113 protein-coding genes, 1 tRNA gene, 1 other RNA gene and 1 pseudogene (2 of these 116 only partly in view) are annotated in these 115343 nt (G+C 41.9%); 19 read left to right on the plus strand and 97 right to left on the minus strand.

Annotated features, from left to right (window positions below):
• The 10 genes from MHH31_RS15545 to MHH31_RS15590 form a co-directional block, all read right to left on the minus strand.
• On the minus strand, positions 1–754 hold the 5' portion of the coding sequence (locus tag MHH31_RS15545; protein WP_048002947.1) for a response regulator. Its footprint begins 179 nt before the window's first position; only the first 754 of its 933 coding nucleotides appear in the window; the start codon lies at positions 752–754; its stop codon lies off the left edge, out of view.
• The gene (locus MHH31_RS15550) at positions 751–2067 is read right to left on the minus strand and encodes a sensor histidine kinase (protein ID WP_138826433.1); all 1317 of its coding nucleotides are present in this window, start codon (positions 2065–2067) and stop codon (positions 751–753) included. Before MHH31_RS15550 ends, MHH31_RS15545 begins: the two co-directional genes overlap by 4 nt.
• A 117-nt stretch (positions 2068–2184) precedes the next feature.
• Entirely contained in the window at positions 2185–3630 is a 1446-nt protein-coding gene (gene aspA, locus MHH31_RS15555; protein ID WP_342494976.1) for an aspartate ammonia-lyase, read from the minus strand.
• A 16-nt stretch (positions 3631–3646) separates the two neighbouring features.
• Complete coding sequence (locus MHH31_RS15560; RefSeq protein ID WP_007500222.1) at positions 3647–4924, minus strand: cation:dicarboxylase symporter family transporter; 1278 nt, start codon at positions 4922–4924, stop codon at positions 3647–3649.
• A gap of 242 nt (positions 4925–5166) precedes the next feature.
• Positions 5167–5364, minus strand: coding sequence for a hypothetical protein (locus MHH31_RS15565; protein WP_160757998.1), 198 nt, complete (start codon positions 5362–5364; stop codon positions 5167–5169).
• Positions 5361–7796, minus strand: coding sequence for a heavy metal translocating P-type ATPase (locus tag MHH31_RS15570; RefSeq protein ID WP_342494977.1), 2436 nt, complete (start codon positions 7794–7796; stop codon positions 5361–5363). Before MHH31_RS15570 ends, MHH31_RS15565 begins: the two co-directional genes overlap by 4 nt.
• Positions 7797–7880: 84 nt before the next feature.
• Complete coding sequence (gene copZ, locus MHH31_RS15575) at positions 7881–8087, minus strand: copper chaperone CopZ (RefSeq protein WP_017368060.1); 207 nt, start codon at positions 8085–8087, stop codon at positions 7881–7883.
• 83 nt (positions 8088–8170) lie between these two features.
• Positions 8171–8476: a metal-sensing transcriptional repressor gene (locus MHH31_RS15580; RefSeq protein ID WP_017359234.1), complete on the minus strand. Its 306-nt coding sequence runs from the start codon at positions 8474–8476 to the stop codon at positions 8171–8173.
• A gap of 97 nt (positions 8477–8573) precedes the next feature.
• Positions 8574–9029, minus strand: a complete 456-nt coding sequence (locus MHH31_RS15585) for a DUF6376 family protein (protein ID WP_342494978.1) — start codon at positions 9027–9029, stop codon at positions 8574–8576.
• Positions 9030–9283: 254 nt separating this feature from the next.
• Positions 9284–10882 (minus strand): histidine kinase N-terminal 7TM domain-containing protein, encoded by a 1599-nt coding sequence (locus MHH31_RS15590; protein ID WP_058336929.1) that lies wholly within the window; start codon positions 10880–10882, stop codon positions 9284–9286.
• Between the two features lie 239 nt (positions 10883–11121).
• Here MHH31_RS15590 and MHH31_RS15595 point away from each other — a divergent pair, with 239 nt between their 5' ends.
• The gene (locus MHH31_RS15595; protein ID WP_073412730.1) at positions 11122–11358 is read left to right on the plus strand and encodes a hypothetical protein; all 237 of its coding nucleotides are present in this window, start codon (positions 11122–11124) and stop codon (positions 11356–11358) included.
• 52 nt (positions 11359–11410) lie between these two features.
• Here the strand turns inward: MHH31_RS15595 and MHH31_RS15600 are convergent, their stop codons facing one another.
• From MHH31_RS15600 to MHH31_RS15635, 8 genes are all read right to left on the minus strand, one after another.
• Complete coding sequence (locus MHH31_RS15600; protein WP_342494979.1) at positions 11411–13684, minus strand: CDP-glycerol:glycerophosphate glycerophosphotransferase; 2274 nt, start codon at positions 13682–13684, stop codon at positions 11411–11413.
• Positions 13685–14114: 430 nt separating this feature from the next.
• Positions 14115–14478, minus strand: a transfer-messenger RNA (tmRNA) gene (ssrA, locus tag MHH31_RS15605).
• A 180-nt stretch (positions 14479–14658) separates the two neighbouring features.
• The gene (smpB, locus tag MHH31_RS15610) at positions 14659–15129 is read right to left on the minus strand and encodes an SsrA-binding protein SmpB (RefSeq protein ID WP_008347658.1); all 471 of its coding nucleotides are present in this window, start codon (positions 15127–15129) and stop codon (positions 14659–14661) included.
• A 139-nt stretch (positions 15130–15268) separates the two neighbouring features.
• The gene (gene rnr, locus MHH31_RS15615) at positions 15269–17608 is read right to left on the minus strand and encodes a ribonuclease R (RefSeq protein ID WP_024719828.1); all 2340 of its coding nucleotides are present in this window, start codon (positions 17606–17608) and stop codon (positions 15269–15271) included.
• 19 nt (positions 17609–17627) lie between these two features.
• Positions 17628–18374, minus strand: coding sequence for a carboxylesterase (locus MHH31_RS15620; RefSeq protein ID WP_008347663.1), 747 nt, complete (start codon positions 18372–18374; stop codon positions 17628–17630).
• 123 nt (positions 18375–18497) lie between these two features.
• Complete coding sequence (gene secG / locus MHH31_RS15625) at positions 18498–18731, minus strand: preprotein translocase subunit SecG (protein WP_003212746.1); 234 nt, start codon at positions 18729–18731, stop codon at positions 18498–18500.
• A 187-nt stretch (positions 18732–18918) separates the two neighbouring features.
• The gene (locus tag MHH31_RS15630) at positions 18919–19209 is read right to left on the minus strand and encodes an AbrB/MazE/SpoVT family DNA-binding domain-containing protein (RefSeq protein WP_008347666.1); all 291 of its coding nucleotides are present in this window, start codon (positions 19207–19209) and stop codon (positions 18919–18921) included.
• 37 nt (positions 19210–19246) lie between these two features.
• Entirely contained in the window at positions 19247–19480 is a 234-nt protein-coding gene (locus tag MHH31_RS15635) for a helix-turn-helix transcriptional regulator (RefSeq protein WP_008347669.1), read from the minus strand.
• Between the two features lie 154 nt (positions 19481–19634).
• Between MHH31_RS15635 and MHH31_RS15640 the strand changes: the two genes are divergently transcribed.
• The 3 genes from MHH31_RS15640 to MHH31_RS15650 all read left to right on the plus strand — a co-directional run bounded on the left by MHH31_RS15640 (position 19635) and on the right by MHH31_RS15650 (position 20974).
• Positions 19635–20039: a helix-turn-helix transcriptional regulator gene (locus MHH31_RS15640; protein ID WP_007500204.1), complete on the plus strand. Its 405-nt coding sequence runs from the start codon at positions 19635–19637 to the stop codon at positions 20037–20039.
• Between the two features lie 130 nt (positions 20040–20169).
• Positions 20170–20571, plus strand: a complete 402-nt coding sequence (locus tag MHH31_RS15645; RefSeq protein WP_008347673.1) for a transcriptional regulator — start codon at positions 20170–20172, stop codon at positions 20569–20571.
• An 82-nt stretch (positions 20572–20653) separates the two neighbouring features.
• Positions 20654–20974, plus strand: coding sequence for a helix-turn-helix domain-containing protein (locus MHH31_RS15650; RefSeq protein WP_007500199.1), 321 nt, complete (start codon positions 20654–20656; stop codon positions 20972–20974).
• A gap of 81 nt (positions 20975–21055) precedes the next feature.
• Here the strand turns inward: MHH31_RS15650 and MHH31_RS15655 are convergent, their stop codons facing one another.
• From MHH31_RS15655 to MHH31_RS15670, 4 genes are read right to left on the minus strand one after another with little or no spacing between them, the layout of a single operon-like run.
• Positions 21056–21745 (minus strand): ABC transporter permease, encoded by a 690-nt coding sequence (locus tag MHH31_RS15655; RefSeq protein ID WP_008347676.1) that lies wholly within the window; start codon positions 21743–21745, stop codon positions 21056–21058.
• A 21-nt stretch (positions 21746–21766) separates the two neighbouring features.
• Positions 21767–22684: an osmoprotectant ABC transporter substrate-binding protein gene (locus tag MHH31_RS15660; RefSeq protein WP_008347678.1), complete on the minus strand. Its 918-nt coding sequence runs from the start codon at positions 22682–22684 to the stop codon at positions 21767–21769.
• A 13-nt stretch (positions 22685–22697) separates the two neighbouring features.
• Positions 22698–23351 (minus strand): ABC transporter permease, encoded by a 654-nt coding sequence (locus MHH31_RS15665; protein ID WP_041507781.1) that lies wholly within the window; start codon positions 23349–23351, stop codon positions 22698–22700.
• 13 nt (positions 23352–23364) lie between these two features.
• Positions 23365–24513, minus strand: coding sequence for a betaine/proline/choline family ABC transporter ATP-binding protein (locus MHH31_RS15670; RefSeq protein ID WP_008347682.1), 1149 nt, complete (start codon positions 24511–24513; stop codon positions 23365–23367).
• A 269-nt stretch (positions 24514–24782) separates the two neighbouring features.
• On the opposite strand from MHH31_RS15670, the gene MHH31_RS15675 reads away from it, so the two are divergent.
• On the plus strand, positions 24783–25319 hold the full coding sequence (locus tag MHH31_RS15675; protein ID WP_017359221.1) for a GbsR/MarR family transcriptional regulator: 537 nt from the start codon (positions 24783–24785) through the stop codon (positions 25317–25319).
• 55 nt (positions 25320–25374) lie between these two features.
• Here the strand turns inward: MHH31_RS15675 and MHH31_RS15680 are convergent, their stop codons facing one another.
• Positions 25375–26010 carry an NAAT family transporter gene (locus tag MHH31_RS15680; protein WP_024719834.1) on the minus strand — a complete coding sequence of 212 codons (636 nt, stop codon included), beginning with the start codon at positions 26008–26010 and terminating at the stop codon, positions 25375–25377.
• 118 nt (positions 26011–26128) lie between these two features.
• On the opposite strand from MHH31_RS15680, the gene MHH31_RS15685 reads away from it, so the two are divergent.
• On the plus strand, positions 26129–26593 hold the full coding sequence (locus MHH31_RS15685; protein WP_342494980.1) for a hypothetical protein: 465 nt from the start codon (positions 26129–26131) through the stop codon (positions 26591–26593).
• Between the two features lie 15 nt (positions 26594–26608).
• A complete protein-coding gene (locus MHH31_RS15690; protein WP_024719836.1) occupies positions 26609–27073 on the plus strand; it encodes a GNAT family N-acetyltransferase in 465 nt (154 codons plus the stop codon).
• A gap of 20 nt (positions 27074–27093) precedes the next feature.
• On the opposite strand, the gene MHH31_RS15695 is transcribed toward MHH31_RS15690, so the two are convergent.
• The 13 genes from MHH31_RS15695 to MHH31_RS15755 form a co-directional block, all read right to left on the minus strand.
• Positions 27094–27375, minus strand: a complete 282-nt coding sequence (locus MHH31_RS15695; RefSeq protein ID WP_008347692.1) for a hypothetical protein — start codon at positions 27373–27375, stop codon at positions 27094–27096.
• Complete coding sequence (locus tag MHH31_RS15700; RefSeq protein ID WP_217967822.1) at positions 27376–27741, minus strand: hypothetical protein; 366 nt, start codon at positions 27739–27741, stop codon at positions 27376–27378.
• A complete protein-coding gene (locus MHH31_RS15705; RefSeq protein ID WP_342494981.1) occupies positions 27738–29135 on the minus strand; it encodes a hypothetical protein in 1398 nt (465 codons plus the stop codon). The genes MHH31_RS15700 and MHH31_RS15705 overlap by 4 nt, the downstream gene beginning before the upstream one ends.
• Positions 29107–29874: an ABC transporter ATP-binding protein gene (locus MHH31_RS15710; protein ID WP_342494982.1), complete on the minus strand. Its 768-nt coding sequence runs from the start codon at positions 29872–29874 to the stop codon at positions 29107–29109. The genes MHH31_RS15705 and MHH31_RS15710 overlap by 29 nt, the downstream gene beginning before the upstream one ends.
• Before the next feature lie 59 nt (positions 29875–29933).
• Positions 29934–30203, minus strand: a complete 270-nt coding sequence (locus tag MHH31_RS15715) for a hypothetical protein (protein WP_039169204.1) — start codon at positions 30201–30203, stop codon at positions 29934–29936.
• Positions 30204–30483: 280 nt separating this feature from the next.
• Positions 30484–31776: a phosphopyruvate hydratase gene (eno, locus tag MHH31_RS15720; RefSeq protein WP_003212752.1), complete on the minus strand. Its 1293-nt coding sequence runs from the start codon at positions 31774–31776 to the stop codon at positions 30484–30486.
• Positions 31777–31806: 30 nt separating this feature from the next.
• Positions 31807–33342, minus strand: coding sequence for a 2,3-bisphosphoglycerate-independent phosphoglycerate mutase (gene gpmI, locus MHH31_RS15725; RefSeq protein ID WP_017359214.1), 1536 nt, complete (start codon positions 33340–33342; stop codon positions 31807–31809).
• Positions 33335–34096 carry a triose-phosphate isomerase gene (gene tpiA, locus MHH31_RS15730; protein ID WP_017359213.1) on the minus strand — a complete coding sequence of 254 codons (762 nt, stop codon included), beginning with the start codon at positions 34094–34096 and terminating at the stop codon, positions 33335–33337. The genes gpmI and tpiA overlap by 8 nt, the downstream gene beginning before the upstream one ends.
• Positions 34097–34126: 30 nt before the next feature.
• On the minus strand, positions 34127–35311 hold the full coding sequence (locus tag MHH31_RS15735; RefSeq protein ID WP_017359212.1) for a phosphoglycerate kinase: 1185 nt from the start codon (positions 35309–35311) through the stop codon (positions 34127–34129).
• A gap of 213 nt (positions 35312–35524) precedes the next feature.
• Positions 35525–36532 carry a type I glyceraldehyde-3-phosphate dehydrogenase gene (gene gap, locus MHH31_RS15740; protein WP_007500174.1) on the minus strand — a complete coding sequence of 336 codons (1008 nt, stop codon included), beginning with the start codon at positions 36530–36532 and terminating at the stop codon, positions 35525–35527.
• Positions 36533–36563: 31 nt separating this feature from the next.
• Positions 36564–37601: a sugar-binding transcriptional regulator gene (locus MHH31_RS15745; protein ID WP_008347711.1), complete on the minus strand. Its 1038-nt coding sequence runs from the start codon at positions 37599–37601 to the stop codon at positions 36564–36566.
• A gap of 288 nt (positions 37602–37889) precedes the next feature.
• The gene (locus tag MHH31_RS15750) at positions 37890–39311 is read right to left on the minus strand and encodes an amino acid permease (RefSeq protein WP_326110519.1); all 1422 of its coding nucleotides are present in this window, start codon (positions 39309–39311) and stop codon (positions 37890–37892) included.
• 101 nt (positions 39312–39412) lie between these two features.
• Positions 39413–40606 (minus strand): ornithine--oxo-acid transaminase, encoded by a 1194-nt coding sequence (locus tag MHH31_RS15755; protein ID WP_024719842.1) that lies wholly within the window; start codon positions 40604–40606, stop codon positions 39413–39415.
• A 209-nt stretch (positions 40607–40815) separates the two neighbouring features.
• Between MHH31_RS15755 and MHH31_RS15760 the strand changes: the two genes are divergently transcribed.
• The gene (locus MHH31_RS15760; protein WP_144666077.1) at positions 40816–42258 is read left to right on the plus strand and encodes a sigma 54-interacting transcriptional regulator; all 1443 of its coding nucleotides are present in this window, start codon (positions 40816–40818) and stop codon (positions 42256–42258) included.
• Between the two features lie 31 nt (positions 42259–42289).
• On the opposite strand, the gene MHH31_RS15765 is transcribed toward MHH31_RS15760, so the two are convergent.
• Positions 42290–43027, minus strand: coding sequence for a FadR/GntR family transcriptional regulator (locus MHH31_RS15765; RefSeq protein WP_041507789.1), 738 nt, complete (start codon positions 43025–43027; stop codon positions 42290–42292).
• Positions 43028–43200: 173 nt separating this feature from the next.
• Positions 43201–44499 (minus strand): RNA polymerase factor sigma-54, encoded by a 1299-nt coding sequence (gene rpoN, locus MHH31_RS15770; protein WP_024719845.1) that lies wholly within the window; start codon positions 44497–44499, stop codon positions 43201–43203.
• Positions 44500–44569: 70 nt separating this feature from the next.
• Here rpoN and yvfG point away from each other — a divergent pair, with 70 nt between their 5' ends.
• A complete protein-coding gene (gene yvfG / locus MHH31_RS15775; protein WP_342494983.1) occupies positions 44570–44785 on the plus strand; it encodes a protein YvfG in 216 nt (71 codons plus the stop codon).
• Between the two features lie 24 nt (positions 44786–44809).
• On the opposite strand, the gene MHH31_RS15780 is transcribed toward yvfG, so the two are convergent.
• The 19 genes from MHH31_RS15780 to MHH31_RS15870 all read right to left on the minus strand — a co-directional run bounded on the left by MHH31_RS15780 (position 44810) and on the right by MHH31_RS15870 (position 65124).
• On the minus strand, positions 44810–46135 hold the full coding sequence (locus tag MHH31_RS15780; protein ID WP_342494984.1) for an MATE family efflux transporter: 1326 nt from the start codon (positions 46133–46135) through the stop codon (positions 44810–44812).
• 62 nt (positions 46136–46197) lie between these two features.
• On the minus strand, positions 46198–47013 hold the full coding sequence (nikE, locus tag MHH31_RS15785) for a nickel import ATP-binding protein NikE (RefSeq protein ID WP_342494985.1): 816 nt from the start codon (positions 47011–47013) through the stop codon (positions 46198–46200).
• 13 nt (positions 47014–47026) lie between these two features.
• Positions 47027–47842 carry a nickel import ATP-binding protein NikD gene (nikD, locus tag MHH31_RS15790; RefSeq protein ID WP_181566810.1) on the minus strand — a complete coding sequence of 272 codons (816 nt, stop codon included), beginning with the start codon at positions 47840–47842 and terminating at the stop codon, positions 47027–47029.
• Between the two features lie 4 nt (positions 47843–47846).
• Positions 47847–48680: a nickel ABC transporter permease subunit NikC gene (nikC, locus tag MHH31_RS15795; RefSeq protein WP_342494986.1), complete on the minus strand. Its 834-nt coding sequence runs from the start codon at positions 48678–48680 to the stop codon at positions 47847–47849.
• Positions 48677–49621, minus strand: coding sequence for a nickel ABC transporter permease subunit NikB (nikB, locus tag MHH31_RS15800; protein ID WP_045034029.1), 945 nt, complete (start codon positions 49619–49621; stop codon positions 48677–48679). Before nikB ends, nikC begins: the two co-directional genes overlap by 4 nt.
• 18 nt (positions 49622–49639) lie before the next feature.
• On the minus strand, positions 49640–51259 hold the full coding sequence (gene nikA / locus MHH31_RS15805; protein ID WP_342494987.1) for a nickel ABC transporter substrate-binding protein: 1620 nt from the start codon (positions 51257–51259) through the stop codon (positions 49640–49642).
• A 164-nt stretch (positions 51260–51423) separates the two neighbouring features.
• Positions 51424–52587 (minus strand): DegT/DnrJ/EryC1/StrS family aminotransferase, encoded by a 1164-nt coding sequence (locus MHH31_RS15810; RefSeq protein ID WP_342494988.1) that lies wholly within the window; start codon positions 52585–52587, stop codon positions 51424–51426.
• Positions 52584–53273 (minus strand): acetyltransferase, encoded by a 690-nt coding sequence (locus MHH31_RS15815; protein ID WP_342494989.1) that lies wholly within the window; start codon positions 53271–53273, stop codon positions 52584–52586. Before MHH31_RS15815 ends, MHH31_RS15810 begins: the two co-directional genes overlap by 4 nt.
• Positions 53236–53829 (minus strand): sugar transferase, encoded by a 594-nt coding sequence (locus MHH31_RS15820; RefSeq protein ID WP_061420206.1) that lies wholly within the window; start codon positions 53827–53829, stop codon positions 53236–53238. Before MHH31_RS15820 ends, MHH31_RS15815 begins: the two co-directional genes overlap by 38 nt.
• 20 nt (positions 53830–53849) lie before the next feature.
• On the minus strand, positions 53850–55379 hold the full coding sequence (locus MHH31_RS15825; protein ID WP_342494990.1) for an MATE family efflux transporter: 1530 nt from the start codon (positions 55377–55379) through the stop codon (positions 53850–53852).
• A gap of 28 nt (positions 55380–55407) precedes the next feature.
• A complete protein-coding gene (locus MHH31_RS15830; RefSeq protein WP_342495501.1) occupies positions 55408–56430 on the minus strand; it encodes a polysaccharide pyruvyl transferase family protein in 1023 nt (340 codons plus the stop codon).
• A gap of 5 nt (positions 56431–56435) precedes the next feature.
• Positions 56436–57464 carry a glycosyltransferase gene (locus MHH31_RS15835; protein ID WP_342494991.1) on the minus strand — a complete coding sequence of 343 codons (1029 nt, stop codon included), beginning with the start codon at positions 57462–57464 and terminating at the stop codon, positions 56436–56438.
• Between the two features lie 27 nt (positions 57465–57491).
• Entirely contained in the window at positions 57492–58595 is a 1104-nt protein-coding gene (locus tag MHH31_RS15840; protein ID WP_024719852.1) for an EpsG family protein, read from the minus strand.
• A gap of 14 nt (positions 58596–58609) precedes the next feature.
• Positions 58610–59740 (minus strand): glycosyltransferase family 1 protein, encoded by a 1131-nt coding sequence (locus MHH31_RS15845; RefSeq protein WP_342494992.1) that lies wholly within the window; start codon positions 59738–59740, stop codon positions 58610–58612.
• Positions 59733–60572, minus strand: a complete 840-nt coding sequence (locus MHH31_RS15850) for a glycosyltransferase (protein ID WP_342494993.1) — start codon at positions 60570–60572, stop codon at positions 59733–59735. The genes MHH31_RS15845 and MHH31_RS15850 overlap by 8 nt, the downstream gene beginning before the upstream one ends.
• A 2-nt stretch (positions 60573–60574) precedes the next feature.
• Positions 60575–61714 carry a glycosyltransferase family 4 protein gene (locus tag MHH31_RS15855; protein ID WP_113766929.1) on the minus strand — a complete coding sequence of 380 codons (1140 nt, stop codon included), beginning with the start codon at positions 61712–61714 and terminating at the stop codon, positions 60575–60577.
• Entirely contained in the window at positions 61680–63554 is a 1875-nt protein-coding gene (locus MHH31_RS15860) for a nucleoside-diphosphate sugar epimerase/dehydratase (protein ID WP_024719856.1), read from the minus strand. Before MHH31_RS15860 ends, MHH31_RS15855 begins: the two co-directional genes overlap by 35 nt.
• Positions 63555–63719: 165 nt before the next feature.
• Positions 63720–64403: a CpsD/CapB family tyrosine-protein kinase gene (locus MHH31_RS15865; protein WP_008347761.1), complete on the minus strand. Its 684-nt coding sequence runs from the start codon at positions 64401–64403 to the stop codon at positions 63720–63722.
• The gene (locus tag MHH31_RS15870) at positions 64393–65124 is read right to left on the minus strand and encodes a Wzz/FepE/Etk N-terminal domain-containing protein (protein WP_024719858.1); all 732 of its coding nucleotides are present in this window, start codon (positions 65122–65124) and stop codon (positions 64393–64395) included. The genes MHH31_RS15865 and MHH31_RS15870 overlap by 11 nt, the downstream gene beginning before the upstream one ends.
• A 257-nt stretch (positions 65125–65381) precedes the next feature.
• Between MHH31_RS15870 and MHH31_RS15875 the strand changes: the two genes are divergently transcribed.
• A complete protein-coding gene (locus MHH31_RS15875; RefSeq protein ID WP_342461998.1) occupies positions 65382–65852 on the plus strand; it encodes a helix-turn-helix domain-containing protein in 471 nt (156 codons plus the stop codon).
• 259 nt (positions 65853–66111) lie between these two features.
• Here MHH31_RS15875 and MHH31_RS15880 read toward each other — a convergent pair whose 3' ends face one another.
• The 4 genes from MHH31_RS15880 to MHH31_RS15895 all read right to left on the minus strand — a co-directional run bounded on the left by MHH31_RS15880 (position 66112) and on the right by MHH31_RS15895 (position 69421).
• The gene (locus MHH31_RS15880) at positions 66112–66336 is read right to left on the minus strand and encodes a phage holin (protein ID WP_251210475.1); all 225 of its coding nucleotides are present in this window, start codon (positions 66334–66336) and stop codon (positions 66112–66114) included.
• Between the two features lie 145 nt (positions 66337–66481).
• Complete coding sequence (locus tag MHH31_RS15885; protein WP_007500130.1) at positions 66482–67378, minus strand: iron-hydroxamate ABC transporter substrate-binding protein; 897 nt, start codon at positions 67376–67378, stop codon at positions 66482–66484.
• A gap of 16 nt (positions 67379–67394) precedes the next feature.
• Positions 67395–68396: an iron ABC transporter permease gene (locus MHH31_RS15890; RefSeq protein ID WP_025208010.1), complete on the minus strand. Its 1002-nt coding sequence runs from the start codon at positions 68394–68396 to the stop codon at positions 67395–67397.
• Positions 68393–69421 carry an iron ABC transporter permease gene (locus MHH31_RS15895; RefSeq protein WP_342494994.1) on the minus strand — a complete coding sequence of 343 codons (1029 nt, stop codon included), beginning with the start codon at positions 69419–69421 and terminating at the stop codon, positions 68393–68395. The genes MHH31_RS15890 and MHH31_RS15895 overlap by 4 nt, the downstream gene beginning before the upstream one ends.
• A gap of 334 nt (positions 69422–69755) precedes the next feature.
• On the opposite strand from MHH31_RS15895, the gene MHH31_RS15900 reads away from it, so the two are divergent.
• Positions 69756–71165 carry a polysaccharide deacetylase family protein gene (locus tag MHH31_RS15900; protein WP_041091297.1) on the plus strand — a complete coding sequence of 470 codons (1410 nt, stop codon included), beginning with the start codon at positions 69756–69758 and terminating at the stop codon, positions 71163–71165.
• A 16-nt stretch (positions 71166–71181) separates the two neighbouring features.
• Here MHH31_RS15900 and abc-f read toward each other — a convergent pair whose 3' ends face one another.
• The 5 genes from abc-f to MHH31_RS15925 all read right to left on the minus strand — a co-directional run bounded on the left by abc-f (position 71182) and on the right by MHH31_RS15925 (position 76446).
• Positions 71182–72741 (minus strand): ABC-F type ribosomal protection protein, encoded by a 1560-nt coding sequence (gene abc-f / locus MHH31_RS15905; RefSeq protein ID WP_342494995.1) that lies wholly within the window; start codon positions 72739–72741, stop codon positions 71182–71184.
• A gap of 396 nt (positions 72742–73137) precedes the next feature.
• Positions 73138–74304 (minus strand): macrolide family glycosyltransferase, encoded by a 1167-nt coding sequence (locus tag MHH31_RS15910; RefSeq protein WP_342494996.1) that lies wholly within the window; start codon positions 74302–74304, stop codon positions 73138–73140.
• Positions 74305–74471: 167 nt separating this feature from the next.
• A complete protein-coding gene (locus MHH31_RS15915) occupies positions 74472–75362 on the minus strand; it encodes an ABC transporter substrate-binding protein (RefSeq protein WP_342495502.1) in 891 nt (296 codons plus the stop codon).
• 250 nt (positions 75363–75612) lie between these two features.
• Positions 75613–76077: a DinB family protein gene (locus MHH31_RS15920; protein ID WP_342494997.1), complete on the minus strand. Its 465-nt coding sequence runs from the start codon at positions 76075–76077 to the stop codon at positions 75613–75615.
• A gap of 293 nt (positions 76078–76370) precedes the next feature.
• Positions 76371–76446: transfer RNA gene (locus MHH31_RS15925), tRNA-Arg, on the minus strand.
• 253 nt (positions 76447–76699) lie between these two features.
• Here MHH31_RS15925 and clpP point away from each other — a divergent pair.
• Positions 76700–77296: an ATP-dependent Clp endopeptidase proteolytic subunit ClpP gene (clpP, locus tag MHH31_RS15930; protein WP_024719872.1), complete on the plus strand. Its 597-nt coding sequence runs from the start codon at positions 76700–76702 to the stop codon at positions 77294–77296.
• Between the two features lie 55 nt (positions 77297–77351).
• On the opposite strand, the gene MHH31_RS15935 is transcribed toward clpP, so the two are convergent.
• Positions 77352–77930: a TIGR00730 family Rossman fold protein gene (locus tag MHH31_RS15935; RefSeq protein ID WP_342494998.1), complete on the minus strand. Its 579-nt coding sequence runs from the start codon at positions 77928–77930 to the stop codon at positions 77352–77354.
• 136 nt (positions 77931–78066) lie between these two features.
• Between MHH31_RS15935 and MHH31_RS15940 the strand changes: the two genes are divergently transcribed.
• Positions 78067–78408 (plus strand): MazG-like family protein, encoded by a 342-nt coding sequence (locus MHH31_RS15940; RefSeq protein WP_045034008.1) that lies wholly within the window; start codon positions 78067–78069, stop codon positions 78406–78408.
• A gap of 29 nt (positions 78409–78437) precedes the next feature.
• On the opposite strand, the gene MHH31_RS15945 is transcribed toward MHH31_RS15940, so the two are convergent.
• The gene (locus MHH31_RS15945; RefSeq protein WP_342494999.1) at positions 78438–80060 is read right to left on the minus strand and encodes a SulP family inorganic anion transporter; all 1623 of its coding nucleotides are present in this window, start codon (positions 80058–80060) and stop codon (positions 78438–78440) included.
• A 37-nt stretch (positions 80061–80097) separates the two neighbouring features.
• Positions 80098–80679 carry a carbonic anhydrase gene (locus MHH31_RS15950; protein ID WP_024719876.1) on the minus strand — a complete coding sequence of 194 codons (582 nt, stop codon included), beginning with the start codon at positions 80677–80679 and terminating at the stop codon, positions 80098–80100.
• Positions 80680–81232: 553 nt separating this feature from the next.
• On the opposite strand from MHH31_RS15950, the gene MHH31_RS15955 reads away from it, so the two are divergent.
• Together MHH31_RS15955 and MHH31_RS15960 are read left to right on the plus strand one after the other, a co-directional pair.
• A complete protein-coding gene (locus tag MHH31_RS15955) occupies positions 81233–82210 on the plus strand; it encodes a D-glycerate dehydrogenase (protein ID WP_041508114.1) in 978 nt (325 codons plus the stop codon).
• Positions 82211–82552: 342 nt separating this feature from the next.
• Positions 82553–82879, plus strand: a pseudogene (locus MHH31_RS15960) (ribonuclease); the annotation flags it as partial.
• Positions 82880–83045: 166 nt separating this feature from the next.
• Here MHH31_RS15960 and MHH31_RS15965 read toward each other — a convergent pair.
• The 20 genes from MHH31_RS15965 to MHH31_RS16060 form a co-directional block, all read right to left on the minus strand.
• Positions 83046–84287, minus strand: a complete 1242-nt coding sequence (locus tag MHH31_RS15965) for a dicarboxylate/amino acid:cation symporter (RefSeq protein ID WP_100324748.1) — start codon at positions 84285–84287, stop codon at positions 83046–83048.
• 13 nt (positions 84288–84300) lie between these two features.
• Positions 84301–85611, minus strand: a complete 1311-nt coding sequence (locus MHH31_RS15970; RefSeq protein WP_342495001.1) for an aminotransferase class V-fold PLP-dependent enzyme — start codon at positions 85609–85611, stop codon at positions 84301–84303.
• A 577-nt stretch (positions 85612–86188) separates the two neighbouring features.
• On the minus strand, positions 86189–87061 hold the full coding sequence (locus MHH31_RS15975) for a MurR/RpiR family transcriptional regulator (RefSeq protein ID WP_039963728.1): 873 nt from the start codon (positions 87059–87061) through the stop codon (positions 86189–86191).
• A gap of 248 nt (positions 87062–87309) precedes the next feature.
• Positions 87310–88062 (minus strand): arylamine N-acetyltransferase, encoded by a 753-nt coding sequence (locus MHH31_RS15980; protein ID WP_342495002.1) that lies wholly within the window; start codon positions 88060–88062, stop codon positions 87310–87312.
• Positions 88063–88101: 39 nt separating this feature from the next.
• Complete coding sequence (locus MHH31_RS15985; protein ID WP_008348124.1) at positions 88102–88359, minus strand: HPr family phosphocarrier protein; 258 nt, start codon at positions 88357–88359, stop codon at positions 88102–88104.
• A gap of 26 nt (positions 88360–88385) precedes the next feature.
• Complete coding sequence (gene whiA / locus MHH31_RS15990) at positions 88386–89336, minus strand: DNA-binding protein WhiA (RefSeq protein WP_008348125.1); 951 nt, start codon at positions 89334–89336, stop codon at positions 88386–88388.
• A 17-nt stretch (positions 89337–89353) separates the two neighbouring features.
• Entirely contained in the window at positions 89354–90313 is a 960-nt protein-coding gene (locus tag MHH31_RS15995; RefSeq protein WP_008348128.1) for a YvcK family protein, read from the minus strand.
• On the minus strand, positions 90314–91201 hold the full coding sequence (rapZ, locus tag MHH31_RS16000) for an RNase adapter RapZ (RefSeq protein WP_024719879.1): 888 nt from the start codon (positions 91199–91201) through the stop codon (positions 90314–90316).
• A 39-nt stretch (positions 91202–91240) separates the two neighbouring features.
• Positions 91241–91705, minus strand: a complete 465-nt coding sequence (locus tag MHH31_RS16005) for an 8-oxo-dGTP diphosphatase (protein WP_058336954.1) — start codon at positions 91703–91705, stop codon at positions 91241–91243.
• Between the two features lie 357 nt (positions 91706–92062).
• The gene (trxB, locus tag MHH31_RS16010; RefSeq protein WP_024719880.1) at positions 92063–93013 is read right to left on the minus strand and encodes a thioredoxin-disulfide reductase; all 951 of its coding nucleotides are present in this window, start codon (positions 93011–93013) and stop codon (positions 92063–92065) included.
• A 234-nt stretch (positions 93014–93247) separates the two neighbouring features.
• The gene (locus MHH31_RS16015; protein ID WP_041091649.1) at positions 93248–94621 is read right to left on the minus strand and encodes an NlpC/P60 family protein; all 1374 of its coding nucleotides are present in this window, start codon (positions 94619–94621) and stop codon (positions 93248–93250) included.
• A 364-nt stretch (positions 94622–94985) separates the two neighbouring features.
• Positions 94986–96446 carry a tetratricopeptide repeat protein gene (locus tag MHH31_RS16020; RefSeq protein ID WP_024719882.1) on the minus strand — a complete coding sequence of 487 codons (1461 nt, stop codon included), beginning with the start codon at positions 96444–96446 and terminating at the stop codon, positions 94986–94988.
• Between the two features lie 130 nt (positions 96447–96576).
• Positions 96577–97206: a bifunctional phosphoribosyl-AMP cyclohydrolase/phosphoribosyl-ATP diphosphatase HisIE gene (gene hisIE / locus MHH31_RS16025; RefSeq protein ID WP_079919149.1), complete on the minus strand. Its 630-nt coding sequence runs from the start codon at positions 97204–97206 to the stop codon at positions 96577–96579.
• A complete protein-coding gene (gene hisF / locus MHH31_RS16030) occupies positions 97203–97961 on the minus strand; it encodes an imidazole glycerol phosphate synthase subunit HisF (RefSeq protein ID WP_035389615.1) in 759 nt (252 codons plus the stop codon). Before hisF ends, hisIE begins: the two co-directional genes overlap by 4 nt.
• Positions 97958–98695, minus strand: coding sequence for a 1-(5-phosphoribosyl)-5-[(5-phosphoribosylamino)methylideneamino]imidazole-4-carboxamide isomerase (hisA, locus tag MHH31_RS16035; RefSeq protein WP_039169085.1), 738 nt, complete (start codon positions 98693–98695; stop codon positions 97958–97960). The genes hisF and hisA overlap by 4 nt, the downstream gene beginning before the upstream one ends.
• The gene (gene hisH, locus MHH31_RS16040) at positions 98692–99330 is read right to left on the minus strand and encodes an imidazole glycerol phosphate synthase subunit HisH (protein WP_268382125.1); all 639 of its coding nucleotides are present in this window, start codon (positions 99328–99330) and stop codon (positions 98692–98694) included. The genes hisA and hisH overlap by 4 nt, the downstream gene beginning before the upstream one ends.
• Complete coding sequence (gene hisB / locus MHH31_RS16045; RefSeq protein WP_268382127.1) at positions 99330–99914, minus strand: imidazoleglycerol-phosphate dehydratase HisB; 585 nt, start codon at positions 99912–99914, stop codon at positions 99330–99332. The genes hisH and hisB overlap by 1 nt, the downstream gene beginning before the upstream one ends.
• The gene (hisD, locus tag MHH31_RS16050; RefSeq protein WP_327862215.1) at positions 99911–101200 is read right to left on the minus strand and encodes a histidinol dehydrogenase; all 1290 of its coding nucleotides are present in this window, start codon (positions 101198–101200) and stop codon (positions 99911–99913) included. Before hisD ends, hisB begins: the two co-directional genes overlap by 4 nt.
• The gene (gene hisG, locus MHH31_RS16055) at positions 101197–101844 is read right to left on the minus strand and encodes an ATP phosphoribosyltransferase (protein WP_259253531.1); all 648 of its coding nucleotides are present in this window, start codon (positions 101842–101844) and stop codon (positions 101197–101199) included. Before hisG ends, hisD begins: the two co-directional genes overlap by 4 nt.
• The gene (locus MHH31_RS16060) at positions 101837–103012 is read right to left on the minus strand and encodes an ATP phosphoribosyltransferase regulatory subunit (protein ID WP_017368113.1); all 1176 of its coding nucleotides are present in this window, start codon (positions 103010–103012) and stop codon (positions 101837–101839) included. The genes hisG and MHH31_RS16060 overlap by 8 nt, the downstream gene beginning before the upstream one ends.
• A 230-nt stretch (positions 103013–103242) precedes the next feature.
• On the opposite strand from MHH31_RS16060, the gene MHH31_RS16065 reads away from it, so the two are divergent.
• On the plus strand, positions 103243–104034 hold the full coding sequence (locus tag MHH31_RS16065) for a C39 family peptidase (protein ID WP_178897353.1): 792 nt from the start codon (positions 103243–103245) through the stop codon (positions 104032–104034).
• Positions 104035–104065: 31 nt separating this feature from the next.
• Here the strand turns inward: MHH31_RS16065 and MHH31_RS16070 are convergent, their stop codons facing one another.
• The 7 genes from MHH31_RS16070 to hprK form a co-directional block, all read right to left on the minus strand.
• Complete coding sequence (locus MHH31_RS16070; RefSeq protein ID WP_035389623.1) at positions 104066–104707, minus strand: NAD(P)-dependent oxidoreductase; 642 nt, start codon at positions 104705–104707, stop codon at positions 104066–104068.
• 87 nt (positions 104708–104794) lie between these two features.
• Positions 104795–105223 (minus strand): Rrf2 family transcriptional regulator, encoded by a 429-nt coding sequence (locus tag MHH31_RS16075; protein WP_024719891.1) that lies wholly within the window; start codon positions 105221–105223, stop codon positions 104795–104797.
• 69 nt (positions 105224–105292) lie between these two features.
• The gene (locus tag MHH31_RS16080; RefSeq protein WP_024719892.1) at positions 105293–105811 is read right to left on the minus strand and encodes an acyltransferase; all 519 of its coding nucleotides are present in this window, start codon (positions 105809–105811) and stop codon (positions 105293–105295) included.
• 1 nt (position 105812) lies between these two features.
• Positions 105813–106463 (minus strand): pyrophosphatase PpaX, encoded by a 651-nt coding sequence (gene ppaX, locus MHH31_RS16085; protein WP_017357895.1) that lies wholly within the window; start codon positions 106461–106463, stop codon positions 105813–105815.
• Entirely contained in the window at positions 106460–107404 is a 945-nt protein-coding gene (locus tag MHH31_RS16090) for a nucleoside recognition domain-containing protein (RefSeq protein WP_113746945.1), read from the minus strand. Before MHH31_RS16090 ends, ppaX begins: the two co-directional genes overlap by 4 nt.
• 18 nt (positions 107405–107422) lie before the next feature.
• A complete protein-coding gene (gene lgt, locus MHH31_RS16095) occupies positions 107423–108247 on the minus strand; it encodes a prolipoprotein diacylglyceryl transferase (RefSeq protein ID WP_035701537.1) in 825 nt (274 codons plus the stop codon).
• A gap of 11 nt (positions 108248–108258) precedes the next feature.
• Entirely contained in the window at positions 108259–109191 is a 933-nt protein-coding gene (gene hprK, locus MHH31_RS16100) for an HPr(Ser) kinase/phosphatase (RefSeq protein WP_003212943.1), read from the minus strand.
• Between the two features lie 176 nt (positions 109192–109367).
• Here hprK and nagA point away from each other — a divergent pair, with 176 nt between their 5' ends.
• Genes nagA through MHH31_RS16115 form a run of 3 tightly spaced genes read left to right on the plus strand, consistent with a single transcriptional unit; the run spans position 109368 to position 112027 of the window.
• On the plus strand, positions 109368–110558 hold the full coding sequence (gene nagA, locus MHH31_RS16105; protein ID WP_342495003.1) for an N-acetylglucosamine-6-phosphate deacetylase: 1191 nt from the start codon (positions 109368–109370) through the stop codon (positions 110556–110558).
• Positions 110558–111283, plus strand: coding sequence for a glucosamine-6-phosphate deaminase (nagB, locus tag MHH31_RS16110; protein WP_058336964.1), 726 nt, complete (start codon positions 110558–110560; stop codon positions 111281–111283). The genes nagA and nagB overlap by 1 nt, the downstream gene beginning before the upstream one ends.
• 18 nt (positions 111284–111301) lie before the next feature.
• Complete coding sequence (locus MHH31_RS16115; protein WP_268382134.1) at positions 111302–112027, plus strand: GntR family transcriptional regulator; 726 nt, start codon at positions 111302–111304, stop codon at positions 112025–112027.
• A gap of 26 nt (positions 112028–112053) precedes the next feature.
• On the opposite strand, the gene MHH31_RS16120 is transcribed toward MHH31_RS16115, so the two are convergent.
• Positions 112054–115343, minus strand: the 3' portion of a protein-coding gene (locus tag MHH31_RS16120) for a metallophosphoesterase (protein WP_342495004.1). Its footprint extends 565 nt past the window's final position; only the last 3290 of its 3855 coding nucleotides appear in the window; its start codon lies off the right edge, out of view; it ends in the stop codon at positions 112054–112056.

The following is a 115343-nucleotide window of genomic DNA, read 5'->3' on the forward strand; positions in this document are numbered from 1 at the left end:
AATCGGTTAACCCAAGCGAGGCGATGTGTTTCAATGATTGGTTGATCGCACGTCTTACCCGCTGTTCCGCTGCTTTTGCTTCTCTTGCGATGTCTGCTGATGTAAAAGGTTCGTTTAATTTATCCTCTGTGATGCCAGTGAAAATTACTTTTAATGAAGGAAAAGAGTCGTGCTGATCGGCATGTAACGCTAAATACTGATCTGTGAAAAGAATCATATCTAGTAAATCCTTAGACCCCTTTTCGCCGACAATCCCAAGCTCCGCCAGCAAAAACTGACCTGCTTCTGCAAGACTTTTCCCCCTCTGCTTCGTTTTCGTCTGTCCGCGCTGCTGGAACTGCATGACCGATTTGAGCGAATGCTGAATATTTTCAATTGAGTGCTCTAAATGCAGACGTTCAATCATGAGGTGGAGCACACTTAAGACCTCTACCCGATTGATCGGCTTTGTCACATAATACTCAACACCGAGCGTATATGCCTGGCCGATGAGTTCCTTTGTTTCTACCTGTGACAGCATTAAATATTTCCCATGAAATTCATCCTTGATCGCTCGAATCGTCTCAAGCCCGTCCCTTTCCGGCATCAATAGATCAATACACAAGATATCAATGTGCAAATCATTTAAGTAGCTCGCTGTTACTTCAGCACCATCCTCTGCTTCCCCGGCCACAAAGCCAAGCTCTTCATCTTCAATGAGCTGTGCGAGTGAAGAACGAACAGCTTCATCATCATCGACAATAAAAAATCTCATCTCCCATTTCCCTCTTTTCTGCTGACTTGATCAATTGGTATCGTTAAAGTGAACTTCGTTTGTTGATTTGGGATACTCTTCATTTCAACACTTCCGCCAAGCTTCTCGGCTGTGTCTTTCACATAGGAAAGACCGATGCCGCTTGATGGGTTCCCGGCCTGGTCGTATTTTAAAGTGAAGCCCGGTTTAAAGATCACATGATGGTTACGCTCTTTAATGCCTGGCCCATTGTCACTGACTTGAAAGATCACATCATTCTCTTTCCGTGAAATGGATAGTGATACCTCTCCATTCACCGGAATGGCTTCAATGGCATTGGATACAATGTTATTTAATAAAGATAGAATGGTATACACATGATAAGCAGGGTGCTGTCCTTCTTCATCATAATGAAAAACGATGTGTTTTTTAAGAGATTCCGCGTAATTTTCATGGATACGGATCACAAGTCCAGCGATATGAGCAGGACTTGCATACTCCTGAAATTTTTCCTCATGAATCAGCTTGGATAAAGCAGAAAAAATCCGCTGATTGTCCTTTTTGATTTCGTGTACCTCACCTGCAATTTGCAGGGCTGTTTTTCCGAGCTTTTTCAAATCTAATGATTCCGTATCCTTTGCATGATGCAGAGATTGATACAATTGATATGAAGTAGCTGTAATGTGCTCAGCATGTGCAAGGGTTTTATAAAAATATGTAGATTCCGTATAAAGATTCGACAGCAGCATCAACAGGTGTTCCTTTTCCTTCTTCATTTGGCGCTCTCTCGCCTGTTCTTCGTATAATCGAATCATCGTATAACAAGCCAATACGAAAAAGCTTCTGAAAATCGCCAATACAAATAGTTGAAACAGCGTTCTCACTGTTAAAATTTCATCAATGGCTCCCCTGAGTGCAATCATTTCAACTACACTTGCGCATAGTTCCATGATGATCCCTGTCGCCCCAATCAGCCAAGGCTTATCACGGAAACGTCTGACCTGTAATACATAAAAAAGCGTACCATAGACGACGTAATACAGCAGGGAAGGAAATCTTAAAGAAACGGCCTCTTCCAGCGCTAAGTGGCCTGACACAGCGGTATCAAGAAGCACCCGGAATGCAAACACTGATCCCCCCGCAATGATGCCGCTTGCCCATGCCGGGAATTTTTTCATTTGAAGCAGGATAAAGAAAAAGACAACGGTTCCAAAGCTCACCCGAAAGCTATCCTCAAATGGATAAAATTTCAGCTCTCCACCAATCGGAGTCAGAACAATGAGCATGATAATTAAATAAGGCTCTGTATTCAACCATTTTTTCAGTAGATTCAAACGCAGTCACATCCCTAATAATTGACGATAGTATACTATGTGAGCTTCAGAAAAACAAACAGTCCATGAAAAAACGCACACCGGACATTTGTCGGTGTGCGCTTCTCATGATGCCGCTTAATCTTCTAAACGATCCTTTTCTAAAAGTGATGCACCAGCAATACCTGGTTTCGTCATTTCAAAAGGATTTAAGATCACATCAAGCTCTTCCTCTGTTAACACATCATTTTGCAGACAAAGCTCACGTACAGATGCGCCTGTAAGGATGGCTTCTCTCGCAATTCGTGCAGCAGCTTCATAACCAATATGCGGATTGACCGCCGTCATGACACCGGCACTCTTTTCTACATATTCTTTTAATCTCGATTCATCTGCTTTTAGGTCACGCAAGCAGTTATCGACAAAGGATTCAAATACATTTTTCATCATGCTGAGTGACTGTAGTAAATTGAATATTAAAACTGGTTCCATGACGTTCAGTTCAAGCTGACCAGCCTCTGATGCAAGACAGATCGTGTGGTCATTTCCGATGACTTGGAATGCCACTTGGTTCATGACCTCAGGCATAACTGGGTTGACTTTCCCTGGCATGATGGATGAACCTGGCTGTCTTGGCGGCAAGTGCAACTCACCAAATCCTGCTCTAGGACCTGAAGCCATCAAACGAATATCGTTTGCCATTTTGGACATATTCATCATACATACTTTCAGTGCAGCTGATACTTCTGTATAAGCATCTGTATTTTGCGTAGCATCGACCAAATCTTCTGCTCCAACTAACGGTAATCCGCTAATGTCAGCTAGATAACCAACTACCTGGCGAATATATTTAGGATCAGCATTCAGTCCTGTTCCAACTGCTGTTGCGCCCATATTGACTTCATATAAATGCTGTCTAGACTGCTTGATTCGTTTAATATCACGAGCAAGAACCTTTGCATATGCACTAAACTCTTGACCAAGTCTGATTGGAACAGCGTCCTGAAGATGCGTACGTCCCATTTTGATGACATGATCGAATTCTTGCGCTTTTTCTGTCATGACTTGATGCATGTTTTCCATCGTATAAAGTAGTTTTTCAATCATATTCAATGTTGAAATATGAATCGCTGTTGGGAAAACGTCGTTTGTTGACTGCGACATGTTCACATGCGTGTTTGGACTTAGCTCAGTATAAGCGCCTTTTTCCTTTCCTAGTAGTTCAAGCGCTCTGTTTGCAATGACTTCATTGGCATTCATATTCATTGAAGTGCCAGCCCCGCCTTGAATTGGATCGACAATAAATTGATTGTTCCATTTTCCTTCAATAACCTCATCTGCGGCTTGAACAATTTTTTCTCCAAGACCAGCATATAGTCGCTTTGTATCCATATTTGCAAGTGCGGCTGCCTTTTTGACAATCCCTAATGCTTTGATGAGTTCCTCATGAACATGGTAGCCAGTAATTGGAAAGTTCTCTACTGCACGTAATGTTTGAATTCCATAATACGCTTGAGTGTCTACTTCCTTTTCACCTAGAAAGTCTCGTTCGATACGAACTTGCTTGTCCTGTAGCTTCGTCATTTGAAAAGATCTCCTTTTACGCTGCTTTTGTTTGTTGTTTTAATTCCTCAATATACTTCTTCGATTTCTCTTGATCAAACACTTTTTCCCACTTAGACATGACAATGGCTGCAAGTGAGTTACCAAATACGTTAACAGTTGTACGAACCATGTCAAGGATACGGTCGATCCCAACGATGAAGGCAAGTCCTTCAAGTGGAAGTCCCATTGCTCCAAGTGTTGTGATGACAACAACGATCGATGCACCTGGTACACCAGCCATTCCTTTTGATGTGAGCATTAAGATTAATAGTAACGTAATTTGCTCATAGATGGAAAGAGGCATGCCGTACATTTGTGCAACAAATATGGCGGCAATGGATTGATAGATGGCACTTCCATCTAAGTTAAAGGTATAGCCTGTTGGGATAACGAACGACGTGATCGCTTTCGGGCATCCGAACTTCTCCATTTTATCCATTAATCTAGGCAATACAGCTTCTGAACTTGCTGTTGAGAATGCAAGAATGATTTCTTCTTTTAACACTCTAAATAGTGTAAAGACGCTTGTTCCAGCTAATTTTGCGATAATGCCAAGTACGACAATAACGAAGAATGCCATTGTGCCGTAAACGACAAGTACCAGTTTACCTAGCGGGAGAAGCGCTCCGACCCCGAATTTGATCACCGTCACACTGATGAGCGCGAATACACCAAATGGTGCAAACTTCATCACTTTATTGGTCACCCAGAACATCGCTTCGAGGATGCCCTCAAAAAATCCTAACACTGGTTTTCCTTTGTCTCCAACTGCTGCAATTCCTAATCCGAATAACACTGTAAAGAAGATTGTTGGTAATAGATCACCTTCTGCAATAGATTGGAACACGTTTGTTGGCACAAGATGCACAATCGTTTCAGAGAAACTAGCTTTTTCGGCAGAAGACTTAGATGTCTCTTCATATTTAGAGATATCGCCTTTCTCCATGTTACTCATATCAATTCCTGTACCAGGATGGAAAACGTTTGCTGCAAGCAGTCCAACTGCTAATGCAATCGTTGTCACAATTTCGAAGTAAAGAATCGTTTTCCCACCGAGTCTTCCGATGGTTTTCATATCGCCTACACCTGCAACGGCTACAATCAATGCAGCAATAACAATTGGAAGAACGATCATTTTAATTAAGTGGATGAATATATCGCCAATCGGCGTTAACACATTAATAACGGTTTCATTTTGATAAAATAGTGCTCCTACGACAACACCCAAAACAAGTGCGATGAGTATTTGAGAAGCTAACCCTAACTTTTTCATACGTGGACCCCCTTTTTTTGATAACGCTTTCTTTGTTGCCTAATCGCATCTTAACGATGAACCTACAAAAAACGACAAAAAGGAACAAAAAGAAGTGAATTTTTTATGAAAAATCTTTTAAAAGGTGGGTTTTTCCACAAAATTGTTAAAAAAAGACTTCGCTTTTGGCGAAGTCTCAGGTTGTTGAGAAAGAGCTAAAATGAACTTTATGTTAGCTCTTTGTGATAGAAATCCATTGAAGTCTAGAAAGGGCGAGCACCGAAGCGCAGGACTGACACCGAATGCGAGGACTTCGCTTCTGATGAAGTCTCATGTTGCATATGATCAGCTGGCGGCTCTTGAAGAGGAGAAAGTTCGACATAAACCGCATAGCCTATCAGTACAATGGCTACATAAATCACAGCACTCAACGTCCACACCCATTTGACATTCAGCTTCATTTTGCCACACCCTCTCTGACAGGTTTCAATCGCTGTAATCTTAGTGCGTTCAGCACAACCGATACAGAACTAAAGGCCATTGCCGCTCCTGCAAGCCATGGTGCCAGGAACCCAAATGCGGCGACTGGTATGCCAATACAATTGTAAGCAAGTGCCCAAAATAGATTCTGTTTAATGTTTCTCATCGTTTTTCTGCTAAATTCAAGTGCATCTGCAATGGCATGGAGATCTCCAGTCATGAGCGTAATATCTGCCGCTTCCATGGCAACATCTGTACCTGTTCCGACAGCCATCCCGATATTTGCTGTTGCAAGGGCAGGGGCATCATTGATGCCGTCTCCAACCATCGCCACTTTTTTTCCTTGTTTCTGAAGCGCTACAATATGAGCCGCTTTTTCCTCTGGAAGAACTTCAGCGATGACATGATCTATGCCTGCCTCACTCGCAATCGCTTCTGCTGTGCGTTTGTTATCTCCTGTCATCATCACGACGTGAATCCCTTGCTCTTTGAGACGAGCGACCGCTTGAGAAGAAGACGATTTGATTGTATCAGCAACGGCGACAATACCTGCTGGCTCGCCGTCAATGGCGATGAGCATCGCCGTTTTTCCTTGTTTTTCAAGCTCAGTCACAACTGCTTCTAGTGCTTCGCAGCTGATATGATGTTTCTTTAGGAGTTTCCGTGTGCCAATCAAAAGCTCATGTCCTGCAGCTCTTGCTTCAATTCCATGACCAGGATCTGCTTGAAAGGCTTCTACCTCGACCGCTTGGAGACCCCGGTTCTTCATGCCTTCTGTGATTGCTCTGGCAAGTGGATGCTCTGACTGCTGTTCTGCCGATCCTACTAACTGAAGCAGCGTATCTTCTGTCCAATTGGCAGTCGCAATCACATCTGTAAGACTCGGCTCCCCTTTTGTCACAGTCCCTGTTTTATCTAGCACTACTGTATCTAGTGATTGCGTTATCTCTAAATGCTCTCCGCCTTTAAACAGAATCCCTGATTCAGCTGCCCGGCCGCTGCCTGCCATAATAGAGGTCGGTGTAGCAAGACCAAGCGCACAAGGACATGCGATGACGATGACCGCTATAAAGGTTTCAAGGGCTGCTGTCACATTTCCTGGATCAACAAAGATATACCAAATCAGAAAAGTGAGCACAGCCACTCCTACAACAATGGGGACAAATATCCCTGAAATTTGATCTGCCATTCTTTGAATTGGTGCTTTTGAGCCTTGCGCTTGTTCGACGACTCGAATGATTTGTGAAAGAGCCGTTTCTTTTCCTACTTTTGTTGCTTTCACTTTCACAAATCCATTTTTATTGATGGTTGCCCCGATGACTGTATCTCCTGTGGTTTTATCAACTGGCAGACTTTCTCCTGTAATCATCGATTCGTCGATCGCTGTTGTTCCTTCGATGATTTCTCCGTCTACCGGGACTTTTTCACCTGGCTTGACGAACACAAGATCATTCACTTTCACTTCAGAAATAGGAACGGTCATTTCTTTCCCATCTCGCTCTATCACAGCTTCTTTCGCTTGTAAGCCCATCAGTTTTTGAATCGCTTCTGATGATCTCCCTTTCGCTCTTGCTTCCATTAACTTTCCGAGCACAATCAACGTAATCAGCACAGCACTCGTTTCATAATAAAGGGCCGCTTCATGTGTGCCTTGAACCGCTGACTGAATACTTTCATATAAACTATAGAAAAAAGCAGCCGATGTCCCTAGTGCCACAAGGACATCCATATTGGCACTTTTATTTTTCAACGCTTTATAAGCACCTACATAAAAAGGCCAGCCGACAATGAACTGGACGGGCGCTGCTAATGCGAGCTGAACCCATGGATTCATAAACGCTTCTGGCAGCCAAATAAACGATGTGAAAGAAAAATGACTGACCATTGCCCAAAGAAGAGGCAATGACAAAATCATCGAGAACAAAAAGCGTGCCGTTTGTTTCTCAATAGCTGCTTGGCGATGGTCTTTTTTCCCTTCCTCTGCATGCTCTTCGGCTGGTTCGATTAATGAATATCCAATGGATTTCACAGCCTCTTTTATGTCACTTGGAGATATTTTCCCTGGATGATATGTCACCTGAAGTGACTCAAGCGCAAAGTTCACTGATCCTTGATCAATACCATCCATCCGGTTGACTTTTTTCTCAATTCGGTTTGCACAAGCCGCACATGTCATTCCCTCTATATCAAATTCGGCTTGCTCCATCACCACATCATAGCCAAGAGATTGAATTTTTTGTTTTAGATCCTCTGCTGTGAGTTGTTCTGTTTCATACACAATGTGGGATGTTTCAAGCGCAAAATTCACACTGGCGTCGTCCACACCTTCCAACCTGTTCAAGCCCTTTTCAATGCGGCCTGCACAGGCGGCGCAAGTCATTCCCGTAATTTGAAAATCAATTTCTTTTTTCATTTATCTCACCTCTCCACATACTCCATGGGGGTATTGTTATTTTTAAAAAAATACGTGCTGTCTTATGCAGCACGTATGCTCATTTTATACGACATCATATCCCTGTTCTTCAATGACATCAGAGATCTGGTGTAACGTGATTTGATCTGGGTGAAAGGAAACCTCCACCTGACCCTTATCTAAATGGACTTTCACAGATTCAACACCTGCTAATTCTCCTACATTTCCTTCGACTGCTTTCACACAATGTCCGCAAGACATGCCTTGCACTTGTAGTGTTGCTTGTTCCACTTCTCATCGCCTCCATCAATCATTTTCTAATTTTACTATACCCTAGTAGGGTATAATTGTAAACATAAATGATCCGCTTTTTGCTACGATTTTGTCAGCTTCGTGAAGACATTCATTAACTCCTCAATGGCTTCATCCCCATTACCGCTCTTAATGGCATCCGCTACGCAGTGATGTGTATGCTTTTCCATTAATTGAAGACTCACTTTTTTTAAAGCTGCATTGACAGCAGAAATTTGATTCACGACATCTATGCAGTAACGATCGTTTTCAATCATTTGCTGAATCCCTCGCACTTGACCTTCCACTCGTTTTAAGCGATTGATTAATTGCTCTTTTTCCTTCTCAGCTCTAGGCGAAGCGATATGTCTTTCTTCATGTTCTGTCATCTGATCACCTTTTTTCTATCATACTTGTGTTACATTCAATTAAAGCATATCTTCACCTGAAAAGGCAAAGATATGCTGTGATCACCGTTTGCTTATCCTAGTTTGTTCGTTGTTCAATATCTTGCAAAAGGCTGACCGATTGCTGAAGCTGCTTCATGAGCCCTTGCTGATCCTCTAAAATAGCTGCAGCATCGAAGTTGTCCATTTTCAATTGCTGTAAATAGGCTTGAATCTCCTCTGACAGCACTTTATTTTTCTCTATGATTTGTGCATGCAGGTCTTCTGCTATTGATGGGGCTGTGAGTTCATTAAATTCTTGAATGTCTGCTTTCAATGATTCCAGTTGCTGCGTCAAATCTGCTCTTTTGGCAGCATCTTGTACAGCTTCTTCCGCAAGCTGTGGAAAATCCTCTGTGAATTGCTGAATATCTGTCACATACTCATTTGCCTCTGTGACATATGTCGTTGTATCGTTTACTTGGTCTAGCAGTCCTGAACATCCACTTAACAAAAACGTACCGGTAAATAGAAACGCCATCACATATTGTTTCAAGATCCATCATCCTTTCATCTGTATGTTGAAACCCCTCATTTGTCCAGCTTCCAACCACACAGATGCAAAAAGACCTTAAAAAAAGCCAGACCTTTGCCTCATGTGTGATAGGCAAAGGTCTGGCTAACATGTTCATGCCGGAATGGCCGAGAAACAACGGATGTTTCTGTAATGACGACCAAACCGTAAAAGCTACTCCCCTTTAGGAAACCGTTCAAATGTTATGTTTATCATATCTAAATGAAGGACAACAGTCAATGAGAAGCAGGCGGAAGATCCTGCTTTTGGTATAGCATATAGTCCGAACCAGTTGATGCATAAATCCGATTACGTCCTTGGCGTTTTGACATATACAAGGCTTGATCTGCCTCAAATAGAAGCGTTTCTAATATAGAGGGATCATTCGCTGTATGGGCGACGCCAAAGCTTGCTGTCACTCTTACTTTTTTCTCATCTGTCTGAAAGAAACTCACTTCAAATGAATGTCTCATCTGTTCCGCAATATGACATGCCTCTTCAAATGAATGATGCGGCAGACAAATGGCGAACTCTTCTCCACCATATCGGCCAAATAAATCATCCATCTTCAAATGCTGCTGACAAATGGACACAACATGACGCAACGCCTCGTCTCCAATATGATGTCCATGCGTATCATTGATTTGTTTAAAGAAATCAATATCAAATAGCAATATCGCAGTATCCTGCGCATCCTCTTCCAATAACATCTGCGTTCGTTCAATAAAGGAAGACCGATTGAAGATATTCGTCAAACCATCAATATATGCTCGGCGCTCCAGCTCTTCCTGCAATAGTCGCTGCTCCGTAACATCGCTGATCACAATTTGCCTGCCCTCGACTTCGCCTCTTCTATTAAAAAGAGAAGAAGCAGTGAGATGATAATAGAAGGGCTGCTCTTTTTCCCACATTAAATCGTACTGTGAATGGTCCTGCGGAGAACGCAGCCACTGTATAAACGCTGGCTCTTTGATGATCCCTGAGAATATATCATCGATTTTATAGCCGATTCCCTTTTTAGCGAGCACAGGAATGATCAATGCAGCCGCAGGGTTATAATCAATCAGTGTTCGGTATCGATCCAATAGAAGAACACCTTCTGACATATGTTCAAACACACGCTCCATGGCAATGGGAGAGAGCTTAAAGAGATGAAAAGACATAATCGCCCATAAGTAGAGTGCGTTGGTTAAAAACATCACCACTGGTACTGGGTCAATGTGAAAAGGCGTGACACCTAATAAATAGATAAAAGAGGTCGTGATCGGCAATAATATTCCAACGAGCAAGATCAGAACCTGTTTCAAATATTCTTTCTTCACACGTAAAAACCAAAGCAGCATAAAAATAGCGAGCATGGAACAGCCAAATGTATAGACCCCATGAATGATATACCAATAACCAATGGTAAAATCAGCTAATAAAAACCCGTCTACTGTATTCATCGTGATGCTTCGGTAAAAGAGTGAATGAAAAGAGTTGGTGAACACCAGAATGGTGGTTAAAATTGGAATCAACAAGAAGAGAAGCACGCGGCGCTTTGTTACATATTGATGGAAACCAGTAAACTGCAGCACAATCATTAGGCTGAACGGTGCAATAAACGGAAGACCTATGTATTGAAAACTAACCCAGAATGTAATTTCTTGAGGGGTGCGCGCCAATAATTCAAATGTATGTCCAAAAATATAAATCGCAGTTGCTCCAGACATATACATAAACAATTGACAGCCAATATACCGATGGCGATTTGCATGAGCAATGATTGATAATATTACGGACAGAATGCCAGAAACACTCATGATCACAATAAAATGTAAAACAATCGAATCCATGTAAACGCCCCAATTTCAGTTATTTAGAACTAGTCTAATCTTACTATATATGAGGACGTCTCAAATGGGAAGATGTGATTTTGAATTGGTTGGCGGTTTTTTGGAAAGCGTTCGTCATTTTACTAGTCGTGGCGCCCCATCTATTCATTACTTCTTACTTAATTTAAGGATAAAGCATATTGTTGCAAGTGAAATATCTGTACAATGTGGAGATGAATGAAAAGGAGGCTTGAAAGGAAATGACTTTTTTGATCATCATGGCAGGTTTGTTTATGCTGATTCTTTTAGAGAAGCCATTTCAGAAGAAACGATCTGAGCTGTTATTTTTAATGAGTTATTTGCTGCTGATTGCGGTTTATGTGATTCAGACAACATTTGTGGAGATCATGTCGGATGGACTTTTGATGATGATGGCGTTGATTGTGGTTTGTCCTTTGTTTGTTCGAATGATCCAGTCTTTTCAGAGGAACGCTTGACTTAGTAATAGAAAAAACCTCTACTTGCCCCATCGCAAGTAGAGGTTTAACTTTAATGATTACGAGTAAATACTTCCTTCACCACTCGTTCACTTGCTTTTCCATCTTCTAGTGAACAGAACCTTTCATGGAATACATCGTATTTTTCCTTGTAAGCATCTTTTACGCTTTCAATGTTCTGAATGCTATGAAGCACTTCTTCAGACGTATACAATAACGGACCTGGCAGATCTTTTTCGACATCAATATAAAAACCTCTCAGCACATCTTTGTATTTATCAATATCATACGTAAAGAAAAGAATCGGCTGCCGTAGGTTTGCAAAATCAAAGAATACAGACGAGTAATCCGTGATAAGGATATCACTTGAAATATATAAATCATTGATATCATTATATTTAGAATAGTCAAAGGCAAACCCTTCAAATCCTGTTAAATCAATATTATCCGAAATGAAATAATGCATTCGTAAAATGATGACATATTCTTCGCCTAACTTTTCTTTTAAAAAATTTAAATCTAAAGTGAGATTAAATTTGTATTGCCCTGCTTTATGAAATTCATCATCTCTCCATGTTGGAGCATATAAAATGACTTTTTTATCAGCAGGTATACCAAGCTTCGATTTAATCTTCACTTTATCTGCATCTGTAAAGTTTTTCAGAATATCATTTCTTGGATAGCCATATGTTAATATTTTTTCTTTCGGATACATAAATGCACTTTCGAAGATTTTTTCAGAATATGGGTTTGCTGCAATTAGGTAATCCCATTTTCGAGATTGTAAATAAAATTCTTTTTTGTAATCTGGATTTGCAGATACTACATTATCCATATCAAATACTAATTTCTTAAGTGGTGTACCATGCCATGTAGATAAGATAATTTGTTCATCTTTTTTATAAAGTGACTTGGGCTGTCTCATGTTTAAAACAAAATATTTTGCCACTGTGACATAGTAAAAATAACTCCAGCTAAATCGCTTAATTACTTTAACGTTCTTGTGCTGAAATTCTTCTTCATTTGCCACCATTTCTTTATCATTCAGAATCCAAACATGCTTCCATTGATTTGGCTCATGCTCAAGAAGATATTTAAATATCGCCTTAGGGCTATCCGAATAGTTTCTTCCTAAAAAGCTTTCATAGACAATGGTGTTAGGTTTAATAGGCAATCTTGAGAAGAACAATTGTTGAACGATTCTTTGTCTCGCTCTCTTCTTTTTCGGTTTTATGCCCTGATACAGATTATAATAGAGAACTCTCTTTTTACTCAGACGATATGCCTTATGATAATTCCCGACCTTAATTGCATTAATTTCTTTTGAATGTCTTCTCTTCAGTTTGATTGGATTTGACTCTGCATTCAAAATGGTCTGACAGGACTGATAAATAGGCGTTAAACGTTGAATGCCCTCTTTAAACACTGGGCTTTTTACAACCTTATATAAATATTGGCTGATCGCTTCAAGCTTCACTTGTTTCACTAAAGCAAAATCGTCACATTGTTCGATTGATTTGCTTAATGTTCGGAACATTTCTTCAAATCGATGATCCTGTTCTTCCTGGGAAAGTGAAGGGAAATTGATAGGATCGTTATGGATCAGCTTATAGTATAGACAAATTGATGTTTCCAAAATAGAGAATGCATCTTGATAAATTTTCATTAAGAACGGAATATCACTATACAATGGTGCGCTTTCATCAAACTGTATTTGATTGTTCAACAAATATTTCTTTTGAACAACGAACCCATGTGATTTTAATTGATAAGAAATCTTCTTAAAGAACTTTTCTTTTGCAATTTCATGATAATGAGCTGATACAACATTCTCCTCAAAAAGCATCTGCATGACTTCGTTTTCATTTGCATCAACATTTAATTTTTTCAAAACATGACTTAAGTTATCCAACGTATCATGCTGATACAAAGCCTGCTTCTTTTCCTTTAATGTTGTGTTTCTGTCTACAATTGTCTTTTTCACTTTCAGCTTAAAAACATTCAATTGTTCTTGATCAATGATTTGCTTTGCATATATCAGCGCATTGGGATGTAAGAAATCATCAGCATCTAAAAATAAGATGTACTCTCCTTGAGCTTCTTCTATGCCTTTATTTCTACTAATGCCTGCATTTGTATGAGGTCCCATATTGATTGTTCTATAATTAAAAGTATAAGGCGCTAAAATTTCTTCTAGGTGTTGACTATCTTGATGGACCAAAAGTACTTCGAAATCTTTAAAAATTTGATCATCTAAACTTTTCATGCAGTTATCAGTATACTTTTTATTGGTATCCTTATAAGGAATAACAATAGTAAATAACATAAGATCCCTCTTCCAAATTTTATATAAACAACAATGTTTGATCTTTTCATCACTTAATATGATTTAAAAAACAATAAATATTATAACAAAAACGTGTTTTTATTCAAAAAAAAGATTCGTCTAAAAAGACGACTCACTAGAAATTCGTTTATCCAAAATGTTTTCATCTATACTTCTATGATACAACAATTTATCATACTTAACATAAAAAAACCACTGTTCTAGCCGACTTGAAATAAAAATAATAAGAACGTATTTTGTCTGTATGATAACATCCAGTTTTGTTTAAAATTCAGATTGTTTAAGTTTCTAATAGCAAAGAAAAATGACGCTGTGATAGCGTCATTTCATATAACCATTCATTTTTTAAAGATGCCAGACCCGCACCAAGGGCTTTCAAACCCTTGATACGACTACATTCTAAAAGTTTTGATGGAGACGGTGGGAGTCGAACCCACGTCCAGAGACATCGATTACTTAAGCGTCTACGAGCGTAGTCAACATATTTACGTGTTCACTCATCCTCATGCCTGCTGACGGGCGCTTGGAGAGCTAGTCTGATGGAACTCTTCTTACGTCCTCAGACGAAAACGTAAGCGTAGCCTACTTCATTGGGCTCCTCACAGACACATAGGCGATGTCAGGAAGAGCTCGCTGCGCTTATTAGGCAGCTAGTGCTAAGTTTTGGTTAAAACTTTTAGTTTTGCCAGTTACATTTAGGTGCGTGTTAACGAGATCGCCTCTCGGCTCGCAACCTAAGCTCGAACCATCCCTGTCGAATCCGTAACGTCCCCTTGTAAAAGGGATATACGGGATGGAAACGTTCTTTAGCTTAACTGCTTCCGTATATGACTATTATAACAATCTCATCGCTCGAAACAACTGGTGGTTTCTGTAAAAAACGACGATGATTGTTTACTGCATAACATATTGTAGCATAATGCTTCCGCTCTCAGCAAGCCATCTGCATGCGTCTAGAATTGCTTTTGCCGGTCACGGAAAGCACGCTCGATTTCACGTTTCGCATCTTTTTTCTTCAGATCTTCACGTTTATCATATTTCTTCTTCCCTTTACCGACTCCAATTAGCACTTTGGCAAAGCCATTTTTCAAATAGAGTTTAATGGGAACAAGTGAGTAGCCCTCTTCCTTTGTCGCACCAATCAATTTACTGATTTGTTTGCGGTGAAGTAGCAGCTTTCTCGTTCTGAGCGGATCATGGTTATAACGGTTCCCCTGCTCGTATGGGCTCACGTGCATATTGTGAAGAAACACTTCTCCCCGTTCGATTTTGGCAAAGGAATCTTTTAAATTCACTTTTCCTGCTCGAATGGATTTGATTTCAGTTCCTTGTAATACAAGGCCGGCTTCGTATGTTTCTTCTATAAAATAATCATGATTTGCTTTTTTGTTTTGGGAAACAACCTTTCCCTCTCCCTTTGGCATTGGCGTACACCCTCCTTTTGACACAGACACGGTCCAAATCGTACGGATTATTTTATCAAACAATCCAGCTTTCGACAATGCTGCTGCCACGTGGTCAAAAAGCAAATAGAGCATGGTGCCCTATTTGCTTTTTGTCACGTTACTTTTTCTTTTTGCGCTTTTGTTTCGGTGCGTTATCAAAAACGCGTTTTTTCTTTTTCTTCTTTTTACGACCTGTGAACCAGTCGCCGCCTTTATCCTCTTTGCCTTTTTCCCCAGAGGCCTTTTGACCTCCGCGTCCTTTTTTGGCTGGTGGATCTGTCCGTTTTTTGAACTTGAAGTCTTTTGGTGATTTACGGCGAGTGCCTTTCATCCCGACGATTTCAAAATCAATGGAATGCTCATCTTTATTCACACTCACCACTTTGACAGTAATTTCGTCACCGATGCGATATACATTCCCTGTCCGCTCACCGATCATGGCAAAGTGCTGTTCATCAAAACGATAGTAATCGTCTGTCATGTAGCTCACATGGACAAGACCTTCTATCGTATTCGGCAGTTCAACGAATAGTCCGAAATTCGTGACGGAACTAATCATACCATCAAACTCTTCACCGATTTTATCAAGCATATACTCTGCCTTTTTCAGGTCATCTGTTTCGCGCTCAGCATCAACAGAGCGGCGCTCCATTGTAGATGCATGATCTGCGATTTCTGGCAGCAATTGACCCCATTTTTCAAGGGTCGCTTCGTCTGTCTTTTTCTCTATTAAATAGGTTCTGATCAGCCTATGCACGATTAAGTCAGGGTAACGGCGGATCGGTGATGTGAAGTGTGTATAGAATTCCGTTGATAATCCAAAATGTCCAATGCTTTCTGGATCATACTTCGCCTGTTTCATTGAGCGAAGCATCACAGTTTGAATCACGACTTCTTCCGGCTGATCACGGACGGCATCAAGTACACTTTGAAGAGCACGCGGGTGAATATTCGTTGACGTTCCTTTGACTATGTAGCCAAATGTCGTCACGAACTCTAAAAAGCGCTGAAGCTTCTCAGGATTTGGTTCTTCGTGAATTCGGTAAATGAACGGAACATTCATCCAGTGGAAATGCTCGGCAACTGTTTCGTTTGCCACCAGCATGAATTCTTCAATTAGTTTTTCGGCAACAGAACGCTCACGAATGACTACGTCTTTTGCTGCGCCTTCATCATCTACAAGCACTTTTGCTTCCTTGAAGTCAAAGTCGACTGCTCCACGCTCCATTCGCTTGTCACGCAGAATTTCTGCAAGCTTCTCCATCTCTTGGAACATTGGTACTAACGGCTCGTATTTGTCTAAAAGCTCTTCATCTTGGTCAACTAAAATCTTATTCACATCGGAATAGGTCATTCTTTCCGTCGTTTTGATCACACTTTGGAAAATTTCGTGTTTGACGACTTTCCCACTTCGATCAATGATCATTTCACAAGAGAGTGTGAGACGATCAACCTTCGGATTCAATGAGCAAATGCCATTTGACAGGCGATGAGGAATCATTGGAATAACGCGGTCTACAAGATACACACTCGTTCCGCGCTCATAGGCTTCCTGATCAATTGGAGAGTTTTCCGTTACATAATGAGAGACATCCGCAATATGCACACCTAGTTTGTATTTACCATCATCCAGCTTTTGCACAGTAACCGCATCGTCCAAGTCCTTTGCATCTGCACCATCAATGGTCACAATCGTTTCGTTGCGCAGATCACGCCTGCCCTCTAAGTCTTTTTCATCGATCGTTTCAGGTGTGTCTACTGCCTGCTGGAGCGCTTCTTCCGGAAACTCACCTGGCAGCCCGTGTTTATGAATAATTGACAAAATATCGATGCCAGGGTCATTCTTGTGACCAAGGATTTCAGTCACTTCACCTTCTGCGCTCATTCTACCTTCTGGATAGCTTGTCAGCGTGACAACGACTTTATGACCTTCAACCGCTCCGTTTTTAGCGGATTTCGGAATGAAGATATCGTTTGTGATTTTTTTATCATCAGGAATGACAAAACCAAAGCTTTTCGTTTCTGTATAAGTACCGACAACCGTCTGAGTATTACGTTCCAGAATACGGATGACCGTTCCTTCTTTTTTGGTGCCATTTGATTTGTGGCTGACACGAACCATGACGGTGTCGCCATTCATTGCTGTGCCTAGCTCATTTGGCGGAATGAAAATATCATCCTGTCCAAACTCTTCTGGTGTCACAAATGCAAATCCTTTTGCATGCGCAGACAGCTTTCCTTTTACCAAGTTCATTTTTTCCGGTACACCATAGCGGTCGCTGCGGGTACGGACGATAAGCCCCTGATCCTCTAATATCACAAGTGCTTTGACGAGCTCTTTATAATCATCTGGATTGGTAATTTCCATCATGACTTCTAATTCCTGTACCGTTAATGGTTTGTACGCCTCTTCTTGCATAAACGCAAGTAATTCATCCATAAATTCTTCTTTTTGCACACTCTAACCCCCTATATATTTAAATTGACCAATCGAGTGATTCTAAGAATGCATATACATCCTGATGAACCTTCTCCCGCTCTTTATCAAGCGTGATAACATGGCCCGATTCTTCATACCACTTTAAATGTTTTTCATCTGTCTCTACTTCGTTATAAATAATGTTTGCACTGTCTGTATTAATCATATGATCATGACGTGCCTGAACAACAAAAGTAGGTGAATAAATCATGTCAACATTGTTTCTGACATCTGCAATGAGTTCTTGAAGAGCCTTGAGTGTACCCATTGGTGTTTTCTTGAACTCTTCCATCTCTTGCTCAATTTGATCCTCTGACTTACCCTCGAATTTTTTATAGTTACGGGCATAATCTAGTACACCCTGGTACATGACTTCTTCACTTTTTATGTACATAGGTGCACACATAGGTACAATTCCCTTTACAGGTACAGTGTAACCTAATTTCAATGAAAAAACTCCTCCGAGGGATAGTCCGCAGACCGCAATTTCCTCATAACCTTCGTCTTTTAAAAATTGATAGCCTTCTTCTACATCTTTCCACCAATCTGTAGGACCTGTATGAACAAGCTCCTCTGGCGGCACACCGTGTCCTTTGTATTGAGGTGCATGGCATGTATAGCCTCTTTCATTTAAATAGCGTCCAAGCATACGAACATCGGCTGTATTCCCAGTAAAACCGTGAAGAAGAAGCACCGCCTTTTCTCCACCTTTAAACGTAAATGGTTTTGGTGTAACAACTTTCATGATGTGACTTCCTTTCCTTCTGATATGGTTTATATTTTCCACTTGTATGTATGAAACAAACACAAAAGAGTGCTGATAATAAAAAAAGGTCTGAAAAAAGATCAGACCTTCTGTTACTCGCGCCTACACGCCTAAATATGCCAATGCAAGTGTTAAGATGAAGAAAAGCACTGACAAAATGACAGTTAATCGGTGAAGAATCAAGTCAAGACCTCTCGCTTTTTGCTTACCGAAAAGCTGCTCGGCTCCACCTGAAATAGCGCCTGACAGTCCTGCACTTTTACTTGATTGTAATAATACAACGATGATAAGTGCGATACTGACAATTACGAGTAATGTGATAACAAATGCGTGCATGAAAACACCTCCAGACAAACTGGTACACATAACTTTATTTTACATGAAAACAAGGTGCATGTCACGAAACATCAAAATAAAGATTTCCTATATATTGTCGACTTTATATGTCATTTTGATTCAATTTCGCTCCAATGGATTGTATGCAGCATTTTTTATATGCAATTTTTGAGGTTAAAAAGCGTTTTTAGCGAGTTGCTTCTTCTTTTAAGAGCTGTTTTAATTCTACTAACAACCGTTCAGCTCCTTCAGGACTCAGCACGACGTTACCATTTCCATAGCTTTTGTTGTATTTCGTTATTTGGCCAGTTAATAAGCAGCTCTTATCTGCATCATATTTTTTCAGCATAATGGTTTGATCTTCGATGAAAATTTCTAACAGCTGCTCTTCTTTTATATTGAGTACCTTCCGCATTTCTGAAGGCAGAACAATTCTGCCAAGCGAATCGATGTGTCTTACCATTCCAGTTCTTTTCAATGAAGCCGCCTCCTTAATGATCATACAATGATTTCATTCATTGACTTTTGTCAACATCTTCATAGTAAAATAAATCTTCAAATTTTTTATCAAAGTAATGAATCATTTTACCAATGACAAGCTGTCCTGGCTTCCGGTGACCATTCAATACCCTGCTGAGTGTGGCAGGAGAGATGCCAATTTCATCTGCGAGCTGATTTAAAGACATATCGTTTTCGATCATATACTGCATCACAAAAGCCCGCCTTATCTGAATCTTTTCGACCATCATTACAACCTCCTATAGGATCAATATGTACAACATGTAGGACTCTCACATCTCCCGGATTCATTAACTTATGTCAACACTTTTACGCCCTTTCTATTTCCTTTGGTCAATGATCATACTAAAATAAGTCATATACTGAAATGTGAGGTTCGATGACATGAATCACTTTGGTGAACAATTACGCATTTTAAGAGAGAATAGAAAGATGTCTGTCAATCAACTCGCCATGTATTCAGGCGTAAGCGCTGCCGGTATTTCTCGGATTGAGAATGGAAAGCGTGGTGTGCCAAAGCCTTTAACCATAAAAAAATTAGCACGCGCTTTGAAGGTGCCTTATGAGGATTTAATGCTGCTTGCCGGTTATATTGAACAGGAAAAAGTGCATGAAATGAAACCGAAATATGAATCCATATTAAAAATCTATCAAACGGCGCTTCAAAAGGATGTAGAACATCTCCCTATTTTCGATGGAGACCAATGGGAAACACTCACCGCACAAGACATCAGCCAGCTGAATCAATACTTTCTCACGCTCATTAACCAAAAAAAGGCGAACAAATAGCGGGGCATAAACTTAAGATACATCCACCATTAACTAATGTCAATATTTTCATGGTACACTTATTGCCAATAGTCAACAAATCGAGTACACTAGAGATAACTAATCTTTAACCATGTGAGGTTTTGAGTTGATGAACTTCGGTGCATATTTAAGAGCATTACGTGAGAAAAGGAAACTATCGGTGAACCAATTAGCGATGTATTCAGAGGTCAGCGCTGCTGGTATTTCTCGGATTGAAAACGGGAAACGCGGCATTCCGAAACCTCCTACAATTAAAAAACTAGCAGGTGCATTAAAAGTACCTTATGAGGACATGATGCAGGCTGCAGGGTATATTGAAGAAGCATCTTCTGCCTATGTCATAAAGGAAGAAGAAACGGCTTTTACCCAAATAAAAGAAGCAGCAGAGCAATATGAACTGGATGATCTTGAAATATTTAATGGGGACATATGGTCCACCCTTTCTAAACATGAAATAGAGGATTTAAATCGCTATTTGTTATTTTTACTAAACAGCCGTTCGTCATCGTAAAATGTTTTGATCATTGACAAGCTTTTTGCGCCGATTTTTGACAGAATTACGGTATAATGGGTTCAGATTGGAGTGAAGAAAGATGAATCAATCTGATATGTGCCCGCGGTTTGAAAAAGCAGTTGAGTTATTAAGTAAACGCTGGGTGGCACTGATTGTTTTTCAGCTTCTCTCAGGTTCACAGCGCTTTAGTGAAATCGAAGCAGCTCTGACCAATTTAAGCGGAAGGGTTTTATCTGAGAGATTAAAAGAGCTGGAAGCAGCAGGCATTGTAAAACGGGAGGTTTTTGCTGAAACACCCGTGCGTATTGAGTATTCATTAACTGATATGGGGCGCTCACTTGCACCCGTTTTTGAGGAAATTGCGAAGTGGTCCTCTGAATGGATCACACTTGAATCATAAGTGTCTCCTGATGTGAGCCGCCTAATCATGATAAAAAAACCTCCCCTACAGATGTAGCGGAGGTTTTGTCTTTTCAAGCATTTATGCGGACGTCATGTTTTTTTCAGCTAATGCCTTGCTTTCTTTTTTCTTGTTGGTTGGGCTTAAATAGCGTTCAAGCCAGCCCATGACAAGGTCGGCAATAATGGCCATGAGCGCAGTTGGAATAGCACCTGCTAAAATAATGGCTGTTCCGTTTGTCGCGTTTGATCCTCTGATGATAATATCACCAAGTCCTCCAGCACCAACAAATGTCCCAATCGCTGTAATACCGATTGCGATCACAAGTGCGGTTCTTAAACCAGCCATAATGACAGATAAAGCAAGCGGTAATTCAACCATTCTCAGCACTTGCCATTTCGTCATGCCCATCGCTTTCCCCGATTCTAAATAGGCATGCTCAATGCTGACAATACCTGTGTACGTGTTACGGATAATTGGCAGAAGCGAATATAAAAAGAGTGATAAGATGACTGTATTTGCACCAAGTCCTAATACAAGCATCAACACAGAAAGCATCGCTAACGCTGGAATGGTTTGAATGACATTGGTTATCGCGAACACCCAATTGCTCAGTTTGCGGTAATGCGCCACAAAGATGCCGACTGGTATTCCGACAATTGCCGCAAACAATACCCCATACGCTGACATGAGGAAATGCCGGTAAAATTCTTCTAACACATATGAACCGTTCTGTTGATAATACGCCCATAATTGCTGTAGTGTGTCCATCAGCTCTGACACCTCCCAATCTTACTCAAAGTAATTGTGTTTCTTTAGAAAATCTCTCGCAACAGTCGCTGGTTCTTTTAGTTCTCCATCGACTTGATAATTGAGCTCTTGCATTTGTTCGGTATCGATTTTTCCAATCAACCTGTTGATCACCTTGTCCAGTCCTGGATTTTCTTTTAATACCTTCTCAGGGACAACTGGTGATGCATCGTATGGTGGGAAGAATCGTTTATCATCTTTTAAGATTTTGAGATTATACGCTTTGATCCGGCCATCTGTTGAATAGGCAAGCACAATATCCATTTTTTCATTTTTCAATGCGTCATAGACTAGACCGATCTGCATCGGAAAAGTGCTTCCAAATTCAATTCCGTATGTTTTCACAAACCCTTCGTAACCGTCACCTTTCTTTTTCAGCCAAATATTATCCACACCGAAGCGATAATTTTTGGCATTCTTTTTTAAATCAGAGACTGTTTCTAGGTTGTTTTCCTTCGCCATCTTCTGCGTCACAGCAAAGGCATACGTATTATCAAACCCATAGGAATCAAACCATTTGTAATCATAGCGTTTTTTGAATTCTTTCTGGACGATTTCCATTGCACGCTTTGGATCTTTTTCTGCATCCATTCCTAGCGTACTTGTTAAATCCGTGCCTGTATATCGTGTTGCTGAAATGTCGACATCACCGTTTTCCATTGCTTTCTGCTGGACCGTATTTGAGCCTAAATTCTTCACAATGGTTGTCTTTTTATCTGTGTAATGCTCAATGATGTCTCCCACCATATAGGCCATAATTTCTGATTCTGTAAAGTTTTGTGCACCGATTCGCAGCGTGCTCCCTGAAGAGCCGGCTAGTCCAGGAAGTGAACAGCCACTTATGAATAGCAAGCATCCGGCAAGCAGTGCACTGATCCATTTTGTTTTTCGATTCTTCACATGAGCCAACTCCTTATGAAACTTCCTTCAAACCTTTTAAGCCTTCTGGTGTTACTTTTTTCTCAAGCTTCATCAATATAAGGTCAATAATGACGGCTAAAATAGTGACAGGGATTGCACCCGCAATAATGTATTCCGGCTGGTAAAGCTGAAGCCCAATTAAAATGTAGTCACCAAGACCGCCTCCACCGATAAAAGCAGCAAGTGTTGTCCACCCAATTAAATAAATCGTTGAGGTTCTGACACCTGCCATAATGACCGGAACAGCAAGCGGCAGTTCCACAAGACGAATTTGTTCCCATGTCGTCATGCCAATCCCTTTACCAGATTCAAGCAAGTTTTTGTTCACACCTTGAACACCGGCATACGTATTTCTTAAAATAGGCAAAACGGAATAGAAAAATAGCGCAACGATCGCAGGTATTTTTCCAACTCCCAAAATAGGAATAAAAAATGCAAGAATCGCTAAACTAGGGAGTGTTTGAAAGATATTCACGATGCCGATGACAAAACCGGCGCCTCTTTTCATTCGTGTAAGAATGACGCCTAAAGGAACGGCCACGATAATGCCTAACACAACGGCAATTAAAGAAATGTATAAATGCTCCCACATTTTTGTGAGGAGTTCCCCACCATTTTTCTCAAGAAAATCGATGATTTGATCCATGTGTACACCTCCCTTAGTTCATTTCAGTGACAGCCTCCGGGGTATCTTCTCCCCAAATAGAGTCATATACGACATCTACAAGACTTGCACGTGTGACGATGCCTTTTAAGTGCCCTTTTGCATCGACAACCGGTACATATTTAATGCCGCGTATTAAGATCTTTCGGACAGTATCTCTAAGAAGTGCACCTTCTTGTACTGTATAAAATTCTGTATTTAAAATATCGCCAACGAAGGCTGCTTTTCTGCGGTTTGCATCGATGGTTTCAATGTCGATATAGCCTTTCAGCACATGATTTTCATCAACGACAAGCAGGGAATCAACCCGCTTTTCTCTCATAATAAAGATGGCATCTGTCAATGTTTTTTCGACGGTAATGGTGACTGGGGACGTGTTCATCATTTGTTCCACACGTTCCATATTCGGGTTTGACTGAAGTAGACGTTCTTTCCCGATGAATTCTTCTACGAATTCGTTCGCAGGGTTACGTAAAATGTCATCTGGGGTGCCCACTTGGACAATCTCTCCATCTTTTAAAATGACAATGCGGTCTGCAAGTTTAATCGCTTCATCCATGTCATGTGTGACAAATACGATTGTTTTATTTAACGTTTTTTGCAGTTTCTTAAATTCTTCCTGCAATGAATCTCTTGTAATTGGGTCAAGTGCTCCAAATGGTTCATCCATCAGGATTAAAGGGGGTTCTGCTGCGAGTGCGCGAAGAACGCCGATACGCTGCTGCTGTCCTCCACTGAGTTCATGAGGGTAACGCTCTAAGTATTCCGGCCCCATGTCGACGAGTTTGAGCAATTCACGCGCTCGTTCTTTTCGTTTTTCTTCCGGCCACTTCAGCAGCTTCGGCACAAGGGAAATGTTTTGTGCGATGGTCATATGAGGGAAAAGTCCAATTTGCTGAATCACATAACCAATTTCTCTTCTTAATTGGACTGGATCTTTTTTCATAATGTTTTCTCCCTCGATCAATATGTTTCCTGAGGAAGGTTCAATCAGTCGGTTAATCATCTTCATGGTTGTCGTTTTTCCACAGCCACTCGGTCCAATAAAACAAATAAATTCTCCTTTTGCTATTTCTAAATCAATATTTTTGACAGCTTTTTTTCCGCCTTTATACGTCTTAGATACATTCTCTAGTTTCAGCAAATGAGACACCTCCAATTAGTCGGATATATATTTTCAGAAAATTTACACCTTATTTATTATAGTGCAAACTTTATAAAATAAAAAGTTTACAATGTGTTTGTATTGCATAAGATTTATTTAAAATTTTCAGTTAACGGTCTGATATGTACCAATCCCTCCTTTTTCCTCCAACTTACGAGCAAATACTCAATATTTATTGTTTTCATCAACAAACAGGTATATGATATATTGTGTTACAAATTGTCAGTCGTGAAGGGATGAAGCGGGGAATGGACAAGCAAGCGTTAGGCGCCATTCAAAAAGCACAGGATCATTATATTGAAAAAGCTGCCGAGAACATGAATGCCTTTGGTCTTTCTGCCACAGTGGGTAGAGTGCTTGGTATCATTCATATGAACCGTAAACCAATGACGCTCGGTGAGCTCTCAGAGGCGACCGGCATGAGCAAAACAAGAATGAGTCAAGTCGTTCGAGAAATGCTTGATTTGAATATTGCTGAAAAGGTTTATGAAAAAGGAATACGCAAAGATTTATATGACGTTGAGCAAGATCAATATCAAACCTTTATTTCATTGTTTGCAGCCAATTGGTCACGTGTTGTCAGCAAAAATCGCAAGGCACATAAGAAGACATGCAAGGAATTGCTGGAGCTGCTTGAACAAGATGACCTGCCAGAAGAAACAGTAGATAAAATCAATCTTCTTCTTTCAGAAATCAAGGAAAGTCTCGATTATTATGACTGGATTAGCCGTTTAATTGAGTTCTTTGAAAGTGAAGAAGTATTTCAACATGTGCCAAAACCTTAAAAAAAGCTGTTTTATTTTACAATTTTGTAGAAAAAAACAGCTTTTTTATATACACTTATGACATCAGCATTGGGAACATCCCTTTGATCCCTGCGCCAATCATCTCTACTGCCACAACAGCTAAAATCAATCCCATTAATCGTGTCACGACATTCATCTCTGTTTTCCCCATTTTTCGCATAATGAAACTCGAATAATGAAATGCATAATAGGTCATGGCAAGTACGACCACAATGCCAATAAGAATCGCAAGCAGATGAAGCGTTACTTGGTGGCTTCCTGGGGTTAAGCTCATGACGGTTGCAATTGTACCAGGTCCGGCAATGATCGGAATGGCGAGTGGGGTCACCGAAACATCAGCCTTCTCTTTGCTCTCTGCCTTTTCATCCGAATGAGGGTTTTGAACATGTGATTCTTTTGCATTTAGCAAATTGTAAGCGATACCAAAAATAAAAATACCTCCGGCGATACGGAGTGCATGGATATCAATGCCAAACAATTTGAAAATGAGCCTGCCTGCCAAAAGAAAGGCAATCAAAATCATAAAAGACACAACAATCGCTTTTTTGGCCGTCTGGGATCGTTCTTTTTCTGAGTAGCCTTCTGTTAAAGTGATGAAAAGAGGCACGTTTCCAATGGGATTTGAGACAGCAAATAGTGACACAATGACATGAATCATAAAGGAAATCAACAGACACCCTCCTTTTTTCATAGTGTCTGCTAATCTGATGCGAATATTCCCTTGTTCTGTTAAAACCTGGTTTGTTTTAACCGATGATAATAGAGGTTTAACGAAAGGGGAATAGAACATGAAAAAAAACATCACGATCATTGTCTTGTCTGTGATCATCCTAGGTGCAACTGGCTGGATTGTGTGGCAGCAGCAGTCGCTCACCGCATCAGAGAATAAACACCAGCAAGAAATGAGAAAGAATAATGAGCACCTGACACAATTAAAGTCAGAAGGAACGGATATGAAAGATGAAATGGATGGTCAAAAAAAGGAATTGTCCACCGTCACAAACAAGCTGAAGAAAGAAAAGAAGGCGCATCAAAAAGAAATCAAACAACGTAAAGCACTTGAATTGAAAATAGACCAGCTTCAAAAAGAACTGGCATCAGCGAAAGCAACGGCTCAAGCGAATAAGCAGGCAGCACAAACGACTAGGAAAGCAACTGTCAAAAAGGACCCAAATGTCACCCATCATCCTCCTTCTCAATGGGTGCAGGATCAATATGATTGGGGTGTTAAACAAGGGTATATCAAAGAATAGAGAGGATGAAATGATTTGATACAGATTCGGCCATTGTCTCATGATCAATCTGTTCCTATGGATCTTTTACTATTAGCTGACCCTTCAACTGAAAAAGTCCTTGCCTATGTACAATCTGGTTCTTGTTATGTTGCTTTTCATAAACAGGACATGATTGGTGTGTATGTTCTGACGCCTCTGTCTCAGCAGACAGTGGAAATCATGAATGTCGCCGTGAAGGAGTCATGGCAAGGTAGAGGAATTGGGAAGCAGCTGATCCGCCATGCTATTTCAGAAGCCCAGGCAGCTGGCTTTCATACAATTGAAATTGGCACAGGCAACTCTAGTATTCAGCAGCTCGCCCTGTATCAAAAATGCGGTTTTCGCATGGCGTCTATCGATCACGATTTCTTTCTGAAGCACTATGATGAACCGATTTATGAGAACGGTATTCAATGTATGGATATGGTGCGGTTGTCACTCGTTCTTCAAGCAGACTGACTTCATTCAGCCTGCTTTTTTTATGTTCTGCTCTTTTTCACTGCATGAATCACATATTGAATCAAGAAGTAGAGAGCGGCACCCGCTAAAAAACAGACCACGCACCCAAAGAGCGTTGCCTCTGAGCTGAATTGATACTGTTCAATTTTCATGATATAAAATGGCATACCAAAGAGAGTTGGACTTGATTCAACATGATGAACCTCTAGCAGCATTAAAAATACTGGCGTCATAAACACAGCAAACACATAAAGCATCGCAAGCGTTAAGCCGCTAGAAAACGAATGAAATACTTTAACCATTTAGTTCTCTCCTTTCATCTCTTTTAAACTGGTGATGATATTTTTCCCGTCTGGGCAAGCTGGATGCAGCATCACTGTATTTAATAAAGAAAAAAGCAGCAATGGATGCGTCAATGGATGCCCCCACATGAAGAAAAGCACACCCGAGCAGATCACTGGAAACACAGGACCTGCAAGTGCCACCATCACATTAAAACCCGGCCGTGAAAATTTCTCATGGACAATCGACACGTGCTTCCAATCGATCATCACCACAAAATCAAAGATGGGTTTTTTTTCGATTTTGTTGCACACCATCACCATCAGGATATGACCGAGTTCATGAATGAGTACAACTGCTATTAAGCAAAATAAAAGCGTCATCATCGCACAATCGGCCTCTTTAGCATGGCAGCATATATGAAGATGAAGAATGCGGCTGAACAAGCCATATAGGCAGTTGAGAGCAGCTGGATATTTGCTGAAAGCCACTGGACTAAAAGCATATCCAACATACTGAACACAGCAATCATCATCACGATCACAAACAGTTTATTAAATTCACTAATCTTCACGACAAACCCGACACATGCCGCCATGACAGTGATCAATAAAATGGACAAATTCGCCAAACCGTGCCCTTCACTTTCGACCCCTATCATGAAATAAGCAAGCCCGATATAGACAAAATAAATCAATACATTCATTGTGTAATAAAATAAAATTCTTGATAATAAATAGGCACCCTTTGATGTATTTAACATAAAAATGGCTCGCTGATGGAGATGATATTCCCTGCCAATCATCAGAGGGAGCATAATAAGGATCTCCTTTAAGGCAAACTGCACAATAAAAGCATACAGCCAGCCAGTCTCTGCCGGAGTAAAGATCAATGGGAGACCTATCGTGAAACAGACAAGAAACAGGAACAAAATACCTTGTTCTTTAAACACAGCTGATCGGCTAAAATAAACAAGCTCCTGCCGCAGATGTGTGAAAAATGAAGAATCCGATCTGATTTTTTGGTAAGAAAACGACTTCACCTCTACCTTTAGCTGCAAAAACATCCGATTGACATAACAAGCCGCCAAGCCCTTCAGCCAAATCCACCCTGCACATAGAAAGATCATCAGAAATACAAGATAGATAGACGGCCATACGTGAATCATCTCAACCGCTTTTTGAAAAAGGAGAAACACGAAAGCACCAAGCGTCACAAATCCGAGCGTTTGCAGCAGTAAATGCTCTTTTGTTTTTGATATAAAATGGCTCACACCAATGCGTATCAGCATCCAAGAAGCAAGCGTATAGAGCGCCAATCCACAGCAAGTGATCCCTACCACAATGATCCAATACAAAGATAGTGTAACGCCGCTAATGATCAGCCCTAATAGGATGGGTAAAAAAAGCAGACCAAGCATGATGAAACAAAACAGCACCGGAAAGAAATACACACAAAGGACAAATGAGACACTTTGCATCGCACTATTCAAAAAGAAGAACTGATACTCTTGACGCTTCATTTTATGACGGGAAAAGACAATACCTGCTCCCAAAAGCAGCAGGGTCATTTTCACAAATTGAAGGTATAAAGCAACTGGTTCGTTCTCCCCTACTTGCATAAAAAAACGCAGGCTCATGACAACGTATATGGAGTAAATCAGCAACATAAAAACGGCTGCGGCGAGAAGCTGCAAAGGATATTTTTTGCCGAGCTGCTTGATTTTCGTTGTGAGCATGCCCCATTCTATTTTATGAAGAACATGTCGTGTCCAAGTCATTGAGCAACCTCTCCACCTGCATATAGTAATCTTGATTCACTTCTTTATAAATATCCTCAAGTGCTTGATGAGGGAATGTTTTGTTTGTTTCTTGACGTGACATATCCAGCTTGATATCACCGTTTCTTAAGATCATGAGGTGATCATACAATGTCTCACCAAAGCCCAAATGATGGGTAGAAATGAGAATGCCTGCGCCTTGATCTCTCAGCTTCATGAGCACCTTTTTTAAGATGATCATCATATCTGGATCAAGTCCATTTGTAGGCTCGTCGAATACATAATAATCACAAGGCCTGAGGAGCTGTGAAATGATTTGTGTTTTCTTTTGATTGCCATGAGACAACTGGGCAATTGGCTGATCCATATAAGGTTTCAGCTCAAAAAGATCGACGAAGGCCTCTTCTCGAGGTCCATTTCGTTTGTCTGGAAGCTGGAGTAAATGGAAATATTCTCTCGGCGTTAAATAATCAAACAAAGCATGATCATCAGGAATATAGGAAACATGTTCTTTCAAAAAGGAGATATGTGCTGAGGATTGAAAATTCAGCTGTTTACCATGCAAAGAGACAAAACCCGTAAATGGTGTCAGGCCAAACATAGACTGAATCATCGTGGTCTTTCCTGCACCATTATGCCCCAAAAGCAGAAGCATACGTCCTTTCTCCACATTTAACTGAATATCGCGGAGAGAAAAGGTGCGGCTATACGTTTTTTCTGTTAAGTGTAATGTCAGCATCATGTCCCTCCATTTATTTCAGATAGAACAGATGACCCCGCATCTGTTCTCACCATTTGTTAGAAGCCGCATTTGATTTTAATATACAGGCCTAAAAACTTGAACTCTCCTAAAAATTTCGAGCCTTTTCCAAATGTTTTGCATGCCCAAATCAAAGCGGCAACTGTCACAATGCCTAAGATAGCGGCAAGGACATAAATCCAAAATGCATTTTTCTGTACGTTCTTAGAAGTTAGAATTCGTTGCTTCCTTTCATCATATGCCGCCAGTAGGTGAAGGACATACATGTACACGCCTACTGGAAAACGAAGGCTAAAAGGATTCAGCATCTCATCACCCCCTAATATATGTAAAATGATACCACCCCCATGCAAATAGCATAAGTTCAATTCAGATCATATTTTTAGTAGAGTTTTCATGATTTATTGCTTATAAATCGTCAAGCTCATCGTTTCGCCTCTGACTGAAGGATGATTTTTTACAAAAATAGGATATGACAAAGGAAGCAGAGCCTATTCGCTTGAGCCAGCTTTGCATCTTTATTTCAACATAAAAAAAGCGCTGCGATACGCTCTTTTCAAAAGAGCGCACGCAGCGCGTTGCTTTACATTACTTATTCAAGTTGTAGAATGTAGCAATGCCGTGGTATTGAGCTGTTTCAGCCAATTGATCTTCGATGCGAAGTAATTGGTTGTATTTCGCCACACGGTCCGTACGAGACGGAGCACCTGTTTTGATTTGTCCAGCGTTTGTTGCAACTGCAATGTCTGCAATTGTGCTGTCTTCTGTTTCACCAGAACGGTGGGAGATAACAGCTGTATAGCCTGCACGTTTCGCCATTTCGATTGCATCAAATGTTTCAGTTAATGTACCGATTTGGTTTACTTTGATGAGGATTGAGTTACCAACGCCGTTTTTGATTCCTTCAGAAAGCTTCTTCGTATTTGTTACGAACAAGTCGTCTCCTACTAGCTGAACCTTGCTACCAAGACGCTCAGTTAATAGTTTGTGACCTTCCCAGTCGTTTTCATCAAGGCCGTCTTCGATCGAGATGATTGGGTATTTCGATACCATATCTTCATACCAGTCAACCATTTCAGCAGATGTTTTCACAACACCTTCGCCTGATAAATGATATTTACCGTCTTCTTTGTTGTAGAACTCAGAAGATGCAGCATCCATCGCAAGTTTCACTTCTTCACCTGGTTTGAAACCAGCTTTTTCAATCGCTTCTACGATTGTTTGAAGTGCTTCTTCGTTAGATCCAAGGTTTGGAGCAAATCCACCTTCGTCACCTACAGCTGTGTTTAAGCCTTTCGCGCTTAATACAGATTTCAGACTATGGAAGATTTGAGCGCCCATGCGAAGTGCTTCACGGAAGTTCGGTGCACCTACAGGCATAATCATGAATTCTTGAATGTCTACGTTGTTATCCGCATGCTCTCCGCCGTTGACGATGTTCATCATCGGTACTGGAAGCGTTTTGGAGTTGAATCCACCAAGGTATTGGTAAAGTGGAATTTGTAAGAAATCAGCAGCCGCACGTGCTACAGCGATAGATACGCCAAGGATTGCGTTTGCGCCTAATTTCCCTTTGTTTTCAGTTCCGTCAAGCTCGATTAACATTTTGTCAATTGCTACTTGTTCAGTGACATCAAAGCCTAAAAGCTCTGGTGCAATGATTTCGTTTACGTTGTTTACAGCTGTCAGAACACCTTTTCCAAGGTAACGGTCTTTGTCTCCGTCACGTAGTTCTACTGCTTCATATTCACCAGTAGAAGCACCACTTGGAACAAGCGCACGGCCAAAGCCGCCAGATTCTGTGTAAACTTCTACTTCAACTGTTGGGTTACCGCGAGAGTCTAATACTTCGCGTGCATATACGTCAACAATGTATGGCATGTTTAATTTCTCTCCTTTTGAATCAATTTGTTATTTTTGAATCAATGATGTTCCTGTCATCTCTTTTGGTTTTTCAAGACCAAGTAAGTCTAAAAGCGTTGGAGATAGATCGGCTAAAATGCCGCCTTCTCTAAGCGTCGCCCCTTTTTTCGTTACGATGACTGGAACAGGGTTTGTCGTATGTGCAGTATGCGGCTTTCCTTCTTCGGTAATGAGCACGTCTGCGTTACCGTGGTCTGCCGTGATGATGGCATGTCCGCCTTTTGCTAGGATTGCGTCGACTACAGCTCCTAAGCACTCATCTACTGCTTCAATGGCTTTAATTGTTGGCTCAAGCATACCTGAATGACCCACCATATCTGGGTTAGCAAAGTTCAGAATGATCGCATCATGCTTGTCCGCATTGATGTCTGCAACAAGTGCATCCTTTACCTCATAAGCGCTCATTTCTGGCTTGAGGTCATAGGTTGCGACATCTGGTGAATTGATTAAGATGCGGTCTTCTCCAGGAAATTCTTCTTCACGCCCACCGCTCATAAAGAACGTCACGTGAGGATATTTCTCTGTTTCAGCAATCCGCAGCTGCTTCAATCCATTTTGAGAAAGTACTTCTCCTACTGTGTTATCCAAATTCACTGGTTTGAAAGCCACATAGCCATCTACCGTTTCACTGAAGTGTGTGAAGCAGACGAAGTGTAAATCCTTCGGATGTGCTTCCCCGCGGTCAAACGAGCGGAAATCTTCATTTGTGAATGTGTTTGAAATTTGAATCGCACGGTCTGGACGGAAGTTATAGAAAATCACAGAGTCGCCGTCGTTTACTTTTGCTACCGGCTCACCATTTTCTCTCGTAATGACAGATGGAATAACGAACTCATCGTAGATTCCATTTTCATAGGAGTCATCAACGACATCATAGATGTTTTGATAACTTGGGCCTTCACCATACGCCATCGCGCGATATGCTTTCTCCACACGATCCCAGCGCTTGTCACGGTCCATTGAGTAATAGCGTCCAGAAAGTGTTGCGACTTCTCCGACACCGATTTCTTTGATTTGTTCTTCAAGCTGTTTTAAGTACACTTTCGCTGTCTTCTGACCAACATCACGTCCGTCTAAGAAGCCGTGAATGTATACTTTTGTTAAGCCTTCTTTTTTCGCTAGTTTCAGCAAGGCAAAAAGATGCTGGATGTGGCTATGCACACCGCCGTCTGACAAGAGACCGAATAGATGAAGGGCCTTGTCATTTTCTTTTGCATAAGTCATTGCATCTAGGAACGTTTCGTTTTTCTCAAATTCCCCATCACGAATGGCAACATTCACTCTTGTTAAGCTTTGGTACACGATGCGTCCTGCACCGATGTTCAAATGCCCAACTTCAGAGTTCCCCATTTGACCTTCTGGGAGACCTACTGCCTCACCTGAAGCCGTTAAGGTTTGATGCGGGAATTCGTTCCAGTAGCGGTCGAAGTTCGGTTTCTTTGCTTGGGCAACAGCGTTACCGACTGTTTCGCCTCTTAAACCGAATCCATCTAAGATGATTAATGCAGCTGGTTTCTTACTCATATTGACCTTCCTCCAATAATTGAACGAAAGACTGAGGTTCTAAGCTTGCGCCGCCTACCAAAGCACCGTCAATATCGGATTCTGCCATATATTCTTTAATATTCGCAGGTTTCACGCTTCCGCCATACTGAATGCGAAGGCTGTCTGCCGCTTCTTGACCAAATTCGCTTGCAACCGTTTGGCGAATGTGCGCACAAACATCGTTTGCATCTTTTGCTGTAGAAGATTTACCTGTACCGATCGCCCAGATTGGCTCATAGGCAATCACAGATTCAGCGACTTGCTGCTTCGTTAAACCAGCTAGTGCTTTCTTCACTTGATCAGCGACAAGTTCGTTTGTTTTGCCTGCTTCACGCTCTTCAAGCGTTTCACCTACACAGATGATTGGAACGATGCCATGCTTGAATGCAGCATGTGCTTTTTTGTTCACTGTTTCATCTGTTTCAGCGAAAAATTCGCGGCGCTCTGAATGACCGATCACTGAGTAGCCGATGCCAAGATCTTTAAGCGCAGCAGGGCTGATTTCACCAGTGAATGCACCGTTTTCTTCAAAGTGCATGTTTTGCGCACCAATTTTAAGGTCTGTTCCGTTAGAAAGGCTGTTCAGCTTTTCAAGGAAAAGGGCTGGTGCACAGACAATAGATTCCACTTTGTCAGGAGATGGAATAGATGACTTGACTTCTTCAACGAAGCTTACAGCTTCACCAAGTGTTTTGTTCATCTTCCAGTTCCCAGCTATAATTGGTTTTCTCATGATTGACACTTCCTTATAGCAGTTTTGGTCTTATTTATCGTTTAATGCAGTCACACCTGGAAGTTCTTTGCCTTCCATAAATTCAAGTGAAGCGCCGCCGCCTGTAGAAATATGGCTCATCTGATCGGCAAGACCAAATTTCTCAACAGCTGCTGCTGAATCTCCACCGCCAATGACAGAATATGTATCTTTTGCTTCTGCCAGTGCTTCTGCGATTGCTTTTGTTCCTTTAGCGAATGCATCGATTTCAAATACACCCATTGGTCCGTTCCAGACAACAAGTTTGCTGTTTTTAATGACATCAGCATACTTCTCTCTTGTCTCTGTTCCAATATCAAGTGCTTCTAGATCACTTGGAATTTCAGAGATTGGCACAATGCTTGTATTCGCATCATTTGAAAAGTCGTCGGCTACCAGAACATCTGTTGGAATCAGGAAGTTCACGCCTTTTTCTTTTGCACGGTCCATAAAGGATTTCGCTAAATCTACTTTGTCTTCTTCTAATAGAGATTTCCCTACTTCGTGGCCAAGTGCTTTGACAAATGTATAAGCAAGTCCGCCGCCGATGATCAGGTTGTCCACTTTATCAAGAAGACTTTCAATCACACCGATCTTATCCTTTACTTTTGCGCCACCGATAATCGCTGTAAATGGGCGATCAGGGTTTGAAATGGCTTTTCCTAGAACCTCAAGCTCTTTTTGCATGAGGAAGCCTGAAACAGCCGGAAGATACGCTGCAATACCAGCTGTGGATGCATGTGCACGGTGTGCAGCACCGAACGCATCATTGACATACACATCGGCTAAATCAGCAAACGCTTTTGATAATTCAGGATCGTTCTTTTCTTCACCAGGATAGAAACGAACGTTTTCAAGCACTAGCACATCTCCTTCTTTTAAGTCAGAGATTTGCTTTTTCACGTTGTCGCCGTAAGCTTCATCTGCTTTTTTCACTTCTTGTCCAAGAAGCTCTTGCAGACGTTTTGCTACAGGTGTCAGACGCAGTTCTTCAGTAACTTGACCTTTCGGACGACCCAAATGACTAGCTAGTAGTACCTTTGCGCCTTGTCCTGTTAAATACTCAATCGTTGGTAATGCTGCGCGAATACGAGTATCATCCGTCACTTTTCCGTCCTTCATTGGAACGTTAAAATCTACGCGGCAGAACACAACTTTACCTTTTACGTCAATGTCTTTTACTGATTTCTTATTCATGCTCGTCAGGAGATCCTCCTTTATTCTGGTTTCCTTACGCATTGGACAAGTCTCTCTTTATCCTTTTCCCATTTTGCCCTCATCAAAACGAGAAATCGTGCAGAACGGATAAATACAGAGAAAAAGGGAAAGGGATGCTTCCCCTTCCCTTGTCCGTCTTCATTATATCGTGTCTCTAGGAAAGAACCAAGTGAGTTCCTTCAGTGTGAGAAATTAAAGACCTTGTTTTGCAATGTAAGCTGCAAGGTCAACAACGCGGTGAGAATATCCACTCTCGTTATCGTACCAAGAAATGACTTTCACCATGCTGCCTTCCATTACCATTGTAGAAAGAGCATCGATTGTTGAAGAGTTTGCATTACCATTGTAGTCACCAGATACTAATGGCTCTTCGCTGTAGCCAAGGATTCCTTTAAGTTCTCCTTCAGCCGCTTCTTTAAGTGCTGCATTTACGTCTTCAGCTGTCACATCTTGATTTAATTCAGCAACAAGATCAACTAAAGAAACGTTAGGTGTTGGAACACGCATAGCGCCACCGTTTAATTTACCTTTAAGTTCAGGCAATACAAGTGAAACAGCTTTCGCAGCACCTGTAGAAGTTGGGATGATGTTTTCCGCAGCTGCACGAGCACGACGGTAGTCTTTGTGCGGAAGATCAAGAATTTGTTGGTCATTTGTGTATGAGTGAACAGTTGTCATCATACCGCGTTTGATACCAAATTTATCGTTAAGTACTTTTGCAAATGGAGCTAAGCAGTTTGTTGTACAAGATGCATTAGAGATGACATCGTGGCTAGCTGCATCGTATTTGTCTTCGTTTACACCCATAACGATTGTGATATCTTCTTCGTTAGCAGGAGCAGAGATGATGACTTTTTTAGCGCCAGCTTCTAAGTGTTTAGCAGCGTCTGCACGTTTTGTGAAGAATCCAGTAGATTCAACAACGATTTCTACGCCTTGTTTACCCCAGCTTAATTTCGCAGGGTCACGCTCAGCTGATACTTCGATTGTTTTACCGTTCACTACTAAGTTCGTACCGTCTACAGAAACCTCTGCATCTAGTTTTCCGTGAACAGAGTCATATTGTAAAAGGTGTGCAAGCATGTTAGCGTCTGTTAGATCGTTAACCGCTACTACCTCAACTTCAGGATTGTTTAATGCTGCACGAAATACGTTACGTCCAATACGTCCAAATCCGTTAATACCGACTTTTACTGCCATGATGTTTCCTCCTTTTATAGGTCACAATGTTTTATATTGAGGGATCTATTGACTCCCTTAATAACTCTTTTGCGGCTCCTTCGTCTGTGACGAGAACCGTTCGGCGGGGTTTTTTGAAGTAGGCTTCAATCGCCCCAGCCTTTGATGATCCACCTGCAACAGCAATGATGTGTGGAATGCTTTCTAAATCATCTAGCTGCATGCCGACGGAGTGCACTTTGTGGACGACCTCGCCATCACGATTAAAGTAATAGCCAAAAGCCTCTGTCACTGCGTCATGCTCATCAATCTTTTTTAAATCTTCAGCGGGTGTGTTTCGTCTCATCGCCATTGTTTTTGCTTCACCGATTCCATGAATAAGCATCGTGGATGATTTAATTGTTTGAAGCACTTCTTTGACGGACGGCTCTTCAATAATGGAAGAGTAAGCACCTTCTGACAGCTGTCCTGGAACAAACAGCAGTTTGTAAGTACCGGAAGCTTTTTCAGCCATGTGGGCACAAATGGTGTTTGCCTGATTTTTTACATTCTCCCCAAGACCGCCTCTCGCAGGGACAAACATCATGTCGCGATTTTTGGCATCAGGGGTCATCATTTCGGCAACAGCTTCCATCGTCGTTCCGCCAGTGACGGCGACGATATTATTTCCAGTAAACCTTTTTTTCATACATTGGACAGCAGCTCTTCCCATTTCTTGCTTCACCCACGGGGATTCATCGCTGTCACCAGAAACAATGATGACTTCTTCCAGGCCTAATTTCCTCTTTAATGTATTTTCCAAAAAGGTTAAACCTAAAACGTCCTTCATCATTCCTTCAAGCATTTCAAGCAAAGCATGACCTTCAGTCGTCAGCATCATACCGCTCGTTTTGACATCCAGCAGATTTTGTTCCTTTAAGAACTGAACTTCAGCTCTTAAGATACGTTCACTGAGACCAAGACTTGTCGCAAGACTTCTGCGACCAATTGGTTCAGCTAATCTGATGTACTGCAAAATGTCGTAGCGCTTTTGCATAACTGTGAGAAGATCTGGTAATAATTTTTTTTGAGCTTCCAATAAACGATTCATGGCTAACGACCCTTTCTTTTCACGTTGGACTAAAAACGTCCCACTGTGACAAAAAACGTCCCGCCACAGCCAAAAAAAATCAATCCCTGCTTTCTTTAATTATTTTAACAGGATAATCTTGCATTTTCAACTCTTACAAACACATTTAGACAAAAAATAGACACATTTTGACCGATAACCTGCTTGTCATCTAGCTTTCCGCTATTTTATTTTTTTCAAACTATTTATTTTCTTCTATATTGAATGCATTTGTCTTTGAAAAGGTGCAGGCGGTCAAAAGCCGCCTGCTTATGTTTTCGGTATCGTTTCTTTCTCTTCATTAAATCGTTTCGCATCTTCCTTCGGTTTAATCTTGAGGTAGTAAATGATATAGCAGGCGGCCATAAATGGAACTCCGCAATAAAGACCAATCCGCTGATCCTCAATAAAGAATAAACTGATAAGAACAATGCCAAATGCGATAAAGCCTGCTAATGGCACAAATGGATAAAAAGGCGTTCGGAAGACAAGATCCTTTACATCTCCGCCCTCTTTTATGAATTGTCTCCTAAAGAAGTATTGGGATAAACAAATCGACATCCAAACCACGACAAGCACCATACCCGAAATGGATATGAGCCAGACATATACCGTTTTTGGTGCTACAACACTCGTGAGCAGTGATAGAGCGGATACACCCATTGTCACCAATAAGGCATTGATCGGGATTTTACGTTTGGATAATTTTTTCGTGAAAACAGGTCCTTTCCCGTCTTTTGAAAGCGCCCAAAGCATACGTGATGATGCATATAATCCAGAGTTCGCTACAGATAAGACGGCTGTAATGATAATAAAATTCATGATATCTGCAGCGTATGGTATGCCGACCTTGTCCAACACCACAACAAACGGACTGTCCACCGCGCCGGCGGTCTGCCATGGCAGAAGCGCTGCAAGAACCGCAATCGATAAAACAAAAAAGACCATCGTCCGCCAAATAATATTCCGAATAGAGCGTGGGAGTGTTTTTTCTGGACTTTCACTCTCCCCTGCTGCAATCCCTACAAGCTCTGTTCCTTGAAAGGAGAAATTGACTGTAACCATGGTTAATAAAATCGCAAAAACACCATTAGGAAAAAGTCCGCCATGATCCGTCAAATGGCGAAATAGGGGGGCAGGTTCCCCGCCTTTCAAATGAATCATTCCGAAAATTGCGCCAATTCCAATGATAATAAACAATAAGATCGCAGCAACCTTGATGGCTGAAAACCAAAACTCGGTTTCAGCAAAGCTGCGAGCTGAGATGGCATTGATGGCAAATAAGATGACGCTAAAGGCAAGACACCAAAGCCAAACTGGGATATCAGGAAACCACCTTTGGAGTAGAATCCCTGCTGATGTAAATTCAAGTCCGATCGTACATGCCCAGCTAAACCAATAGAGCCAGCCGATCATAAAGCCTGTGGACGGACCAATATATTTGGTTGCATACTCCTGAAAGGAACCAGCTGTCGGCATCGCCACTGCTAATTCACCGAGACAGAGCATGACCAAATACATGAGTAACCCGCCAATGATAAACGAAAGAATGGCTCCCCCTGGGCCTGCTTGATGAATAATGAGTCCTGACCCAAGGAAAAGGCCTGTTCCGATAACCCCGCCTAAGGCAATCATAAAAAGATGTCTGCTTTTCATGGAACGCTCTAGTTCATTATGCTGTTCTGGCTTCAAATCCGCTTCCCCACTTTCACTCTTCTATTCATCAACCTTTGACAAAATTCGCCGTTCATTGAAAGAGAAAGGGAGAATTTGAAGGCTTCTCCCTTGATCATTTATGCTTGAAATAACGCTTGGATATGAGCAATTGCCCAATCCAAGTCTTCTTTTGAAATGGTAAGCGGCGGTGCAAATCGAATCACTGTCTCATGGGTTTCTTTGCATAACAGCCCTGCTTGCTTGAGCTTCTCACAATAAGGTCTAGCTGCCTCAGTCAGTTCCATCCCAATAAATAGTCCACGCCCGCGTACTTCCTTAATCACAGGACTTTGAATGCGTGATAGTTTGTCTTTGAAATATTGCCCAAGCTCCAATGAGCGCTCGGCAAGCTTCTCGTCGATTAAAACATCTAGTGCAGCAAGTGATACTGCGCACGCAAGAGGATTCCCGCCGAAGGTAGACCCGTGAGACCCTGGATTAAATACACCTAAAATATCACGGTTTGCGACAACACATGAGATCGGGAATACCCCACCGCCAAGTGCTTTACCAAGAATCAGCATATCCGGCTCAATGTCTTCCCAGTCGCATGCAAACATCTTGCCGGTCCGCGCTAATCCCACTTGAATTTCATCTGCGATCAATAACACATGTTCCTTCTCACAGATCGCTTTTGCCTCTTTTATAAAGCCCTCAGGCGGCATGACAATGCCCGCTTCTCCTTGAATCGGTTCAAAGAGAAAAGCTGCTGTTTGCGGAGTGATCGCTTCGCGTAACGCCTCAATATCTCCATAAGGGATGAGCTTTATGCCTGGAAGCATCGGACCGAAACCTCTTTGATATTCTGCTTCCGAAGAAAGTGACACAGCCGTCATTGTACGACCATGAAAATTCCCGGTACATGCAATGATTTCTGCGCGATTCTCTTCGATCCCCTTGACATCATAGCCCCATCGTCTCGCTGCCTTTACAGCCGTTTCCACAGCCTCAGCACCCGTATTCATCGGCAATGCCATCTCTTTATTCGTTAATTTGCAGATCTTCTCATACCATGGGCCAAGCTGATCATTATGGAAGGCCCTTGATGTGAGTGTCACGCGGTCAGCTTGTGTTTTAAGCGCTTCAATAATGCGGGGATGGCGATGTCCTTGGTTCACTGCAGAATATGCACTGAGCATATCCATGTAGCGGTTGCCCTCAGGATCAGTCACCCACACTCCCTCAGCCTCTGAAATCACAATTGGCAACGGATGATAGTTCGCCGCACCGTATTGTTCTGTTTGATGAATCAATGCTTTTGTCTGTGTCATCGTGTATTCCTCCTTCTATATGCTTGCCTCTTTTGATTGGGTTCATCTTCACTCTTATATTATGCAAGGATCATGCCAACTTAGTGATCGCTCTGTATCTAGGATTGTGCTCATCTTTAACGCAAAATAATTTTGCATATGCAAATTTTTTTAGAGGAAACCGCAAAATTTTTCATGTAAAATAGAGGTAATGTCTGGAGGTGGCGCAAGTGAAAAAAGATCAGCATACCGCAAAGCTCGAAAATGAGATTGATCTATATAAACAAATGCTCGATTTAATTGATGTTGGGGTTCACGCCATTGATGAAAATGGTAATACCATTGTTTATAACAAAAAAATGATGGAGATCGAATCTTTAAAACGTTCTGATGTCCTTTATAAAAATGTCTTAGACCTCTTTGTGTTTCAGGATGAGATGCACAGTACACTTGTCCAAGCGCTGCGAACCGGGAAACAGACGGTTCATGCAAAGCAGACGTATCACAACTACAATGGAAAAGAAATCACAACGATTAACCATACATACCCGCTCGTTCGAGACGGTTTGATTCAAGGAGCGGTTGAAATTTCGAATGATGTCACGAAACTGGAACGGCTCATTCATCACAATATGAAGAAAAAAGGAAACACACGCTTTACATTTGATTCAATCATTGGGGAGAGTCCTGCCTTTTTAGAAGTGATTGAACATGCGAAACGAGCCACACGTACCTCTTCTTATGTGCTGATTGTTGGTGAGACAGGGACGGGGAAAGAGCTATTTGCACAAAGCATTCATAATGGCAGCAGCCGTTCATCTGGACCATTTATTACGCAGAATTGCGCAGCACTGCCTGATAACCTCATTGAAAGTCTGCTTTTTGGAACACAAAAAGGGGCTTTTACAGGGGCAACAGATCAGCCCGGTCTATTCGAACAAGCGCAAGGAGGTACACTGCTTTTAGATGAGATCAACTCATTACACCCAGCTCTTCAAGCAAAACTATTGCGCGTCTTGCAAGAGAAACGTGTAAGAAGGTTAGGCAGTACAAAGGAAATCGCCATTGATGTGAGAGTGATTGCTAATATGAATGAGGACCCTGTGGATGCGATCGCAGGTGGACGGATGCGAAAGGATTTATTTTACCGGCTTGGCATTGTCACCTTGTTTATCCCGCCACTCTCTGAGCGAAAAGAAGACATCCCCACATTTGTCATGCATTTTATTCAAAAATATAATGAACTGTTTCAAATGAATGTGAAGGCGGCTGATGAAGAGGTACTTGCCCTGTTCCAAGCGTATCATTGGCCGGGCAATGTAAGAGAACTGGAGCATGTGATTGAGGCTGGGATGAATATGATGATGGACGAAACATACTTAAGCATGCATCACCTTCCTTACCATTTCCGTTTCAAGCAAGGAGAAGGACGTCCTAGTGAACACATGCAGAAGAGTCCGCTTAATCTAGCAGCTGCAGCTGATACGTTTGTCTACACGAGCTCAGATCATACAACTGACTTCCAAACCCAAATGGAACGATTTGAAAAACAATACATCGTCCATTACTTAAATAAAATGGACGACAATATTTCACAGACTGCAAAGATATTGGGCATGAGCAGGCAAAGTCTGCAATATCGAATGAAAAAGCTGCATATTTCTCTTCAATAATAGAGCTGTGCCCTTATGTGGCACAGCTCTATTATTGAATATCTGGCTTTCCTTCCTGTTCTTGCAGCACATCACCAAGAAGTTGTTCTACTGTTTCCAAATGTGTAAGCATCGCCCTCTCCGCTTCTTCTGGCTGCTTGTCCATGACAGCTTGATAAATACGTTCATGGTCTTTGTAAAGCTGACGTATGGACGCTTTTCTTGAAAATAACACGATTTTTCTCGTTTCCCGCATCGTTTCAATTAATAAGGATGAGACCTGATTCATTAACGCCGCCAGTAAATGATTCTTTGAGGCTTTAGCGATGGCAAGATGAAATGTAAGGTCTGCCTCTTCACCAATTTCTTTATGCGCTTCTGCACGCTTCATTTGTTCTAGTGCCTCATGCAGTCGATGGAGGTCCTCGTCTGTCCGCAGCAATGCTGCCTTTTTGACAGCACCTGATTCAATGATTGATCTCACTTCAAGAAGCTGCACGATATCCTGCTGCTTCATCAAAAAAGCAGGAGATAAACAAAATGTGAGCTGCTCAGGATCGAACTGCTTCACATATGTGCCTTCTCCTTGCTTCATCTCTATTAATCCGATCGCTTTCAAAGCGGACAGCGCCTCTCTCACAGCGGAACGGCTGACTTGAAAGTTTTCAGAAAGTGCTTGAACCGAGTCTAATTTTTCGCCCGGAAGAAGCTCCCCCGTTCGAATGGATTCGACTAATGCGTCCGCAATTTCTTCATATATTTTTTTCGTTTTGATTTGTTTATATTTCAATTGGTCTCACCTCATCACTGTTGTCTACCCTATCGGCTCATGCCCTATCTTATACTTTACCCCAAAATTCAGATCACACGTCTTCCCTTTTTTCAATTCTCAAGAAATCTTCTCTCACTCTTCCACTCATCAAAAAAGAAGCACGTGCCATTGTTTCTGGCATGTGCTTCTTTTTAATCATATCGCTTCCGCAGCGTGGAAGACGGAAGGTTCATTTGTTCACGATATTTGGCAATGGTTCTGCGAGAGACGCGAATACCAAAGGTTTGCTGAAGCTGCGTCATGATTTGCTGATCCGAATACGGTTTTTTCTTATTTTCTGATTGAATCAGCTCTGCAATGTGGGTCTTCACTGTGTAGCTGGATGCTTCTTCGAGCGAATGCCCTTCTAGTTTCGCTTGGAAAAACTGTTTCATTTCCATTAACCCATAAGGGGTCTGCACCATTTTCCCTTTGACTGTTCGACTCACTGTCGACTCATGCACTTGTAATATATCTGCAACCCGCTTCATCGTAAGCGGTTTCATTTTATGCTTCCCTGTCAGGAAAAAATCAGTCTGTTGTAAGATAATCTCACGAACGACATTTGTCATCGTTTGTTTTCTCTGCTTCAGCGCTTGAACAAGCCAATTGTACTGCTGATGCTTTTCCTTTAAATATGCATATGCTTCATGCCGCTTTTGATCTTGAATCATGGCGAAATACCCTTCATTCATTTCAATGTCCGGAAAAGCACGCTGGTTCAGCTCGAATGTGATGTGACCTCCCGCAGCTGTAATCAACACATCTGGTTCTATATACACATCCTGGTCTTCATAAGAGAAATGAAGGCCTGGTCTTGGTTCGAGAAGCGACACCTCATCTTGTATGGCTTGCAGGGTTTTCAACGGCATACCTGTTTTAGCTGCGATTTCCTTCCAAGCCTTCCTTGCGAAAAGAAAGAAATGCCCTTCGATGATCAGCTCTGCTTCATACCAGCGATCTTTTTTTCGTCTAAGCTGGAGCAGGATGCATTCTTGCAATGATCTAGCGCCAATACCGGCAGGCTCTAATGATTGAAGCTGATGAAGAACGGCCTCTACTTCTTCTGCCGAAGCCTGTAACACAGCGGCCATTTGGTCAACCGGTTCATTTAAATAGCCATTGGAATCAATGGACTCAATCATGAATTGAAATATCCTTTGATTCTTTTCACTTAAATTCAAATCAATGGCCTGTCTCTTTAAATACATTTGCAGGCTTTCTTTTTGATGCGTACGATACGGCTCTGTCATTCGATCTTGCGTTCTTTTATGATAAACTGGTTGATAGCTGTCCGTGTCTTTCCGCTCAATCAGAGGGTTCTCAAGCGCTAACTGATCAAGATACTCACCCAGCTCTGCACAATTCAATTGCAGCAGCGTAATCGCCTGCCTGAGTTCTTGCGTGAGTACCTGCTTTAATACTAGTTCTTGTTGCAGTTTAAGGCTCATTGTCTCCCCTCCCTCTCATCATTTTACATGAAGATTGACGGACCGTATATACGAAATAGGAGTGATTTCCATGTCTGAACTTTTTTCCGTTACATACTTTATTGATAACTTAAAACAGCACATTGCCATGAATCAACATGAAGACAAGATTCATGCCATGAACGCTTATTATCGTTCGGTGGTTTCTACACTTGTGCAGGACCAATTGACGAAAAATGCTGTTGTCTTGAAGCGAATTCAGCATCTCGATGAAGCTTACCAAAAGGTGAAAAAAGAAAGCGAATAAATGGACGAAAAACAACACCCTTTCTCATGATTGCAAAGGGTGTTTTTCATGCAGGAAAAGCTTTTGATCCAGCTTCGATTTGTACATCATCAAAAAGCCGGACCGCCCTACAGTATAAATGATAAAGGCAAACCATAGTCCGTGATTGTGCCATATCGGAATGACTGCCGCCTGAACAGCCACAAACAAAATCATCGCAAACAGCATTGAATTCCTAACAGGAGCAATTTCTGTCGCACCTGTGAATACACCGTAAATCACCAATCCAAAGCAAGCAGCAAACGGATAAAGAACGAGCCAATCGGCATATTGCAGTGTCACATCAAGAAGCTGAGGCAAATTTGTAAACAGGCTCAAAATCGGTACTTTAAAGAAAAAGTAACCTGCCCCAATGACACATGCCATCACAACTGCCCATTGTCTCGAAAGGGTTAATGTTTTATCATAAAGCGCTCGGTCGTTCGCACCTACTGATCTACCGACAAGGATGCTGGACGCATTGGCAAATCCATCAAACAAATAGGCCATGATGTAGTGAATTTGAAATAAAATGGCATTCGCCGCCAATTGCTCCGTTCCGAAAGAAGCTCCCTTTGCTGTAAACATGTTGATCACAACAAGCAGACAGATCGTTCGGATAAACAAGTCTTTATTCACATGAAACATTTTCTTTACTGCACGTGTGTCCATCACCTGCTGGATAGACGGCATCCGAAAACCGTTTGACGTATGCTTCAAGATGATCCAGGCCCCTAACACAAAAGCAGTGAGTTCAGAGATCAATGTCGCCGCTGCCACACCTTTAACGGCAAAAGAAAACGCATGAACTAAGATCAATGCCAAGATCATATTCATGACATTGATCAAAATTTGTAAAGAAAGGGCTTCTTTCATTTTTGCCATCCCCATCAGCCAGCCGAGTATGACGTAATTCATCAAGGTAAATGGCGCTCCCCAGATCCGAATGTGAAAATAGTCCGCTGCATATTCGCGCACATCAGCAGCAGGAGAGATGATCCATAATGCGGATTGAATAATGGGCCATTGAAGAGCAATAAAACAAAGCCCGACGATAATAGCCAGCAAAAAAGGCCTTAGAAAAGCAAGAACACCCTGCTCCTCGTTCTGCGCTCCGTTTGCTTGGGCGGCAAAAGCAGATGTACTTACCCGTAAAAAGCCAAACAGCCAGTACAATGTACTAAAAATGAGACTGCCGACTGCGACGCCTCCTATATAAGCGGGGTTGGCAAGCTGTCCGACAACTGCTGTATCGACAGCTCCAAGTAATGGCGTGGTCATCGTTGAAATGGTTAAAGGGATCGCCAAAGCTAAATATGCTCGATGGTTCACGCTGCCACCTGCCTTTCATGAAAATAGCCACTTTTAAAAGAGACATTGAGGGAATGAAAAAGTTAACGAACCGGCCTGCCAATCGTTCGAGACAAAGGATGGCTGGCGAGCGTTGCCTCCTTCATTTTCAGCACAGCTTCGTGCTCTGATATAAAGAAATCATCCTTCGAGTGAAACTGAGCCACAAGCTCACCCTGATCAAGAATCGCTAATTGATCACTTAAATGATAGGCCGCTGTCAAATCATGTGTGATAAATAAGTATGCAAGCTTCAGCTCTTTCTTTAATTCGACTAACAAATCTAAAATGACTGCCTGCGTAACCATATCTAAGCTACTGACTGATTCATCCAGCACAATGAGCTTTGGCTGAAGCACCAGTGCTCTGGCGATGTTGATCCGCTGTAGCTGGCCGCCGCTAAATTGGTATGGGTACTTGGACAAATCCTGCTCACTGAGCCCTACTCTTTCTAACCAGTGAATCAGTTTATGCTGACGTTTTTTACGGGTCATTGATTCATAGTTTTCAAGCGGCTCAGATAGAATTTGTTCCACTGTCCACCTTGGATTCACCGCTGAATATGAATCTTGAAATACCGCTTGTACATGCCGGCGGAAATGCTGATGTGTCCGCTGATCTGCACGAATGATATCCTGACCTTCAAACAGAACTTGTCCAGCACACGGCTTCTCTAGTCCAAGGATGATGCGGCCGAGTGTACTTTTCCCTGCACCACTTTGACCTAATAACCCAAGACAAGTGCCTTCTTCAATGGTCAAATGGACGTTTTTCAGGACAGGGGCTCTCCCTTTTGTCCTCATCAGAAACGATCGGCTGCCATATGAATGACTAACTGCTTTCACTTCTATTAAATGCAACGGTCTTCTCACCTCAAATCGTGCAAACAGCTGGCATGGATGGACGAGCTGCTAAAAGTTTCTTTGTATAATCATGCTTCGGGTGTTCAAAAAGCTCAAGAACTTCAGCCTTTTCAACGATTTTTCCTTGTTTCATCACCACGACCTCGTCTGCCATTTCTGCAATCACACTAAGATCGTGGGTAATGAGCAAAATCGCCGTTCCGTATTCATGACGAATTTGATTCAAGTGCTCAAGCACCAGCTTCTGATTGTGTACATCTAATGCGGTTGTCGGTTCATCTGCGATGATCAGAGGCGGATGCATACAGGCAGCCATAGCAATCATGACACGCTGGAGCATCCCCCCACTTAATTCAAAAGGGTACTTACTCAGTAATTGATCTGGATGCGGCAGGTTCATTTTCTCTAAAGCTTTAATTGCCTGGACCCGTGCCTGCCTTTTACTGACAGCTGTATGCCGGCGGATTGTTTCAATCAATTGATGTCCAATCGTCCATACAGGCGTAAAGCTATTCATTGGATTTTGCATAATATATGAGAGATCTTTGCCACGAATAGACCGCATATGCTGTTCACTCAAACCGATCAATTCTCGACCTTGTAGAGTGATACTGCCTGTCACTTCCGTTGTTTTTCGATCAAGCATGTTTAAGATCGACATACTTGTCACCGTTTTTCCGCATCCGCTCTCACCAATTAATCCAACAATTTGACCGCGCTTTACCTCAAATGCAATTTCCTGAACGAGAGAAATGGTTCCTTGCGGCGTTTTCGTATGCACATGCAGGTTCTCTATGTTTAAAATAGACTCTTCCAACTGACTCATTCCTTTACACACGACGTTTGATGCCATATTTCTCTGAAAGGGCTTCTCCCAGTAAGTTTAATAGAATGACCACAGCCATAATCACAAGGCCCGGATAAAGCATCAGCTGAGGATTTGTTTGAATATAAGATTTTCCTTCATGGATCATCGCTCCCCATTCAGGCGCAGGTGGCTGAACCCCTAAGCCTAGAAAAGACATGGCGGAAATGTCCATAATCGCCCAGCCCATTTCAAGTGTGCCCACAACTGCGAGTGGCGGCAGTACATTCGGAATCATATGCTTTCTCATGATATTCCAATGGGAAGTACCACTAATCTTCGCAGCTGCAATAAAGTTTTGTTCTTTTAAACTAAGCACCATCCCTCGAAAAACGCGAGCATAATACACCCACTGCACAAGCATCAAAGCCAGCACCACTTGAGAAAGCCCCGGTCCAAAAATACCGACTAATCCAAGGATCAGTACCAAATTCGGAAATGCCATGACCCCGTCGCACAATCTCATCAAGACGTGATCGATCCAGCCGCCTTTATATCCAGATATCAGCCCTACGATTAAACCGATAGATAGAGAGGAAACAAAGATTAACAACGCACAGCCTAGTGAAATACGAGCACCATATAGAATACGAGATAAATTGCATCTTCCCAATTGGTCGGTGCCTAGAGGATACTCCCATGAAGATCCCTTTAGTTTCATTGCAAGATTAACAGCCGAAGGGTCATGCGGAGCGATCCATGGTGCACATACCGTCACAATGAGCAGGAGACCGAGCAGCACCACACAGATCGAGATCATCTTTTGATGATAGAAGAGATGTTTTACTTTTGTCATCATGGCTGGCGGCCTTCCTTTCTAGAAATACGGGGGTCAATGAGCAGCTGAAGGAGATCAACCATCAAACTACTTAAGATAAAGATACACGCCGCCATCAACACATAAAATTGAATGACCGGCAGATCCCGGTTAAAGATCGCTTCTATAAAAAATCGTCCAAATCCAGGCCATGAAAAAACAGCCTCTACAATAATAGTCCCTGTGAGCAGCTTGCCAAGATTCACGCCAAGTCCTGTCAGCATTGGTGATATTGCCATTCTGAAGACATGTTTGAACATAATCGATTGTTCCTTTAACCCTCTCATTCTCGCATATTGAACAAAAGGCTCGTGAAGCGTCTCACTCACACTCGCTCGCAATAATCTCGTATACATCGCAATTAACGGCACAGCCAGGGTAATGGATGGCAGTACAAGATGTTCCCATGTACCAACACCTTCAACAGGTAAAAGATCGAGTTTCACTGAAAAAAAGAAGATGAGCAAATACCCCAAAACAAAGGTCGGGATAGATGCTCCTAGGAAGGAAATCATCCGGCTCACATGATCTACAACGCCATTTTTTCTCAACCCACTGAAAAAGCCCAGTGGAATACTGACACAAATTGCGATCAGCAGACTAGTGAACGCCAATTGAATCGTCGCAGGTATTCGATAGATCACCTCATCAAGCACAGGCTGATTGGTCATATACGACCGCCCAAAATCAAGACGGACGACTTTTCCAATCGTATGAAGGTACTGCATGTAAAAAGGTTCATCTAAACCAAATTCACTTCGTTTTTGGGCTAATACCTCATCAGTAGGCTGAATATGAGCCGCTGCTAAATATGCCTCCGCTGGATCAACTGGTGACAGATGAATCATGCCAGTTGTGAACAGTGTGGCTAGTAGAAATACAGGAATGATGGATAACATTCGTTTGATGATATAGCGGCTCATTTGCTTACCTTCCTTCTGTTACTTCAGCTTGATGCCTGTGAAAGGATGTTCATCTCGATTCGCAGGGAAATCAAAGTCCTTCACATCTTTTTGATAAACAGCTGTCTTTTTAAAATAAGAGATTGGCACAATCGCCCCTTGATCTTGCAAGGAAGATAAGACGGACGAATAAAGTGCTTTGCGTTTGTTTTCATTAGTTGTTGATGGAATCTCTGTCATTTCTTTGATCAGCTTATCTTTATTCGGATACGCTGAGATCGCCTCTTTGAATCCAAAACCATCTGATGAGACAACGTTCATAAATGTATGCGGATCATACGGCGCTCCATAATTGCTAAAGAAGTTCATATCAAATTTATTCGCTTTAAACCGCTGAACCTGCGTCGCCAGCTCGACACCTTCAAGTTTGACGCCGCCCCCAATGGCTGCCCATTCTGCCTGCAGTGTTTCAGCCATTGTTTTTTGAATCGATTCTGCTGAGTCATACATCATACTAAACTCAAGCGTTTTTCCGTCTTTTTCGCGTATGGTTTTTCCTTTTGGAAGCGTCCAGCCTGCTTCATCCAGTAAAGCCTTCGCTTTGTCCACATCATATTGGAAAGATTTCACCCGGATGCCTGACGTATATGGCATGTTTGTCGGCAAGATGTGATCCGCTACATCCTCTAAGCCAGATGTCACACCTTCCACCAATGATGTTTTATTGATCGCATACTGAAGCGCGTGACGCACTTTCTCATCTGACAGCTGATCGACTTTTGTGTTCATGACAAGCTGTCTAGTGGCTATGGGCTCTGACATCTTCGTTTCATACTTGCCGCTCGCCTCTAATTGTTTAAAAGCATCGAGGCTAATCGTTCCTTCTCCATAAAGTAAATCTACATCGCCTTTTTCAAATGCCATCACTCTTGTTTCGGCATCTGGAATGACCTTCACTTTGATTTCTTTGACCTTTGGTTTCTCTCCCCAGTAGTGGTCATTTCGTTCAAAAATCGCGTAATCATCTTTTTTGTACGTCTTTAATACCCAAGGACCTGTCCCCACTGGTTTTTCGATTCCTTTTGATGTATCTCCGTTTTTCGGAAAACCTGCTTCGCCTAGGAAACGAACGGGGCGCACAACAGCTAACTCTTGAACAGTTGGATAATAAGGCTCAGTTAATGTGAGTTTAAACGTTTGCTTGTCCACTGCTTCTGTCTTTTTGATTTTCTTTATGACACCTAACCAGCTATGTACTTCTTTGTTTTTTAAAATCGTATCAAAATTCTTTTTCACAATGTTCGCATTAAATTTAGATCCATCTGAGAACGTGACATTGTCTCTAAGATGGAACGTATACACCTTGCCATCCTTGGAAACATCCCATGATTTTGCTAATTCAGGTTTAAGCTTTCCATTTTTTTGATAGCTCACCAATGGTTCGTAAATCATGGATTGGGCAAACAATTGTGATGGATTGTATATGTGCGGATTCATTTCGCCAATATCTCTTGGCCATGCCATGGTGATCATATCGGGATGATCCTTGTCTCCACCTGCTCCATTATTTGCTTGAGAACAGCCTACTAGTAAGAAGATCAGTAGGATAGGTAATATTGTATTTATTTTAATTTTCAGAAATTTATTCCAAATAGACATAAGTTGCTCCCCCTAATTGATGCTGATAATCATTTTCATTTTAAGGAGGAAGGACTCTGTTGTCAATATCATATTTGATACGAAATGACAATATATATTCCTTATTATTCCACAAATTAAGGGATTTGTTAAAAAGAGAGGCAGGCTGCTGATGAACGAGCAGCCTATGTGGAGGATAATGCTTTCTTTTGCAGGGAGCTGTACAATGTATCAATGACAAGCTCCTGTTCCGCGTCTGTCATGCTTGTACCAGATGGCAGGCAAAGACCTGTCTCAAATAACAACTCAGATGCAGGGACTTCATCGGCTGTTGTATAAAAAGGACAACCATGAAAGAGCGGCTGCTGATGCAGTGGCTTCCATACACGCCTTGCTTCGATCTGCTTTTGTTCTAAAGCATCTATCATCTCTACTGGAGACATCTGTACATGATGATCAATGGTGAATGTTGTCAGCCAGCGGTTTGATGTGGTTTCTTGATATTCTGGCATAAATTGAAGGCCCTCAATATCGGCTAAAGCATCTTGATAACGCTCGAAAATGCGGCGTTTTTGCTGAACACGCTCCTCTAACACTTCCATTTGTGCAATTCCTACACCTGCGAGCAGGTTGCTCATCCGATAGTTATATCCCTCCTCTTGATGTTCATAGTGTAGGGCATGTTCTCTTGCCTGTGATGCGAGAAATCGGCAGCGGTCGATGGCTTCTTCATCATCACTGACAAGCATTCCGCCTCCTGATGTTGTAATGATTTTATTTCCGTTAAAAGAGTACACACCGAACCTGCCCATTGAACCGCTTTTTCTTCCTTTATATATACTGCCTAACGATTCAGCCGCATCTTCAATGATTGGCACATCATATGCCTCACACACCGCTATAATTTCATCCATTTTCGCACTTTGTCCGTATAAATGAACGACAATAACCGCACGGGGTCTTTTCCCAAGTCGTTTTGTTTCAGCGAAGGCTTTCTCTAACGCTAGCGGACACATATTCCATGTCTCTTTTTCTGAATCAATAAAAACAGGCGTCGCTTGTTCATATAAAATAGGATTTGCACTGGCAACAAATGTGAGAGTGGAACAAAAGACCATATCTCCCTTTTGAACGCCAATGAGTTTTAAGGCAAGGTGAATGGCTGCTGTACCTGAAGACAATGCCGCTCCACTCTTCACGCCTGCATAATCCGCGACCACTTGCTCAAATTCATTTACAAGCGGTCCTAATGGTGCAATCCAATTGCTTTTAAATGCCTCCTCTATTTTCTTCTGTTCTTTTCCACTCATATGAGGAGGAGATAAGTAGATTCGTTTCCTGTCTCTCATGATTTCCCACCTTCTCTTCGATCTTTGATCTCAATTGCAGGAACGCCTACGGCGACTTTCTGATCATGTATATCTCGGGTCACTGCCGCTCCTGCGCCGATCACTGCCCAGCTTCCAATGGTTCTGCCAGGTATGACAGCAGCCCCAGCTCCAATATGAGCACCCTCTCGCACAGAGACACAACCGGTGAGCACGGCTCCCGGGGATAGGTGCGTAAAGGATTCGAGAAAGCAATCATGCTCCACGATAGAACCGGTGTTGATAATGGCATGCTCACCAATTACTGCATCTGCTTGCACAACAGCCCTTGCCATCACAACCGTTCCCCAGCCAATCTTCGTTGACGAGCTCACAACTGCCTCTGGATGAATCAGTGTGGCAAATGCCCTCTCTTCAAATGCGAGACGTTCTTTGATCCTCTGTCTGATTTCATTTTGCCCAATGGCAATCAGCCATTGCATATCAGGTATTTCACATCTTACCTTTTGACTCATAGAAATCGGACCATACAGAATGCCGGTTCGAGTGTCAGCCTCCTCAAATCGATCGTCTAATACAGCACCCAATGAGTAATCAGGATGCAAAAAAATCAACTCCTGAATGACCTTACTGTGTCCGCCAGCCCCTATTAAGCCAATGGGCTGCTCTTTACGTATCGGTTCCTTTGAATTTTTCAGCTGTTGCATGATTTGGCTGCTGCACCCCTTCTGTTTTGATGACTTTCAGCAAGGTCATCCATAAGATTTTCATATCGAGCCAAAACGATTGGTGCTCTACATACCAGAGGTCATAGGTGAATTTCTCCTCCCAAGAGAGAGTATTCCTCCCATTCACCTGGGCCCATCCAGTGATACCAGGCTTGACAAGATGACGCTTCGCTTGCTCCTCTGTGTACATTTGTAAATACTCCATTAAAAGCGGTCTTGGTCCAACGAGACTGATTTCCCCTTTGAGTACATTGACAAGCTGCGGCAATTCATCAAGACTGAGCTTACGAATAAAGGCGCCGGTTTTTGTTAATCGAAGATGGTCTGGAAGCAGTACGCCATGTTCATCGCATTCCTCGGTCATCGTCCGAAATTTATAAAGCATAAACGGCTGTCCGTACAGACCAGGCCGTTCTTGTCGAAACACCACAGGCGCTCCGATTTTCCACCGAATGAGTCCATAGATGAGAAGGAAAAGGGGGCTGCCTGCGATGAGCAGGGTCAAAGCCACGACCACATCTATTATTCTTTTCATCATTGCTTCTCCTTTCCACACTAGCGAGAGACAGATCGTTCAATAGCAGCTTGTTTCACCTTACGCATGAGCTGTATCCGCTCTTGTTTTGTTCCTGCAAATTGATACAAATAGCCTAAGTAGAGAACGAAACATATTCCGCCAATACAAAATAGCTCCCACCATCTCGTCACATCATACACAGCCTGAATACCGGCACAGATCCCCCATATGAACAGAGCCCCAAACAGCGGAACGACTGTATGTTTGTAAAAGATGGTACTTTTCTGTTTCGTGATCTTGGCTGTATACAATGGGAGAAAGACGATATTTTTCATCAATAAAACAACGGCCCCTGCTGTTGCAATGCCATATAACCCAAGCTGAAGTAGGTGAGTCAGTCCATAGGCTAACAGGACATTGGAACCGCCTAATATGAGTGTCACAACCGCCGGCACTTTAAATCGGTTAAAGGCAGTCGGTACATAGGTCAGCGGTAAAAACATCAACGTGAAACACAAATAAGCCGAATGAATCATCAGCAGCCATTTTAGCTCCTCAAAGGCTGGTCCAAGCCATAACAGCATGAGCGGACCGGCAAGACCTCCTAACAGAGCCGCGGGGAATGCCACAAATAAACCGCTCCATTTCATGGCATTGGCGGCGTATTGAATGAGCCCCTGCTCGTCTTGATTTGAATATAATTTTGTGATCGTTGGCGCAAACACAACCGCAAGTGTCCCTGCAAGGGTGCGCAATAATAATGGAAATTGTAAAATGGCAGCATACTGTCCAGTCGCTTCTGCCCCAATCAGTAAGTTGGTCATCAATAAATCGATTTGTAAAAACAACAAAATCCCCATTTGCTCAAATGAATGCCACACCCCTGATCGAACCAACGTGAAACTTGAAGATAAAGAAACGTACCGCCACTTAAACGAAAACCAAGGAATGAGTTTCTTAAAATAATAGAGACCAATTCCCAAAGCGGCGAAACTCCCCATAACGGCTGCAAGCGGAATATGCCAAATGGCTGGTGTCGTCACGGTAAATAACAGCACAATCACAAGCGCCCTGCCAAACATCTGAATGGCCTGTCCAACACTCGATACATATAATTTGTTCGCATAAAACGGTGCCGCCCCAATACCAGACATGACGAAATTGAGCATAAATAAAAGACCCCCTAACACAAAGGCGATCTGTGTATCTTTTGCAAGATGAGCAGGCACATGGAGCCAGTCAACCAGTTGCTGAGACATGAATAGACAAAGTAAAAAAAGACAGATGGATAAAAAAAGAGAACTGACAAAATAGGAAGCGAGATAGCGCTGCGCTTGTTCCATCTCTCCTTTATGAGCCGCAACAGAAAAAAAACGCACCACCACAGCACTTAATGAAGCCGTAATGACCGATAAATAATTGATCATATTTTGCGTCAGATGAATCAGACCAAACGCTTCCACTCCAAGTGTATGAACAATGAAAGGCGTTAAACAAACAGACATCAGCATCATCAAGAAAAACGTCATCACATTTGCACTGACATTGTAAAGAAACGCACGGTTCATGGTGATTTCACGCAGTGTTTAAGGGCCTTCATCCAACTTCCTCTCCCTTTTGTCTGCTTGTTTTCATATGCTGATGAATGGCCTTTTTCACCGCTTCCTCCGTTGGTTCCTTCAAAAGGGTCATAAACGGCAAGTGCGCTACCCATTCATATCCTTCCATGACTTTATGATCAAACGACCTGATGACAACACACGGTGTATGTGTGATCGCACAAAAGATCATGCCATGCAGTCGATCTGTCACGACGACTTGCGCCTGTCTCAACTGCGTCCATAACGTGGATAATTCCTCTAAACGAGTCGTTCGATTCACTCGCTTACCAATGGTCGTTGTGATAAAACCAACTTGATCATACGTTTCTTTGATATGCTCCTGCAGTTGTTTTCGTTTCTCTTTCGTGAGATATGCCTCCTTATCCTCACGCAGACAAAGCAGCACTCCTTTACGGGTTTGACTCTTTGATGTTTCGTCTAATGTCAGGACCATATCAGGCTGTTTCCACACCTCTTTATTAGGAAAATGCTGCTTCATCCATTGATAGGTGGTTTGATCTCTTGCCATCAAGAGAAGCCTCGGGTGTTGCTGATATGCTTGAATAGCGCGGCGTTCTTCTCTTCTCCCTCTCTTTGTTTCTGTAAAATGAGCAGTAGCGGGCAGCTGAATAACAGGATAGGACTTAAAGGCGTTCATGATAAATTGTCTTGTCCATTCTTCATATCGATATAAATCGCCCATGTTGCCCCCGCCGATGATACAGACAATGTCCTCTGGGTGCCGCGCGTGCTTCAGCGGACGTGCTAGACGATACATCTCCTGCATGTCTACTTCTATGATTTGATAGTCTGGAAAGTGCTTTTGTAGAAAACAGCAGCTGGCATAGGCAATCGCATGATCACCTAAGTTGTCATGTGCCGGTAGCAGCGTGAGAATGATTTTCTTCTGATGACGCAGCTCTGGAAATCTTTGGAGGCTCAACCTATATTGAAGTGGATACTTGACCTTTAAGAGCAGCCACTCTGCGGCATGTGCTTTTAATTGCTGCAATGTCACACTCATCACCCCGATTTTCTCGTTTGATATTCAATCCATTTTTGATAGCTTGAAGCTGCGGCAGAGAGCGGATACACCCACTGCATCCTAGCAAGGAATAAGATCATTCGCTTTCGCACAGTCAGCTTCGATGGTTCCACTTGTTTCACAGCCTTCTGAAAAGCTTCATGTGTCACCATTTCACGCATATGACCAAGCTTTTTTTGAAAGGAAAGGGAATTTTGGCTCTTCCATTCATTGAGCATACAATGCAGCGTATGATTCACGATAAAAAAATAAAAAGCCTTCTCATACGGTGTCAGCTCATCATGCTCTTTTAAAAACAAACGCTGCGCGTCATAAAACGCCAGTCCATGCTGAAAATACTGCTTTTGATATCGCTGGACAATGGATGACAAATGAACCCGGTAATAATAAAGCGGCTCATGAACAAAGGCAATGACACGTGATAAAGAAAAACAGCGCAGCGTGACATATTGATCTTCAATATTCTCAAGCTCACCTCTCAACGGAAAACGGATATGATGCTTTTCGATAAACGCCCGCCGATACAGCTTATTCCATGAGAATCCCGTGATCTCACCATGTAATAACGATTCTATTAAACTTGTCTTATCGGCTTCCTGCTGAGCTAACAGCGTCGTCGGTATGATCCGTTTTGACTGTTCAAACTGAATCCAATATTCACTGACAACAAGATCGGCACCGGTGTTTTCGGCTTCTTGATATAAAGCCTCACAGTATTGAGGAGCGAGAACATCGTCTGAATCAACAAAGGCAAGATACGTTCCTGTTGCTTCTTCTATGCCCCTGTTCCTCACCGCTCCCAGCCCTTGATTGGTTTGGTGAATCACCCGAAATCGCTCATCACGCTCAGCAAACGCTTCAAGGATGTCTCCACTGTGATCGGTAGATCCATCGTTAATGAGGATGACCTCTATATCTGAAAAGCTTTGGTCTGCAATCGATTGAAGACACTGCTCCACATATTGACTAGTGTTATAGACTGCGACCAATAGACTGATAGCTGGCATGACAGCAAGCCCCACCTTTCTTCAAATCTACTTTGTAAAAATCGTTCGGTACGGTAAAACAGAAGAATCAAACGGCATCAGCATGATGCTGTACAAAATATAGCAAACCGCAATTCCGATATACATAAAGAAATTGGTTCGTTGATCAAAAATCCGTGTGAAATAAGGCAGTAAAATGAGCTGATACAGACCAAAGTAAATATGAAATCTTGCATAAATGACATCCTTCGTTGCAAGGATGCCAAACAAAAATCCAAGCAAGCAAAAATTCACAATATAATCACTCTCTGGCGTCAGCTCACGAAGTCGTTTTCGACAAAAGAACGCAAGCAATAACGGCAAAATCAAGACACCAATTTTCGTCACATTCATTCCATTCGTATTCGTTGTCAGCCACTCCTCGTAATGACCATAAGAACTCCCTTGTAGCATCACCACAAACACGGAGACAAAGCGGTCATACAGAGCGGTTAAGCCTAGAAAAATCATACATAACACAAGCATCATCCAAGACCATGCCTTTGTTCTGACGATGAAATAGACTGGAATCATAATGAGTGCCGAGGAATGAAATAGCGCGCATACAAGCACGAGCGGAAAATACCATTTCCACTGACCTTTGATGACAAACTGGATGGCATAAAAAAGAATCGCTGCCACCATATACTGCCGCATGCCATTAAACGAAGCGTAATAATGAAATGTGCCGAGAAATAGTAGCATACTAAGCTCAAATGGCCGTCCATATCGCACAAGTGTTTTGATAATAAAAAAATAGGTGATGATCCCAACTGTGATATACATGATTTGCGGCTCATGTGATAGTTGATTGAGCATCCATAAGATCAATGTAAAGCCCGGATCAGTGGCGGCCTTGTCTACACCGAATCCGAAAATATGCCAAGGCTTGTCATAGTTGACGGAGAACTCATACATTTGTCCATAGGTTACAAAATCAGTTCCTACTTTGTAGCGTATGCCCGCCACAATACAAAGAAATAAAAATGGAAAAAACACCAGAAGCTTGTTCGGCCGCCAGCCGCTTTGTATGGTATCATCACGTCTGCCATAAAATGCAGCAAAGCTCGACCATAAATAGACCATGATCATGTTCACCAAATAAACCGCCATCTGCCAATCCTTCCTTACAATCCATACACATTCATCACACGGGTGATGTTCTGTTTTACATCAAAGCCTCTAAGGCCAAGCTGAGAAATAATCGTCTCCTGAAGAGGAGGGTCTGCATGGTAGGCTTCTAGTATGGCTTTCATCCACTCATGTGCTGAATCTTGCAAGGATTTCCGTTTCACAAGCCCACAACCTAAATCGACTTCCTTTGTGATATGATCTGAAATCACACATGGGAGTCCAGATGCCTGCGCTTCCACTAATACGAGCGGAAGACCTTCAAACAAAGACGGCATCACAAACACATCAAATGCTTTCATATACTGCGGAACCTCTGAGACAACGCCCGTAAACACAATGTCTTCCATTAATCCTGCTTTCACTGCATACGATTCAACCACTGGCCGGAGCGGCCCATCTCCTATGAGAACTAGCTGAAAGGAGACCCCTTGTTTTTTCAGTGTCTGCGCTAATTCGATGAAAAAAACATGGTTTTTCTGCTCATGAAATCGGCCAATATGTCCAATGATCAGTTTTCTCTCGTGAAGATAGAGGTCTTTTTTCATCTTCACCTTCGCTTCTGGCTCCAACTGAAAAAAAAGGTCCAAATCAATCCCATTTGGCAAAATGTCCACTCGTCCATCGTGCATTCTTTTTTGTCCAAATAAAAAGGCACCGGCATCTTCACCGCATGCAACGAGCTGCGTAGAAAAGGCAAAGATCAGCTGACGAAATCCTTTGAGCATCAAATGATCAACCCGGCTAGGAGACTGTTTCCAAGCCGTATTATGTGAATGGCAAATGCGTATCTTCACACCTGCCAGTTTCGCAGCAAGGGCAGAAAAGCCCGTTTGAAAATCTGTATGTGCATGCACCGCCTGATAAGGTCCCGTTTGCTTGATCGTCTTCGTCAACGTTTTGACAAACGTCCATGGAGAGGACGCTCCAATACTTGGGACATAAAAAATCCGCCCGCCAAGCTGACGAATTTCCTCATCGTAATCACAGACATCCTCCCGGTGGGTAATGAAATCAAATTGAAGAACATTCCGGTCGATTGCACGATAGATATTCATGATCATCGTTTCTGCTCCGCCTCTGTTCATTCCGCCCACAACATGAAGTACACGCTTTGGCTCACTCATCCCGAATCGTCCTCCTTTTCACCATAGATCCTCCAAGTTTCCGCTGATGATAAAACCTCATGATCTTTGGTGACATACAGGCACGGATGACCGGCTTAAGCGCAAAGAGATAATCAAACGGCGACAATTTTAATTGCTTGCATGCTTGTAACACAAGCCAGGCATTGTCCATTGAATATCGGAATTTCCGGCGCTGAAAGGCCGCTTCATCCTCCCTTACAAGGTATAAGGGCTCTTGCAGATTAAAGCCTTTTCTCCCCGCAGCAAAAAAACGAATCCAAAGATCGATATCTTCCATCCGTCTAGTTGTTTTTACAGAACGATAGCCATTTAAAGCTTTGTAGGCAGACGCTCTCATCATAATCGTCCCATGACAAAAAGGCGTTCCTCTTGCTAGCACCCTTCGATCAGGCTCTGAGACAAGTGCTCGAACGCCCTTCGCCCCTGACTCATCAAACACCGTCATCGCCGTACCAACCACATCATATTCTGGATGTGCTTCAAGGAAATGAACCTGTTTTTCTAATCGTGTAGACACTGATATATCGTCGCCATCCTGTCTTGCAATCAATTCTCCATTCACTTCAGTGAGACAACGATTTAAACTGGCGGCAAGTCTTTGATTGTGTTCGTTTTGAATGAGGCGAATTCTATCTGGATCACTTATGGTATAGTTCAGCACTTTTTCATAGGTGCCATCTGTTGATGCATCATCACATATGATGAGCTCCCAGTTTTCATAGGTTTGACGAAGAATCGATTCAATGCTTTCTTCTACTGTCTCTTGGCAATTGTAAACACCCATGATAATCGATACTTTCGGCTGACGCATGCTCACATCACCTTCTCTTTTTGGTCCATATAAGTTGTGTAAATTTCCTCCATTGCACTTACCGTCTGCTCCTGTGCAAATGCGTGAGCCATAGAACGTCCCGCTTTCCCCATTAGGTGAAGCTGGTCCTTTTTATGATAGAGCTGCTGTAAATAAACGGCTAAACCATTCACATCATGCGGTTTGACTAAAAAGCCGTTCACTCCATGTTTGACAAGCTCACAATGTCCTCTATTTTCTGTTGCAATCACCGGCTTTTCAGCAGACATCGCTTCAAGAAGATTCATCCCAAGTCCTTCTCTCAAGCTGGTTGATACACAGACATCGCTCATATGCATCCAATCTTCGATGTGTTTGCAAAATCCCGCAAACTGTACATGTTCCTCAAGATTCAGCTGACAGACCAGCTTTTCATAGGACGACCGACTTGTCCCTTCTCCAGCAAATACAATTTTCACATGTGGTATATTCCGATACACCTGCGCGCAAGCTTTGATGAGCATTCCTTGATTTTTATTGTCATTTAATTCACCAGCACACAGCACGATAAAATCTTGCGTGGTAAAACCATATGCTTTACGAAGGCGGTCTTTTTCTTTGTCATCAACTGGTGCAAATCGCTTCATATCGACACCCATACCGGGAACATAATGCACAGCCGCCTTCTCTTTTGACAGACGATCGGCTCTTTCATAGTCTTCTCCATTAATGGTGATGAGTGCATCCGTATATTGAACGAGCCATCTCTCAACTGGATAATAAAGCAGCCAATTTTGAAGCGGTGCCCCCTTCCAAAAGTGAAACCCATGCGCTGTGTAAAGAACTTTCGTCCCTTTTTTGCGCGTCCCTTTGGCCGCTAGCCTGCCAATGACACTTCCCATCGGTGTGTGACAATGGATGAACTGATAATGCTCTTTTTCTAACAGCTTTTTCAGCTCCACATAAGCAAGCCGGTTGTGCAAATGAAAAGGGGAACGCTGAATCGGAATGGAATGCGCTTGATCCACATACGGTAGCTCCAGCTGGCCATTTGCCGCTGTATGCACTTCCCATCCTTGTTCCTGAAACCATCTGAAATACGGGAGATGGAACGCCTTAAAATGATAATCAACCGTTGCGCAAAACAAGACTTTTTTCTTCATTAGCAAGTGGCTCCTCCTCTCGTTGCATCGGTTCAGGCAATACATCATGCGACTCAATGGCGGCAAACAAGGCCTGTCTTAATTGATCGTCACTCATCATATTAAATTCGTGAATAAAGCGGTTCAGCACATACGGATCTCCATCCAAGGCATGCCCAATATGGATTTTCGGGAAAATTTGCTCCTGTGCTTTTTCATGCTGGTTGAGTAGCTCCTCGTACATTTTCTCTCCGGGACGAATCCCCGTAAATGTGATTGGAATCTGATCTGTGGTGTAGCCTGAGAGGTGAATGAGGTTTTCTGCGAGGTCGACAATTTTGACTGGCTCCCCCATGTCTAAAACAAAAATCTGCCTTCCTTCTGCTAGTGCACCAGCTTGAATAACAAGCCTTGATGCTTCTGGTATCGTCATAAAATATCTTGTCATGGCTGGGTGCGTGACAGTCACTGGCCCGCCTTTTTCAATTTGTTTTTTAAAGATCGGAATGACACTGCCCCTGCTTCCGAGTACATTCCCAAACCGGACGGCGACAAATTTCGTTTCACTGCTTGCCCCCATTTGCATAATCACCATTTCAGCAAATCGCTTTGTCGCTCCCATCACATTGGCAGGGTTGACCGCTTTGTCAGATGAGATGAGGACAAATGTTTCAACTCCGTGCTCATGTGCAGCTTCTGCCACATTTTTTGTCCCGATGATATTGTTTTTCACCGCTTCTTTCGGGCTGATTTCCATGAGCGGGACATGTTTATGTGCGGCGGCATGATAAATCATATCCGGCTGAAAATGACCAACGATTTCACTCATTTTTTGTTTATCTTGAATATCCGCAATTTGTGGATATAGGCTAATGCTATCTCCATACAATTCTTTCAGCTCTAGTAAAATAGAATGAATGCTAAATTCTCCATGTCCCACAAGCACAATCGCCCGAGGGGAAAATACACAAATTTGACGACAGATTTCTGACCCGATAGACCCGCCAGCTCCTGTCACCATAATCGTTTTTCCTTTTAGGTGAACGGATAGACGGCTTGTATCTAATTGAATCGGCTCTCTTCCAAGCAAATCCTCTGGCTGTACATCCCGCAATTGATTCAGCGCATGGGTTCCTTTTAAAATCTGTTCCATTTCCGGCATAATCTGTGTTTTGATTCCAGTCGCTACACATTCCTTATATAGTCCTTTTAATGTGTGACTGCTTTTGGATGGAATAGCGATAATGATTTTTTGAATATCCATCATCGCAACAGCCGTTTGAATATGTTCTTTTCCCCCAAGAACAGGCAGCCCCATAATTTCAAGCTTATGCTTTGTTTTGTCATCATCAATGAAAGCGACCGGCTCAATATGTACATCACTCGACTGCTGAAGCTGACGAACGATAATGGTCCCGGCTGATCCAGCGCCAATGATTAGTGCCCGCTCCTTTTCAACTTGAAACCGCTTGGCACCATCATGAAACAGCCTAGATGCCATACGTGATGCACCGATGAATAACACATGGAAAAGCCAGACAATAAATAAAAAGCGAAATGGCCATGTCTGCACAAAAATGTACAGCATCGTCATGGAAAATAAAAATGAACACGCAAAGGTCTTCATTAAAGAAAATAGCTCTCTAACCCCTGTATAAGCCCATACTTGCTTGTACACGTGAAAAATATACGAAAACAAATGGTGCCCGATCAGTAGACTGAGCGAAGAAATGACGAGCATTTCAAATGTATATACGGTTAACGCCGCCTCTTGGACAAATTGAAAGCCAAAAAAGACGGCAACTAAGATGAGATATGAATCTAGTGCCACGATGATTGATAATCTTTGGGCGTAAGTCAACGCTCCTCCCCCTTTTTAAAACATCACTATTCTTACGTAAAATGGGCATCAAACCCGTCCTCACATCCCACTACCGATGACGAGCATCTAAGGCATATATCATGCCCACAGCAGGATCGAGTGCCTCCGTTGTTAAAGATTAGGAGACATCACCTATCAATCTCTTTAATACATATAGTGCCTTCCCTTTTTAACTTTCTTGCCATTTAGCATCGCCCCAAGCAGTTTCCCTGTCGTACCCTCTAATACTTCTTTTGATTTCTTCACAGCGGCAATCTTCGTTTTACCGCTTAAAACCACAAGAATGCTTCCATCCGTCCGGTTCGCTAATATTTTGGCATCGGCTACAGGCAGAAGCGGTGTGGAATCAACAATCACCATGTCATACTGCTGCTCAATCTCGTAAAATAGCTGCTTCATCACAGAGGAGGAAAGCAGCTCAGCGGGATTTGGCGGAATGGTCCCACTCGGAAGCAGCTCTAAATGCTCAATCGGTGTAGGCAAAATGGCTTCTTCCAAACTGCAATTATTTAATAGCACATTGGTCAATCCGGTGTGCGGACTCAGATCAAAATATTCATGAATGGCTGGTTTACGTAAATCAGCATCCATGAGCAAAACCCGTTTTTTCTGCTGTGCAAAAACAGCTGCCAAGTTTGCAGCCGTAAATGATTTTCCTTCCTTCGGCAAGGAGGATGTGACCAATATCGACTTCAGCCTCGTTTGAATCGACGTGAATTCGATGTTCGTTCGGATCGTTCGGAATTGTTCCGCAATGACAGAGTGAGGATTTAATACAGAAATACAGGATAAATCTCTTTTTTCTCGTTTTTTCCTCTTAAAAATCAATGTTCTGTCCTCCCGTTATGACGGACTGCTTGTCTTTTTTTGCCCTCCTGTCTGCCTGCATCTGATAGACACTGCCGAGGGATGGCAATCCGATCTCTTCTCTTATTTGATGTGTTCGTTTCACCGTATCATCGAGTAAATTCATTAAGAAAATGAGTGTCATTCCCCCTAATACAGAGGCGCCTAGTGCCAGAACGATGTGAACGAATTTACGTGAGTTCATCAGTATCGTGTTGGACAGCTTGGCTTCAGACAAAACATTAATGCGATCCATATTCATGGTTTTTTTGATTTCTTCTTGCAGCACCTCTGTGGCTGTATTCGCAATGGCTACTGCCTTCGCGCGGTCCTCATCTTGTACAGAAATATTTATGACCTCTGACTCATTTTCTGTACTTGTGGCAATTTTGTGTTTTAATCCTTCCGCCGATTCTGTAAGATTGAGTGTTTCTTTTACTTTTTCAATAACGATTGGACTTTTTAATAGGACTTGAAAGGTACGTGTATATTGAAGGTTCATCTGAATATCGTTTAAATTCGCTTGTGCATCACTGCTTCGTTTATGAACAAGAATTTGAGTGGTTGCCTGATATACAGGAGTCGAGACATAGAACTGATAGTAGGCTGAAATGCCCGTTACGATCAGGACAATCAGGATCAGAAGGGCCATTTTCTCTTTTATGACAGAAAACAGCTGCTTAAAACCTATATTCTCATTCATAGATACCTCCCGATTTCATCATAAAAAGGTTATATATGGTTTCTTTTTGTTAATGATTGGATTATAAAAGATAATACCCGCAAAGAAAAATGTCATAATAGGTCTTATAGTTCTTTTTAAAGAACGAAATCGTTCGTTTTCTTTTGTTTACTTCCTGTTTCTTACGTTTTTGAATTTTATAAAGAACAATTTATTTCTTATAATGAACGAAAAGGTCGCAGAACGATTCGCCGGGGAGAAGGGAGATCATATATCGAATGATAGGAAAGGTGATACGCATTTACCGAAAGAGGAAAGGATACTCAATCCAGCAGCTGGCTGAAGATGCCCATGTCTCTAAATCGTATTTGAGTAAAATTGAGCGTGGTGTCCATCGTAATCCATCTGTCCAGTTTTTAAAAAAGGTATCCTCATCACTAGACATTGATTTACAAGAGCTGTTTGATGCAGAAACGATGATGTTTCATTACGCTGAGGGCGGTGAACAGGAGTGGCGGGATCATATCGTTCATGCCGTCCAATCCGGCATGCCTAAAGAAGAACTGTATCAGCTGCTCCAAACCTACAGAAAGGAGCAGGAAGGAAAGACGTTACATGTCCATCAGAGAAAGCTGACCGACTCAAATATGTCAGAATGGAATCGTCTCATGAGTGAAGCAAAGGCCATTGGCTTAACCATCGAGGAAGTGAAAGCGTTTCTTACCAATATGGGAGAACACCGGGCGTAAGCCACTGAGATCAAACCAATTTGCGGGGAGAGGCGCTTGTCGCTTCGATGAAATAGAGCCTTTTTATATGAAAAGGCTCTTTTCAGTTTATGGACAAAGGGCTAAAATGAACTTATTTTAGCCCTTTGTCTTCTTTTCAGCGTGATAGAAAACCTTTGCAGCCTAGTAAGGACGAGCACCAGCGCACAGGACTGACACCGAATGCGAGGGTTTGTCTACATGCTGAGAGCCTTTTTGCATAAAAAGGCTCTGTTTTCTATTATTCATCTTTTTTGGTTCGTGCTTTTTTCGTAATATCATTGTTCTTCCAATAGGCCCATAGTGATGTGATGCCAAGAAAGGCTAACGTAATGAATTGCTGCACACCTTCTTCATCAATTGGAATTGGGCTTTTTCCTGCAGCAGTGAGAGCGCTGTTCACAAGTGCCAATAAAAGCAGCACAAGCCTCGCAATAGTGCCTGCACTAATTTTTTGAACCTTCAACTGTAACCCCTCCCCTTATCCTTTCATACGGGCGATACTGCTCGTTCCCTCTCATATGTATGCAAAAAGCGAATGAATAGAAGAACGAATCAAAAAAAGAGACATCATTCCTAGATGCGGAATGATGCCTTGATTTATGTGCTGTTTATTTAGAGAACATCTTTTTTGCTTCATCCATTGCCATTTTGTTGCCTAGAGCTGAATAATCTAACCATGGCTGATCGGCAATCGGATACACTTGGTTTTTCTTCACGGCTTTTAGGCCTTTCCAAATCGGCGTCTGCTCTAACTGTTTGAATGCCTGCTGCGCCTTATCATCACGGTTCACGACGACAAAAATAGCATCTGCATCAAAGTCAGGAAGCACTTCTTGAGAAATGACTTCAAATGGACGTTTGCTGTCCAGTTTTTTCACACCATCTACAGGTGTCAGTCCTAAATCATCGTATAAAATTGGACCCATCGGACGTTTCATACTAAATACTCGAAGCTCTTTTGCTGTTACACGAATCGCCATTACTTTTCCATTTCCAATCTTTTTCTGGATGAGTGATTTGACTTCTTTTGCTTCTTGATTGTAGTCCTTAATATATTGATCGGCTTCTTTTTCTTTATTGACGAGCTTGCCGATTTTTTTCAAATGATCACGCCATGTGCCATCATTTAAATTAAACACTTCGGTTTTGGCGATTTTCTTGTATTTTGATAAGTCTTGTCCAGCCAGTTCTTCATCGACGTAAATGACATCTGGTTTTAAAGCAAGCAATGACTCCATATCAGGATCTGCTGCGATGCCCAGCTTTTTCGTTTGGCTAAGCTGCTTTTTCGCATGTGGAAGGAAATCTTTTAAGTCTCCCCCTACAACAGAGCCAGCAGGTTTTATCCCGAGTGCTAATAAGTCATTTGTTAAATGAATCGACAAGGACGCAATCTTAGGTGTTCCGTTTTCATCTTGATTTGTTGTCTTCTTTGTTTCCTGTTGACCACAAGCGGCCAGAATCAAGAAACAGAGCGTTAAACCAAACACAAGTACTTTTTTCATGATGAGTTCCTCTTTCTTATTTTGTTTTTGTTAGTAAATAGAGAAAATAAGGTGCTCCGATAAAAGCCACAACCACACCTGCTGGGATGGCATTTGGGGCAAATATGGAACGTCCGAGTGTATCAGCACTGACCAAAATCAACAATCCAAGCAAGGCGCTCACTGGTAAAAAATATTGGTGCAGTGAGCCGACAAGACGCCTCGCCAAATGAGGTGCAACAAGGCCAATAAAACCAATTCCGCCTGTCATCGATACACTTGCACTCGCTAGACCAACAGCTAAGGTGAGAAGAAAAAGTCGTTTGCGCTCTACACGTACTCCGACACTTGAGGCGACGGCATCACCTAATGTTAACGCATTGAGTGTGCTGGACTGCATGAGCGTAAGCGGGACAAGACATACGATCCAAGGTAGGAGCGCAAGTACATGAATCCAGTCTCTTCCCCATACATTTCCCACAAGCCACCTTGAAGCGAAGGTGTATGTATCTTCATCCAGTTTCAATGACAAATATAAAGTCAATGCACTAAACCCCGCAGCTACAGCAATTCCAACAAGGATCAGCCGGATAGGCACAAGCCCTTCATGCCTGTCGTACGCAAGAAGAACGATGACTGCCGCCGCAAGCAGACCTCCACCAAACGTAAAGAGCGGAATGAGTAAAGATGGATTTCCTTCTAGTACGTGAAAATACGTCACAAAGATGATTAAGCCGAATGCGGCTCCTGCATTCAGACCAATAATCCCAGGGTCAGCCAGTGGATTGCGGGATAAACTCTGCAAAATGCCACCTGCGATGCCTAGACCTATTCCAGCTAGTATCGTCACGACGATTCGAGGCAGACGATAATCAAACAGCACCGTCTCACTTTGGAAATCTCCAAAGCCAAATAACGTTTTGACGACAACGAGAGGACTGAGTTTCAGCGTGCCGGTATTTAAACTATACAGCACGACAGCCGCACTCAGACAAAGCAAAACGGCTGTCACGACAAGAGCACGCCGTTTCTCTTTCATGACAGGTTCCTCCCTTCTTTTCTGGCAATATATAAGAAGAAAGGAACACCAACAAGTGCCACCATGACGCCAATGGCAAGCTCTCTTGGCGGATTTACTGTCCGGCTGGCAAGATCAGCGAAGACGAGAAGCATTGCGCCTAAAATCGCTGACATCGGAATGACGAAACGATAATTGACCCCAACCAGCTTTCGTGCAATATGCGGAATGACAAGCCCGACAAACCCAATAGACCCAACCGCCGATACAGAAACGCCTGCCAGCAGAACCGCAGCTGCCATACCTAGTATTCGCACTTGCCGGGTTTTCACCCCTAAATTCGCAGCTACATCTTCACCAAGTGATAATAACGAGAGGGACCGTCCTAATAACATCGCCCAAACGATGACAATGAGAATGACTGGAGCAAGGATCATCAGCTGCGGCCATTTGACACCTGCCACACCCCCTGCATACCAAAAAGCCAGATCCTGACTGAGATCAAAGTAAATGGCGATACCTGAGCTTAGCGCATGCAGCAATGCGGCAACAACAGCTCCAGCTACAGTGAGCCGAAGTGGGGTCAGCACGCCGCCAGCCGCCCCAATGGCAAAAATCAGCAGTGTACTGAGAACGGCACCAAAAAAAGAAAATAACATCAATGCCGAATAAGGCATTCCTGGAAAAAAAGCAAAACAGAGAGCGACTACAAACATCGCACCGCCGTTAATGCCTAATATCCCCGCATCTGCCAGCGGATTTCTTGTAATGCCTTGCATGAGCGCACCTGCCACAGCAAACGCCGCTCCAACAAGCGCCGCTCCTAGCACACGAGGAAGCCTTAATTCATGAATGATCTGCTGCTCTGTTACATGAGACTGATAGTTAAACACAGCTGTCCAGACCGTTTGCAAAGACAATGACTTTGCACCGTAGGAAACAGCCAAAAACATAGCCGCCAATAAACCAATGACAGCGAGAAAAAACAATAAAAAGAACAAAATAGGTGATGATCGTTTTTGTTGAGATGTTCGCTTATCAGGCAAAATCGGTGTCATCCTTTTCTTCATTAAAAGTCAGTTTGAAAATGAGAATCATAATCATCAAAATTATAGCCGTCAGCCTCTGAAAAATCAATGTACGGCTCATTTTTTTAATTATTGAAGGTATTGGTAGACGGCAAATAAGAGAATTCTTTCCTTCTGCTTTTTCTCGTTCTGAAAGACCTATCAATTTTTACAGTATTTTAATAGGAAAATAGTTGACATTCCGCATGAAAATCCCCTAAAATTACAAAAGCAAGTCAAATGTTATAAAAATATTACAAACAGATGTCAAAGGAATAAAGAATGACCCGTCATGAGAGGAGAATTGAAAGTTGTGTCAGTAAAGGGAAAATGGAGTATCATCCTATTTGCGCTTGCCATCGTCATTGGAGCAGTTGCATTCTTTCAAAATCAGCAAGCAAGCGGTACAGAGAAGAAAAATGTGAAGCAGGATACGAATTATAAAAATGTTGAAATTGTTACTCTTGTAAATGACGGGAAGTTTATGAGATATGCGGTGAACTATCCTCTTTTTCATCAAAAAAAGCTAGATGACAAGATTCAAAGCTATGCGAATTCAGCATTAGAGCATTTCAAAAAGACATTTAGTGAAGCAAAGGACATTGATGAAAACAAACGGTTTGAACTGAATATTGACTATGACATGGTGCACTATGCAAAACAATCTGCTGCCATTTATTTTACGACCTACACATATACAGGTCAGCAAAATGGGACCACTCATCACGTCACAATCAATTTCGATTTTCAGAAAAAAGACTTTCTTGACACAAAAGATTTATTTCAACCAAAAAAGGACTATTTGAAAAAATTATCCTATATTACATACACGGAGCTTAAAAAAGATAAAACCTTGTCTAAGGATCTATCACTCCTTCAAAAAGGAACAGCCCCTACTGATCAAAACTTCAGTCAATTCGCCTTAAAAGAGAAATATATAGAGTTCTATTTCCCAGCTTCTCAAGTAGCCGCAAAGGACTTAGGTCCGCAAACGCTGGCGATCAAAAAGACGCTGCTAAAAGATATCTTGAAGCCGGAATATATGAATAAGACCAAAAATCAGAATGAAATCAAAGAACCGAATCCAAAAAGAAAAGCCGTCAAGCTGCCGCAAAAGCCAAAGCTTGATCCGAATAAAAAAGCCATCGCACTCACATTTGATGATGGTCCAAACCCAGCCACAACTTCAACCATTTTAGCAGCGCTGAAAGAAAATAAAGGACACGCCACCTTTTTCGTATTAGGAAGCAGGGTTCAGTATTATCCTGGAATGCTTGCCGACATTTTAAAGAGCGGAAATGAGATCGGAAACCATTCATATAACCATCCTTTATTAACGAGACTCCCTCTAAAAGAAGCGGTCAAACAAGTAAAAGACACGCAGAAGCTGATTGAAAAGGCCAGCGGTTATACTCCTACGCACTTTAGACCGCCATATGGAGGAACAAATCCCGACATCAATCAAGCGGTGGGCATGAACGTTTCATTGTGGGATGTCGATCCTGAAGACTGGAAAATTCGCAACAGCCAGCAGATCACAAACCATGTTCTCTCACATGCAGCAGATGGCAAAACCGTACTCATGCACGATATTTATGACAGCTCTGCTCGAGCAGCAGTGAAGATCATACATGAACTCACCAAACAAGGCTACCAGCTTGTCACAGTCAGCGAACTTGAACAATTGAAAAAAGAACGAAACGAACAGACCCCTGTGCAGTAAACACAGGGGCTTTTTTTTATGACTCTAACAACTTCTTTCTTTTTAACAATGCTTGAAACGTCTCTTCAAGCTCACGAGAAGGCTCGATGCTTAAACGACTGAGCACTTCAGACAGCTGCATATCAATCAGCAGGAGCTCTTCTTCTTTCTTTGTAGCAGCTGGCTTTTCTTCCTTTTGTTTATATTCTTCATAAGTGCCATCAAAGCGTTCAATGGTACCCTCGTGCACATGAAGAATACGAGTAGCCACCTGCTCAATGAGCCTCCTGTCGTGGGAGACAAACACAACTGTGCCCGGGTAATCTTTTAAAAGTCCTTCAAGCGCTTCTACTGCCGCAAGGTCTAAAAAGTTCGTCGGTTCATCAAGCATCAGAACATTGGCATCACTGACGAGCAACTTTGCAAGCATCGTCTTCACCCGTTCCCCGCCGCTTAATACGTTCGTCAGCTTATACACATCGTCTCCCCGAAACCCAAGTCTCGCTAAAACGGTGCGAACGATCGTCTCATCTTGAATCGCCTGTTCCAGTGCATTTTGTAAGATCGATTCATCTAGATTCAGTCCTGAAAGATCTTGGCTGAAATAACCAATCTTCACGGCTTCTGAACAAAAAATCCCGGGATGTCCGTTTACAAGCATTCGGAGAAATGTCGTTTTACCGCTCCCATTCTTCCCAATGATCGCGACTTTGTCTCCGCCTTTCACTTCAACATTCGCCTTTTTCCAAAGGACTTTATCTCCTGCCATGCCATCTACATGTTCGACACGAAAAATGGAGCGGCTTGCCACTTCCTTCATGGTGTGCTGCGTCATTTGAAGAGGCTGGACTTCCTTTACCTTCTCCACCTTTTCTAATTTCTCCATTCTTGTTTCAATAGATTTGGCTGTTTTTTGAAGCTTTTTTTGCTTGTTTGCATAATAAGGCTTCGCAATTTTAGGCCCCGAGGATTTCAGCTTTGGAGATGGCTTTGTCGCTTTGTCGGCTTTTTTCATTTTCTTTTGCAGTGCATGTTCTAACTGTTTTTTCTTTTGGGTATACACCTCGTACGCCTCCACGTGCTGGCGATGTTCGAGTTCTTTTTGTCGGGCAAAATCGCTGTAGTTGCCTTTGTATGGTTTGAGCTTCCCATCTTTCAATTCCCAAATGTCTGTACATAACGCATCTAAAAAAGCACGGTCATGCGAGACGACAATCAGAGCACCTTGATGATGACGAAGCTTTTCTTCTAGCCACTCAATATGCTCCGTATCTAAATGGGTCGTCGGTTCATCGGCTAATAAAAGGGCAGAAGGCCGGCTTAAAGCTCTTTCAATATAAGCTTGTGTCATCTCTCCACCACTTTGTCTGCCATCTCCTGTCTTTAGTTGAGGAAGCAGCGTACAAGTTGTAGTATGTGCAAATGTGCCGCTGTCTGGTTTTTCCCTCCCCGCTAGTACATGGAGCAATGTCGTTTTCCCACTGCCATTTGTCCCTACAAGGCCGATTCGGTCCCCTTGATGAATGGCAAGCTCCTCTATATCAAATAACAAACGATCCTTTCGAAATACTTTTAATTGGTGGGCTCTCAGTAACATCCAACCCTCTCCTTTCGTATCAGGAGACATGAAAAAGCCTCCCATTCTCAGAATAGGAGGCAAAATGGTGTACAAAAATAAGCGGATCGATACAGAATGACATGCGGTTCAACAAATGAGCACACATATCCCCCGTATCCATCACTTCAATCTTTGATTCCCAAGCTGTACCATCCTATTCCGAAGCTAAAAAATGAAAACGCAGCAAACATAGCAACACATATCGTTTGCTCACTGCCTTCGTTCTTTCATTTTGCTTACAGGTCATAGGATTAGTACTTCATTGCATTGGGTCACCCTTCCGTCGTTTGTTACGTATACGATAAAAGATTGGTTATTTTTTGTCAAGTGGGTTTCCTATTGAGACACGCTGGCCAACTTGGGTAAACACCTTACCTATTGCATCTGTTTCGCTTGAATAAACTGATCAATGACACGTAATGCTTTTTCTGTTCCACCTGCTGTTTGGAAACTTTCTTCAATCTTTTCAATCCCAGCACGGTAGGTGTCACTTCCGAGTACACTCTCTACAGTATCTCTCAACTGTTTTGCTGTCAGCTGGTCTTTATCGAGTGCACGAGCAGCAGAGAGATCCGTCAGTCTTTTTGCCACCATCGGCTGATCTTTGTCAACCGGGATGACAACCATTGGAACATGATAATGAATACCTTCATTGACACTGTTCATCCCGCCGTGGGTCACAAACACATCTGTCAGTTCAAGGACTTCAAGCTGCGGCACATAAGGCTCGATGAGAAAATGAGATGGCGCTTCTTTTAGGAGAGACATGTCGATTTTTTCACCAGTTGCGAGAATCACTTTTCCATCAAAGTCGGCAAAGGCATCAATACACATATTAAAGAATGCTTCAGTATCTCCAAGAACCGTTCCCATTGAAATAAAGACAACCTTCTCCCGCTCAAGCGCTTCTAATGGGAAATCGTGCTGGTCAGCACGTTTTAGAAAACTCGGTCCAATGAAAACAAACGAATCATCCAATGCATCAACAGACGGCTGAAAATATTCACTTGTATACACCATATTCAGTTCGCCGCGGTTTTTCATGAATTGCATCAAATGCTTTGGCTGAACGCCAAAACGTTCATGTATTTCTTCTAACAGATGAGCCGCCTTCTCATCTTTTCTGTATAGCGGTGTATCAAAATGCGCCTCCTGCAGCACAAAAGAAGGATTCGAACCGATGCCTGGAATCTGTAAGTAATCCCGCACAAGCTCACCTGCTCCAAACATATCAAAATAGACCAAATCAAATGAATGCTGTTGAGAAAGAGTTTCCACCACTTCTAAAATGTCTAATGACGTTTGTAGCATGGCATGAAAAAATGGCTGCATGGACTCCAAATCGTCTTCCTCCACACTTAATGTCCGAATATAATCTGGATGTATATGTATGTGAGCGCCTAAGCGTTTGATCCGTTTTTGATAATGTTCAGTTGTGACCACATGCACTTCATCACCTCGATCAACAAATGCTCTAATCATCCCTAACATTGGGTTCACATGTCCTTCAGCTGGGAACGTAATCATTAAAACCTTCGCCACAAGAATCCTCTCCTTATTGTCAATTCCCTTCCATGTTAATCTTATACAGTGATCAGGCTCAACAAATACGCCTGAAAAGGGCAGAAATGAGTCTTATGGCTAGTATTTTAAGAGGATAGCAGAAAAAAAGACAAAGCCTCCTTTTTAAGTACTTTGTCTTTTTTCTATTAATTTTTGAGCAGCATTTGTTTAAACGCAGCAGACTGTTTTTCAATTGAGATTGGATCAGCATAGATAAATTCTTTGATTGAATAGGATAAAACATGTCCTTGTTTCACTGCTTTATTCTTCTTCCATACCCCGCTGCCTGTGATATCTAGATTAGGTGCTTTTCCATCCTTTGTTGGTACAAGTAAATAGTCACCTGTATACTCATTCATCTCTTCTAATGAAATACCGAGATATCCTTCTTTTGGTAGAGCTTTCTCTGCTTTTTCAGGCAAACTGAATCCATACCCTTGATAGATAACCTCTCCTCCACGACCAAAGTCTGTACCAAATAAGTACACCTGCTTAGGCTGCACATCCATAATGGAGAACGTCTTGTCTTCACCAATTTTTGCTTTGACCTCTTTGCCGTCTTTTTTCAGCTGCTCGTCCATTTCTTGTATTTGTTTTTTGGCTAACGATTCTTTTCCAAGAATCTTTCCGATTTCAATATGCATCTCTTTAAAGCTATGTTCACTTGTTGTGAAAGTAATTGTTTTTGCGATCTTTTTATATTTTTCAACTTGATCATTTTGTGAATACGCAATAATGAGATCAGGTTTCAGTTTGGCGATTTCCTCCACATTTTCTATCGGCACCCTCTTCACACCTGTTTCATCTAAAAAGGATGATTTAGGATAAACATCTGTCATGCCAACAGGTGTCACACCTAACTTTTTAAAATTTCCAAGCTGTGCTGTTAACACAACAATTCGTTTCGGTTTGTCTGGAATGGTGATCTTTTCACCCGTTTCAGTTGTATATGTACGAGTATTTGATTCTTGTTCTTTATTGTCTTTCTGCCCGCAAGCCACCAACAATACTGCCAGCAGACTCATAAGCCAAATCATTTTTTTCACTTACGAAACCACCTTTAATTGAGAATGATTATTAATTATAACATAAGCAGTGTGGTTTAGATGTAAAGTTTTAGCAGTGAACGCCACATACAAAAAACCCTCTTCTGATGGAGAGGGTTCGAGAAACCTTTTTCAATTGTGAACTAGGTTGAATGCACACGCTGAGAATCTATAAAACCCCGACACGATAGATGTTATTACAGGATATTATGAAAGCAAAACACCCTTTAGTCGAAAAACATCATTCAAACATTAAAATTTTGGGGTCTTGATTGTAACAGTGAACAAGCATAGCATGTAATTGTCCTCTATGATGATAAACATGTGCTAATATCTCTAACAACCATTCATACCTTGTATATGTCACACCCCAATAAGAAGTGGTACGAGACAGTAGTTCTGTGTCCGATAATTTCATATAATTATTTTTTAATGAATGGAAATTAGTCATTAAACCATTTTCTATCGATTTTATAGTTTTATATGATACATTAGCATAAAATGTTTCCATCTCTTCTTGGGTCGCCTCATTTGCAATACGCCAGTCAGCTTCACAAATGATCGCAATGTGTTCCAGCAACTCTCCGATAGACTGCTTATGAGGTGTTGGTCTTTTTTGTAAATCAGCTTCTTCTAATTGACTTACTATTTTTATCAATGTTTTAACAGCTACTTCAATTTGATGTAAAACAATTTCACAATTCATTAGTGCCTCCTTATGAATGAATTTTGCCCTTTTCGTTGAACAAGCTTTGAGAATATTGATGAACTGACTTTATACTCCAATAATAGATTAAGTTTACTTGATTACCTATCATCAAGAAAATTTGTCTTTTTAACAATATTAATCTGTGTTTTTCGATACAAAATGAACTCTCTAATAAATAGTGAAATTCCTCTCAATTCATTCACACAATACCACTCATAAAAAAACAAAAAAACCCTTTATTTCAAAGGGTTTTCAAGTTCTTTCATAAATGATCCATCGGATACTCAAGACGCGCTCGGAGGGATTCGAACCCCCGGCAGACGTGGTACCGGAAACCACCGCTCTATCCAACTGAGCTACGAGCGCACGATATGTTTTTTGAACGTCAGCATATCAAATTATAAGGGAAATGCTGCAAGAAAGCAATGATTAATCGCTATCCCTTTCGATGCATTTTCTTCATTTCCATACATATACTCATATGATGGTTTGAAGTGGAAGAGTTTTGGGGAAAATGGATAGGGGTATTTGATTTTAGGTCAGCATTTTGTTTGACCTTTATTGACCAAAAATGTATCATTGAATTACATACTTACCTAAAAGGTGAAGGAGGAACATTATGAATTTAATACCTACAGTCATTGAGCAAACAAATCGTGGGGAAAGAGCTTACGACATTTATTCTCGTCTTTTAAAAGACCGTATTATCATGCTTGGTTCTGCGATCGATGACAATGTTGCCAACTCCATCGTATCACAGCTTCTCTTCTTAGAAGCCGAGGATCCAGAAAAAGATATCTCTATCTACATTAACAGCCCTGGCGGTTCGATCACAGCTGGTATGGCCATTTACGATACGATGCAATTTATTAAACCAAAGGTATCAACTATTTGTATTGGTATGGCTGCATCTATGGGTGCGTTCCTGCTTGCTGCTGGTGAAAAAGGTAAGCGTTATGCCCTTCCAAATAGTGAAGTGATGATTCACCAACCACTAGGTGGTGCGCAAGGTCAAGCAACAGAAATTGAAATTGCGGCAAAACGAATCCTTTCTTTACGCGATAAACTGAACCAAGTACTTGCTGAACGTACTGGTCAGCCAATTGAAGTCATTGAGCGCGATACAGATCGTGACAACTTCAAAACAGCGGAAGAAGCACTTCAATACGGACTCATTGACAAAGTCTTGACCCGTAATTCAGAAGAACAAAAATAATCACAAAACAAACCGTCTGCTCTTTGAACAGGCGGTTTTTTGTTATGCATTTGTTTTAAGATAGCTCCGTCCATTTCTGCTGTAGAGACGGTGTTTGATAGGAAGCCATCTGAGAAATCAATTCTTCTGGTTCTCCAGAGGCATGCAGCAACTGAAGATGTGATTCATTCGAAAAACCTTCCTGTACACTGAACGTCACCATGTCGAGGAGCGGTTTGAAATACTGATTCACTTGATACAATCCGATTGGCTTTTGATGGATGCCAATTTGCGCCCAGCATAGCACCTCAAATAATTCTTCATATGTACCAAAACCACCTGGCATGGCAATAAATCCATCGGCCAGCTCGCTCATTTTAGCTTTTCGTTCATGCATTCCTTTGACTTCAATGAGTTCAGTGAGCTCTTGATGCACAACCTCTCCTCTAAAAAGCCCTTTTGGCATGACTCCGATCACTTGCCCGCCGTTTTTTAACACCTCATCCGCTATAGCTCCCATTAAGCCAATTCGTGAGCCGCCGTATACAAGACGGATTCCTTGCTCTGCCATATAAGCTCCTAGCTCGACAGCTTTTTGTTTGTAGATTTCATTCACACCTGGATTCGAACCAGCAAACACACAAATCGTTTTCATCAAAACAGCTCCATCTCTCTCTATGATTTCTTCACCCACTCATTCTACTATAATTCATTGTAAAGAAACAGCCGCTCCATCTATATATAGTGTAAAATCAGAAGGTGAACACCATATAAGGAGCTGTATAAAGAGAATGCAAACAACTGAAATGGAAAAATGGATCAAAGATTTCTACAAAATGAGAAATTGGACAGAATACGGGCCGTTTATCAGGTTAGGTTTCCTGATGGAAGAAACAGGAGAACTCGCTCGTGCAGTCAGGGCGGTCGAAATTGGACGCGATCGACCTGATGAGAAAACACAGGAGAACGCCGCGTTAAGAAAGGACCTTATTGAAGAAATGGGAGATGTCTTAGGAAATCTACTAGTTCTAGCTGATCTCTATGATGTAACAGTAGAAGAGGTCTTCTCTTCCCATCAACAGAAACTCACACAACGGTTTTCTAGTGAAAAAGAGCAGGTAAAAAGCACGTGACCGACATGTCACGTGCTTTTTTTAGCCTTTTATAGCTGCTGTGGTGAAATATCATCCGTTCGTTCAAAGAAATGCTGCTTTCCAATGTGATGGAAAAGACCGGTACGATGCAAAAGCTCTTTTGGCTGTGATTGAAGCCCTACAATCATCAATTTTCCATTGTGATGCTTTAAACGATTAGAAATGTTCATCAGAACCGCTTCTGCTGAGGTGTCCATATAATTCACTTTGTTCATAAGCAAAATGAGTGTTTTCGGCTTTGTCTGAACATGATCCAAAATCGAATTTTCCAATGAATCGGTTGTACCGAAAAAAAGTGGCCCTTCAATCGAATACATACTAATTCCTTTCTGATCGGTCTCCCTTTCTAAGGCAGCCGCCGTTTCGATTTGAGGAACAGCGACATTTGTGTGGATATTTGTTGTCTGGCTCATTTTTTTGATAAAGGCGATAAACGCTAAAATGAGACCTGCAGTCACCCCAATAATCAAATCACCGATGACCGTCAGCAGGAAGGTCACGACAAGCACAAGGGAATCCGCATTTTTGACTTTGACAATATTGATAAACTCTTTTTTCTCACTCATATTCCACGCTACAAACATCAAAATCGGTGCCATGGCAGCAAGCGGAATCATCGATGCATATGGTGCAAATAACATTAAGATGAGCAAGACGACGACACCATGCACGACTCCTGAAATGGGGCTCGCTCCACCATTTTTAATGTTTGTTGCCGTACGAGCAATCGCTCCAGTCGCTGGGATTCCTCCAAAAAGCGGTGCCGCCATATTGGCAATTCCTTGCCCGACAAGCTCCTTGTTGCTGTCATGCTTTGAGCCTTTCATATTATCAGCAACCATAGCTGACAAGATGGACTCCACGCCTCCTAAAAGGGCAATGACAATAGCCGGCGGCAGCAGATACATCATTTTTTCAATCGTCAATTCAGGAAAAGCGAAAGTTGGCAGCTGACGAGGGATTTCGCCATATGCAGAGCCGATGGTTTCAACTTGTCCTTGAAAAAAGAGAACAGCTATAAATGTTGAAACGAGTAGACCTAATAGAGCACCAGGTATTTTGGGAATGTATTTTTGTGCCGCCAAAATCACGATGAGCCCAACAATCGCTGTGAGAATGGCGAGACTGTTTGCGGTATCAAGATGGACCACGATCTCTCTCATATTGAGGAAAAAGCTTTCATGCTTTTCAACACCCTTTAATCCGAGGAAGTTGGCAATCTGTCCTGAAAAAATAATGACAGCAATGCCAGCAGTAAAGCCGATGATAACCGGACGAGGAATAAATTTCATGAGCTTTCCTAGTTTGAATATTCCGAATAATACAAGCATGCAGCCTGCCATAAAACCAGCAATGAGTAAGTTTTCGATACCGTACTGGCTGACGATTCCGAATAAAATTGGAACAAATGCCCCGGTCGGTCCGCCGATCTGATACTTTGAACCACCAAACAATGAAATCAAAATGCCGGCAACGATGACTGTGTATAAACCGTATTCTGGTCCGACACCAGATGCAATGGCAAAAGCCATGCCTAAAGGAATTGCCACAACGCCCACGACAAGCCCAGCGATTAAATCGCGTCTAAACTTTGATGAATCATAACCTTCAAATCTTCCATAAAAACGCATGGTATGTGTTGGCCTCCTTCAAGTATGTGTAGATGATTTAGGTATATTGCGGGTCGATCTGTTTATCTTTTATAACGACATCCAGCTTTCCTGTTGCCGGATGAATCACTAGTCCATGAACAGCTACATCACTTGGCATGAGCGGGTGCTCTTTGACTAATTTCACACTTTGGGATACGCTCTCTTCCACTGAATCAAAGCCTGTCAGCCAGCCCTTTAAATCGACACCTGCGCTTTTCACAATGCTCAAACACTTTTCCTCAATTCCCCTTGCTTTTGCCTTTTCAAGTAAAGGGTCTGCCGCAAGGCCTGCCATTCCGCATTCATGATGTCCGACAATGCATACTTCCTCTGCTTTCAGCTCATAAATGGCTAGTAAAATACTCCGCATGACACTGCCAAATGGATGTGTGACGATGGCTCCTGCATTTTTAATGATCTTCGCATCACCGTTACGAAGCCCCATGGATTGGGGTAATAATTCCAACAGGCGTGTGTCCATACAAGTTAATATAACCAATTTCTTCTCAGGAAATTTTCCCGCCTTGAAAGGCTCATACTGTCTCTCTTTCACAAAATCTGCATTGTGCTGAAGAATCTGTTCTAATGTTGAATCCATCCTGTCATCTCCTATCTTTTTTAAGTGATTGTAACGCCTTACCTGGCCTCCTTTTCCCTTGTGTGTTCTCAAGCATAGAGAAGAAAAATGATAGAAAAAAAAGAAAAAAATGAGAAAACGATGAGAGAATATGTAATCATTTTCTCTATTTTGCTCTTTGTTCCGCTTCAGCACAGGGCAGAGGCGGCTTTTGCTTACAAACGATGGCTTTCATTTCACCAAAAGACGATGAAATGGTTTAGTAGAAAATGACCATCCCGTTTAATACACTGCAAATATAATAAATTTTCTATCAAAAAGTCTCTATCTATTTTCCAGTTTGTCAGATTATCTCTCGAAACATCTAACATTTTTCTATGACTCATCTACTAATCACTCGTTTTTCTACATCATAAAAAGACATCAGCATTTACTCTTTCACTATAAAAATCTCTCCTTTTCCGTTATTTCAGTATATTAAATATTGAGCAGCTCATATTCAAACGTGTACTGCCAAAATGGTTGCTTTATAATAAAAAGAGAAAGATGACCATGTGAAAGGAGCGAGTTGATGATGAAACCACATATTTTTGTCGCCAAACCCTTACCTGCCGCTTTTGAAGACATGTTAAAAGAACATTGTACATATGAGGTATGGCAGTCAAAGGATCCGATCCCAAGAGATCTATTATTTGAGAAGCTGCAGAAGGCTGATGGCCTTTTAACATCTGGTACGAAAATTGATCAAGATTTATTAGATCACGCACCCCAACTCAAGGTGGTGAGCAATAATTCAGTCGGCTATGACAATTTTGATCTAGAAGCCATGAGACAAAGAGGCGTGATTGGTACGCACACGCCTTATACACTCGATCATACCGTTGCTGATCTTGCCTTTTCGCTCATTCTCTCTTCTGCAAGGAGAATTGCCGAGCTTGATCGTTTTATCCGCGAGGGAAAATGGACAAAATTTGTTCAAGAGGAAGATATATTCGGCATTGATGTCCATCATCAAACGCTTGGGATCATTGGGATGGGACGAATCGGTGAGCAAGTAGCCAAACGAGCCGCTCATGGTTTTGATATGAACGTCCTCTATCACAACCGGAGTCGGAACGAGAAAGCCGAATCGGCATATGGCGCTGTATATTGTGCACTGGATGACTTGCTGAAGCAAGCTGATATCATTGTGTTAATCACACCACTGACGGATGAGACGTACCATATGATAGGAGAGCGGGAATTGAAATTAATGAAGCCGACAGCTTTATTCGTGAACATCTCCCGAGGAAAAACCGTCGATGAGAAAAGCCTCATTCAAGCACTGCAGGAAGGGTGGATTAAAGGAGCTGGTCTGGATGTGTATGAGCAAGAACCGCTTCAGGAAGATCATCCTTTCAAAGAGATGGACAATGTCACGCTTGCCCCGCATATCGGTTCCGCTACTGAAACGACAAGAGATCTTATGCTGAAACGAGCCATTCATAATGTGCTTCATGGAATTGACGGCAAAGCCCCTGTTGATATTGTGAAGGAGCTTGCCTCATCTTAATTGAAAAAAGGCGCAGGGAACTGCGTCTTTTTGTTTACGTCATCTAGAGACAGTAGGTCAAAAAGCCTCATTTTTTCCAATCTCCTGATTCTTTACATTCTCTTCATATGCCGGTGCTATAATATGAGGTAGACAAGCATCAAGAGGACGGCATCCCATTTCCTTTTGAGGAGGATCAAGATGAAAAAAATAAGTTCGATTTTTACTCTGTTCGCTCTGATTGCTGCCATTCTATTTTCTGGATTTATCCCGCAGCAAGTCCATGCAGAAACACCACTTACACCCACAGCCACAAATGAGACTGCTTCCGTACAGCTTGCACCAGACCTTCGTACCCTTGCCGTCATTAATACCTTTGATGGTGTAGCAGATTACTTAATCCGCTATAAACGACTACCTGATAATTACATCACCAAATCACAAGCGAGCGCCCTCGGATGGGTGGCATCAAAAGGAAATTTAGCTGAAGTCGCGCCGGGCAAAAGCATCGGTGGAGACGTATTCTCTAATCGGGAGGGACGCCTTCCATCAGCTAGCGGCCGTACATGGCGTGAAGCCGACATCAACTACGTCTCTGGTTTCCGTAATGCTGACCGCCTTGTGTATTCAAGTGACTGGCTCATTTATAAAACGACCGATCACTATGCGACATTTACGCGGATTCGTTAATCAATGAAAAAGACAGCCCTTTGATGAGCTGTCTTTTTTATGATGTTTGCTTGCGGTCTGGATAATTTTTCTCAATTAATATTACGCAATGAGATTTATCACTAGGCAATCATGTTATTTTCAATAGACAGAATATTAAGTTAATTATACCTTTACATCAACTCGTTTAATATTTTATATCGTTTATTTTATTCACATTTAGTTGTTCATCTTCAATCATATTTTCACTACGCGCAATACACAGTGTACTGACTACGTCACCTGTCACGTTAAGTGAGGTGTGTCCCATATCGATGATTCTATAGATCCCAGCAATCATTCCAACTATCTCCATAGGGAGTCCTAATGTAGTTAACAGCATAATGGTCATAACGATACCACCTCCAGGAATCCCGGGCGATCCAACTGATATTAAAGTTGTCATTAATATGACTAGTAGTTGCTGGCTAATTGGCATGTCAATCCCATATATTTGGGATACAAATATGATGGCAGCAGAGTAATACACAACGGCACCATTCATGTTCATCGTTGCTCCAATAGGAAGGGTAAATTGCGCTAGTTCCTCTTTCACCTTAAAATCTTCTTTCGTCACAGAAATAGTAACAGGTAATGTTCCAGAACTGCTTGTCGTACTCGCAGTCACTACCCAAATTTTACCGATTGACTTAAAGAACTTGGATAAAGGAATTTTCGCTATGAATTTTAACATAAACAAGTACATCAAAATGATGACAGAAATCAAACCGATATAATCAACCAAAATAAATTTGCCCAAAGGCCCAAATATTTTCAAACCGTATTCCCCAATCGTACAAGCCATTAAAGCAGCCACACCTATAGGTGAAAATGCCATAATGATTCCTGTCATTTTATACATTACCTGTGTACCTTCTTCAAAAAAATGTCTAAGGGTGACTGATTTATTTCCTACGAAAACGATGGATATCCCCAAGAAAATAGAAAAGATGATAATTTGCATGAGATTTCCTTCTGCTAGAGCCTGAACAGGATTTGATGGAAATAGACCTAATATCGTCTCTCCAAAAGTAGGAATATTGGCAGCTTTATATTCAGACGATGTCTTGATACTATCAATATCGATTCCATTCCCCGGTTTAAATATATGCGCAACCAAAAGACCGATTCCACCTGCTATTAAAGTCGTTCCAATATAATAAATCAGCGTCTTTGTTCCGATTTTCTTTAATTTTTGAACATCACCAATACTAAAGATTCCAGAAGTGATGGAGAAAAAAATGAGCGGAACCACGATCATTTTAATGAGTGTTAAGAATATATCCCCAATAGGTTTAATGATTAATATTTTTTCTTTAAAGATTAAACCTAGCAATATACCGATGACAAACCCAATAAATACTTTTGTACCGAGACCTAATTTCTTCATTAGTAGTTCCCCCCTAGTTGATGAGTTTGCTCATTCTCTTCATTTCAGATAACTCTTTGGTTACACATAAAAATTGATCGATGTCCTCTTCTGTATGACAATGGAACGGTGAAACCCTTATCGCACCAGTTAATCCAATGGCTTCGAGTATACGTTTTGAGTAGACACTAGTATTCACTCGTTCATAAACGGTAATGCCTCGATCTTGATAATCCTTTCTTAGTTGTTCATCATCTATCCCTTGAATTCCCATCGCAACGATGAGATCTCTTTTCGTTAAATCAGGGGCATCCGCAAAAACTTTTACGTTCTTCATATATCTCAATCCCTCGATCTGATCACTGCCTTCAAGAAGTCTATGGAGTAGTGCTCTTTCGTGAAGAACTATTTTTTTCATACCCTTTAGATACTTCTCTCTTCTAGACATTTCTCCAATACTGTCGTACGAACCCAGCCAACATACATAGTCGATAACAGCTGACATAGATGCAAATAGCGAAGGTGTTGGTGAACCAAGTTCCCATTCACGATCATCCTTTGCTAGTAATTTTTGATGTGGAAGTTTCGATAATCTGTCTGAAACATAAGCGAACCCAATACCTCTTGACGCCATAAACTTATATGGTGCAAAGTTTGCTCCGTCTATACCAAGCTTTTCTACATGAAGAGTCCCATGCGGCATATGCTGAACTGCATCAACAATAATATATAAATCTGGTTTTTTCTTTCTAGCAGCTTTTATCATTCCTTCAAGATCCATGATATTTCCTGAAATATTACTGGAAGCAATGACGCTTAACAAAATCGTATTCTCGTCAATTTTATCAGCGATCGCTTCGGGATCAACAAAGCCTGTATTCACATTTGCTTTAGCAACTCTAAATTCTTTATTGTTCTTTTGACAGTAAAATTCTAATGAGTCATACGCAGAAGGATGTTCAATATTAGTCGTGACGGCATTCGTTCCCTCAACATTTTCAATAATAGTTGAGACCATTTTAAACATGGCTTGAGAAGCTGTTAAATCTGTTATTAAAGAACCTGACTCAGCTCCGAACATGACACTCAATACATCATTCTTACATTTGTCCATCATATCATTCAGATCTGTTGCTCTTTGATGGTACCTTTCTGGACAATCCGGTAATAAATCAATCTTTTCTTTCACCTTGATGGCTTCCTTTAACCTTAAAGAGCCTCCTGAATTATCAAAAAAAAGTCTTTCCCCATAGTCTGGGTCAAAGGATAGAAACGAAAATTTTTCACGTAATTCCTTTAATAGCTTCTGATCAATTAATTTCCCTACTTTATAATCATTCAACATACTTCCTCCTCTACAACACAGAAAATGTTTTTTGAAATTCTTCAAAATAATATAAATGAATAATTTTCTTCATCATTATGATGATATAAGCTTCTTTTTCTGTCAGTTATCTTGTTAAAAAACATGACGGGGGTTTTTCATACTAAATATTTCTTCCAAATCACTTGAATTAATACACTTTATAGAAATCAGCATGAAGAACCAGTCACACAAGCAAGCGTTTTCATTTATTCTTTTTTTAAAAAATATGAAGAATTTATTTCATTTTGATTTTATCATAACCATTTTGTTAATAACAATATTTTTTTGAAATTTTCAAAAAATATAAGTTTATCATTTCCTAGTCCTGTTCCATTTTTTATCTTCTCAACACATGCAAAGTTTCTCAGAATTTCTCCATTAGTCATTTAAAGTAAACAAACAATAACCCACCAATTAGAAAAACTGGTGGGTCGTTTTTTGCGAATTTACTTTATTGGAGTCATACATGATTGTAGTCATACAAGCTTGACCTCCCTTAAAGAATTCAAATACACCTGCAAAGGTCAGATCATATTTATATCAACTATACTTTTTATTAATACATACCAAACTGGCTAATATGTTTATTAATTCTTTCTAATTTTTCCTCACTATGAGCGACTGTCGCTCGACTGACATGTGTACATATTAACTCAGCTAAAAATAATACAGGTGTGTAAGAATTGAAGAATGCATTACTATCCACTGAAACTAAAAGTAGGACATCAGCAAAATGTGCTATAGGTGCTGTGGCTTTATCAGTAATGATGACAACTTTCGCATTGATTTCTTTTGCCATTTTGGCTGCTGCAAAGTCTACTTCAGAGTATCTTGGGAATGAAAAAATAAGGACACAATCATCCTGACTACATGAAGCTAAGGAATCAAACGGAGTAAACGATTGTTGACTATTAATCACTACATGATCAATGATCTGATTTAGGAAAACTCCCATTATTTCGGTTAACCCAGTTCTAGCTCTACTACCTAAAATATAAACTCTTCTAGCGTCAATGATATAATTGATTGCCTTGTTAAACTCTTCAGATGAATTTTTCTCTGAAATAGAATATATATTTTTTTCAAGAATTTTTAAATTGTCATTCAGTAAATCTGACTGTATCACTTTATCATAACTTAATTTTAATCTTTCAGAGGGAATGGTCACATCATCAGAAATGGCTAAGCTTTTGTCATAGTACTGTTCTCTAAGATATTTTTGAAAGTCACTATATCCAGAAAAGCCTAACTTTTTCGGGAATCGAACAACTGTAGCATTACTCACTTTTAATCTATGAGCTAGTTCTATTGAAGTAACAAGACATGCTTCTCTTACATTATTTAAAATGTATTCCGCTATTTCTTCTTCCTTTTTTGTTAGTTTAGTGTTGCTTATCATTGTTTTCAACGATTTTTGCGATACATCCATTTGGCATCCCTCCATGTTCACTTATATTGATTCATTATATTAGGGGAATAGAATGATGAAAAGCACTTGATAAAGTACGATACTAACCCCGGCTTTTTTGACAGCAATTATGAGCGGTGAGTCATACGCCTAAAGGGGGATGAGCGATTCAGCTAGGCAAGCCGGGGTGCACATTTAACAATCGTGAGTGCGACAGTAGGTACAAGAGTTTGTCTATCCGCAAAGACAGCCATTCAAGCAAACTGTCTCTATGGTTTAGGTGCAAGATGTGTTTGTACATATACTTCAAAAGGTTGAGGAAGCAAGTTTTTCGATACTTCTTCCTGTTCATGTATCGTGACATGATCCTCTGTCACGATCACACGACCTGTTGGTGTCAGTTTGGATGCAAGCAGCCTTTTGTTAAAAGGAGAGGCTTCATTTTCATAAATCTCATGCCGCAATTGCACAAGTGTATCTTCACCGACTTCTTTTAATGTGAAAGCATAACCTGTTTCAGCACCTGCTCCCCTATCCAATTGGAGTAGATGGGTTCCTTTTTCTGTTTCCTCTGCGTTCACGCGAAAACGAAGGGACGGTGCTTCCACCCATTCACCTGTAAAAGGGACGGGCTGAAGGGGTAAATTCACACCAAATCCTGCATCAATGAGGTAGCGCTCATGGTGATGTTGAAGGACGATGGCTACATGCGTCCCATCCAGTGCCCACTTCTCTGCTTCTTTGTTATATACGGTCCCTTGAACGAGCTTTACGGCGAGACCTGCCTCTTTTAAGACATAATATAAGAGCGGATTGAGGTCATAGCAAAGCCCACCTCTGCTGCCTTCCAGAAGATGATGCTTCAAACCTTCTTGATCCAAAGCATAGGCGTGTTTACCCACCACAGATCTATTTTCAAAAGGAAAGGTATAAGCCATCTTCCTTAGTAAATCCGGTAATTGATCAAACGTAATGGACGCGGCTTCATATCCAATTTTCTGTAAAAAGGCTGATTGAATCACAACTTTCCCTCCTAAAAAAACTGAGCCCTTGAAAGAGACTCAGTTTTCTTGATTGATAAAATCCGTTAACGCATCGATGGCTTCTTGTTCATCTGCTCCATCAGCTATTAGTTTGACGGTGACCCCAGAGCTGATCGCAAGACTCATCAGTCCCATAATACTCTTCGCATTGACCTTTTTCCCATCTTTCTCTAGAAAAATATCAGCACCAAAACGATTGGCTTCTTGAACGAACAAAGCAGCCGGACGTGCCTGCAAACCCGTTTTCAGCTGAATTGTGACCGTTTTTTCCACCATATGATCTGCCTCCCTTTTTTATTTCCCTATTTGAGTGTAACAGCTTGTCCGTTTCTTAGTTGTTCTGCAATTTGATCTAGCTTTCTTAAACGGTGATTAATGCCTGATTTGCTGATCTTGCCGCTTTCCACCATTTCGCCAAGTTCCTTTAATGTGACTTCTTGGTAGTCAATACGCAGTTGCGCAATTTCACGCAGCTTATCTGGCAGGGCGTCTAGTCCAATCTTTTCGTCAATGAATTGAATATTTTCAACCTGGCGCAGTGAGGCACCGATCGTTTTATTCAAGTTTGCTGTTTCACAATTGACGAGCCGGTTCACTGAATTCCTCATATCTCGGACGATACGCACGTCTTCAAAACGAAGCAATGAGTTATGAGCACCCACAACACTTAAGAATTCCGTAATTTTCTCCGCTTCCTTCATGTATGTGATAAAGCCTTTTTTGCGTTCAAGTGTTTTACTGTTAAGATGGAATTGATTCATGAGCTCACAAAGGGCATCATTATGTTCTTTGTATAGTGAAAAAATCTCAAGGTGATACGAAGAGGTTTCTGGATTATTCACAGAACCTCCTGCTAAAAAAGCACCTCTCATATAGGAACGCTTGCAGCATCTTTTCTTCACAAGTTCTTCTGAAATGTTGCGTTCAAATACAAATTGTTCACCTAATATCTTTAGGTCCTCTAAAATGGTTTTCGCTCGTTCTACCAGTCTGACAATATACACATTATTCTTTTTTAATCTCATTTTTTTACGAACGAGCAGCTCGACAGTCACATCGTATTTCTTTTTCAAAAGGGTATAAATACGTCTTGCAATGGCTGCGTTCTCTGTCTGTATATCTAAAATCAATTTTCGATTAGAAAAAGATAATGAACCGTTCATACGGATGAGGGCAGAAAGCTCTGCTTTTGTGCAGCAGTCCTTCACTTCCAGATTAGTCAGCTCTTTTTTTGTTTCGGATGCAAATGACATCCTTGCCACCCCCATTCCTATTTTTTCTGATGCAGCAGATCGACGAGCAGCGCGGCTACTTTCAGCGTATCATGACGAATCACATGCTGGTCATATGTAATAATTTCTCCAGGGATGACTTCTAGTCCCATGGCTTTGAGTACATCTGTGTCGAATTGTACAGGCTGCGCCTGTTCTTCTGCATATTTTGCTTTGATTTCTTCTGGAATTTCTTTATTGTTCACAAATATCGTATCGATAAATGGTCGGTCCATATGATCGTTTAGTGCCTGCACATGATCAGCTGCACTGTAGGAAAGCGTTTCCCCCGGCTGTGTCATGACATTGCAAATATACACTTTTTTCGCCTTAGAACGAATCACTTCTTCGCCAATATGCGGTACAAGCAAGTTTGGCAAGATACTTGTATACAAGCTGCCAGGTCCAAGGACGATCAAGTCGGCTTCACGAATGACTTGAATCGATTCTGGGAGCGGCTCAATCGTATCGGGTGTGAGAAACACTCGTTTAATTCGCTCACCATAGGTTGGGATTTTTGATTCTCCCGTTACCACTTGCCCGTTTTCTAATTCCGCATGAAGAACAACACTTGAATTCGCTGCTGGCAATACTTTTCCTCTCACATTTAAGACCTTGCTCATTTCTGTGACGGCATGAAAAAAATCACCGGTTATATTCGTCATAGCCGCAAGAATGAGATTGCCGAGAGAGTGGCCTGTTAAGTCATTCCCTTTATTAAAACGGTGCTGAAATAAGTCTTCTACAAGCGGTTCAACATCAGAGAGAGCTGCAAGGACATTCCGAATATCGCCTGGAGGCGGAATATTCAAATCATGCCGCAGTCTGCCTGAGCTGCCTCCATCATCAGCTACCGTCACAATGGCGGTAATGTCCACTGGCTTTGTCTTTAATCCTCTAAGTAAAACAGATAAGCCAGTGCCTCCGCCAAGAATGACAACCTTTGGTAGTGTCGTCATCTATTTTCTGCTTCTCTTTTCAATGTCCCGGTGAGTGACATGAGTATAGTAGTCATTTTTAAAATACTCCGATAAGTAGTTCGCTAGCGTCACTGATCGGTGCTGTCCGCCTGTACAGCCAATAGCGATCACCAGCTGACTTTTCCCTTCTCGTTTATAGGACGGAAGCATAAAGCTGAGAAGGTCGATTAATTTCTCTGTGAACTTTTGCGTTTCACTCCACTTCATGACATAGGAGCGTACTTCTTCATCGTTTCCAGTCTGTGGACGCATGCTCTCAATATAGTAAGGATTCGGCAGAAATCTCACATCAAATACAAGATCAGCATCAATCGGCAGACCGTATTTAAAACCGAAGGACATCACATTCACTGTAAACACCTGCCCTTGGCTCGTGGCAAAGTGTGCGACAATTTTTTCTCGAAGCTGTTTGGGTTTTAAATCCGATGTATCAAAAATCATTTGAGCCCGGCCTTTTAACTCTTCTAACAGATCGCGTTCCATCTCAATTCCTTCGAGCGGCAAACCTGTTGTCGCAAGGGGATGAGAACGTCTTGTTTCTTTATATCTTGAGACAAGCACCTTATCGTTTGCATCTAAAAATAGAATCCTTGGTGTGATCCAGCCGATATCACTCATCTCATCTAAGGCAGCAATTAAGCTATCAAAGAATTCGCGTCCGCGCAAATCCATCACAAGGGCCACCTTGCTCATCTTTGAATTGGATTCCTTCATGAGCTCTAGAAACTTCGGTAAAAGTGATGGCGGTAAGTTATCCACACAAAAGTAACCTAAGTCTTCAAAGCTTTGGATGGCAACGGTTTTCCCCGCACCTGACATTCCTGTAATAATCACAAGCTGAATATCATCTTGTTTGTGCGTATTCATGCCTGCTCCCTCTCCTTCTTTATGAAAACGGTTCATTTATTAGTCTCCTTGAGGATCTAATCGATAAGCAATCAGCTCAAAATCTGGTGTATACGTAAAAGTGCCGTGGAGAAGTCCTTTCCCTTTCAACATGAAGTCAAGAATATGGGAATCTCCTGGAGCCATCGGCAAGCTAGGCACATCTTTTACATCATGCCATTTTAAAATGCCTTCCTCCGACTCTGATACGTTTTTTCCTGTAAAGGAATCTGCCATAAAGGTGAACATCATCCACTCTTGAACGATTTGATCGCCTTCTTTTATGATAAAGGTAAACACGCCTTTTAGCTGCGGATTTAAAATATAAATGCCTGTTTCTTCTCTAAATTCTCGAACGACTGAATCCTTGACCGATTCTCCGCTCTCCATTTTGCCGCCAGGTGCTACCCACCAGCCTCGTCTTGGCTTTTGCAGCAAGAGAACTTGATCATCGTGATGCAGCACACAATTGGTTACTCGTTGCATCAGCTGTCACCTACTCTTTTATGTCTTTTTCTTATTATACAGGTTCATCATGGCTCCCACAATGAACATGCCCGTTCTTCACTGAAAACAGACAGGTTTTCGTATGAATATGGTGACGGGCACTTTCTCTATTCTTTATTTTACAACATCTAACGGTTCTCCATGCGTCATTTGTGAACATCTCGTGAATTTCTGATTTTAAGCAAAAAAAAGGACACGGATTCACATCCGTGCCAAACATGTATTCCTTATAAAAGGGGGTCAATTACTAGTTTCATCATAACGGATAATTGTTTCACCCGTGTTACATTCCAGTTAAAAGCCCGTGACGCAATATTAAGGATTTACGACAGCTGTTTATTTCATTGCTTTTAGCTTTTCAGCAAGCTCTTCTACATAATGCTGTGCACTCTGTGCTGCAATACTTCCATCACCTGTTGCTGTGACGATTTGACGAAGTGTTTTCTCACGAATGTCTCCAGCTGCGAAGATTCCTTCAACTTTTGTTTCCATTCTTTCGTTCGTCTCAATGTAACCCTCTGCATTTGTAATCCCTAGATTTTCAAATGGTTTAGACAGCGGCAGCATACCAATGTAGATAAAGACGCCATCTGTTTTGAAGTCTTCTTCCTCACCTGTCACGGTATCAATTAATGTCACACTGCCGACTTTCCCGTTCTCTTCATTGATTTCTTTGACGGTTTTGTTCCACATAAAGTCGATTTTTTCATTATCAAATGCACGTGCTTGTAAGATGCTTTGGGCACGAAGTTTGTCGCGTCTATGGACAATAGTGACTTTAGACGCAAAGCGAGTGAGGTAAACACCCTCTTCTACTGCTGAGTCTCCTCCGCCAATCACCACAAGCTCTTTGTTTTTAAAGAAGGCACCGTCACATACAGCGCAGTATGATACGCCGCGGCCGCCAAGTTCTTTTTCGCCTGGTGCACCGATTTTTTTGTATTCAGCACCTGCCGCAATAATGACAGAGCGTCCTTTGTATTCTTTGGAACCAGCTTTGACGATTTTGTACTCTTCACCATCTACAATTTCTTTAATATCGCCATACGCATACTCGGCACCGAATTTCTTTGCATGCTCAAACATTTTATTTGAAAGTTCCGGCCCTAAGATGCTTTCAAAGCCCGGATAGTTCTCAACATCTTCCGTATTCGCCATTTGGCCGCCTGGAATTCCTCTTTCAATCATCAGTGTTGAAAGATTTCCCCGTGATGTATAAACAGCGGCTGTCATTCCGGCAGGACCCGCTCCAATGATGATCGTATCGTAGATTTTTTCTTCTGACACAACTGTCACTCCCTCTTCAATTGCTGCTAGCATTTCTTATTAGAATGCCCTTGGGTGATGCTTCCATTCATGACAGAGAGCATCATTTCCACTCTTAGCTTTTATTCCTTACCCATATCCTATTAAATCTGCGGGTAATAAGCGAATCATTTGCTCATATCTTCAAAAAAAGAAAAAGCTTCCTTAAACTGCTGTTTAAGGAAGCCTGTTTACGGTTATATAGTAAGTAATGATTTATTCAACGACTCTTCTTACAACGCCATTGAATGCTTTTTTCCAGTAAACGTTGCTCATAGAGTCAACTGAAACACCGCGAGAGCTATTATCGTTCAAGAATGTACCGTTTCCTAAGTAAATACCAACGTGTCCATTTACTTTATACGTATCAAAGAACACAAGGTCTCCGCGTTTCATGTCAGATGCACTTACAGCTCTTCCTTTACCTACAAGCGTATCTGTTGTTGTACCGCCAACTGGTCCAAGGTTGATGCCTGCTGATGCAAATGCCCAGCGAACGAATGAAGAACAGTCAAAACGACGTGCGTCAATATCGGCTTGTGATCTGCCGCCGCCCCATTTATATGGAGATTGTCCTACAATCGTAGAACCTGTGCTGATTGCACCTTCGATTCCGCCTACGTTATTGCTGACAGGTGATCCACCGCCAGAAGATGGCTTTTTGCTTGGTGAACTGCTGCTATTGTTATTTGAAGATCCACTGTTATTTGAAGAAGAACCGCTGTCGTTATTAGAGCTGTTGTCTTCTGCTTGAACACTAGCTTGACGCTGCTGTTGTTTTTGTGCTTTTTCTTCTTTTGCTTTTTGAGCAGCTTCTCTTGCTTCTTTTTCAGCTTGTTTTTGAGCAGCGATTGTTGCGTCTTTTTCAGATGCAATGCTGTTTGCCTCAGTGTTTAACTCGCTGATTTGAGAAGAGGCACTTCCTTTTTGCTTTTTCACTTGCTTGAATAGCTTGTCTTTCTCATCAAGCTGTTTATTTAAGTCTGTTTGAAGTGTTTCAAGCTTTGCAAGCGTCTTTTGAACATCTTCAAGCTTTGTGTTTAATTCGTTTTCAGACTTTTGTAATTCCGCTTTGTCTCTTTCTTGTTCTTTAATGATTTCGCTGTCTGCGTTGATTAATGTAGATACAGCACCTGCACGGCTGATAAAATCGCTAAAGCTTTTTGCTCCTAGTAATACATCTATGTATTTCGTAGAACCACCGCTTTCTTGAAGCGCACGTACACGCTTTTTCAAGAATTCGTTTCTTTCTTCGATACGTTTTTCTGTATCAGCAATTTCTTTTTTCAGTGCTTTGATTTCTTTTTTTGTTTTTTCGTTTTCTTTTTGTTTTTCTTCGATTTGATCACTTGTTTTTAAAGCTTTTTCGTCAATTTCTTTTAGCTTTAGCGCAAGTGCCTCTTGTTTTGCCTCAAGCTTTGAAAGCTCTTCTTTTTTCTTTTGAAGATTCTTGTTTACCTCTGACTGCTTGCTGTCTAGTTCTTGTTTCTTTTGTTCAAAGTTCTGTGCATTTGCTTCATGGGTAAATGGAATAAATAAACCGCTCGCTCCAATCACCGAAGCTAAACCGAAAGTAATAAACTTTTTCACGTATAGTTCCTCCTTTGACAATTTCCCAAGCGACATGAGAAAGCAGCAAATTCTCTGCGACCAATCTGTGCTTCCTGTGTCTTTCTTCCTGATGATTCAGTCAGATGTTGACCAGATTGTTTCTATCACTAGGTGTTGCATTATGTATAGTAAAATATTTAAATATATGTCTTTGTTTTAATCCACGAGTTTCATTATACATGACACATCGACAAAATGAGCTAATATTTTTATTACATTTATGTTTCAAATAGATGTCGAGATTGTCATACTTCGCCAAATCCTAGCAAATCCCACCTTTTTATCCAAGAAAAAAGCATGACCTTTTCGGCCATGCTGCTGTTATCTGAATCTATTTACCTATTCAAACCATGAACGCACAAATAATATTCTCATATTTTGACAGCGTTTGAACGCTGATCTGAAAAGAAGCTGCGATCTCTTTTTTGCTGACAGCTGATTCTTCTTGTTCATTCATCCATAGATAATAAGAAGCTGCTGCCCATGCAATGGCATTTTTCTTCTCTACGCCTGAAGCGCGTGCTTGCTGAATAATATGGAATAACCAAAAATATGGCATGTGGCTATCAGGCTGCACCGCTTCTTCCAAAGCAGATGCCGCCTGTTTTGCGAAGACCGCATCTTCTGAAAACGATCGTTCTTCCATTTGATCTTCAAATAAAAGTAACTCAATAAACTGCTGTTCAAAGGCCGTTTTCGCAGCGCGGGAATCAAGAACAGATTGCAAGACGTCACGTTCACCTTTTTGTTTGCTAACATAGTAGGCAGTGAGTCGTTCCTCAATTGAAACCATTGGCTCAGACTCCTCTGGTTTATCTTGCCACGGCTTGATTTCATCTGCATCAATATCTTCTTCCACCATCTTATCCCAGACGGTTTGCGCCAGCGTTTTGTGGCCCGTATAATAGGCTGCACTTGCCAGCCAGTATAAAAACGTACTATCACCTTGGAAACCTGTTTTATACAAAGAATAAAGCCATTTAAATGCCCATTCAAATTCTCCAACAAGGGCAAATGTCGCGCCAAGCTTATAACGCTGTTCACTTAATATTGGATACACGTGCGTTAATTGCTTCGCTAACAAATTGACCTTTTCTTCTTCTTTTTCATAATGATAGAAAACAAGCTGATTACAAAGGGCATGCAGATTACCGGGATTTTCATGAAGGACCCGGTTCAACATTTCTTTTGCCTGATCGATTTGGCCAGAATAAAAATAGGCCAAAGCGAGATTATTATACGCTGACCAAAACTCTGGATACTCAACAATCATCTGTTCCAGCATCTCGATTGCTTCATCCAGCCTGCCGCTTTCTAGCAAATGGTTGGCTTGATCCTGCTTTACAATCAGATCATCCTGATCATAAGGAAAATCTTCATCAACATCGTCACTCATATCAAGCAGATCGAGGAGATCGTCATTTTCATCTGCAAATTCCCCGTCTTCTTCCAGCGCAGCATAAGCAGTGGCGCATCTATATGCCTCTTGAAACAAACCGAGATTCGCATAATTATTGGCTTTAAAGTAGTGACACTCTGACATATTCTCATCCAAGTGTTCAAGGATAAAATCAAGCAGTTCATTAGATTGTTGGTAATGACCCATTTCAGTATAAATAATGGCAAGCTGCGACAGCATTTCTACATTTTCAGGCTCAAGTACGATGGCCCGCTGTATCAGCTTACTTGCCCTAGACAGATTTCTTTCTCTATATGCTTTTAGACCTTTATGAAAAAAGTAATGCCCATCTTGGAATAGCTGGACGACTTGTGTGTGATTATTTTGAGAAGTGTATTTACTCACCGATACCCTCCATTTCGAACAGTGTACCGTGTGTAGTATAACATACTTCATGAGTCGTCACATAGAACAAAAGGAAAGGAAGGATTTGTTTTTCATTTAAAAGCAAAAAGCCGGGGATACCCCCAGCTTTTCATTCCCCTTGATGGCGCTTTTTCAATACCTTTAATACATCATCAAGAGGCAGCTGCTGTTCACGTAATAACACAAGAAGGTGATACAGGAGATCTGCTGTTTCCCATTTCAATTCTTCTTGATCACGGTTCTTCGCCGCAATGATCACTTCAGAAGCTTCTTCCCCTACCTTTTTCAGGATTTTGTCGACTCCTTTTTCAAAAAGATAGGTCGTATAAGCTCCTTCTGGCATTTCCATCTGCCGTTTCGCAATGACCTGTTCCAGTTCATTTAAAATGGCAAAGCGGTCTTGTTCTCCCCTTGGCTGTTTCACGCCATCTTCTGAAAAACAGCTATAGCTGCCTGTATGGCAGGCTGGGCCGCTTGGTGTCACTAGAACAAGCAGGGCATCTTGATCACAGTCATAGCGAATAGATGTAACACGCTGGGTGTGTCCAGATGTAGCTCCTTTGTGCCAAAGCTCATTTCTCGATCTGCTAAAAAACCATGTTTCCCCTGTCTCTAATGTTTTTTCATAGGATTCTTGATTCATATACGCCAAAGTAAGAACTTCCTTGCTTTGAGCATCCTGTACAATGGCAGGAATGAGACCTGCATCATTAAAGGTTAATTCGTTTGCCTGTTTCATCTTACCTTCACCCCGTGTTCTCTCAAATATGTCTTCACCTCTTGAATAGAGGTTTCTTTATAATGGAAAATAGAGGCTGCGAGTGCGGCATCAGCTTCACCTTTTGTAAAAGCCTCCAGCATATGCTGCGCATTGCCAGCACCTCCTGAAGCAATAACTGGCACTGTGACTGCTTCTGATACAAGCCTCGTCAAACGATGCTCAAATCCCGTTTTCTCACCATCGGCATCCATGCTAGTCAGCAAGATCTCGCCTGCTCCTCTTCGCACGGCTTCTTTCGCCCAGTCACTCACTTCTAAATCCGTTTGACGACGTCCTCCGTGCGTATAGACCATGTATGCTTGTTTCTCTTCATCGTATTTCGCGTCAATCGCAACAACTATGCACTGTGAACCAAAAAAGTCGGCTCCTTCTGTTATTAGCTCCGGTCTTAAAACAGCCGCTGTGTTCACAGACACCTTGTCTGCCCCCGCTCTTAATATACGCTTCATGTCATCAAGGTGGTTAATCCCGCCGCCCACCGTGAATGGGATAGCGAGAGTGGATGCAACTTGTTTCACCACATCCACCATTGTTTTTCGGCCTTCATGAGAGGCAGATATATCAAGAAAGACGAGTTCATCCGCACCTTCCTCGTCATAGATCTGCGCTAATTCGACCGGATCACCAGCATCCTTCAACCCTAGAAATTGGATCCCTTTGACCACACGCCCTTCCTTTACATCAAGACATGGAATGATTCGTTTTGTCATCATATGCTGTCAAGCCCTTCAAACGCTTCTGCTAAAGTAAATTGCTTTGTGTACAGCGCCTTGCCAATGATTGCACCAGACACACCTGTCTGCTTTTGTGCTGATAGCTTTTGCAGATCACCTACTGCACTGACACCACCTGAGGCAATGACTTGTTTGCCAGTTGCTTCTGCTAATCGAACCGTACTTTCCACATTTGGACCAGACAGCATGCCATCCATTTGAATATCAGTGAAAATAAAGACCTCTGCGCCTTCCTTTGCCAGTTCCTTACCGAGTTCCTCCGCCTTCACTTCCGACGTTTCAAGCCACCCTTCAGTCGATACAAAACCGTTTCGTGCATCAATGCCAATGGCAATTTTCTCTCCATATTGCGCCAGCATTTTTTTCACAAAAATCGGGTTTGACACCGCTGAACTGCCAAGAATGACTCTCGATACGCCATTGTTTAGATAGAATGCAACATCTTCTTCTGTCCGAATGCCGCCGCCAATTTGGACATTCACATCTAATGAGGAAGCAATCGCCAGCACATGCTCGTGATTCACGCGTTTTCCTGCTTTTGCGCCATCTAAATCAACAAGATGTATCCATTTCGCTCCTTCATTTGCAAACCGTCTCGCCATGTCTAACGGTGAATCTCCATAAATGGTTTCTTGGTCATAGTCTCCTTGCACAAGTCGTACACATTTGCCATTTCTCATATCAATTGCTGGATATAATGTAAAATCACTCATTTGCTCACCCTCTGTTCGTTTGCTAATTGAATAAACTGTTTCAGCAGTGCCATTCCTGTTGTACTGCTTTTTTCAGGGTGAAACTGCGTTCCAAACACATTCCCCTTCCCAACAACGGCAGGTACTTGAACGCCATAGGGCGCACTTGCCAATAGATCTTCTGGATTCATGCCGCTCACATAATAAGAGTGAACAAAGTATGCAAATCCTTCCGGCACACCGTCAAATAATGGTGACGGCTGATGAAATGTGAGCTCATTCCAGCCCATATGAGGCACCTTCAGCCTTTGTCCATCCTGATCACGATCCTTCAAAAGAACGACACGTCCTTTTAAAAAGCCTAACCCTTTTGTTTTTCCTGCTTCTTCACTTTCTTCAAACAACAGCTGCATACCAAGGCAAATGCCAAATAACAGCTTTCCTTCCTGCACGACTTGGTGGATAAACGCCTCAAGTCCTGTCTGTCTTAACAGCTGCATCGCATCACGAAACGAACCGACTCCTGGCAAAATGTACGCATCTGCCTTTTTCAGCTCCTCTACTTCAGAAGACACGATATAAGACGCTCCTGCTCGTTCCAGTGCTTTTGATACGCTAAACAAATTTCCCATTCCATAGTCAATGACGCCAATCATTAGAGCATCCCCTTTGTCGACGGAATCCCTTTCACACGCGGATCAATAGTTGTTGCTTCATCTAAGGCGCGTGCCATCGCTTTAAAAATGGCTTCAATCATATGGTGGGTATTGGATCCGTAGTGAACGATCACATGAAGATTGATTCGTGCTTCAAGGGCAAATTTCCAAAGAAACTCATGAACCAGCTCCGTATCAAAGGTGCCGACCTTCTGACTAGGGAAATCGGCTCTCATTTCCAAATGAGGACGATTGCTTAAATCCACGACGACTTGGGCGAGTGTTTCATCCATTGGAACAAAACTAGAGCCGTAGCGCTTAATTCCTTTCTTATCACCGAGCGCTTCTTTAAACATCTGCCCAAGCACGATGCCAATATCTTCTGTTGTGTGGTGATCATCGACATCTGTGTCTCCTTTTGCATCTACAGTTAAGTTAAAGTGCCCGTGCTTTGTGAATAAGTCGAGCATATGCGTCATAAAAGGGACATCTGTTTGAATATCTGCTTTTCCTTCACCATCAATCTCTAGCGCTAACGAAATGTTCGTTTCATTTGTCTGTCTCGCTGTTTCCGCCTGTCTCATTTTGATTCCTCCCGCTTTCTCGCTTCAATCGATCTTGCATGTGCTTCAAGCCCTTCTAATCTTGCAAAAGCCGCAATGCTTTCCCTATGTGTTTCAAAGGCTTCTTTGCTATATGAAATGATGCTCGTTTTCTTTTGGAAATCCGTGACGCCAAGCGGACTGGAGAATCTTGCTGTCCCGTTTGTTGGCAGCACATGGTTCGGTCCTGCGAAGTAATCCCCTACCGGCTCTGGGCTGTAACGCCCTAAGAAAATCGCTCCAGCATGCTTGATTTGACCAAGTAGTGATGCTGGATACGCCGTCAGCACTTCTAAATGCTCTGGGGCTAACTGGTTCACGATATCAACTGCACGATCCAAAGATTCTGTCACGTAAATATAACCATGGTCTTGAATAGATTGTGCTGCGATTGATTTTCTTGGCAAAGTGTCCAACTGCGCTTGCACCTCTGCTTGCACTCTTTCAGCCAGTACCTTGGATGGTGTCACCAAAATACTAGATGCCAACGCATCATGCTCTGCCTGTGAAAGCAAATCAGCTGCCACCTCATGTGCAGTTGCCGTTTCATCTGCTAAGACAGCAATTTCACTTGGGCCCGCAATCATATCAATGTCTACTTGACCAAATACTTCCCGTTTGGCAAGTGCTACATAAATGTTTCCTGGACCGGTGATTTTATCAACAGGCTGGATACTGTCCGTTCCATATGCAAGAGCAGCTATCGCCTGAGCACCACCCATTTTGTACATTTCTGAAATGCCCAGCTCCTTCGCTGCTACTAGTACAGCGTCAGACAGACGACCGTCTTTTCCTGGCGGTGTCACAAGGACAATTCGCTCAACGCCGGCAACAAGTGCCGGGATCACATTCATTAAAACAGATGATGGATAGGCGGCCGTTCCGCCTGGGACATATACACCGACCGCATCGAGCGGTGTTACTTTCTGACCTAGCATTGAACCGTCCTTTTGGTGATAAAACCAAGAGGAGGTCAGCTGACGCTCGTGGTATGTTCGAATATTCCGGATCGCCGTTTGGATGATTTGGATCATCTCCGGGTCCAAACGTTCGTAGGCTTTTGTCTTTTCATCCTCCGTCACAAGTGGCTGTTCAATAGAGACACCGTCAAATTGCTTCGTGAAAGACCGTACCGCTTCGTCACCATTTTTTCTCACTTCTTCGATTATTCGCTGAACAGCCAATCGCTGCTCTTCCGTTCCTGTATCTAGAGAACGCTTGAGTGAGAGAGTGTCTGTCTCACCTTCTTGTATGTAGGTGATGTTCATGATGTTTCCTCCCCTTCTCCTTCGATGATTCTTGCCAGACGCTGCGCCATTTCATCGATTACCGCATCCTTCATTCGATAACTCACAGGATTGACAATAAAACGTGACGTAATGTCACAAATATGTTCCGTTTCGACAAGCCCATTTTCCTTAAGTGTTTGACCGGTGGAGACAATGTCAACAATTCGATCGGCAAGTCCGATGAGCGGTGCTAATTCAATGGAACCATTTAGCTTAATGATCTCCACCTGCTCACCTTGTTCTCTAAAATAAGAAGAAGCGACATTTGGGTACTTTGTGGCCACACGCGGCGCGACACCGCCCCAGCTGGCTCCCGGCAAGCCCGCTACAGCTAAATGACATTTGCTAATGTTTAAATCGAGCACTTCGTACACATCCCTTGCTTCTTCAAGCATGACGTCTTTGCCTGCAATGCCCACATCTGCTACACCGTGCTCTACATATGTCGTCACATCCATTGGCTTCGCTAAAATAAAGCGGAGACTTTCTTCCGGTACATCAATGATTAATTTTCTTGAATCTTCGAATTCCTCCGGCAGCTGATATCCAGCCTGTCTTAATAGCCCTGCTGCTTCTTCAAATATCCGCCCCTTTGGCATTGCCATTGTCAACACTTTACCCATTTTGCTCTTCCTTTCTAGCGCCGATAAAATAAGTCACTTGCTCAAATGCCTTGGTCATGGCATCGATATTTTCAATACCTGCTAAGTCTTGGAGAACAATCCTTTTGCCCTTTGTCCGCTCTTTTTCTGCAAAATCAAATGCTTCAAGCCGCTGTTCTTTACTAAAAATCACAGCCTCTTGGGGCTCATTTATTTCTTTTGCGTCGAGCGCCTCAAGAAGACGGTCTAATCGAAGTCCAAAGCCTGTAGCGGGTGCGGGTGCATCAAAGTGAGCAAGCAATTGATCATACCTTCCTCCACTTCCGATCACAGACCCAACATGATCTGCAAATACTTCAAACAAAATCCCCGTATAGTAGCTCATATGACTGACCATGCTTAAATCCAAACGGATATATTCTGTACAGCCGTAATCTTCAAGTGTCTCCCACAGCGCCTTTAACTCCGCAAGCACTTCTTTGCCCTCTTGTGACACCACAATTTCTTCAGCCTGCTGGGTCACTTCTTGACCGCCGCGCAGCTCTAAAAGCTGGAGCAGCCTTGTTTTATCGATGGATGAGAGCGGCAATTGTTTAACATGCTGCCTGTATCCCACATAATTCTTTTCATATAAAAATCGGCGCAATACGTTCGCCCGCTCTGTATTCCCTAGTACATCTAAAAACAAGGTCTCAGCCAAAGCCACATGCCCGATCGCAATTTTGAAGGATTGAAGTCCAGCATTTTTTAATGCAAACACGACAAGCGCTATGACTTCAGCATCTGCACTAATCGAACCATCACCGATCAATTCAATACCAACCTGCTCAAATTCAGAAGGTCTTCCGCCTTCTCTTTCCTGTGCCCGAAACACGTTTGCTGCATAACCGACTCGAAGCGGATACGCCTGTTCGTGAAGCTTTGAAGCCGCCACTCTCGCAATTGGTCCCGTCATATCAGGTCTAAGCACAAGGGTTTGACCATTTTGATCAAGAAGCTTAAACAGCTGCGTATCTGTAATCGCCGATTGAACACCGACTGTATCGTAAAATTCAAGCGTTGGCGTTTCCATTAAACGATAACCCCAACCATTCATGACCTCTGTTAAAGAATGCCTAACTCTTTTCTTCGTCTCATACAATCCTGGTAATGAATCTCGCATACCATATGGTTTTTCAAACATGAACATGTTCCGCACCTCCAACACATTAAAACAAAAAATTCCGAATCCTTTAGTTCGCTAATATGATAATATGCTAACAAAATAAAGTGATTAAATCAATCATTTTTATTTTCCCCTTTTTTTCCTTAATCATTTGTTCATATATTACATTCAAATGACACCTAATCCTTTTTGATCTCTTTGCTTTAGGAACATGCTATAATACTTAAAAATATTGAATAACACAGGAGATTACAGTGAAATTCATCCAGACATTAATCTTAACTTTGTTGTGCGCATGTCTTGTTTATTTCGGCTTTATTTACATTTCACAATTCGACCAAGTCAAGAAAACAACGTCACCGCAAGAAGCCAAAGAAAAAGAAAATGATACCGCACTAGCAGCAGAAGAAACACGTTCTACGAAAAAAACAGAAACAACACATTCTAGTTTAAAAGGAAATAAAAAAGCCATGGACGTCATCCTCTTTAATCAAATGGATGCACCAAAGCTTTATAACGGATGCGAAGTCACGAGCTTAGCCATGCTTCTTCATTACAGCGGCTATGAGCATATAACGAAAAACGCATTGGCAAACGAGATTAAGCGTGTCCCGCTCAATTATGAGAATGGCTTAAAAGGAGACCCTCATGACGGGTTTGTAGGCGATATGGAGAATGGGCCAGGTCTTGGTGTGTACCACGAACCCATTTATCAGCTTGCGAAAAAATATGCAGGTAATCAAGCGGTGGACTTGACCGGCAAGCCAGTCAAAAAGGCCATCTATCAATCACTTGAAAAAGGTTATCCTGTCTGGGTCATTACCACTTCGACCTTTGCCAAAACAGATAACATTGAAACATGGAATACACCAAATGGGAAAATAGATATCAGCTTTAATATGCATAGCGTCGTCATCACTGGCTATGACAAAGATCATGTCTACTTAAATAACCCTTACGGAGAGAAGAATCAAAAAGTAGATCGTGAACAGTTTGAGGATTCTTGGAAACAGATGGGCAGCCAGGCGATTATCATTAAAGCATAAAACCCCGCTAAATAGCGGGGTTTTTATTTTCTTATTCTGCTTCAGAAACCACAGTAAAACGTTCTCCAACATGAGCAGCTTGTTCTATCTCATCGACAAGCGCAACGGCGTAGTCAGCATAACTCACATAGCTGTCACCCTTTGAATTGACGATAAGATGGTCTTTGCCTTTCACATAAGCACCTGTCCGTTTGCCTGCTGGATTAAAGAAGGCTGCTGGACTTAAAAATGTCCATTTTAATCCTTCGGTCTTTTGAAGATCTTTTAAGTTTTCTCCTTGGTGTGAAGCAGTAGCAAAGTATTCCTTTGGAAACTCCGGTGTGTCCATCAGTCTAGTTGTTTTGGCCTCATCTACAAATAAACTTCCAGCACCTCCCACAACGATTAAACGCGTTTCTGGTGTCTCTTTCAAGAGATGAATGAGTTTTTTCCCTGCTTCTACATGAAGGTGCTCTTGTCCTGCTGGTGCACCAAATGCGTTTACGATCACATCAAAACCTTTGACGTCTCCTGCCTCTAAGTGAAAAACATCCTTTTCTAAAACAGCTGCTGATGAATTGGTCACTTTTTGTGCATCTCGAACGATTGCCGTTACTTCGTGCCCTCTCGATTGAGCTTCTTTTAAAATGTGTTGTCCTGCTTTACCTGTTGCGCCAATGATTCCAATGTTCATGTAAATTCCTCCTACAATATATTGTTATTTTGATCACTTAAGATGTAACCACGATAGTTACAACAGAGGTAAAAAAAATTGAATAGATCATCCAATTTTTTTGATTAAAACCTGCGTTAGTTCACTTAATTTGATCTCAGCAAGCACTTGCTCCATCGCACTTTGAGCACGGCACAAAATTAATTCTAGTACAGCTTGAATATTTGCACCGATCGGACAGTCAGGGTTTGGGCTTTCATGAATTTGAAACAACTCTCCCTCATCCACAACTTCAACCGCTTTATACACATCGAGCAGTGTCATGTCATCTTCACTGCGATTCAATTGAGAACCGCCTTTGCCAAGACTCGTTGAGATTAGGCCTGCTTTTTTGAGCTTACTCATGATACGGCGAATCACCACTGGATTTGTATTGACACTTCCTGCGATATCCTCCGATGTCTGTAAAGAACCTTTTTCAAGTGATAGCAAGGCCAGAATATGGACAGCGACAGTAAATCTGCTGCTGATTTTCATGTTTTCTCACCTCTGTTGTAATCATTATAGTTACACCAAGTTAGAATGTCAACAAAAAAGTCTGCCGAGCTACTCAGCAGACGAAGATTGACGTGCTTCCATTTCCTCTTTCGTATAAATCATCCGCATTGGATTTCCTCCAACAAAGGAGCCTGCCGGAACATCTTTGTTCACAAGAGTTCCCGCCGATACAATCGCACCATCACCAATTGTCACTCCAGGTAGAATCGTTGAATTTGCTCCGATTAACACTTCATCACCAATATAGACTTCCCCAAGCCTATACTCTTTAATCAAATACTCATGGGACAAAATGGTCGTGTTATAGCCAATCACACTATTTCGACCGACAGTGATTTTCTCAGGAAACATGAGATCGACCATCACCATTAAAGCAAACGCCGTATCCTCCCCGACTTTCATTCGAAGGAAGGTGCGATAAATCCAATTTTTCATTCCCATAAAAGGCGTATACCTTGCCATTTGAATAAAGATAAAGTTTTTCACAACCTTGAGAAAGGGGACCGTTCGATAGACTTGTCTAAGCGAATTGACCCCTTTGACAGGATAACGATCTGTTTTTCTCAACTTAATCAGCTCCAACAATCGCCAAGAGATCACTCATTTTCTGCAGCATATAATCTGGGCGATGCTTTAACAGGGCTTCTTCTCCCTTAATAGACCAAGCAACACCTGCTGTTTTCGTCCCTGCCGCTTGACCAGATAAAATGTCGTGATAGTTATCGCCAACCATGATCGCCTCATGCGGATCACTGCCGAGCTTGGATAATGCCAGCTGGACTGGTTCTGGATGCGGCTTTTCATTTTGTACATCATCAAGTGTGACAATGACCTCAAAAAATGGCTCCAATCCAGTCAGCTTTAATCCCATTAAGACCGTATCACGGATTTTTGTTGTCACAATACCAAGCTTAAACCCTCGATCTTGGAGGATTTTCAACGTGTCTAACACCGTCTCGTACTCCGTCACAAGCAGGTCATGCTGTTCATGATTAAACGTTCGATACATCTGAATCATGTCATCTGTCAGATTCGGATCCATTGCAGAGAATGTATCAAATAATGATGGACCAATGAAATGAAGGATATCCTCACGGCTGTATTGACCAGGGTAATAATGATCAAGCGTATGCTGAAATGAAGCAATAATTAATTCATTTGTATTAATTAATGTGCCATCTAAATCAAATAGCACTGTGTTAATAGTTGATTGGTTCATATAGCTTCCTTTCTAACAGCTGCATGTTCCCGCCTCCGCCAAATATAGCTGATGGCAGCTGTCAATAAAATAGCAGAAATAAGGCGAATAAGAAGAAGCGGCCAGACTGGAATACCTAAAGGAATGAAAATGAGTGTATCTTCGACCACCGCATGACACGCCACAAGGAAAATGAAAGCAAGCGTTAAATCCTTTTTGCTGACACCGTCCTCTTCCACTGCTTTCATCATGACGCCTGCCCCGTAGGCAAGACCAATGGTCAAACCAGCCACCATCGTCATAGACGTATTTTCTTTCATTCCAAGCATTCTCGTAAAAGGAGACAGCCATTTAGACAGCGTATGGAGCCACCCTAAGTCTCTCATGAATTGAATGATGATCATGAGAGGAATGACAATACAAGCCAGCTGCAGCACACCAAGAACAGCTTTCTGTAAAGCAAGAAGTACGATCATAAACCAGCTAGAAGGCACATCAGCCGACTGAGCAGCTGTCAGCAAACCATATTGCGCCGGTTCCTCGCCTCCCTGCCAAACGAGGTGAATGACAATTGCTGACACGACGGCAAGACTGATTCTGACTAGCAAAATGACAGACACCCGCAGCCCAACCTTCGCCGCCACTGTTGATTCGATGATCAAGTTGTGACAAAAAGAGAGCATGACCGCTAAAATGAACACTTCCTTCACAGGCAGCTCTAATGTCAAGATGGCTGCAATACCCGCATACAAGTTCAGCATATTTCCTAAAACAAGCGGAATGGCCGCTTCCCCTGAAAGACCAAACAGACCCATAAATGGACGGATGAATTGTATAATCCAATCCATCACAGGTGTATGCTGCAAGATACTAACGAGAATGGTAACCGGAAAAATGACTTTTCCAAGTGTCCAAGTTGTCGATAACCCTGCTTTCAAGCCGTTTTTCCATGTCTCCCCCATCTCTTATCCCCCTTGCTCTTAATTTGATGAGTTGTTCTCTTTATACGGTATAGATGCATATCCCTTGATTCTTCTAAACACAATCAGCAAAACAGCCACTGCAAATATGGCAATTGAAATCATCTGTGCAATTCGAAGGTGCTCAGTCAGCATTAAGCTGTCTGTTCTCATTCCTTCAATGAAGAAACGACCGATTGAATACCAGATTAAATAAGACAAGAACATTTCGCCTCGACGCAATGATGTTCTACGTAATAAGATTAATATCAAAACGCCTGCGATATTCCATAATGATTCATATAAGAACGTAGGGTGATAGTAGGTCCCGTCAATGTACATCTGATTAATAATAAACTCAGGCAGGTGCAAATTTTCTAAAAAGGCTCTTGAAACAGCCTCACCATGCGCTTCCTGATTAATAAAGTTCCCCCAGCGCCCGATGGCTTGCCCTAGTAAAATACTAGGCGCTGCGACATCGGCGATTTTCCAAAAGGACACCTTCCTCACTTTAGTAAAGACAATCGCTGTCAGCACCGCTCCTATCAGTCCGCCATGTATGGCAATTCCGCCATTCCAAATCTTGATGATTTCATTTGGGTGCTGCTGATAATAATCCCATTCAAAGGATACATAATAAATTCGTGCACAAATAATGGCGATAGGAATGGCAAATAAGATGAGATCAATAAACATATCTTTATTGATGCCTCTTTTTTCACACTCCCTTAATGCGAGCCAGAGTCCAAGCAGGGCTCCGACCCCAATAATCACACCATACCAATGAACCGAAATAGGTCCGAGCTGAAAAGCAATCGGATCAATTGGTTGAATTGCTTCATTCATATAGACAGCTCCTATTCATCCTGGCCATTGTCTTCAATGACATCGGCAAGTTTACTTGTAAATTGTTCCGCTGCATTATGTCCCATTCGTTTCAATCTGAAGTTCATTGCAGCTACCTCGATGATGACCGCTAAATTTCGTCCCGGACGTACAGGGATGGTCAGCTTTGGTACATCTGTATCGATGATTCGCATTTTTTCTTCCTCAAGTCCTAAACGGTCATACTGTTTGCCTTGTTCCCAAAGCTCAAGGTTCATAACAATCGTAATTCTCTTATAGCTTCTGACAGCGCCCGCTCCAAATAAGGTCATCACATTAATAATGCCTAATCCACGGATTTCTAGAAGGTGCTCAATCAGCTCTGGTGCGCTTCCAACTAACGTATCCTGATCCTCTTGCCTAATTTCCACGCAATCGTCTGCAACCAGCCTGTGTCCTCTCTTCACTAATTCTAAAGCCGTTTCACTTTTACCTACGCCACTTTTCCCAATTAACAGCACACCTACACCATATACATCTACGAGTACGCCATGAATCGCAGTCGTTGGTGCAAGCTTGCTTTCTAAGAAGTTCGTTAATCGACTCGAAAGTCTTGTCGTTTTTAAGCTTGAGCGTAAAACCGGCACTCCATTTTCGTTTGATGCTTCGATCAATTCCTTTGGTACTTCACGATCTCGTGACAAAATGATGGCAGGGGTAATATCTGTACAAAGAGACATCATTCTCTGCTTTCGTTCGCGTTCTGGGAGCTGTTCAAAAAAAGAAAGCTCTGTCTTCCCTAAAAGTTGAACTCTTTCTTTTGGGTAATATGTAAAATATCCAGCCATTTCAATACCTGGTCTGGAAAGATCACTGATTGTAATGGGACGATTAATCCCTTCTTCCCCACTTACCAGTTCAAGATGAAATTGTTCCATTATGTCCTTCGTACGAACTTTCGGCACGCTTCTTCCTCCTTTTATCACAGGCGTTTCAGAAATACAGCTCTATTTTATCACTTTCAATGATGAACCCAAAATAGTATTTTATCCTGATCCTGTTTCATCACATTTGCTGGTATAGACAACTATACTTAAAAAAGGTAAACTGAATCTAACGACGAGAATAAGGGGGCACAATCATGAGCAGTTCTTTATTGCTCTCCAATATTCATATTGTGACAAAGACAGAAATCATTGAAAACGGTTTTGTCGGTTTACGCGATGGCAAGATCGACTATATTTCAACATCACCGCCGACAGGAAATTATGAAAAAGTATATATTTCCCGGGAAAACTTTTATTTACTCCCCGGAATGATTGATATTCACATCCATGGAGGATATGGTGCAGATATGATGGATGCGACACCAGAAGCCATGAATACACTTGCTGATCACTTACCCGCAGAAGGAACGACAAGCTTTTTAGCAACAACCATTACACAAAATCATCAAGAGATTGAGCAAGCACTTAAAAATGTTGCACAGTGGAGACCCTATAATGAAAAGCAGGCAGGAAGTCAGGCACAATGTTTAGGCATTCATCTAGAAGGTCCTTTTATTTCTAAAGAGAAAGCTGGAGCGCAGCCTGCTCAATGGATTACACAGGCTAGCCTTCCTCTTTTTGAGAAATGGCTGAGTGCATCAGATCAGCTGATTCGAATTGTCACTTTTGCTCCTGAGGAAGATACTGATTTTGCATTTCTTTCCCTGCTAAAAGAAAAAAACATCATTCCTTCTATTGGACATACAAATGCCCCTCATGACATGATTGAACTAGCAGCAAAGCACGGCGCGCGTCATGTCACGCATCTTTATAATGCGATGAGTTCATTTCAGCATCGTGAGCCAAATGTTGCAGGGGCTGCGCTTACAAACGAAAAGCTTTTGACTGAGCTGATTACAGATGGCATTCATTCTCATCCTCTTTCCGTAAAGCTTGCGTATTTGGCAAAGGGTAGTGAACGTTTGATCATGATTACAGACTCAATGCGTGCAAAAGGACTTGGAGAGGGAACCTACGAATTTGGCGGACAGACTGTGACAGTCAGCGGTAAAAAAGCATTGCTGGCAGATGGTACACTTGCAGGATCGATTTTACAAATGAAAGATGGGGTCAAACGTATGAGACAGATCACACAATGTGGATGGACAGAAATTGCTCAAATGACCTCAACAAATGCAGCCACTCAGCTCGGGATCGATCATCAGCTCGGTTCGATCGAAGTTGGAAAACTGGCAGACTTGGTCATTTGGGATGAAGCTGGCGAACTCATGATGACGATCTGCCATGGACAAATCGTTTATGAAAAAAAGGAGGCCACACACTGATGAACATCATCGAATTTGCTGATAAAGATCAATTAGGAAAAGCAGCTGCTGCTTTCATTGCACGTACCATTAAATCAAAAACAGATGCGGTTCTCGGTCTGGCAACTGGCGGTACACCAATTGACACTTATAAAGAGTTAATTCAGTTGCATCAAACAGAACAATTGTCTTTCAAACAAGCAAGAACAGTGAATCTGGATGAGTACGTGGGAATTGATCAAAATCATGAAAATAGTTATATGACTTACATGAAGCGTCATTTATTTGACCATATTGATCTCCCATCAGATCAATATTTCCTCCCCAATGGTGCTGCTTCTCACTTGGAAGAAGAGTGCTTAAGGTATGATCAGCTCATTGAAGATTTAGGGGGCATTGATCTTCAGCTACTTGGTATCGGACAAAATGGACATATCGGGTTTAATGAACCTGGTACTCCCTTTGACTCAAAGACGCATGTCGTCCAATTAGATGAACACACTCGCCAAGCCAATGCAAGGTACTTTTCTTCTATAGATGAGGTACCTACACATGCCATTACAATGGGAATTGCAAGCATTCTTTCAAGTAAAAAAATTCTCCTTCTCGCATCAGGAAAATCAAAAGCGGACGTGATACAATATTTAGAACGAACAGAGATTCACCCAGACTTCCCTGCATCTGCTCTGAAACTTCATGAAGATGTGACGATTTTTATTGATCGAGAAGCTGGTTCACTACGCTAAACACGAGAGGATTTTCACATGTTTATTGATAAGCAGTCACCTATCCCCATGTACCATCAGATTATGGAGAACTTGAAAAAGCAGATTGAGGATGGAACGTTAGCACCTGATACACTCATTCCTTCTGAAAGAGAATATGCCGAACGCTTTGGTATTAGCCGAATGACTGTCAGACAAGCCTTATCGAACCTTGTGAACGAAGGATATTTATACCGGCAAAAAGGAAAAGGAACATTTGTTAGCCGAAAGAAGTTTGAACAACCGCTTCAGGGCTTAACAAGCTTTACAGAAGATATGCGTCAACGTGGGCTCAAAGCTTCAAGTCAGTTGATTGATTTCAAAAAAGTCGCATGCCCAGAGCACTTGCTGCAATCATTACAGCTGTCGAACAGTGAAGATGTCTATGAATTAAAACGAATCCGCCTTGCAAACGATGAACCAATGGCTATTGAAACGAGTTATATTCCTGAAAAATTTGCTGGCGAGCTCACAAAGGACCATTTAACTGGATCTTTATATGAATATATAGAAGCGAACACAGGTCTAACCATTGCCCATGCCAAGCAGGAGCTTGAAGCCAATGTTGCTTCAAAGGAAGAAGCTAACGTGCTGTCTATTTCATTAGGGGACCCTGTTCTCTCCATTGCAAGAACAACTTATTTTCAAAATGACCTTCCATTCGAGTATGCCATGTCCGTTTATAGAGGGGATCGATACAAGCTCACTCACACAATGGAAAGATAAAACTGTGCTCCTGAAAGCACAGTTTTTTATTTCCTAAGAAATGTTGATTGATCATCATTTTTTGTATGAATTTTCCATATAGGCGAAATCGCTTTCCCTTCGAAACGGTCTTTTGCGACAGTGTACCAATAATATTCTTGATTTGGCTTTAACCCTTTCCATTCAAAGGTTGCTTTTTTACCACTTTTCACACCTTTGACTTCTCCAAGAAGAACGTTTGTGTAGACATTCAATTCAAAATAATTGGTTTTAACGGATTTCATTTTTGGTGTTAAATCGACATCAATTGAGAATTCATCTTGATCTCCATACGTTTTTGGATCATAAAAATGTTCTTGATTCAAGTAAGGTGAGTATGTGGTGAAATGAAGCTTATTTTTTTCTTGATCCGCAGTGATCAGCCGCATAAAACCTTGACCGCCTTCAGGACCTGACTGGTAATCTGCAAGGATTTGATATACTTTTCTGTCTACTTTTCCATCATGATCATCGTCAATCTCATCTACTTTTCGACTGGCTCCGTGGTAGTGGCCACTAAATACTGCGACAATATTCGGGTGACGCTTTACCACTTGATGGAAGATCAAATCTCCAATTGGGCTTCGATTGCCGCTCACTAACAAATACTCATGGAAATTTAAAATGACAATGCGATCTGGATGTTCAGAAATGACTCGATTTAACCAGTCAATCTCATTTTGCTTGATCCCCCAGCCCATATACACCATCATATAATCATTGCCACCAGCAGAGATAAGATCATAATGACCTCGATTGTTTTGATAAGATTCACCGTAATATGGCTTGTCTTCAAAGCGTTTCGCTCCAAAGTATCTCCCATATTCCCTATAATGGCCGTCTTTGTGTCTGACATCATGATTACCAGCTAATACACCGTAAGGAATCTGATGCTGATCTAACACACGCATAAATGTATCGGCACGATTCCATTGCTTATCCTTTGAATCATCCACAATATCACCTGTATGGAACACATATTGAATATTTAATGGGTCCCTTTGATCTCTGATCCACTCGACCATTTTTTTGAAGATATGAGGATAACTTCTGGCATAATATTGAGTATCAGACATCCACACCATCTTATAAGGCTTTAACGTCTGACTGATCTCATCTTGTACAAGCAAATCAAACGTTTGATTTTTCATATACTGTCTGACTGACAGCAGCCCTTTCAGGTAAAATTCCTTTTCATCCTTGGCAAAGTGATGAGTGATTTTATCCCACTTTTCTTGCTGATGATTCCAAGCGTACATCGTTACCTTTCTCCCTGATAATGAGCTTCCTTTCCATACAGCCTCGACAACATCCTTTTCACGTACATCGTGATGAACCTTGATTTGAAAGCGATGATAAGGAAAATGCTGTAGATCTTTCGTTTCCACCGATTTACCATCAGCAAATGCAATGCGATTTCTTTCTCGATCAGAAAAAATCATTTCCCCTGTTTCATTTAAATGTTTTGGCGGCTCTGTTTCCGCTGCATATTTGAAAATCTTCATGGACGGATGCAGCGATGTATATTGATAGGCACGGTAAAAGGAGTAATCTAACTGATCATTAGTAGGATCATTGGTTAGCACTGTTTGCTTAGATGATTCCTTTTTTGTCCTATCTGACACTCTCTCTGGCGTTTCAGGGTGTTCATGTACCGTCTTAAAAACCTTTTTCAAAGTTGATTTGTTTCCAGCGGCATCTTTTGCTTTTATCTTCAATGTGTGCTCCCCAGGTTCTAATTCGCTAGAGGACGTTTGATAAGGCAAAGAGATCGGTTTTCCATCTAAATATGCCTTCATCTCCGCTATGTCACTCCAACGATCCGTCACCTTTGCCTTTAACGTAAAGACGCCTTTATATTGGTCATTTGCCTGTATATTACTCTTGATTTTCGGACCCGTGTTATCGACTTTCACACGTACAGATTGAGATTCGTCTGCGGTTTTAGCCTGAACAACATGTACTCCTTCTTTCAGCCTTCTTGTATCCCACTGAATATAGCTTGAAGCATATGCTTGCTTCGGGATTTGAAACTGAAATGCTCTTACTTTCTTAGCGCTGCCACCGTCGCCCATTTTCCATTCCTCATGCTGGCTCGCATTTAGAGGCAGAATTTGAGTTCCATTCGATAAAATCATCTGGACATTTTTCAATTCAAAATCATCGTGATTTTCTCCAGGAAATCGGTCAAACGGCGATGACTTCGTCCCAGCATGGAATGATATCGTTTGTGGACCTGCCTTTTCTAAGTGTTTTTCTGGTATTGGTATCGTATAGGTGCGATACACTTTTGTCGAATCATCAAAAATGGAAAGTAAGTGCTTACCTATAGACACACCATTCTTAAAATATAAATTTGTCCCTTTGACATCAAATGCAAGATATGGATCTGCTTCAAGTGCAGGGAATACTTGTCGAATCGGTTTTCCATCTATCATTAATTTTATGCTTTTTTTCTGATCTGCTGTTGCTTTTAAGTGAAATACGCCAGAAACCGTATCTCCTTCTTCTACATTCAATCGAAGGCCGTGAGCTTTGCTTACTTGTTCCACATCAATTGTTTTTTTCATTGTCATTACTTGATTTTCGCCGTCAGACGCTTCAATCTGATATTCCAATCGATCTTTACCGATGAGCTCAGGTGAATAAATAATATAGTGAAACAGCCGATCATTATGATCCTTTTGAAGCAACACCTCTTTAAAATCTTCATGACGATTGGTTCGATATCGCAATTTGACCGTTTTGACGGACTGATCATCCTGCACATCTGCCCTCATTTCAATGCCTTCAGTTGGTTTTATCGGTTGATTGTCTGTCATATCTTCGATCACAGGTTTATGAACATCTTGTGATATTTCTTTTTTTTCAGTTGGAATTTGTGCTTTTAACACTTTTCCGGGTGTTGGCTCTTCCTCCACTTTCGAGATCAGCTTCATTTGTGTCGTACCATCCATTGGATACTTGAACAGTAACGATCTGTGCTCGCTAAACAATGAAGGCTTTAAACGATAGGATGCCGACGATACCTCTTCTCCTATATTTGTTGTGATAGAAACAAGGCGGGATTTAGAATTGGACAATCCTTTACTCTCAATGACCGATAGTTGCTCGCCCTCTTTTAAATGGCTTTTGTACATCGCATTAAAGTCCGCTACCGTTAAATGCTCCTGCCCTTTTTTTCTAAGCCAAAATACGTACGGCTTTCCAGGAGAAATGGTGATAGGACTTGTGTGAAATGAATATATATCATCCATCTCCACGCCTTGCGCTGGATTGCGATAGCGAAGCTGGTAAT

The organism is Bacillus sp. FSL K6-1033, assembly GCF_038630765.1.
GTDB classification, from domain to species: Bacteria; Bacillota; Bacilli; order Bacillales; family Bacillaceae; genus Bacillus; species Bacillus altitudinis.

Bases quoted from the DNA above. Each gene is read 5' to 3' on its own strand.
- aspA (WP_342494976.1), bottom strand. From the start codon at position 3,630: ATGACGAAGCTACAGGACAAGCAAGTTCGTATCGAACGAGACTTTCTA.
- MHH31_RS15560 (WP_007500222.1), bottom strand. From the start codon at position 4,924: ATGAAAAAGTTAGGGTTAGCTTCTCAAATACTCATCGCACTTGTTTTG.
- MHH31_RS15565 (WP_160757998.1), bottom strand. From the start codon at position 5,364: ATGAAGCTGAATGTCAAATGGGTGTGGACGTTGAGTGCTGTGATTTAT.
- MHH31_RS15570 (WP_342494977.1), bottom strand. From the start codon at position 7,796: ATGAAAAAAGAAATTGATTTTCAAATTACGGGAATGACTTGCGCCGCC.
- MHH31_RS15580 (WP_017359234.1), bottom strand. From the start codon at position 8,476: ATGACAGAACATGAAGAAAGACATATCGCTTCGCCTAGAGCTGAGAAG.
- MHH31_RS15590 (WP_058336929.1), bottom strand. From the start codon at position 10,882: ATGGATTCGATTGTTTTACATTTTATTGTGATCATGAGTGTTTCTGGC.
- MHH31_RS15595 (WP_073412730.1), top strand. From the start codon at position 11,122: ATGACTTTTTTGATCATCATGGCAGGTTTGTTTATGCTGATTCTTTTA.
- MHH31_RS15600 (WP_342494979.1), bottom strand. From the start codon at position 13,684: ATGTTATTTACTATTGTTATTCCTTATAAGGATACCAATAAAAAGTAT.
- smpB (WP_008347658.1), bottom strand. From the start codon at position 15,129: ATGCCAAAGGGAGAGGGAAAGGTTGTTTCCCAAAACAAAAAAGCAAAT.
- MHH31_RS15620 (WP_008347663.1), bottom strand. From the start codon at position 18,374: ATGAAAGTTGTTACACCAAAACCATTTACGTTTAAAGGTGGAGAAAAG.
- secG (WP_003212746.1), bottom strand. From the start codon at position 18,731: ATGCACGCATTTGTTATCACATTACTCGTAATTGTCAGTATCGCACTT.
- MHH31_RS15635 (WP_008347669.1), bottom strand. From the start codon at position 19,480: ATGATGGTCGAAAAGATTCAGATAAGGCGGGCTTTTGTGATGCAGTAT.
- MHH31_RS15640 (WP_007500204.1), top strand. From the start codon at position 19,635: ATGAATCACTTTGGTGAACAATTACGCATTTTAAGAGAGAATAGAAAG.
- MHH31_RS15645 (WP_008347673.1), top strand. From the start codon at position 20,170: ATGAACTTCGGTGCATATTTAAGAGCATTACGTGAGAAAAGGAAACTA.
- MHH31_RS15650 (WP_007500199.1), top strand. From the start codon at position 20,654: ATGAATCAATCTGATATGTGCCCGCGGTTTGAAAAAGCAGTTGAGTTA.
- MHH31_RS15655 (WP_008347676.1), bottom strand. From the start codon at position 21,745: ATGGACACACTACAGCAATTATGGGCGTATTATCAACAGAACGGTTCA.
- MHH31_RS15665 (WP_041507781.1), bottom strand. From the start codon at position 23,351: ATGGATCAAATCATCGATTTTCTTGAGAAAAATGGTGGGGAACTCCTC.
- MHH31_RS15675 (WP_017359221.1), top strand. From the start codon at position 24,783: ATGGACAAGCAAGCGTTAGGCGCCATTCAAAAAGCACAGGATCATTAT.
- MHH31_RS15685 (WP_342494980.1), top strand. From the start codon at position 26,129: ATGAAAAAAAACATCACGATCATTGTCTTGTCTGTGATCATCCTAGGT.
- MHH31_RS15695 (WP_008347692.1), bottom strand. From the start codon at position 27,375: ATGGTTAAAGTATTTCATTCGTTTTCTAGCGGCTTAACGCTTGCGATG.
- MHH31_RS15700 (WP_217967822.1), bottom strand. From the start codon at position 27,741: ATGATGACGCTTTTATTTTGCTTAATAGCAGTTGTACTCATTCATGAA.
- MHH31_RS15705 (WP_342494981.1), bottom strand. From the start codon at position 29,135: ATGACTTGGACACGACATGTTCTTCATAAAATAGAATGGGGCATGCTC.
- MHH31_RS15710 (WP_342494982.1), bottom strand. From the start codon at position 29,874: ATGCTGACATTACACTTAACAGAAAAAACGTATAGCCGCACCTTTTCT.
- MHH31_RS15715 (WP_039169204.1), bottom strand. From the start codon at position 30,203: ATGCTGAATCCTTTTAGCCTTCGTTTTCCAGTAGGCGTGTACATGTAT.
- eno (WP_003212752.1), bottom strand. From the start codon at position 31,776: ATGCCATACATTGTTGACGTATATGCACGCGAAGTATTAGACTCTCGC.
- gpmI (WP_017359214.1), bottom strand. From the start codon at position 33,342: ATGAGTAAGAAACCAGCTGCATTAATCATCTTAGATGGATTCGGTTTA.
- tpiA (WP_017359213.1), bottom strand. From the start codon at position 34,096: ATGAGAAAACCAATTATAGCTGGGAACTGGAAGATGAACAAAACACTT.
- MHH31_RS15735 (WP_017359212.1), bottom strand. From the start codon at position 35,311: ATGAATAAGAAATCAGTAAAAGACATTGACGTAAAAGGTAAAGTTGTG.
- gap (WP_007500174.1), bottom strand. From the start codon at position 36,532: ATGGCAGTAAAAGTCGGTATTAACGGATTTGGACGTATTGGACGTAAC.
- MHH31_RS15745 (WP_008347711.1), bottom strand. From the start codon at position 37,601: ATGAATCGTTTATTGGAAGCTCAAAAAAAATTATTACCAGATCTTCTC.
- MHH31_RS15755 (WP_024719842.1), bottom strand. From the start codon at position 40,606: ATGACACAGACAAAAGCATTGATTCATCAAACAGAACAATACGGTGCG.
- rpoN (WP_024719845.1), bottom strand. From the start codon at position 44,499: ATGAGCCTTAAACTGCAACAAGAACTAGTATTAAAGCAGGTACTCACG.
- yvfG (WP_342494983.1), top strand. From the start codon at position 44,570: ATGTCTGAACTTTTTTCCGTTACATACTTTATTGATAACTTAAAACAG.
- nikD (WP_181566810.1), bottom strand. From the start codon at position 47,842: ATGAGTCAGTTGGAAGAGTCTATTTTAAACATAGAGAACCTGCATGTG.
- nikC (WP_342494986.1), bottom strand. From the start codon at position 48,680: ATGATGACAAAAGTAAAACATCTCTTCTATCATCAAAAGATGATCTCG.
- nikB (WP_045034029.1), bottom strand. From the start codon at position 49,621: ATGAGCCGCTATATCATCAAACGAATGTTATCCATCATTCCTGTATTT.
- nikA (WP_342494987.1), bottom strand. From the start codon at position 51,259: ATGTCTATTTGGAATAAATTTCTGAAAATTAAAATAAATACAATATTA.
- MHH31_RS15810 (WP_342494988.1), bottom strand. From the start codon at position 52,587: ATGAGAGACAGGAAACGAATCTACTTATCTCCTCCTCATATGAGTGGA.
- MHH31_RS15815 (WP_342494989.1), bottom strand. From the start codon at position 53,273: ATGCAACAGCTGAAAAATTCAAAGGAACCGATACGTAAAGAGCAGCCC.
- MHH31_RS15820 (WP_061420206.1), bottom strand. From the start codon at position 53,829: ATGAAAAGAATAATAGATGTGGTCGTGGCTTTGACCCTGCTCATCGCA.
- MHH31_RS15825 (WP_342494990.1), bottom strand. From the start codon at position 55,379: ATGAACCGTGCGTTTCTTTACAATGTCAGTGCAAATGTGATGACGTTT.
- MHH31_RS15835 (WP_342494991.1), bottom strand. From the start codon at position 57,464: ATGCCAGCTATCAGTCTATTGGTCGCAGTCTATAACACTAGTCAATAT.
- MHH31_RS15840 (WP_024719852.1), bottom strand. From the start codon at position 58,595: ATGGCGGTTTATTTGGTGAACATGATCATGGTCTATTTATGGTCGAGC.
- MHH31_RS15845 (WP_342494992.1), bottom strand. From the start codon at position 59,740: ATGAGTGAGCCAAAGCGTGTACTTCATGTTGTGGGCGGAATGAACAGA.
- MHH31_RS15850 (WP_342494993.1), bottom strand. From the start codon at position 60,572: ATGCGTCAGCCGAAAGTATCGATTATCATGGGTGTTTACAATTGCCAA.
- MHH31_RS15855 (WP_113766929.1), bottom strand. From the start codon at position 61,714: ATGAAGAAAAAAGTCTTGTTTTGCGCAACGGTTGATTATCATTTTAAG.
- MHH31_RS15870 (WP_024719858.1), bottom strand. From the start codon at position 65,124: ATGAATGAGAATATAGGTTTTAAGCAGCTGTTTTCTGTCATAAAAGAG.
- MHH31_RS15875 (WP_342461998.1), top strand. From the start codon at position 65,382: ATGATAGGAAAGGTGATACGCATTTACCGAAAGAGGAAAGGATACTCA.
- MHH31_RS15885 (WP_007500130.1), bottom strand. From the start codon at position 67,378: ATGAAAAAAGTACTTGTGTTTGGTTTAACGCTCTGTTTCTTGATTCTG.
- MHH31_RS15890 (WP_025208010.1), bottom strand. From the start codon at position 68,396: ATGAAAGAGAAACGGCGTGCTCTTGTCGTGACAGCCGTTTTGCTTTGT.
- abc-f (WP_342494995.1), bottom strand. From the start codon at position 72,741: ATGTTACTGAGAGCCCACCAATTAAAAGTATTTCGAAAGGATCGTTTG.
- MHH31_RS15915 (WP_342495502.1), bottom strand. From the start codon at position 75,362: ATGATTTGGCTTATGAGTCTGCTGGCAGTATTGTTGGTGGCTTGCGGG.
- MHH31_RS15920 (WP_342494997.1), bottom strand. From the start codon at position 76,077: ATGAATTGTGAAATTGTTTTACATCAAATTGAAGTAGCTGTTAAAACA.
- clpP (WP_024719872.1), top strand. From the start codon at position 76,700: ATGAATTTAATACCTACAGTCATTGAGCAAACAAATCGTGGGGAAAGA.
- MHH31_RS15935 (WP_342494998.1), bottom strand. From the start codon at position 77,930: ATGAAAACGATTTGTGTGTTTGCTGGTTCGAATCCAGGTGTGAATGAA.
- MHH31_RS15940 (WP_045034008.1), top strand. From the start codon at position 78,067: ATGCAAACAACTGAAATGGAAAAATGGATCAAAGATTTCTACAAAATG.
- MHH31_RS15945 (WP_342494999.1), bottom strand. From the start codon at position 80,060: ATGCGTTTTTATGGAAGATTTGAAGGTTATGATTCATCAAAGTTTAGA.
- MHH31_RS15950 (WP_024719876.1), bottom strand. From the start codon at position 80,679: ATGGATTCAACATTAGAACAGATTCTTCAGCACAATGCAGATTTTGTG.
- MHH31_RS15955 (WP_041508114.1), top strand. From the start codon at position 81,233: ATGAAACCACATATTTTTGTCGCCAAACCCTTACCTGCCGCTTTTGAA.
- MHH31_RS15965 (WP_100324748.1), bottom strand. From the start codon at position 84,287: ATGAAGAAATTAGGTCTCGGTACAAAAGTATTTATTGGGTTTGTCATC.
- MHH31_RS15970 (WP_342495001.1), bottom strand. From the start codon at position 85,611: ATGTTGAATGATTATAAAGTAGGGAAATTAATTGATCAGAAGCTATTA.
- MHH31_RS15975 (WP_039963728.1), bottom strand. From the start codon at position 87,061: ATGGATGTATCGCAAAAATCGTTGAAAACAATGATAAGCAACACTAAA.
- MHH31_RS15985 (WP_008348124.1), bottom strand. From the start codon at position 88,359: ATGGTGGAAAAAACGGTCACAATTCAGCTGAAAACGGGTTTGCAGGCA.
- whiA (WP_008348125.1), bottom strand. From the start codon at position 89,336: ATGTCATTTGCATCCGAAACAAAAAAAGAGCTGACTAATCTGGAAGTG.
- MHH31_RS15995 (WP_008348128.1), bottom strand. From the start codon at position 90,313: ATGACGACACTACCAAAGGTTGTCATTCTTGGCGGAGGCACTGGCTTA.
- rapZ (WP_024719879.1), bottom strand. From the start codon at position 91,201: ATGAATACGCACAAACAAGATGATATTCAGCTTGTGATTATTACAGGA.
- MHH31_RS16005 (WP_058336954.1), bottom strand. From the start codon at position 91,705: ATGCAACGAGTAACCAATTGTGTGCTGCATCACGATGATCAAGTTCTC.
- hisIE (WP_079919149.1), bottom strand. From the start codon at position 97,206: ATGAAACAGGCAAACGAATTAACCTTTAATGATGCAGGTCTCATTCCT.
- hisF (WP_035389615.1), bottom strand. From the start codon at position 97,961: ATGATGACAAAACGAATCATTCCATGTCTTGATGTAAAGGAAGGGCGT.
- hisA (WP_039169085.1), bottom strand. From the start codon at position 98,695: ATGAGTGATTTTACATTATATCCAGCAATTGATATGAGAAATGGCAAA.
- hisH (WP_268382125.1), bottom strand. From the start codon at position 99,330: ATGATTGGCGTCATTGACTATGGAATGGGAAATTTGTTTAGCGTATCA.
- hisB (WP_268382127.1), bottom strand. From the start codon at position 99,914: ATGAGACAGGCGGAAACAGCGAGACAGACAAATGAAACGAACATTTCG.
- hisD (WP_327862215.1), bottom strand. From the start codon at position 101,200: ATGAACATCACCTACATACAAGAAGGTGAGACAGACACTCTCTCACTC.
- hisG (WP_259253531.1), bottom strand. From the start codon at position 101,844: ATGGGTAAAGTGTTGACAATGGCAATGCCAAAGGGGCGGATATTTGAA.
- MHH31_RS16060 (WP_017368113.1), bottom strand. From the start codon at position 103,012: ATGTTCATGTTTGAAAAACCATATGGTATGCGAGATTCATTACCAGGA.
- MHH31_RS16070 (WP_035389623.1), bottom strand. From the start codon at position 104,707: ATGAACATTGGAATCATTGGCGCAACAGGTAAAGCAGGACAACACATT.
- MHH31_RS16075 (WP_024719891.1), bottom strand. From the start codon at position 105,223: ATGAAAATCAGCAGCAGATTTACTGTCGCTGTCCATATTCTGGCCTTG.
- ppaX (WP_017357895.1), bottom strand. From the start codon at position 106,463: ATGAACCAATCAACTATTAACACAGTGCTATTTGATTTAGATGGCACA.
- MHH31_RS16090 (WP_113746945.1), bottom strand. From the start codon at position 107,404: ATGGGGGAGACATGGAAAAACGGCTTGAAAGCAGGGTTATCGACAACT.
- lgt (WP_035701537.1), bottom strand. From the start codon at position 108,247: ATGAATGAAGCAATTCAACCAATTGATCCGATTGCTTTTCAGCTCGGA.
- nagA (WP_342495003.1), top strand. From the start codon at position 109,368: ATGAGCAGTTCTTTATTGCTCTCCAATATTCATATTGTGACAAAGACA.
- nagB (WP_058336964.1), top strand. From the start codon at position 110,558: ATGAACATCATCGAATTTGCTGATAAAGATCAATTAGGAAAAGCAGCT.
- MHH31_RS16115 (WP_268382134.1), top strand. From the start codon at position 111,302: ATGTTTATTGATAAGCAGTCACCTATCCCCATGTACCATCAGATTATG.